The sequence below is a fragment of the Sphingomonas profundi genome (assembly GCF_009739515.1).
Lineage (GTDB): Bacteria > Pseudomonadota > Alphaproteobacteria > Sphingomonadales > Sphingomonadaceae > Alterirhizorhabdus > Alterirhizorhabdus profundi.
Window position 1 is genome coordinate 798,673 of sequence record NZ_CP046535.1, and the last position, 113,964, is coordinate 912,636.

Here is a 113,964-nt window from a genome sequence, read left to right on the forward strand (position 1 = left end):
GCGGGGGCGGCGGTGCGGGTGCCGGGCGGTGCCGCGCGATCGGGCGTGCCGTAGATGAAGCCGTAGGTGGGGTAGGTGCTGCCGCCGAGCGCCTCGTTGGTATCGTACCACACGCGCACCGCGCTCCAGTCATGCGCGGGCGAGACGTCGACCATCGTCACGTCGCGCTCCACCTGCCCGCGCGTGCCGCCGATGCGGGACCAGTTGGCGTGCGTCACCATCAGGATGCGCGGGCTGATGACGCGGCTGACGACCGCGACATGGCCGAGCCGCATCGCCCCGCCCGGCCGGAAGACGAGCACCGCGCCCACTTTGGGCGAGCGGCCGCGGGCGTAGCGGCCGTCCGCCTGCTGCCACCACGTCCACGCATCGCCGTAGATCTGGATGCCGGACATCGCCCGGGCGAACGGCACGCACTCGCCCACCGTCAGCCCCAGCGTCTCGGCCGGCAGCGCCGCCGGCAGCGCGGCGACGACGATGGCCAGGGCGGCGCACGCCCCTCTCAACCCCGATCTGCCCGCCTCGAATCGCATGCCGCATGACTGCATGGAAAGGTTTTAACGATACGTTATCCGTGTTTGCATCCATGTTTCAGCAGCGACGAACCGTGCCGCCGGCGCGGGCAATCGCCGCGCTTTCTGCTCCATCCCGGCGCCCGCTGGCGATTGCGATGGACATATAGGGCCGGGCGGTGGTTACATGCCGGTCTAGAACAAGATGCGGAGGTTCCATGCCTACCAAAGCGGATGCCAAGCCCAAAGCGGCCCCCAAGGCGAAGGCGGCGGCCAAGCCCAAGACCAGTGCGTCCAAGACTGCCGAGCCCAAGACGGGCGAGAAGGTGGACGGCCTGCACAAACCGCTCCAGCCCTCGCCCGATCTCGCGGCGATCGTCGGCGACAAGCCGCTGTCGCGCAGCGACGTGGTGAGCAAGCTGTGGGAGCACATCAAGAAGAACGATCTCCAGAACCCGAAGGACAAGCGCGAGATCCTGGCGGACGACAAACTGGAGAAGGTGTTCGGCAAGAAGCAGGTGACCATGTTCGAGATGAACAAGCTGATCTCGCCGCATCTGAAATAGGCAGGCGCGGACCAGCGGGAGGAGAGGAGAGGCCATGAGCGAGACGATCCGCAGCGTGCCGCGGGAGGAGCTGACGCCGGCACTGCAGGAGTCCTGGGACTTCGTGTACCGGCTGACCGGCCAGGCGGCCTTCATCGAGAAGGGCGCCCACGCACCCGAACTGCTCGATTTCACGATGACCGACTTCTACGGCAAGATCTTCTACGGCGGCCGCGTCGACGAGAAGCTAAAGCATCTCGCCCGGCTGCGGATGAGCCTGGGCCATGGCTGCCGCAGCTGCAACCTGGGCAACACGCAGGGCGCCAGCGAAGCCGGCTACAGCGAGGCGGAGTTGCACGCGATCGAGGGCGACCGATCCATCTTCAGCGCGGCCGAGCAGGCGGTGCTGGAACTGGCCGACCAGTTCCTGATGACCAACGTGCACGGCCACCTCGAACCCGACCTCTACGCCCGCCTGCGCGCCCATTTCGACGATGCGCAGATCCTCGAGCTGGGCACGGTGATGAGCTATCTCGGCGGGTTGGCGAAGATGCTGTTCGTGTTCGACATGGCCGAGAAGGAGGAGACCTGCCCCTTTGTGCCGCGTGCGAAGGCCGACGAGTCGGCGATGGCGATCGCGGCGGAATAGGGACGCGCGGCGATCGCTACGGAGGACGGCCCGGAGGCGCGCGCGGCCAAACGCCGGCGCTGGGTGACGTTGGGGGAGATACTGGCGGTCGCGGCCGTCGGTATCTCCGCCCTGACGTTGTGGGACTCGCATCAGGAACGGGTGCGGACCGAGGAGAAGGCGGTCGCCACCGCCGATCGCGCGGATGCCGAGGCGGCCGTGCTGGTGCTGCGGGCGACACCGTCGCGCGATGGCGATCGCCTGACCCTCGCGCCGCTCAATCCGGAGCAGGCGATCCAGGCGCAGACGATCCTCTTCCCCTCCGCCCTGAAGCTGCCGCCGGTGGAGACGACCGGCGATCCGCGCATCGAGGCCGACTGGTTCGCCGAGCCGCTGAAGCGCGCGCGCAAGGGGGCGGGGCAGAAGGACGAGGATCCCGGCGACCAGCGCCTGCCGATCATCGTTGTCACGCACTATCTGGCCGGCGGCGCCCGCCACACCAGCCGCGCCATCCACGATCTCGGCTACACGCTAGAGGGCCGCTTCCTGCGCGGCAGCGCGGTGACGCTGCGCGGCATGTCGATCGTGCGGACGGTGAAGGAGGAGGGCGCACAGGCCGCGCTCGATGCGGTGTGGACGGGGCGCCATCGATCGGCCGGTTGAAGCGAATCGATTGTTTTTCCACGCTTGATCGTGTGAGGATCACGTTTCGACGGAGGCCCGGCTATCAGGCAGATCGCAGCATTGCCCTTTCGCATCGAGGAGGACGGGTCCGCGCGGATCATGCTGATCACCTCGCGCGGCAGCGGGCGCTGGATCATCCCCAAGGGCAACCCGATGCGCGGCATGAAGGCGCACGTCGCCGCCGCGCACGAGGCGTATGAGGAAGCGGGGCTCAGCGGCCACAGCTTCGCCACCGCGATAGGCCGTTTCCACTATCGCAAGCGGCTGAAGACCGGCGAGACGCGCGCGATCGAGGTGGAGGTGTTTCCGCTGGCGGTGGCAGCGCAGGCGGCCGACTGGCCGGAGAAGCACGAGCGGCAGACGCACTGGTTCACCGTGGCGGACGCGGCCTCCGCCGTGTCGGAGCCGGACCTGAGCGGGATCATCCGGCGGTTCCGCCCGCCGCCGGCCTCGGCGCGGGCCGAGGGTGGCTGGTTCCGGCGGGCGGTTCGCCTGTTCGGCCGGCAGCCGCCAACGCCGGGCGGGTGACGTCGTGGCCGGTCAGGGCAGATCGATGCCGCGATCGGCAAGCAGCGCGGCGCGGGCCGTTTCCGCCGCATGCCACAGGCCGGGGTCGGCGATGCGGGCGGGATCGATCGCTTCCGGCCAGTGCGTCGAGATCACGGCGGCGATGCGATCGAGCCCGGCCGCGTCCACCAGGAAGCGCGGATCGATCGTGGCGGGATCGGCGACGACGCGCAGGCGCAGGCACGCCGGGCCGCCGCCATTCGCCATCGATTCGCGCACGTCGACGAAGTGGAGTTGCCGGATCGGGCCGTTGCCGGCGCTCGCCTCCTCCGCCCATGCCCGCACCGCCGGCACCTCGCCCGCGTCGGTGGGCAGCACCAGCGCTGTCTGGCCGCCGGGCAGCGTGACGAGCTGGGCGTTGAACAGGTAGCTGCGGATCGCGTCCGCCAGGCTCACCCGGTCGGCCGGCACCTCGACGATCTCCACTTCCGGCAGCAACCGGCGCAGATCGGCGTAGAAGCCGGCGGGATCGGCGAAGGCCTGCTCGTGCGCCAGCAGCACGCGGCCGTCCGCCACCGCCACCACATCGTTGTGGAACGCGCCGGCGGCGATCGCCGCCTTCGATTGCGCCACGAACAGCGTGCGCGCCGGATCGAGCCCGTGGCGCCGCGCCACCGCCTCGCTCGCCTGCCGGCTCTGGCGGGCGGGGTAGGGGCCGCCGGCGACGCCGTAGACGAAGATCTCGACGCCCGGCGCATCGTGCGCAGGCGCCAGGCGCATGTGGTTGGCGGCGCCCTCGTCGCCGAAGGGCGGGGGCACGGGGCCGTGGACGGCGAAGTGCCGGCGATCGGCGAAGGCGAGGTTCAGCTGCGCCAGCGTTTCCGGCCACTCGTGGCTGCGATGCGGCATCGTCATCAGATTGGCGACGCTGAGATGGCAGCGGCCGTCCGCCGTATCGGGCGCGGGCGAGACGGTGGCGGCGTTGGCCGCCCACATCGGCGAGGCGGAGAGGGCATTGGCCAGCAGCAGCGGATCGGCGGGGCCCGCGCTGCTGCCGAGTGCGGCCAGCCATGCCGCGTTCGGCCTTCGGTGCGGCAGCAATATGCCCTGCGGCAGGCCGAGCGCGAGATTGGCGCGCATCTTGGCGATGCCCTGCAGCGCCGCCGCGCGCGGGCGCGAGACGGCGCCGGCATTGCGCGTGGCGGCCAGGTTGCCGAGGCTGAGGCCGGAATAATTGTGCGTCGGCCCGACGATACCGTCGAAATTGATCTCGGTCAGCGGCATCGCGATGTCTCCCCGTTGCGGGAAGGAAGGTCAGCGGCCGACATGCAGCACCTCGTCCCCCGCCGCCACGCCGAGCAGGGCGGCCGCCGCCTCGTCGATCGCAACGCCGCCGCCGCCGGGCGCGACGCGGCCGTAGGCGGCGCGGAAATCGGCGAGGTGGCCGGTGGCGATCAGCGCCTTGCCGCCCGGCGGCCCGCCGATCGCGGCGACCCGGGCCGGCTGCGCATCGCGGATCGATCGGATCAGGTCGGTGGGGGCGGCCATCGTCGGGCCGCCGTCGAAGATGTCGACATAGCCGTCGTGGCGGAAACCCTCATGCTCCAGCATGCGCATCGCCGCGCGCCCGGTGGGATGCGGCAGGCTGATCACGGCGCGGGCGGTCTCCGGCAGCATGGCCAGGTAGATCGGGTGCTTGGGCATCATGTCGGCGATGAACTGGTGGCCGTGGATGGCGTTGAATTCGTCCGCATCCTGGAAGTTCATGCCGAAGAAGCGACCGGCCAGCCCATCCCAGAAGGGCGATCCCCCGGCCTCGTCGATCACGCCGCGCAGCTCGGCGATCACCCGATCGGCGAAGCGGGCGCGGTGGGCGCGGATGAACAGGTAGCGGCTGCGGGCGAGCAGCAGGCCGAGCCCGCCCGCCCGCTCGCGCGGGTGGAGGAACAGGCCGCCCACCTCGCTGGCGCCCTCATAATCCGTCGTCAAGGTCAGCATCTCGGCGCGGAAGGTGCGGCCGAGCTCGCGACTGTGCTGGCTCAGCGTGCCGAGGCGATAGCTGTAGAAGGGCGCGTTCTCGCCGACCCTGGCGAAGATCTGGGCGGTGCCGATCACCTTGCCGCTCTCCGCCTCCTCCAGCACCAGCACGTAGAGATCGTCGCCGGCCACATCCTCCGCCTTGGCGAAGGCGACGGCGGAGCGGGCGAGCTTCTGCGTCAGCGATCCGCGATCGGCCGGCAGGTTGGTGAAGCCGCCGCCGGTGAGCTTGGCCATATCGTAGAGCGGATCGAGATCGTCGGTGCGGGCGGGGCGGATGCGGAAGCTCATGCGGTCGCGCCCTCCGCCAGCCGCAGGAGGACGAGGGCGGAGAGGCGCGCTCGCTCGGGCAAACTGTCCACGATCAGATATTCCTGCGCCGAGTGGATGGCGCCGCCGCGCGCACCCATCGTGTCGACCACGGGCACGCCGCAGGCCGCGATGTTGTTGCCGTCGCACACGCCGCCGGTGGCGCGCCAGCCGATATCCAGGCCCAGCGCCGTGCCGCAATCCCGCACCAGCCCGAACAGCCGCTCGGCAGCGGGATCGATCGGCTTCGGCGGGCGGCCGAAGCCGCCGTGCAGGTGGATGCGGACGTCATGCTCGGCCGCGACCATCGCGATCGCCGAATCGATCAAGGCGCGGGCGCGCCGCTCGTCGTCCGGCGTGGCCGGGCGCAGGTTGACGCGCAGGATGGCGTGATCGGGCACGACGTTGTTCGGCCCGCCGCCATCGATCCGCGCGGGGTTGATCGAGAGGCGCGGGCCGGCATGCTTCGCCAACCGCACGGCGAGATCGGCGGCGGCGACGATGGCGTTGCGGCCATCCTCGGGATTGCGGCCGGCATGGGCGCTGCGGCCGGCGACGACGATCGAGAGATTGCCGCTGCCGGGCCGCGCGCCGGCCAGGGTTCCGTCCGGCAGGGCCGACGGCTCGTAGGTGAGTGCCGCCGCCTTGCCGCGCGCCGCCTGCGCGATCAGCGCCGACGAGCCGGGCGAGCCCACCTCCTCGTCGCTGTTGACGACCACCTCGTAGCCGATCCGCCGGCCGAGCGGGCACGCCTCGATCGCCGAGAGGGCGGCGAGCATGATCGCGAGGCCGCTTTTCATGTCGGCGACGCCCGGTCCGCCGATCGTCGCGTCGTCGATGCGGCGGACGGACTGGAACGGGTGATCGGCGGCGAACACCGTATCCATGTGGCCGGTGAGCAGGATCTGCACCGGCGCCTGCGGGCGGACGACCAGATGCAGGTTGCGGCCGTGGGCCAGCGGCACGCGCGTGCCATCCGCCGCGATCGCATCGCCGGGGGTGGGTTCGCGCAGGGCGATGTCGCCGGGAAGGGCGGCGAAGGCGTCGGCCAGCAGGCCGGCCATCCGCTCCAGCCCGGCCAGGTTGCCGCTGCCGCTGTTCACCGCCGCCCACGTCTCGGTCTGCGCCAGCATCGGCGCGGCGGCGGCGCGATCGAGCGCGGCGGCGGTGACGGAGTCGATCGGCCGGGCGGCCACGGGCTCTAGATCGATCATGCCCGATCATGCGCCAGCGGGCGGGGCGGGGGCAAGGGGGGCGGATCGTCATCGCCTGCGCGGGACGCAGGCCGGGCCTGCCTTACTCCACCGCGTCCCGCAGCGTGCGGCGGTGGATCGGCGGCTCGCGGTCCATCTCCGCCATCTCCATGATCTTGGCGCGCAGCTCGGCCCGCTTCTCGTGGATCGAGGCGATCACCGGCCCCATCGGCACGCCGAGATCGACGAGCACCGCCTCCGACAGTTGCAGCGAGGATTCCAGCGTCTCCGGCACCGCATCGGTGGCGCCCGCGCGATAGAGTTCGGCGGCGTGGTTGGGATCGCGCGCGCGGGCCACGATCGTGAGGTTCGGATGGAGCGCGCGCACCTGCGCAGTGGTGCGGACGAGCTGGACGCGCTCGTCCATCGTCAGCACCAGTGCGCTCGCCGTATCGAGGCCCAGCCGCTCGATCATGCCCGGCCGGGTGATGTCGCCGAACATCACATTGTAGCCGCGCTTGCGGGCGTGGGCGATGGTGTCCACGTCCGCATCGATCGCGACATAGGGGCGCTTGTGGGTATCCAGCACCTGCGCGACGAGCCGGCCGACGCGGCCAAGGCCCACGATCACCGTCCGCTCCGCCACCGGATCGGCATCGGCGGCGACGGCGGCCTGCTCCTCACGCACGTCCACCCGCCGCGACATGTCGCGGCCGACGCGGGCGAGCAGCGGCGTGATGGTGAGGCCGATCGCGGTGACGATCTGCCAGAAGGCGGCGGTGCTCGGCAGGATCAGCTGCGCCTGCGCGGCGGTGGCCAGCACGATCAGCGTGGTCTCGGAAGGGGAGGACATCAGCAGCCCCGCTTCCGCCGACACGCCGGCGCGCGCGCCGCTGAGCCGCAGCAGCCCGGCGGTGACGACCGCCTTGGCGGCCACGACGCCGATCACGGCGGTGAGCAGCGCCTGCCAGTTCTGCGCGATCACCTTGAGATCGAGGCTCATCCCCACGGTGATGAGGAACACGCCCAGCGCCAGCCCCTTGAACGGCGCGGTCATGACCTCGACCTCGGTATGATAGTCGGTCTCGGCGATCAGGATGCCGGCCAGCAGCGCGCCGACGATCGGCGACAAGCCCACCGCCGTGGTGGCGATGCTGGAGAGGATCACCACGAGCAGGCTGGCGGCGAGGAACAGCTCCGGGCTCTTGGTGCGCGCCGCCTGGGCGAACAGGCGCGGCAGCAGCAGCCGGCCGAGAACGAGCATCACCACGATCGTGAGGCCGCCCTGCCACAATGTGGTGAGGATGCCGTCCCACCCCGTATCGGTCGCGTTCGGCGCCAGCGCGCCCAGCGCGAAGATGATCGGCACCAGCGCCAGGTCCTCGAACAGCAGCATCGCGAAGGCGGTGCGGCCGACGGGGCTGGTGGTGCCCGCCATCGGCAGCACCAGTGCGGTGGAGGAGAGCGCCAGCGCCAGCCCCATGCCGATCGCCCCCGACCAGCCCTGGCCGATCAGGTGGAGGGCGACGCCGATCAGCAGCGCCGACCCGAACAGCTCCGCCGCACCCAGCCCGAACACGGCGGTGCGCATCGACCAGAGCCGTTTGAACGACAGCTCCAGCCCGATCGAGAACAGCAGCAGCACGATGCCGAACTCGGCGAACGGCTCGATTGAATGCGGATCGGAGATGGTGATGTGGTAGAGCCACGGCGCCCGGCCGACGAGCGAGCCGAGCCCGAACGGCCCCACCGCCAGCCCCACCAGGATGAAGCCGATCACCGGGTTCACCCGGAAGCGGGCGAAGGCCGGGATGACGAGCCCGGCGGCGCCGAGGATGACGAGCGAATCGCTGAAAGCGTCTGATTCTATCGGAAGGGCCATTGCGGCCACCTTTGCGGAAGCGACGCGGGCAAGGCCAGCACGACCGCGCAAAATCGTGCCGGCAAGTCGCGCGCGACGGCCGGGCGGAGGAACAAAGCGGGGGGCGGGCGCTTGGTCGATCGAGGAGACGAACGCTCATGCCCCATGCCACGCCCCTGATCGCCACCATCGTCGGGGGTATCGTGCTTGCCTTCATCCTGGGCGCGCTGGCGTTCCGCCTGCGGCTGTCGCCGCTGATCGGCTACCTGCTCGCCGGCGTGCTGATCGGGCCGTTCACCCCCGGCTATGTCGCGGACCAGCATCTGGCCAACGAACTCGCCGAGCTTGGCGTGATCCTGCTGATGTTCGGCGTCGGCCTGCATTTCTCGCTGAAGGATCTGCTGGCGGTGAAGACCATCGCCATACCGGGCGCGCTGGTGCAGATCGCCGTCGCGATCGTGCTGGGCGCCGGCCTCGGCCACCTGCTCGGCTGGTCGATCGGGGCGGGGCTGGTGTTCGGCCTGGCTCTGTCCGTCGCCAGCACCGTCGTGCTGCTGCGGGCGTTGCAGGAGCGGCGCATCCTGGAGACGGAGCGCGGCAAGATCGCCGTTGGCTGGCTGATCGTCGAGGATCTGGTGATGGTGCTGGCCCTGGTGCTGCTGCCGGCGCTGGCCGGCGGCGGGGAGGGCGGCGTTGCAGGCGTGGTGACGACTCTGGCGATCACGATCGGCAAGGTCGTCGCCTTCGTCGCGTTCATGCTGATCGTCGGGCGGCGGGCGATCCCGTGGCTGCTCCACAAGATCGCCCATAGCGGATCGCGCGAGCTGTTCCGGCTGGCGGTGCTGGCGATCGCGCTGGGCGTGGCGTTCGGCGCGGCGATGCTGTTCGGCGTGTCGTTCGCCCTCGGCGCCTTCTTCGCCGGCATGATCCTGGCCGAATCGCCGCTCAGCCAGCGCGCCGGCGAGGAGACGCTGCCGTTGCGCGACGCGTTCGCCGTGCTGTTCTTCGTCTCGGTGGGCATGCTGTTCAACCCGCATGTGGTGACGCAGGCGCCGGTCGCGCTGATCGCCACGGTGGCGATCATCATGCTGGGCAAGTCGATCGCCGCCTTCTGGATCGTCCGCCTGTTCGCCCGGCCGACGAAGACGGCGCTGACGATCGCGGCGAGCCTGGCGCAGATCGGCGAGTTCTCGTTCATCCTGGCGACGCTGGGCTTCTCGCTGAAGCTGATCCCGGCCGACGCGCGCGACCTGATCCTCGCCGGCGCGATCCTGTCGATCATGCTGAACCCGCTGCTGTTCGTGCTGATCGATCGCGCCGCCGGCAAGGCGCTGGCCGATGCCGATGGCGACCATGCGATCGGCGACGCGCCGCGCGCATCGCCGAGCGGGCATATCGTGCTGGTGGGGCACGGCCGGGTCGGATCGCGCGTCTCGCGCGAGCTGCTGGAGGCCGGCGACCGGGTGACGATCGTGGAGGCGCAGGAGGATGTGTCGCAGCGCCCGGACGATCCGAAGGCCACCTTCGTCGCCGGCAACGCCGCCGGACGGGATGTGCTGAAGCGGGCGCGCGTCGCCGAGGCGCGGCTGCTGTTCGTCGCCATTCCCGAGAGCTTCGAGGCCGGCCAGATCGTGGAGCAGGCGCGGGCGATGAATCCGGGCCTGCGCATCGTCGCCCGCACGCACGGCGATGCGGAGGCGCACCACCTGGAGACTCTCGGCGCCGACCTGACGATCATCGGCGAGAGCGAGATCGCCCGCCGCATGGTGGATCAGGCGCTGGTGGGCGCGTGAGGCCGCGGCCGGCGCGGCGGATCAGCCGCCGCCGGCCGCCTTGGTGCCGATCGGCTGCGCGACGGGGGCCGCCGCCTCGCCGCGCGGGCCGTGGTTCCAGTCGATCTGGTACAGGTCGAAGCGGCGATCGGCGAGGTTGCGCACGGTGCCTTCCGCCCGCGCCCAGGTGAGATCGGCGAGGTTCACGTCGCTGATCGTCAGCGTCTCCACATTCTCGCTGGCCTCCGCAGCGATGCCGTCCCGCGCGAAGGGGAAGTCGCAGGGCGTCAGGATGCAGCTCTGGGCATATTGGATGTCCATATTCTCAACCTTCGGCAGATTGCCGACATTGCCGGACATCACGACGAAGCACTGATTCTCGATCGCGCGCGCCTGGCAGCAGTAGCGCACGCGCAGATAGCCCTGCCGGCTGTCGGTGCAGAAGGGTACGAACAGGATGCGCGCGCCCTCGTCCACCAGCCGGCGGGCGAGCTCCGGAAATTCGGAATCGTAGCAGATCAGCACGCCGATCGGGCCGCAGTCCGTCTGGATCGCCTCCACCGCGTCGCCGCCCTTGATCCGCCACCAGTAGCGTTCGTTGGGAGTGGGATGGATCTTCTCCTGCGCATGGACCGATCCGTCGCGCAGGCAGACATAGGCGACGTTCTGGATGTCGCCATCGTCGGTGCGGGTGGGGTGCGAGCCGCCGATGATGTTAATGTTGTAGCGCAGCGCCATGCGGCTGAGCTCGTCCACCAGCGGCTGGCGATGGTCGGTCAGCCGGTCGATCGCCTCCATCGGCGAGAGATGCTCGGTCTCGAACGACAGGAGGGAGAGGGTGAACAGCTCCGGGAAGACGACGAAGTCGGCGCGATAGTCGGCCGCCACGTCGACGAAATATTCCACGTTGGCGACGAACTCGTCGAAGTCGGCCACGGCGCGCGCCTGCAGCTGCACGGTGGCCAGCCGCACGCTCTCGATATCGCGCGGCACGCGGAACTTGGGCTCCTCGTTCGGATCGACATAGGGGTTGCGCCACACCATGTGCGCGGCGAAGCCGGCCGAGCCGGTGTCTTCGGGCAGATAGCGCGGCAGGATGCCGATCGGCACGAAGCCGTTGGCGATCTGGAAGCCGATCACCGGATCCTTGATCTTGCCGGCCTTCACCAGCTCCAGATAGGCCTCCGGCGTCTTCACCTTGCGGCGCGACCGCGCGAAATTGGGCATGCGGCCGCCGAAGACGATGCCTTTCAGTTCCAGCCGCTCGGCCAGCACGCGCCGCGCCTCGTACAGCCGCTTGCCGATGCGCAGGCCGCGCAGCCCGGGATCGATGCACATCTCGAACCCGTAGAGCCAGTCGCCGGTGGGATCGTGGCGGGAGCCGAAGCCGTTGCCGGTGATCTGCTCCCAGTCATGCGGCGCGAGCGCGATCGCCTCGTCGATGCGGGAGGAGGCGCAGTAGCCGACGATCTTGCCGTCGTACACGGCGACGAACTGCCCGTCCGGGAAGTTGTTGATCTGGCCGCGGATCATGCCGCGGCTGTAATGCGTCATCTCCGGATACACGCGATCTACCAGCGCCACGATGCGGGCGGCGTCCGCCGGCACGGCGTTGCGCACCTCCAGCCGGGCGTGCGATTTCTCCGACATTGCAATCCCCCGATGATCGTCCGCGAAACGAACGGGGCGGGGCGGCGGCGGTTCCCTTGGAGTGGGGAGGCTGGGTCATGCCAGCCGGGATGACGAAATCCGGAAGTCAGCCCCGGATCATGTCCGGGGCCAAGCCGCGGATCAGCCCCAGTTCGCCATCTTCTTCTCGAGGTTGAGGCGGATTTCCTCGAAGAACTGCTCGGTCGTCATCCACGGCTGGTCCGGCCCGATCAGGATCGCGAGATCCTTGGTCATGCCACCCTGCTCCACCGTCTCGATGCAGACCTGCTCCAGCGTCTCGGCGAACTTCACCACATCCGGCGTACCGTCGAACTTGCCGCGGAACTGGAGCCCTTGCGTCCACGCGAAGATAGAGGCGATCGGGTTGGTCGAGGTCGCCTTGCCCTGTTGGTGCATGCGATAGTGGCGGGTAACGGTGCCGTGCGCCGCCTCCGCCTCGATCGTCCGCCCGTCCGGCGACATCAGCACCGACGTCATCAGTCCGAGCGAGCCGAACCCCTGCGCCACCGTGTCGGACTGCACGTCGCCATCGTAATTCTTGCAGGCCCAGACGAACTTGCCGCTCCACTTGAGTGCGGAGGCGACCATGTCGTCGATCAGGCGATGTTCGTAGACGATGTTGCGCGCCTTGAACTTGTCCTTGAATTCCTTGTCGAAGATCTCCTGGAACAGATCCTTGAAGCGGCCGTCATAGGCCTTGAGGATCGTGTTCTTGGTGGAGAGGTACAGCGGCCAGCCGCGATCATAGGCGTAGTTCATGCTGGCGCGGGCGAAATCGCGGATCGATTCATCGAGATTGTACATGCCCATCGCCACGCCGGCGTCGGGATAGTTGAACACCTCATGCTCGATGACCTGGCCGTCCTCGCCCTCGAACACCATGCGCAGCTTGCCGGGGCCGGGGATCAGGAAATCGGTGGCGCGATACTGGTCGCCGAAGGCGTGGCGGCCGACGACGATCGGGTCCGTCCAGCCGGGTACCAGCCGCGGCACGTTCTTGATGACGATCGGCTCGCGGAAGACCACGCCGCCGAGGATGTTGCGGATCGTGCCGTTCGGCGACTTCCACATCTTCTTGAGCTTGAACTCCTCGACGCGCGCCTCGTCCGGCGTGATCGTGGCGCACTTCACGCCGACGCCGTGGCGCTGGATGGCCTTGGCCGAGTCGATCGTGACCTGATCCGCCGTGGCGTCGCGATTCTCGACCGAGAGATCGTAATATTCCAGCTCGACGTCGAGATAGGGGAGGATCAGCTTCTCGCGGATCCACTGCCAGATGATCCGGGTCATCTCGTCGCCGTCCAGCTCGACGAGCGGGGTTGTCACCTTGATCTTGTCGGCCATGGGCGGAAAGCCTCCGGAGGGAGTGAGCGTTGGCAAGCGTCTAGGGAAAGCGAGGCGCGGGATCAACGGCGGGATGACCTTGGCGTCACCGGCGGAACCGGCGCACCGCCTCGCGCGATTGTCAGCGCGGGACACCCACCCTAGACAGGCGCCATGACATCTCTCGAAAAGCCCGAGGTCGGCACCTCCACCGTGAAGTGGCGCTTCCCCGCCGTGCATCCGGAAGGGCGCAAGTTCGCCCTGATCTCCGCCGCCATCTGCCTGTTCTTCACGTGGATGGCGTGGGAGACGCTGGCCTGGCCGATGGCGGCGGTGACGATCTGGGTGCTCGCCTTCTTCCGCGATCCGGTGCGCACCTTTCCGCGCGGAGCGGGCTATATCGTGGCGCCGGCGGACGGGCTGGTGACGATGATCGTCACGGTGCCGCCGCCGCGCGAGATGGCCGGCGCGGAGGGGCTGGGCGACGCGCCGATGACGCGCGTGTCGATCTTCATGTCCGTGTTCGACGTGCACATCAACCGCACCCCGATCGCCGGCACGATCCGCCGCGTGGTCTACATATCGGGCAAGTTCCTGAACGCCGATCTCGACAAGGCGAGCGAGGAGAATGAGCGGCAGCACATATTGGTGGAGGCGAACGACGGCACCCGCATCGGCTTCACCCAGATCGCCGGGCTGGTGGCGCGGCGGATCGTGCCGTTCGTGAAGCCGGGCGATATCGTGGCAGGCGGCCAGCGGATCGGCCTGATCCGCTTCGGCAGCCGGGTCGACGTGTACCTGCCGGCCGGTACCGGCCCGCGCATCGCACTGGGCCAGCGGACGATCGCCGGCGAGACGATCCTGGCGCGGATCGGCGATCCCGAGCGGGTGGAGGGCATGCCCCTGTGACGGGCGGGGCACCCCGATCGTCGGCGGGAGCGGCGCTGTGTTGAAGCCCGATCGCGCGGCCTTCCGGCGCGGCATCCCGCTGCGGGCGCTGGCGCCGAACGCGATCACCGCGCTCGCCTTGTGCTTCGGCCTGACCGGCATCCGTTTCGCGATCGGCGGGGAGTGGGACAGGGCGGTCGGCGCGATCGTGGTGGCGGCGGTGCTGGACGGCCTGGACGGGCGCGTCGCGCGGATGCTCAACGGCGCCAGCCGCTTCGGCGCCGAGCTCGATTCGCTGTCCGACGTGATCGCCTTCGGCGTGTCGCCAGCGATCATCCTCTATCTCTGGTCGCTGCAATATCTGCCGCAATATGGCTGGCTGTTCGCGCTGGCCCATGCGGTGTGCTGCGCCCTGCGGCTCGCCCGCTTCAACGCCAACATCGACGTGAGCGACCAGCCGCACAAATCGGCCGGCTTCCTCACCGGCGTACCCGCGCCGGCGGGCGCCGGGCTGCTGCTACTGCCGATCTACCTGTGGCTGTGGACCGGCGACGAGACGGTGCGCCAGACGTGGCTGGTGGCGCCATGGGCGGCGCTGGTGGCCTTCCTGCTCGTCTCCAGCCTCGCCACGTTCAGCTGGGCGGCGATGCGGCCGCGCCGCGGCATCCGGCTTGGCCTGCTGGCCGTGATCGCGATCATCGGAGGTGCGCTGATCGTGGCGCCGTGGGCCACGCTGAGCGTGGCCGGCATTCTCTACGCGCTGGCGATACCGCTGGGCATCCGCAGCTATGCGAAGGTCAGGCGGCTGCGCGCAGCCGCGCGGGCGACAGCGGCGTCAGCCGCGGGCTCCGCACGACCCTGACCCGCGCCGCCGGGACGGGAAGCGGCGGCAGCACATTGCGACGCAGGCCGAGCGCCAGCGCGATCTGCCCGGCATGATCGACCAGCATCGCCGCGATCACAGTGAGGGCGAGCATGCCGCTGCCCAGGAACATCATCGTCACGACCACGTGCAACATAGCAAACTCCCGCTCGGTGCCCCCGGCGGACCAAGTCCAATCGGGATTAGACTGCGCTTAACCATGTATGGTTCCGTATGTTCACTGTATGTTCTATGAAGCGGTGGCCGTCAAGGCTTGATCTTCGGCGAAAGGTTGGATAAGCGCGCCGCATTCCACATCCGGGGCTCATAAACCGGTGCCGCGTCCGCGCGGTCACTGCCCCGGAGAGGTCAAACCGGAAGGAGACTATCCTATGGCGGCCCCCACCGTCTCGATGCACGAACTGCTGGATGCCGGCGCGCATTTCGGCCACCAGACGCACCGCTGGAACCCGAAGATGAAGCCCTACATCTTCGGCGAGCGCAACGGCGTCCACATCATCGATCTCTCGCAGACCGTGCCGCTGATGGCGCGCGCGCTGGACTTCGTCGCGCAGACCGTGGCGCATGGCGGCAAGGTGCTGTTCGTCGGCACCAAGCGCCAGGCGCAGGAGCCAATCGCCGAGGCGGCGCGCCGCTCCGGCCAGCATTACGTCAACCACCGCTGGCTCGGCGGCATGCTGACCAACTGGAAGACGATCTCCGGATCGATCAAGCGCTTCAAGACGCTCGAGGAGCAGCTGTCCGGCGACACCGCTGGCCTCACCAAGAAGGAAGTGCTGCAGCTGACGCGCGAGCGCGACAAGTTCGAGATGTCGCTGGGCGGCATCCGCGACATGGGCGGCATCCCCGACGTGATGTTCGTGATCGACGCGAACAAGGAGGAGCTGGCGATCAAGGAGGCGAACACCCTCGGCATCCCGGTCGTCGCGATCCTCGATTCGAACGTGAGCCCGGACGGCATCGCCTTCCCGATCCCGGCGAACGACGACGCGGCCCGCGCCATCCGCCTCTACTGCGAGGCGGTCGCCGAGGCGGCGACGCGCGGCAACCAGGGCGGGCGCGCGGCACGCGGCGAGGATCTCGGCGCGATGGTCGAGCCGCCGGTCGAAGAGGCGCTCGGCGCCTGATTGTCATGCGCCTCGCATAAGGTTCACAGGCGGGGCGGCGAGAGTCGCCCCGTCGCTTTTTCGGACAAGATCAAGGATAGACCGATGGCAGAAGTTACTGCGGCGACCGTGAAGGAGCTGCGCGATCGCAGCGGCGCGGGCATGATGGACTGCAAGAAGGCGCTCGGCGAGACGAACGGCGACATCGAGGCGGCGGTCGACTGGCTGCGCACCAAGGGCCTCGCCGCCGCCGCCAAGAAGGCCGGCCGCCAGGCGGCCGAGGGCCTCGTCGGCGTCGCCGTGAAGGGCAACAAGGGCGCCGTGGTGGAGGTGAACTCCGAGACGGACTTCGTCGCCAAGAACGATCAGTTCCAGGGCTTTGTGAAGGCCGCGGCCGAGCTGGCGCTGGAGACCGGCGGCGACATCGACGCGCTCGCCAAGGCGCAGCATCCCGAAGGCGGCACGATCGGCGACAAGCTGACCAGCAACATCGCCACGATCGGCGAGAACCAGGCGCTGCGCCGCGCGAAGAGCGTGGAAGTGGCCGAGGGCGCGGTCGTGTCCTACGTGCACAACGCGGCCGCCCCGGGCCTGGGCAAGATCGGCGTGCTGGTGGCGCTGGAGAGCGCGGCGCCGGCGGATCGGCTGGAGGCGCTGGGCAAGCAGCTGGCGATGCACATCGCCGCCGCCAACCCGCTCGCTCTGTCTGGTGAGGATATCGACCCGGCCGTGATCGAGCGCGAGGCGGCGATCGCCCGCGAGAAGGCGGCCGACAAGATCGTCGGCAAGCCGCCCGAGGTGGCCGAGAAGATCATCAAGGGCCCGGTGGACAAGTTCCGCAAGGAGAATGCGCTGCTGACGCAGGCCTTCGTGATCGATGGCAAGACGCCGGTGCAGGACGTTATCGCCGCCGCTTCCAAGGAGGCCGGCAGCCCGATCGCGCTCAAGGAGTTCGTCCGCTTCCAGCTGGGCGAGGGCATCGAGAAGGCACAGAGCGATTTCGCCGCCGAGGTGGCGGCTGCCGCCGGCGTGTGAGCCGGGCGACGGCTGCGGCGGGATGCTCCCCTCCGCAGCCGCTTGGCAGCGGCGTGCTGCCTGACTAAGGTGCGCGCCGCTCACCCCTCTGCCTGACGGAACGAAATGACGGCGACACCGCGCCCGCGCTTCAAACGCATTCTTCTGAAGCTGTCGGGCGAGGTGCTGATGGGCCCCGGCCAGTTCGGCATCGATCCCGATACGGTCGCCCGCGTCGCCGGCGAGATCGCGGCGGTGCGCGAGGGGCACGAGCTCTGCCTGGTGGTTGGCGGGGGCAACATCTTCCGCGGCCTGGCGGCGGCGGCCAAGGGGTTCGACCGGACCAGCGCGGATTATATGGGCATGCTGGCGACGGTGATGAACGCGCTGGCCGTGCAGAATGCGCTGGAGCAGATCGGCGTGGAGACGCGGGTGCAGTCCGCCATTCCGATGAACACCGTGTGCGAGCCGTTCATCCGCCGCCGGGCGGAGCGGCACATGGAGAAGGGGCGGATCGTGATCTTCGCCGCCGGCACCGGCAACCCCTATTTCACCACCGACAGCGCCGCCGCCCTGCGCGCGGCGGAGATGGGTTGCGACGCCCTGTTCAAGGGCACCTCGGTAGACGGCGTGTACAATGCCGATCCGAAGAAGGATCCGTCCGCAACCCGCTACGAAAGCGTCACTTTCAACCGCGTCCTGTCCGACGATCTGAAGGTGATGGATGCGAGCGCGGTGGCGCTCTGCCGCGACAACGACATACCGATCGTGGTGTTCAACATCCGCGAGCAGGGCAACCTCGCCCGCGTGCTTGCCGGCGAGGGCGTCGCCACGGTCGTGCAGAACATGAACACCGAAAATCGGGGAGCCTGAATCATGGCCGCTTACGACAAGGCCGATCTAGAGCGCCGCATGACCGGCGCCGTCGAGTCGCTGAAGCACGATCTGGTCGGCCTGCGCACGGGGCGGGCGAGCACCTCGCTGCTCGATCCGGTGAACGTCACCGTCTACGGCGCGTCGATGCCGCTGAACCAGGTGGCGACCGTGAGCGTGCCGGAGCCGCGCCTGATATCGGTACAAGTGTGGGACAAGACGAATGTCGGCCCGGTGGACAAGGCGATCCGCTCGGCCGGGCTGGGCCTGAACCCGATCGTCGACGGCCAGACGCTGCGCCTGCCGATCCCCGATCTGACGGAGGAGCGGCGCAAGGAACTGGCCAAGCTCGCCAGCCAATATGCCGAGAAGGCGCGGATCGCCGCACGCAACGTGCGACGCGACGGCATGGACGGGCTGAAGGCCGACGAGAAGAAGGGTGTCATCAGCGAGGACGAGCGCAAGCGCCACGAGACCGAGGTGCAGAAGCTGACCGACGCGACGATCGCCGATATCGATGCGGCGTCCAGCGCCAAGGAAAAGGAAATCCTCGGCAAGTGACGGCGGCTTCGGCCCACACCGCCGGAATGCCGGCGGAGCGGCCCGGCAGCGGCGCCGGCCCCGTGCCGCGCCACGTGGCGATCATCATGGACGGCAACGGGCGCTGGGCCAAGAAGCGCCACCTGCCGCGCATCGCCGGCCATCGCCGTGGCGTGGAGGCGGTGCGCGCCACCGTGCGCGCAGCCGGCGATCTGGGCATCGAGGCGCTGACTCTCTACGCCTTCTCCTCCGAGAATTGGCGCCGGCCGGCGGCGGAGGTGGCCGACCTGATGGGCCTGCTGCGCCGCTATATAAGGGACGAGCTTGAGGAACTGGCCGGCAACGGCGTGAAGCTGAAGATCATCGGCGATATCAGCCGCTTCGACGACGATCTGGTGACGATGCTGGAACAGGCATGCGCGCGCACCAGCGGCAACCGGCAGCTGACCCTGGCGATCGCGCTCAACTATGGCGGGCAGGACGAGCTGGTCCGCGCCGCGCGCGGTCTGGCGTTGGACGCGCGCGTCGGCCGGATCGATCCGGCGGCGATCGATGCCGAACTGGTCGAGGCGCGGCTCGACACGCGCGAGCTGCCGCCGCTCGACCTGCTGATCCGCACATCCGGCGAGCGGCGCCTGTCCAACTTCCTGCTGTGGCAGGCGGCTTATGCCGAGCTGCTGTTCGTCGACACGCTGTGGCCCGATTTCGATCAGGCGGCGCTGGCGGCGGCCGTGGCGGATTTCGGGCGGCGGGATCGCCGCTACGGCGGCCTGTGATGGGCCGGTTCTGATGGCCCACGTCGCCGGCGCGGCCCCGGCCCGGCGCCGATCCGATCTGATGACGCGCGCGCTGACCGGCGGCGCGATGATCGCGATCGCAGTGGCGGCCCTGTGGCTGGGCGGCATGGCCTTCTGGCTGCTGGCGAGTGCCGCCGCGCTGCTGATGCTGGCCGAGTGGGCCGGGCTGATGCGTGCGGCGCGGCTGCGCATCGGCGTGGCGCTGGCGGCGCTCGGCTTCGTGCTGGTGATCGCATCGCCAATGGCGGGCGGTGTGGGCGAGCAGGCGCTGGCTCTGCTGGCGGCGCTGGCGCTGGCGGTGGCGGCGCTGGGCCGCAGCGCGCGACTGGGCGCGGGGCTCGTCTATGTCGGCCTGCCGACGTTCGGGCTGCTGTTCCTGCGCGGGCAGCCGCACGGGCTGGCGCTGACCTTGTGGACGCTCGCGATTGTGTGGGCGACCGATATCGGCGCCTATTTCTCCGGCCGGGCGATCGGCGGGCCGAAGCTGGCGCCGGCGCTGAGCCCGAACAAGACTTGGGCCGGGCTGCTTGGCGGCGCGCTGGCCGCCGCCATCGTCGGCGCGCTGATCGCGTGGAGCACCGGCCTGCCGGCGGCGCTGCTGCTGCTCGGCGCGCCGATGGCGGTGCTGGCGCAGATCGGCGACCTGTTCGAAAGCTGGATGAAGCGCAAGGCGGGCGTGAAGGACAGCGGGCGGCTGCTGCCGGGCCATGGCGGCGCGCTGGACCGGCTGGACGGCGTGGTGCCGGTGGCGACGCTGATCGGCCTGCTGGCCGCAACGGGGGTGGTGTGAGCCGTAGCGTGACGATCCTGGGTGCGACCGGTTCGGTCGGCACCTCGACGCTCGATCTGATCGAGCGCGATCCGCAGACCTTCCGCGTGGAGGCGCTGACGGCGCATGGCGACGTTGCCGGGCTGGCCGCCGCAGCACGCCGCACGCGGGCGGCGCTGGCGGTGATCGGCGATGCGAAGCTGGGTCCGCAACTCGCTGAAATGCTGGCCGATACCGACACGGAGACGGCCGCCGGCGCGGACGCCATTGCCGAGGCGGCGGCGCGCGGCGCGGACTGGACGATGGCGGCGATCGTCGGTTGCGCCGGCTTGCGCCCGGTGATGGCGGCCCTGGCGGCGGGCGGCTGCGTGGCGCTGGCCAACAAGGAGTCGCTGGTCTCGGCCGGCGCGATCGTGATGGAGGCGGCGCGCAGCCACGGTGCGACGCTGCTGCCGGTCGATTCCGAGCATAATGCGATCTTCCAGTGCTTCGACGCCGCAGCCCCGGATCGGGTGCGCCGCATCATCCTGACGGCCAGCGGCGGCCCGTTCCGCACGCGCAGCCGCGCCGAGATGGCGGCGGTGACGCCGGCGCAGGCGGTGCGCCACCCGAACTGGTCGATGGGGGCCAAGATCTCGGTCGATTCGGCGACGATGATGAACAAGGGGCTGGAGCTGATCGAGGCGCACCACCTGTTCCCGGTCGGCCTCGATCGCATCGAGATCCTCGTCCACCCGCAGTCGGTGATCCACTCGATGGTGGAATATTGCGACGGGTCGATCCTGGCGCAGCTCGGCACGCCGGACATGCGCACGCCGATCGCCCATGCGCTGGCGTGGCCGCAGCGGATGGCGGCGCCGGTGGAGCGGCTGGATTTCGCCAAGGTCGGCCGGTTCGACTTCGAGGCGCCCGATCCTGAGCGGTTCCCGGCCATCGGGCTGGCGCGCGCCGCGATCGAGGCGGGGGGCGCCAGGCCGGCGGTGCTGAACGCCGCCAACGAGGTGGCCGTGGCCGCTTTTCTGGCGGGCCGCATCGGCTTCCTCGATATCGCCGCAATCGTTTGTGAAACCCTCGATCGTTATGACCCGCCGGCGCCGGACTCGCTCGATGCGGTGCTGGCCGTGGATGGCGAGGCGCGCGCCGTGGCCGGGCGCATGATGGAAGGGTTGGCGGCGTGAGCGAGAGTCCCGGTGTGCTGCTGACGGTCGCGAGCTTCCTGCTCGTCATCGGTCCGCTGATCTTCGTCCACGAACTCGGCCATTATTTTGCCGGGCGGCTGTTCGGCGTGAAGGCCGATGCCTTCTCGATCGGCTTCGGCCGCGAGCTGATCGGCTGGACCGACCGGCGCGGCACGCGCTGGAAGGTCGGCTGGATGCCGATGGGCGGCTATGTGAAGTTCGCCGGCGACATGAACCCGGCCAGCGTCGCCGATCCCGAGTGGCAGGCGCTGCCGCCGGCGGAGCGCGCGCGTACCTTCCAGGCCAAGCCGCTGTGGCAGCGTTTCATCATCGTGGCGGCCGGGCCGGTGACGAACTTCCTGTTCGCCATCCTCGTCTTCGCGGCCTTCTTCTGGGCCTATGGCGAGCCGCGCACCCCCAATGTCGTCGCCATGGTGGTGCCGGGATCGGCGGCGGCGAAGGCCGGCATCCTGCCCGGCGACCGGGTGACGATGATCGCGCGGCAGGGCGTCTCCCGCTTCGAGGACATCGCGCCGATCGTCCGCATCCGCCCCGGCGAGCAGGTGCGGATGGACGTCTATCGCGGCGAGCGGCAGCTGCACCTGCTGGTGACGCCGGACCGCGAGGAGATGGCCGATCGCTTCGGCAACCGCTTCGAGATCGGCCGGCTGGGCGTCGGCTCGCCCGCGCCGATCATCCAGCCGCTGCCGGCCGGTGAGGTGCTGGGCGCTGCGGTGCGCCACACGAAGGACATCGTGGTCGCGATGGTCTCCACCCTGTGGCAGATCATCACGGGCGTGCGATCGGTGGCGGAACTCGGCGGGCCGTTGCAGATCGCCAAGTTCAGCGGCCAGACGGCGACGCTCGGCTGGCTGCCCTTCGTCGAGTTCATGGCCATGATCTCGATTAATCTGGGCTTCATAAACCTTCTGCCAATCCCGCTGCTGGATGGCGGCCACCTGTTCTTCTACGCGCTGGAGGCGGTGCGGCGCCGGCCGCTCAACCCCGTGGTGCAGGAATGGGCGTTCCGGTCCGGCCTGGCGCTGCTGCTCGCCTTCATGCTGTTCGTGACGTTCAACGATCTGGGCTCGCTGGGCCTGTGGTCGCGGCTTGCCGGCTTGATTGGCTGATCCTGATCGGGCAGGGGCGGGCCTGCGTTAACTCTGCCGGCACGCGTGGCGCCGGATTTGCCCGGGCGGATCTTCCGCGCCGGATCGTGTTTGGAAGCGGGGACGTGTGCGCGTGACAGTGAAGACCGGAGAGAGCGACGGCGGTCGCGGCGGTGCGAGGCTCGCTTCGGCGCTGCTGATCGGCACGATCCTCGGCGCCGCGGCCACGCCGGCCGCCGCGCAATCCTCACGCACGCCCAAACCCACGAGCGCGAAAAAGGCTCCCGCCGCCGGCGCGGCGACGCCCGCCGAGGCCGCGCCGGCACCGCCGGGCAGCGGCACGGTGCGGTCGATTCAGGTCGTCGGCTCCCAACGGCTGGAGCCGGACACCGTGCGATCGTACATCGCGCTGCGCGCCGGCGACAAATATACGCGCGAGCAGCTCGATCAGGCGCTGAAGGATCTCTACGCCACCGAGTTGTTCGCCGACGTGCAGATCAAGGACGATCTGGGCGCGCTCACCATTCAGGTGCGCGAGAACCCGGTGATCAACCGCATCGTGCTGGAGGGCAACAAGCGGCTGAAGTCGGACAAGATCAACCCCGAGATCCGGCTGCAGCCGCGCCAGATCTTCACCCGTTCCAAGGCGCGGGCGGATGTGGGCCGCATCATCGAGCTGTACCGACGGCAGGGCCGCTTCGCCGCCACGGTCGAGCCGAAGATGGTGCTGCTGGACCAGAACCGCGTCGACATCGTGTTCGAGATCAACGAGGGGGCCAAGTCCAAGGTCCGCAAGATCAACATCATCGGCAACGAGAAATTCTCCGACGGCGCGCTGCGCGGCGAGATGGCGACCAAGCAAAGCGGCCTGACGAAGATCTTCTCCTCCGGCACCAGCTACGATCCGGACCGGCTGGCCTACGATCAGCAGAAGCTGCGCCAGTTCTACCTGACCAACGGCTATGCGGATTTCCGCGTCGTTTCCGCCGTGGCCGAGCTGACGCCGGACAAGCGCGACTTCATCATCACCTACGTGGTGGAGGAGGGGCCGCGCTACAAGTTCGGCGACATCGACGTCGAGAGCGAGATCCGCGACATCAAGGCGGATGCGCTGAAGCCGCTGATCCCGGTGAAAAAGGGCGACTGGTACAACGCCAAGATCATCGAGGACACGGTCGACACGCTGACCGAGACGACCGGCCTGCTGGGCTTCACGCCCGACGTGCGGCCCGACTTCGTGCGCGACAAGGATGCGCTGACGATGTCGGTGACGTTCAAGGTGAACGACGCGCCGCGCGTCTATGTCGAGAATGTCGCGATCAACGGCAACACCCACACCAAGGACAAGGTGGTGCGCCGCGAGATGCGGCTGGCCGAGGGCGATGCGTTCAACAGCTTCCGGGTGAAGCGGTCGCGCGATCGCATCCAGTCGCTCGGCTACTTCCAGGACAAATTGGAGATCGAGCAGAAGCCGGGATCGGCGCCCGACCGGGTGGTGCTGGAGGCGAACGTGGAGGAGAAGTCGACCGGCGAACTGCAGGTCTCGGCCGGCTTCTCCAGCCTGGAGAAGTTCATCGTCAATCTCTCGATCACCGAGCGCAACTTCATGGGCAAGGGGCAGGAGGTGCGCGCCTCGGTCGATTATTCGACCTACTCCAAGTCGGTGAACCTGGGCTTCACCGAGCCCTATCTGTTCGATCGCAACATCGCGATCGGTGGCGACGTGTTCCGCCGCGACTACAACTCGTTCAACTACATCAACAGCGATCGCAACACGACCTATCAGCAGACGACCACCGGCTTCCAGGTGCGCCTGGGCGTGCCGCTGACGGAGTTCACCTCGCTCGCCCTGCGCTACGGCCTCAGCTACGATCAGGTGACGCTGGACCGCGGCACCTTCTTCACCGATCGCGACAATAACGGCACGCTGGAGTGCGATCCGCTGTTCGCCGGCCGCTATCTGTGCGACGCGATCGGCAACCGGGTGACGTCGTCGGTCGGCTACAGCCTCGTCTTCGACAATCTCAACAACCGCATCCGCCCGACGCGCGGCCAGCGCGTGGTGTTCAGCCAGGATTTCGCCGGTCTCGGCGGCAGCGTGCGCTACATCCGCACCCGGTTCGAGGGCGACAAATATTACAACGTCGGCTCGGGCTTCATCTTCAACACCCATCTGGAAGGCGGCTACATCAAGGGCCTGGGCCAGGATGTACGGCTGGTCGACCGCTTCTTCCTCGGCGATCCGCAGATGCGCGGCTTCGGCATCCGCGGCGTCGGCCCGCGGGTGACGCGCCGCCAGTATATGCTGGACGCGAACGGCAACGCGGCGCTGCCGCTGAGCTTCGTCGACAGCAGCAGCAACAGCAACCGCAGCGACGACGCGCTCGGCGGCAACGCTTATTATCTCGGCCATCTGGAGCTGGAGATACCGCTGGGCTCGGGCGCCAAGGAGCTTGGCCTTCGCCCGTCGATCTTCGCCGATGCGGGCGCGGTGTTCAGCCTGAAGAATCCGGGCATCCTGCCGCCGCAGCTGACCAAGATCGATTTCTACCGCGATGCGCAGACCGGCCTGCTCACCCAGTCTCCGACATCGGCCAACGGCACGGCGAACGTGCTTCAGACCACCATCTCGCCGTTCCAGGAACAATATCAGGGCAACAGCCCCAAGCCGCGCGTGTCGGTGGGCGTCGGGGTGAACTGGAATTCACCTTTCGGGCCTTTCCGGATCAACGTCGCCAAGGCATTGCTCAAGGAACCGGGCGACAATACCAAGCTCTTCAGCTTCAACGTGGGAACCCAATTCTGATGAAGATCATGCTCAAGGCGCTCGCCGCCACCGCTCTCGTCGCCTCTCCGCTGCTCGTCGCGCCCGCCACGGCGCAGGTCGCCGCCGGCCAGAGCGTCGCCGTCGTCGATTTCGAGAAGGCGATCAACGATACCGCCGCGTTCAAGGCGGCGACCGGCCAGATCCAGACCCAGTACAAGGCGCAGATCGACGCCTTCAACGCGCGCAGCCAGGCGATCAACACCGAGCTGGCGCCGGCGCAGACCGAGATCCAGACCCTGCAGCAGAACCCCTCGACGCCCAAGGCGACGCTGGACGCCAAGGTGGCCGCCTACCGCACCCGCGCGCAGACCGCGCAGGCCGAGCTGGCCCGTCTGGCCCAGCCGTTCGGCCGGCCGACCGCGTATGCGCGCGAGCAGGTGGCGGACAAGGTCGAGGCATCGCTGCGCGCGGCGATGGCCGCCAAGCGCGTGAACCTCATCATCAACCCGGAAGCGGTGATCCTGGCGCTGCCGGCCGCCGACATCACGCCGGATCTGACGGCGCAGCTGAACACGGTGGTGAAGACCGTCTCCACCACGCCGCCGGCCAACTGGCAGCCGGGCCAGCGCCAGCCGGCCGCCGGCCGCTGAGGCAAGCCCGCCCGTGAGTGACGACACGAACGGCGCGGCGCCGGCGGAGGCCGCGCCCGCCATCGGCCCGCTGGATATCCGGCGGGTGATGGCGGCGCTGCCGCACCGCTACCCGATGCTGCTCGTCGATCGCGTCGAGGCGCTGGTGCCGGATCGCTCGATCACCGCGATCAAGGCGGTGAGCATCAACGAGCCGTTCTTCGCCGGCCATTTCCCCGGCCGGCCGATCATGCCGGGCGTGCTGATCGTCGAGGCGCTGGCGCAGGCGGCCGGCGTGCTCGCCGTGGAGTCGCTGGGGCTCGCCGGATCGGGCAAGCTCGTCTACTTCATGGCGATCGACGAGGCGAAGTTCCGCAGCCCGGTGGAACCCGGCGTGCTGCTGCGGCTGGAGGTGGCGTTCGTGCAGAAGCGCGCCACCATCTGCAAGTTCGCCGGCCGCGCGCTGGTGGACGGCAAGGTGGCGGCGCAGGCCAATTTCACCGCGATGATCGCCGACCCGCCAAAGGATTGAGCGCGGAGGAGTGATCCCGATCCGGGCCGGGATCGCTTGCGCTTCTGGGTGCGGGTTCCGGCGCCATCGCAGTGCGGCCGTCACGTCATCAGAATGACGATCGCTTGCGGCCGACAGTCTGCCGCGCGATCACGCTCTCCGGTTGGTGACGCCCGGGCCGGTCAGGAAGCCGTCTTCGTCGCGGCGGCGACCTTGGCCGCCAGCGTCACCGGCGCGCCGGGGCGCACCGCGAGCAAACGCGCCAGGGTCGCGCGGAAGTTCGCGAGGTCGCGGCCGGCGAGTTGCGAGGTGGTGGTGAAGCGGATCGAGGCGGGGTTGATCGCGACGCCGTTCTTCCACACCTCATAGTGCAGGTGCGGGCCGGTCGACAGGCCGGTGGAGCCGACATAGCCGATCAGCTGGCCCTGCGCCACGCGGGCGCCGGCGCGGGCGATCAGCCGGCTCATATGGCCGTAGGCGGTGGCGATGCCGCCGCCATGCTGGATCATCACGTAATTGCCGTGGCCGCCGTGCCAGCCGGAATAGCTGACGATCCCGGCCGATGCCGCCACGATCGGCGCACCGTAGGCCGCGCCGAAATCGATCCCCTTGTGGAAGCGGGTGAAGCCGAGCAGCGGATGGCGGCGCAGGCCGAAGCCGGAGGTCTGGTGGCCGACCACCGGCTGGGTCATCGCCCCGCGCCGCTCGCCGACGCCTGATGCCTCGAAGAACTGGCTCTGGCCGCCGCTGGTCCATTTCAGCAGCCGGGTCTGCCGCCGCCCCTGATCGAGCCCGGCATAGAGCAGGTCGCCCGTCTCCACCTCGCCGGTCTCGGCCCGGCGCTGGGCGATGATGAGGTCGAAGCGGTCATCGGCGGCGATGTCGCGGCCGATCGACATGCGCGCCGAGAGCGCGCGGATATAGGCGGCCACGGCGCCGGCGGGCGCGCCGGCGGCGCGCGCCGCGACGTAGAGGCCGGCGCCGACGCGGCCCTGGATGCGCAGCGGCGTATCGTCCACCGCGATCGGCACGGCGTGGAAGGCGAGCGCGCCATTCTCGCGCGCGGCCGTCAGCCGCAGGTCGAAGCGGGCGCGAAAGGCGATCGCATCGAGCGGGCGGGCCATCGCGCGGCCGGGCCGCCGGCCGAGCGTGAGTTCGATGCGGGTGCCGGGCCTGATCGCGGCGAGCGGCACGACAGCGGCTACGCGATCGGCGACGGTGCGCGCCTCGGCCGGCGCCACGCCGGCGCGCTCAAGCACGCGGACGAAGCCGTCGCCCTGGCCGATCGTGGCGGTGAGATCGATGCTGGGCCGCTCCGGCGTGTCGACCAGCGGCTCGACCGCGTCGGTTGCGGCCATGCGCCGGCCGGTGTCGGCCCCCAGTGCCAGCGGCGCGAAGCCCAGGGCGCGCGCCTCCTGCCACTGCGCCTGCGGCAGCGTGGGCGCGGACGCCCCCGGCAGCGGCGTGAAGCCGGGCGCGGTGGCGATCATGCCGCCGCACAGCAGGGTGCAGGTGGCAAGGCCGCGCCACCAGTCGCGCGTGCCGATGCGGGCGCCGAGATCGACGACGAGGTCGAGATCCGCCAGCCGTTCCCGCCAGCCCGCCAAGGCCGGCCGCAGCGGCGCGCGACGGCCCACCGGCAGCGCCTGGCCGAACGACAGGGTCGCCGCCCCGCCGCCGGATCCGCCGCCCGCCATGTTCAGGCCCGTCTCGTTGCGCAGATACAAAGGCGGAAAGCCCCCCGAATGTCCCCCGACGGCCCGTCCATGACGGCCGCGCCCGAGGACTGTGGAGCGACGCGGTTAAAGTCAAATTAAGCCGCCCGGCTTTTCCCCGGCCGTGCGACGAAGCGGCGGCGGCGTGCGACGGGCGACACCGGCCGGCGGGAACCGCACGCGCGATGCGCAAACCCCGGAGCGGCCTAGCCGCCGCGGCGCGCGGGCTCTTGTGTTTGGCCGCGCATCGCCCGATGGTGCGCGTCATGTCGCGCCTCGCCGCCAGCCCGGTCGTCGCCGTCCTCGGGCCGACCAATACGGGCAAGACCCACCTCGCGATCGAGCGGATGTGCGGCCACTCCTCCGGCATGATCGGCTTCCCGCTGCGGCTGCTGGCGCGGGAGGTGTATGAGCGGGTGGTGGCGATCAAGGGCGCCGCATCGGTGGCGCTGCTGACCGGCGAGGAGCGGATCGTGCCGCCCCAGGCGCGCTGGTTCCTGTGCACGGCGGAATCGATGCCGATCGGCGGCGGCGCGTTCGGCGGGGCGGATGGCGCCATCCCCCGCGATCTCGCCTTCGTGGCGCTGGACGAGGCGCAGCTGGGCGCGGATCCCAATCGTGGCCACGTCTTCACCGATCGGCTGCTGCGCGCGCGGGGCCGGGACGAGACGATGATCCTCGGCTCGGAATCGCTGCGGCCGATGCTGAAGGCGCTGATCCCGGGCATCGAGATCATCGGCCGGCCGCGTTTCTCCACCCTCAGCTACGCCGGCGCCGCCAAGCTCTCGCGCCTGCCGCCGCGCTCGGCGATCGTCGCCTTCTCCGCCGAGGAGGTCTATGCCGTGGCGGAGATGCTGCGCCGGCTGCGCGGCGGCGCGGCGGTGGTGATGGGCGCGCTCTCCCCCCGCACGCGCAACGCGCAGGTGGCGATGTTCCAGGCCGGCGAGGTCGATTATCTCGTCGCCACCGACGCGATCGGCATGGGCCTGAACATGGATGTCGCGCACGTCGCCTTCGCCTCGCTGCGCAAGTTCGACGGCCGGCGGACGCGGCGGCTGACGGTGCCGGAGATGGCGCAGATCGCCGGCCGCGCCGGGCGCCACCAGCGCGACGGCACCTTCGGCACGCTGAGCGTGGAGGGGGCGAGCGGCGGCTTCGAGGACGAGGAGGTGGCGGCGATCGAGGAGCATCGCTTCCCGCCGCTCGACTATCTCTACTGGCGCGAGGGGGAGCCGGACCGTTCGAGCCTGGAGGCGCTGCTCGCCTCGCTGGAGCGGCGGCCCGACCGGCCGCAGCTGCGCGCCGGGCCCGAGGCGATCGACCTGGCCGTGCTCCGCCGGCTGGCGGAGGAGGGCTGGGTGCGGGAGCGGGCGCGGGGCGCACGCGCCGTGGGGCGGCTGTGGGCGGCGTGCGGGCTGCCCGATTTCCGCAAGACCGGGGCGGAGCCGCATGCGCGCCTCGTCGGCCGCGTCTATCGCCACCTGAGCGAGGGCGACGGCCACCTGCCGGTGCAGTGGTTCGCCGACGAGCTGGCGCGGCTGGACCAGACCGGCGGCGACGTGGAGACCATCGCCGACCGGATCGCCGGCGTGCGCACCTGGGCCTATATCGCCCACCGCGCCGACTGGCTGGCAGAGCCCGCGAAATGGGCCGAGCGCACCCGCGAGATCGAGGAGAAGCTCTCCGATGCGCTCCACAAGAGCCTGACGCAGCGCTTCGTCGATCGACGCACGGCGGTGCTGATGCGCGATCTGGGCGCGCGCGGGCTGGATGCGCTGCCGGTGACGGTAAGCGAGGACGGCGTGGTGGCGGTGGACGGCGAGGCGATCGGCCATCTGGACGGCTTCCGTTTCCGCGTCGATCACGCGACGCGGCACGGCGACATGAAGCGGCTGCTGGCGGCCGCCGACCGCCGCCTGGGCGGGGAGCTGGCACGGCGGGCGAAGGCGCTGGCGGCGGCGCCGGACGCCGGGTTCACCCTCGCCACCGATCCCGGCCGGCCGATCGCGATCTTCTGGCGCGGGCATATCGTGGCGCGGCTGCAGCGCGGGCGGGCGATGCTGGCGCCGCGCATCATGCTCTACAAGGCGCTCGATGCGCTGGCGCCCGACGATCGCAAGGCGGTGTCGGCACGGCTGGAGGCGTGGCTGGAGGGCGAGGTGGCGCGGCAGCTGGCGCCGCTGGCCGCCCTCTCCGCCGCCGCGCGGGACGGCGAGCGGCCGGCGGCGCTGCGCGCGCTCTACGCGCCGCTGGCCGAGGCCGGCGGCGTGCTGGCGCGGCGCGGTGCGGAGGAGATCGTCGCCGCGGTCGATCGCACGCTGCGGCCGGCGGCGGCGCGGCTGGGGGTGAAGATCGGCACGCTGGACATCTACGTGCCCGCTTTGCTGCGGCCGGAGGCGGTGCGCTGGCGGCTGGCGCTGATGGCGGCGCACGCCGAGACGGTGATGATCGAGCCGCCGGCGCCGGCCGCCGTGGTGGTGGAGACGCCCGACGATCGCGATCGCTACGAGGCGTTCGTCCGCGCCGGCTTCCGGCCGCTGGGCGCGCAGATGCTGCGGGTGGACATGGTCGAGCGGCTCGCCCGCATCGCGCATGACGGGCGCGGGCGCGATCAGGGCAACGGGCGCGCGCCGTTCGCCCCCGATCCCGGCCTGCCGGTGTCGCTGGGGCTGCGCCCGGCCAGCTTCGCCCAGCTGATGCTGGCGCTGGGCTTCCGCCCGGCGGAGGCCGATCAGGCGGACGGGCGACAGCATTGGGTGTGGCGCGGCGCGCCCAAACCGCCGCGCCTCGTCCGCCCGGCGCGGCCGCCGCGGGAGAACGCCTTTTCGGTGCTGGCCGGGATGGGGCGCGGTGGCTGAGGGGACATTGCGGCTGGACAAGTTCCTGTGGTTCGCGCGGCTGGCGAAGACCCGCTCCTTTGCGCAGGAGACGGCCGAGGCGGGCCATCTCAGGATCGACGGGCGGGTGGTGGATCGCGCCCATGCGGCGGTGCGCGCCGGCAACGTGCTGAGCTTCCCGCTGCACGGCCGCGTGCGGATCATCCGGGTGGAGGCGCTGCCGCCACGGCGCGGCCCAGCGGCGGAGGCGCGCGCCTGCTACACCGATCTGTCGCCGCCGCACGCGGCCGAAAGCCGTGAGAATGGTTCGCAGCCCGCCGCCGATATTGACGAGCCCAGCCCATCGACCTAGCAGGCGGCCAAGTACGGGAGCCTTCGCACATGACCTATGTCGTCACCGACGCCTGCATCAAATGCAAATATATGGACTGTGTCGAGGTCTGTCCGGTCGACTGCTTCTACGAGGGCGAGAACATGCTCGTCATCAATCCCAGCGAGTGCATCGACTGCGGCGTGTGCGAGCCGGAATGCCCCGCCGAGGCGATCCTGCCCGATACGGAGAGCGGGCTGGAGCAGTGGTTGGAGCTGAACACCACCTTCTCCGCCAGCTGGCCCAACCTCACCCGCAAGCGCGAGCAGCCGGCCGATGCCGACGAGCACAAGGGCGAGGAGGGGAAGTACGACAAGTATTTCTCGCCCGAGCCCGGCCAGGGCGACTGACGCGCGCCCGATGGCGCCCGGCCGCCGGCCGGGTGCGCGCAAAGCTGGCATTTTCCCTACAAAGCCGCTATGGAATGGGTAACGGAAGCGGGCGCCTTCGCACCCGCGGCAGAAAACGGCTCATTCGGCTGTTGCCCATCGCTGTCGGACAGAGCGCGCGCGGCGCGTGGATCGGGCAGGGGGTGGCGGCCTCATCCTCGGAAAGGTCCCTTACATGGCTGCAAAGGCGCTGAGCTTCGTCGTCGGCGATTATGTGGTGTATCCCAAGCACGGCGTCGGCCGCGTGATCGAACTCCAGAGCCAGGAGATCGCCGGGATCAAGCTGGAGCTCTATGTCCTGCGTTTCGAGAAGGAGCGGATGACGCTCCGCGTGCCGACCAACAAGGCCGAGTCGGTCGGCATGCGCAAGCTCTCGTCCAACGTCACCCTGCAGGAGGCGCTGACCACGCTGAAGGGCAAGCCGAAGGTGAAGCGCACGATGTGGTCGCGCCGCGCCCAGGAATATGAGGCGAAGATCAACTCCGGCGACCTCGTCTCCATCGCCGAGGTGGTGCGCGACCTGTTCCGCGCCGACGACCAGCCCGAGCAGAGCTATTCGGAGCGGCAGATCTTCGAGGCGGCGACCAGCCGGCTGGCGCGCGAGCTGGCCGCGATGGAGCAGGTGCAGGAGCCGGCGGCGCAGGAGAAGATCCTCGATATCCTCCGCGCATCGGCGGCGATCCACAACAAATAGGCCGGCCGCCAAGGCAGACCGGACGAGGGGCGGCGCCTGCGGGGGCCGCCCCTTTTCGTTGGGCTTTTTCATTGGCCTTGGCGCGGGCGGGGTGACACACAGGCGGCATGAGACGCCTGCTCCTCCTGCCGCTCGCCGCCGCCGCGATGGCCGCATCGCCCGCCGCCGCCGCCGAGCGGGGCTATACGATCACCGGCTTCGATCGCATCATCGTCGAGGGGCCGTACCTGGTGACCGTCACCAGCGGGCGCGGCCCTTCCGCGCGGGCCACCGGCAGCCCTCAGGCGCTGGACGCCGTGATCGTGCGGGTGGACGGCCGCACCCTGCGCATCCAGCGGGATTCCAGCGCGTGGAACGGCTTTCCCGGCCAGGATCGCGGGCCGGTGACGATCGCCGTCAGCGTGCCGCGGCTGACCACCGCCTCGCTCGCCGGATCGGGGCGGCTGGATATCGACCAGATGCGCAATGCCGACGTCGATCTGGCGCTCGCCGGATCGGGGCGCATCGCGGTGGCCCGGCTGGAGACGGACCGGCTGGACGCCACCCTCTCCGGATCGGGCGGCATCGCCGTGGCCGGGCGGGCGGCGACGGCGAAGGTGGCGCTGCGCGGATCGGGCCAGATCGAGGCGGGCACGCTCCAGGCCAGTGACGCGACGGTGGTGGCGGACGGATCGGGCGACGTGATCCTGGCCGTGCAGCGCGCGGTGAACGTGATGACGACCGGCAGCGGCAACGTGACGATCTCCGGCAAGCCGGCCTGCACCGTGCGGCGGATCGGATCGGGCAACGTCTCGTGCGGGGTGCGGCCCTGACGGGAAAGGGCGCCGGTTCGATCGGGCGCCCGGCTTCCGGCGACGGGCGCCCAGTCGCATCGCGCGGCTACGCGTTGGCGGTGCTGGCGATAATGGCGCTGGCCGCGGCTCTGCTCTGCTGGCACGCCTCCGTGCCGCCGGTGGCGCAGCCGGCGGATGCGCCGCCGGCCCGCTTCTCGGCCGGGCGGGCGATGGCCGACGTGCGGCTGATCGGGCAGGCGCCGCATCCCGCCGGATCGGCCGAGCATCGCCGCGTGCGTACCCGATTGCTGGCGCGGATGGCGGCGCTGGGCCTGGCGCCGCGCGTGCTGCCGGGCCGCGCGATCAAGCTGAAGACGGAGCGCGCCGGCGTCTCGATCGAGGGCGCGGACGTGGCGAACCTGATCGGCGTGCTGCGCGGCCGGGACGCGGCGGCGCCGGCGCTGCTGCTGATGGCGCACTATGATTCGGTGCCGTCCTCCTCCGGCGCGGCCGACGACGGCGCCGGCATCGCCGCCGCGCTGGAGATCGTGCGCGCGCTGCGCACCGGCGCGCCGCCGGTACGCGACGTGGTGCTGCTGTTCACCGATGCGGAGGAGGACGGCCTGCTTGGGGCGCGCGCCTTCTTCGCCGACCGGCACGCCAGGCGCATCGGCTTCGTCCTCAACATGGACATGCGCGGCGGCGGCGGCCGGGCGATCATGCACGAGACCGGGCACGGCGCCGGCGGCGCGATCGCCCTCTACCGGCGCAGCGCGCCGCAGCCGACGACCGATTCGATCGCCGCCTATGTCGAGCGGCTGATCCGCAACAGCAGCGATTTCCGCATCGCCGCGGATCGCGGCCTGCCGGGGCTGAACTTCGCCATCCTGGACCGGCAATTCGACTATCACGCGGCAAGCTCCAGGCCCGACACGCTCGACAGCCGCTCGCTCCAGCATCTCGGCGATCAGGTGCTCGGCGTGGCGCGGGCGGCGGCGGTGGCGACGGCGCTGCCCGATCGCGCGCGCGATCCGGCCTATGCCAGCCTGCTCGGCATCGTCGTGATCGCCTATCCGGCGTGGATCGGCTGGATCGTCGGCGCGGCCGGCCTTGCTCTGGCGCTCGCGGCATGGCGCCGGGCGGCAGTGCCGGCGGCGGCGGTGCTGCGGGCGACGGTGCTGCGGGGGACGGCGGCGGCCGTCCACCTGCTGCTGGTGCTGGTGCTGGCCCTGACGCTGGCTCGGCTGGCGACCGGCGTGCCGTTCGGCTTCACCGTCGGCCGGCCGCTGCTGGCGCGGTGGGACTGGTACGAGGCGGCGGTGGCGCTGCTGGGCGCGGCGGTGGCGATCGGCTGGTGGGGGCTGGCGCTGGCGGGGCTGCGGCGGGCGGCGGTGGCGGTGCCGCTGGTGCTGGGCGGCCTGATCCTCCTCGCCGGCGGTGGCGGCTGGATCGTGGCGGCGATGGCGGCGGTGGCGGCGCTGCTCGCCTGGCCGGCCTGGCATGCGCCGATCCCGCCGCGCGCGCTGGGCCTGGGCCTGGCCGCCATCGTCGCGCTGCTGGCGCTGGTCGCGCAGGCGGTGGCGCCCACGGCGGCGGTGATGCCGACGTGGAGCCTGCTCGGCGGCGGTGCGGCGCTGCTGCTGGCCGCCGATGGCACACGGCGCGGGCTGGCGCTCGCCGGCGTGGTGGCGGCGGTGCTGGTTGCCCAGCAGGCGGCGACCGCGCACCTGCTGATGCTGGCGGTGGGCGAGACGATCGCGGCGGTGGCGGCACCGTTCCTGCTGTTCGCGGCGCTGCCGCTGGCGCCGCTGCTGGCGGCATCGCTGAGGGTGCGCTCCGCCGCATGGGTGGCGCTGCCGCCGCTGGTGCTGGCGGCCGGCGCGATCCTGCTGATCCGCTTCGGCGACCCGGCGAGCGCGCGGCGGCCGGCGATCGGCCAGATCGTCCACGTCAGCGACGGCGCCAGCGGCCGCTTCTATCGCGCGACGAGCCTGGCCTTTCCCGATCGCTGGACGCGGGCGGCGCTCGGCCCGGCCGGGCAGGGGGCGCTGCTGCCGGTCTACGATCATGCGCTGATCGCGCCCGGAGAGCCGATCGCGCCGGCGCGGGTGCGGATCGAGCGCGGCCGCCGCGCGGACGGCGCGGTCGTGCTGCGCTTCCGCGGGCCGCCGGGCACGCGCGAGATCAGGCTGGCGCTCGCCGCCACGGCGCCGCTACGGGGCGCGCAGGTGAACGGCATCCGCGTGCCCCTGCTCGCCGCAGCCGGGCGGCTCGATCGGGTGAGCTGGGTGGGCGCCGATCCGGTGGTGACGCTGGTGCTGGCGCCGCGCGGGCCGGGGCGGCTGGTGGCCCGCGCCTCCGCCCTGCGTGATGGGTGGCCGGCCGATGCCCGGCCGCTGCCCCCGCGCGGCCCTGCCACGATGCCATGGTATGACAGCGACACGGCGGTGAGCCTGGCGACCACATCTATTTCGTGGTGACGCCGCCCGTAAGAACCTTTGCACGACCTGAGTGGTTTCAAGGCTCTAACAGCGCCTTAGCTTCCAGGAGACGAGTGTGGCAGCCGACAGCACCTATCAGACGATCACCGGCGACGGCGGCGAGCTCCACCAGCAGACCGATGCCGGTGGCCCGCACCTGACGACCAATCAGGGCATCGTCGTCGCCGACAATCAGAACAGCCTGAAGGCCGGCCGGCGCGGACCGACCCTGCTGGAGGACTTCATCCTCCGCGAGAAGATCTTCCACTTCGATCATGAGCGCATCCCGGAGCGGATCGTCCATGCGCGCGGCACCGGCGCCCACGGCTATTTCGAGGCGTACGAGAATGCCGCCGGCTTCTCGAAGGCGGACCTGTTCCAGCGCGCGGGCGAGCAGACACCGGTGTTCGTGCGGTTCTCCACCGTGGCGGGCGGCGCGGGATCGGTCGATACGCCTCGCGACGTGCGCGGGTTCGCCGTGAAGTTCTACACCAAGGAAGGCGTGTGGGATCTCGTCGGCAACAACATTCCGGTGTTCTTCATCCAGGATGCGATCAAGTTCCCCGATCTCGTCCATGCCGTAAAGATGGAGGCGGACAAGGGCTACCCGCAGGCGGCCAGTGCCCACGACACCTTCTGGGACTGGATCGGCCTGATGCCGGAGGCCACCCACATGGTGATGTGGCAGATGAGCGACCGGACGATTCCGCGCTCCTTCGTCACCATGGAGGGCTTCGGCATCCATACCTTCCGGCTGATCGACGCGGAGGGGAAGAACACCTTCGTCAAGTTCCACTGGAAGCCGAAGCAGGGCCTGCAATCGCAGATCTGGGACGAGGCGGTGAAGACGGCCGGCGCCGATCCCGACTATCAGCGCCGCGACTTGTACGAGCGGCTTGACCGGGGCGACTATCCGGAGTGGGAGCTGGGCATCCAGGCATTCGACGAGGAGACCGCCGAGGGCCTCGACTTTGACGTGCTTGATTCGACCAAGATCATCCCGGAGGAGATCGTGCCGGTGACGCCGATCGGCCGGATGGTGCTGGATCGCTACCCCGACAATTTCTTCGCCGAGACCGAGCAGGTGGCCTACTGCCCGGGCAACATCGTGCCCGGCATCGATTTCACCAACGATCCGCTGCTGCAGGGCCGGCTGTTCAGCTATCTCGACACGCAGCTGAAGCGGCTGGGATCGACCAACTTCCACCAGCTGCCGATCAACGCGGCCAAGTCGCCGGTGAACAATTTCCAGCGTGACGGCCACATGCAGATGAACGTGCCGAAGGGCAGGGCCAATTACGAGCCGAACAGCCTGAACGAGGCGGGCGAGGATGCCGGCCCGCGCGAGTGCCCGGTGAAGGGCTACAGCACCTATGCCGCGCAGGATGTGGCGGCGCCCGCCGGCGACAAGCTGCGCATCCGGGCGGAGAGCTTCGCCGATCACTACAGCCAGGCGCGGCTGTTCTTCCGCTCGCTCGACAAGGCGGAACAGGCGCATCTCGCCTCGGCGCTGGTGTTCGAACTCTCCAAGGTGGGGCTGGAGCATGTGCGGGTGCGCGTGCTCTCCAACCTCGTCAACGTCGATCCGGCACTGGCGCAGCGCGTCGCGGATGGCCTTGCCATGGATGTGCCGCCCGCCTCGGCGACGGCGGTGGAGCCGAGGGATCTCGATCCCTCGCCGGCCCTGCGCATCATCCGCGGCCCGCTGGAGAAGCATACGCTGGAGGGGCGCGCGGTCGGCATCCTGATCGCGGACGGCAGCGACGGCGACCAGATCGACGCGCTGACGAGCAAGATCGGCGACGCCGGCGGCAAGCCGGTGCTGATCGCGCCCAAAGTGGGCGGCGTGAAGCTGAAGGACGGCAGTCTGCTGAAGGCCGACGCCCAATTGGCGGGCTTCCCGTCGGTGTTCGTCGACGCGGTGGCGCTCGTCCTCTCGGACGACGGGGCGGCGCTGCTGACCAAAGAGGCCGCGGCGGTGCAGTTCGTGATGGACGCCTTCGGCCATCTGAAGGCGATCGGCGCCGCCGATGCCGCCAAGCCGCTGCTGGACAAGGCGGGCGTGGAGGCCGACGAGGGCGTCACCGATCTGGGCGACGCCTTCCTCACGGCGGCCGGCCAGCGCTTCTTCGATCGCGAGCCCGGCGTGCGGACGCTCGCCTGAGCGACCGTCCGGGCCGCGCTCGCGCGGCCCGGACACGCTTTGCGATAGTCGGCTCTAGGCGCTGCAGGGTCCGCTGAGGGCCGCCGTCATCGCTTCGATCGTGTCGGTGGCATGGCGCGCCAGCGCGACCGGATCGCCGGCCTGGGGGTTGGCGGCGTCATGCTGCACCAGCAGGTTCAGGAACATCAGCGCGCACAGGGTGACGCGGGTCTGGGCGATGTCGGTCGGCAGATCGGCCATCAGCTGCTGGATCAGGTTGAGCAGGCGGCACATCGCCGGCGCGCCGGTGAAGGCGGTGCTCAGGCCGCGCACGGTGCCGTCCGGCATGCGGCGGATCAGATAGTGCAGCAGGAAGCCCGCGTGGGGATGATGGCCGCGATCGTCGCACAGCGAGAGGTGCGGCACGGAGAGGATCGTCAGCAGGGTGCCGGTGTCGGCCAGGCGGCCGTCCGCCTCCGCCTGATCGAGCAGCGCCTGCCGCTCGCTCTCCATCTCCGCCACGCGTTGGTGGAAGATGGCGTCGATCAGCTTGTCGCGGCTGCCGAAATGATATTGCACGGCATTGTTGTTGCCCTGGTTGGCGGCGATCGCGATCTCCCGCAGCGAGGCGCCGTCGAAGCCGCGCTCGGCGTACAGCCGCTCGGCCGCGCGTAGAATCCGCAGACGAGTCGCCTCGACTTCTGGCCGATGGCTCCGCCGTCGCGCAGATGCACCGAGCCTTTCGTCCGAAGCGGTCACGATGTCCATTGAATTCCCCCAAGTGTCCGATTCGGGTTAATCATTAACCGGTCTTTGAGGACAATAACTTATTCTAGTCGAGCCGCCTACACTCGCCTCGAAACGGGACGATCGAACGGGGTCAATCTACGGCGACCGGGCCGCTCAGGGGTTTGGGACGGCGCGCCATCCACACCAGCGCGATCATCGCCAGCGACAGCCAGCCGCAGGCAGTGAACAGATCGATCGAGGCGAGCAGATAGGCCTGGCCCACCAGCTGGCGGGTGGCGACGGCCATGCTCTGGAACCCGTCCAGGCCTTGCATGTTCAGCTGCGCCGCCGTGTGCCGGTAGGCGTCGCCGTCCGCCGTCACGGCCTCGGCCAGCCGGCTCTGGTGCAGCGCCTCGCGCCGGTCCCACATCGTGGTGACGAGCGACGCGGCGAAACTGCCGCCGGTGATACGCGCGAAGTTGGAGATGCCCGTGGCCGAGGGCACCCGTTCCGGCGCGATCCCGTCCAGCGAGATGTTGATCATCGCCACGAAGAAGGTGCTTATCGCGATGCCCTGCACCAGCATCGGCATCATGAAGTTGGTGATGCTGGAATAGGTGGTCAGCTGGCCGCGCATGAAGAAGGAGGCGGCGAAGGCGAGGAAGGACACGGTCGCCATCCAGCGCGCATCCACCTTGCCGCCGAGCCGCGCAACGAGCGGGGTGAGCAGCACCGCGACCACGCCGCTGGGTGCCGCGACCATGCCCGCCCAGGTGGCGGTGTAGCCGAGCTGGGTCTGCAGCCACAGCGGCATCAGCAGCGTGTTGGCGAAGAACAGCGCGTAGCCGAGGCAGAAGGCGGCCGTGCCCAGGGCGAAGTTCCGCCCGCGCAGCAGCGATAGGTCGACGACCGGGAACCGCTCGGTCAGTTCCCAGATCACCCACGCCGCGCAGCCGATCGCGGCGCAGAGGGTGAACAGGACGATCACGGGGCTGTGGAACCAGTCCGCATTCTTGCCGAGATCGAGCACGAGCTGGAGCGACGCGACCCAGAAGGCGAGCAGCAGCAGGCCGACCTTGTCGATCGGCAGGGATCGCGTCGCCGTCTCGCGCGTGCGCAGGAAGCGCCAGGAAACGAGCGCGGCGACCAGGCCGAACGGCACGTTGATGAGGAAGATCCAGCCCCAGTGGAAGTTGTCGGAGATGTAGCCGCCCAGGATCGGCCCCATCACCGGCGCGGTCAGCGTCGTCATCGACCAGATGCCGAGCGCGAGCGAACGCTTCTGCGGCGGGAAGATGGCGATCAGCAGCGTCTGCGAGCCCGGGATCATCGGCCCGGAGACGGCGCCCTGCACGATGCGGAACAGGATCAGCGAGTTCAGATCCCACGCGATGCCGCAGAGGAAGGAGGCGAGGGTGAACAGCGCGACCGAGGAGACGAAGGTGCGCACCACGCCGAAGCGGCCCATCAGCCATCCGGTCAGCGGCAGGGCGATGCCGTTGGCGACGGCGAAGGAGGTTATGATCCACGTGCCGCTGTCGGTGCTCTCGCCCAGATTGCCGGCGATCGTGGGGAGGGAGACGTTGGCGATCGTCGAATCGAGCACCTGCATGAACGTGCCGAGCGCCAGCCCCAGCGCGGTGAGCGCCAGCGCGCCGCCGGCCAGCGGCGCCTGGCCGGCATCCGCCCCGCTCATCCCGCGGCGGCCGCGTTGGCGGCGATGATCCGGCGGATGCGCGCCTCGATCTTCGTATCGTCGGCGGTCGGCTGGTCCATCCGCAGCGACGAAGCGGCGGGGCGGGGGAGGAGGCTGCCGCCGGCGTTCGCCACGTCCACCGACGCCGTCACGGAGAGGCCGATGCGCAGCGGGTGGGCGGCCAGCTCGCGCGGATCGAGCGCGATGCGCACGGGCACGCGCTGGGTGATCTTGATCCAGTTGCCCGATGCGTTCTGCGGCGGCAGCAGCGCGAAGGCGTTGCCGCTGCCGGCCGCGAGCCCCAGCACGCGACCGTGATAGACGACATCGCCGCCGTACACGTCCGCCCGGATCGCCACCGGCTGGCCGATGCGCAGCCGGCGCAGCTGCGTCTCGCGGAAGTTCGCGTCGACCCACAGGCGGTTCAGCGGCACCACCGCCATCAGCGGCGTGCCGGCGGCGACCTGCTGGCCCAGCTGCACGCTGCGCCGCGCGACCACGCCCTCCACCGGCGCGACGATGCGCATGTGGCTCTGCACGATCGCCGCCCGGCGCACGGCGGCGATCGCCGCGAGCACGGCCGGGTTCTCGGCAACCGGCACGCCCTGCACCGTGGTGCGGGACTGGGCGAGGCGGCTGCGCGCCACGTTCAGCGCGGCGCGGGCGAGGGTGACGGCGTCGGCGGCATGGGCCACCTCCTCGCCGGAGACGGCGCCGTCCACGGCGGCGGCGCGGCGGCGGCCATAATCGTTCTGCGCGCTGGCGAGCCGCGCCTCCGCCTGCGCCACCTCGGCGCCGCCCTCGTCCAGCGAGGAGAAATCGGAGCGGATCGCGCGCACGGCGCGGGCCAGATCGGCCTCGGCCTGCGCCATCGCGACGTCCGCCGTGGCGGGATCGAGATCGATCAGCCGCTGGCCGCGCCGCACGCTCTCCGTATCGTCGGCATGCAGGCCGATCACGGTGCCCGCCTCGCGCGCGGTGATGGAGACGACGTCGCCGGCGACATAGGCGTCGTCGGTGCCTTCCACCGCGCCGGCGAAGAACAGGGCGTGGATGCCCCAGGCGATCGCGCCGAGCAGCACGACGGCGCCCAGGATCGCGAACCAGCGGCGGCGGCGGGGATCCTTCGCCGCTGCAGGATCGGGCGCGACCGCCTCCACGGGGATCGCCGGCGGCCTGCTTTCCTGGTTCATCGGCTCGACTCCACGGCGGGGCTGGCGGCGGCGGGGGTGAAGCCGCCGCCCACGGCGATCAGCAGCTGGACGCGACGGAGCGCGGCATCGGCGACGAGGCCGGCCTCCGCCTGTCGGGCGGAAAGGACGCGCGTGCCCGTCTCCAGCACGTCCAGCTGGGAGCCGAGGCCGGTGCGCACGCGGGTGCGATCCAGCCGGATCGTGGCGTTCAGCCCGGCCAGGATGCGGCGCTGCTCGGCAAGGTCACGCTCGGTGTCGGCGACCTGGGCCAGAGCGTCGGCCGCCTCGCGCACGGCGCGCAGCACCGCCCCGTCATAGTCTGCCACGGCCAAAGCGACGCGGGCGTCGGCGCCGGCGTAAGCGGCACGCAGACGGCCGCCGTCGAACAGCGGCAGGTGCAGCGCCGCGCCGCCGCCATAGGTGCGCGCGTCGGTGCTGAAGACGTTGCCGATGCCGATGGCGGAGAGCCCGATCAGCGCCCGCAGATCGACGTTCGGGTAGAAGTCCGCCCGCGCCGCGGTGCGGCCGGCGACGGCCGCGTCGATCCGTGCTCTCGCGGCGAGCAGATCCGGCCGGCGGCCGAGCAGATCCGCCGGCAGCGCCTGCGGCAGGGCGGCGAGGCGGTTCGCATCCAGCGTGGGCCGCCCCACCTGCGCGTAGAAATCGGCGCCCCGCCCGACGAGGGCGGCGAGCGCGTGGACGGCGAGCGTGCGCCCCGCCTCGGCCCGGATCTGCGCCTGCCGCGCCTCGGCCAGCAGCGTCTCGCCGGCGCGCGCGTCGAAATCGCTGGCGAGGCCGGTACGGATGCGGGTGTTGGCGAGCGCGAGCGAGCGGTCGCGCGAGGCGACGAGATCGCGCGCCACATCGGCCAGCGCATAGGCGCGGGCGAGATCGACGTAGGCGGAGGCGACGCCGCTGACGATCGCCAGCCGCGCGGCGGCGGCATCCAGCGCCGCCGCGTCGGCGCCGGCGCCGGCCTGGGCGATCAGCGCCTTCTGACGGCCGAACAGATCGAGCGTCCAGCCAAGCCCGGCCTGCGCGCTGGCGATCCAGCGGGTGCTGCCCGCGAACGGCGGCGGGATCGTCGATCGGCCGCTGAGCCGCTGGCGATCGAGCGAGGCATCGAGCGCGCCTTGCGGATCGTCGACCGAGTCCGTCTCGGCCAGGGTGGCGCGGGCGGCGGCCAGGCGGGCGAGGGCGGCATCGAGCGACGGCTCGTGCGCCAGCGCCGCCGCCATCAGCCGATCGAGCTGCGGATCGCCCAGCGCCGTCCACCAATCGGGCGCGACCGGCGGCAGCGGCGCGGCCGCCAGCCCAAGCTGCCCGGCGGCGATCGGCACGGGCGCGGCGGCGCGCGGCGGCAGGCCCGCGCACCCGGCGAGCGCCAGCGACGCGGCGACCGGAAGCAGCCGCCTCATGGCCGCGCCTCGCCGCTCTGCACGGCGGACAGGCGATCGATGAGGCGGCGGAGGAGCGACAGCAGCATCGCATCCTCCTCCGGCGTGAACGCCTCCATCAGCATGTCCCACAGGCCGGCGACGCGCGGCACCAGCCGGTTCGCGGCATCCCGGCCGACCGGCGTGAGCGAGAGATGGATGACGCGCCGGTCGCTGGTGCTGCGCTGGCGCGCGATCAGGCCGCGCTCCTCCAGCTGATCCAGCATGCGCGTCGTCGCGCCGCCGTCATGGCCGAGGCAGCGGGCGAGCGCGCCGCACGTGTCGACCAGGCCGTCGCGCAGCTGGATCAGCGCGACCCACTGGGTGAAGCTCAGATCCTCGTCGGAGAAGCTCTCCTCGCCGACCTGCATGGTGAGCTTGTGCGCGCGCCGCAGCAGATAGCCGAGGCTGTTCGTCGCCGTATATTGCTCCGCCCGATCGTATGTCTCGGCCATTGTTGCCACCACAAAACTTGCCTTGGCATCTAATTGGCGCTCGAACGGCGTTCGTCAAGGCAGAAGCGTGATGCTCATCGCGAATGTGCGCCGGCCGGCGGGCGGGATGATGACGATGCCGGGCTTGGCGAACAGGTCCGCGTCGAAGCCCGCCGGATCGGCGAAGCCCTGCCACGGCTCGATGCAGAGGAAGCCGGCGCCGGGCTTGGACCACAGGCCCAGCATCGGCATGTCCGGATAGTCGATCCGCAACTGCGGCCCGGCGGCGGCGCCGTAGAGCAGGCTGCGGCTGGCCGGCCGATCGAGGATGATCGCATCCTCGACGAACAGATCGTCGTCGAGGGCGAGCGTATCGCCGGCGATCGGGCTGGGCCGCAGCCGCGGATCGACGAGGCCGGCGGTGTCCAGACGGCGGATCGGCGTGGGCTCGTTCGCGCCGAAACGGATGCGGTGGTCGGCACGCGGCGCGCCATAGGGCAGCGGCCAGCGCAGGGCGGGGTGGAAGCCGAAGCTGGCCGGCATCGCCGTATCGCCGAGATTGGCGACCGTCGCCTCCAGCCGGATCGTGGCGGCGGCGATCGCGTAGCGCATGTCCAGCCGGAAGGCGAAGGGATAGGCGGCGCGCGTCTCCTCGTCCGCCTCCAGCCGGAAGGTGGCGGCGGCGGGCGCCTGTTCCAGCAGGGCGAAGCGGCGGCGGCGGGCGAAGCCGTGGCGCGGTAGCTCATAATTCTGCCCGTCCAGCCGGTAGCGACCACCCGCGAGGCCGCCGACGATCGGGAACAGCAGCGGCGACCGGCCGGACCAGACGGCCGGATCGCCATCCCACAGCAGATCGCGGCCGGCCGCGTCCCGCAGGATCCGGAGCTCCGCGCCGAGCGGGCTGATCGCCGCCGACAGGCCGTCGCCGGCGATCGCGATCTCGCCGGGCTCATTCTCGTCCGCCATGTGTTTCTCCGTCCGCGCCGCCTGTGTTGCAGTGCGGCGCGTACAACCGCCTTCCTCCGGAGGAAAGAACGTGATGCTCGCCCGACGCTTCTCCACCGCCTTCGCCGCCCGCTTCGCCCAGCGCAGCGTGGGCGTGGAGGACGATTCGATCGAACAGGCGCTGTTGACGACCGGCATCACGCTGGCGGCCACGCGCAAGCGCCGCACGGCCGGCATCGCGCTGGTGGCGGCCGCCGCCGCGCTCGGCTGGGCACGGCGCCGGCGGGAGCGCGTCAGGCGCGCCTGATCCGCCGGCGAGGGTCAGTCCCGGGCGGCGGCGGTGTCGGCCATCTTGGCGCCGCGCTCGCCCATCGGGCGGGGGCGGCCGGTGGTGCTGTCCTGCGCGGTCTGCCGCTCCACCTCGGCATTGATCGTCGCGCCGAGCAGGATCGCGTAGGCGGAGACGAACAGCCACATCAGCAGCACCACCACCGCGCCCAGCGAGCCATAGGTGGCGTTATAGTCGCCGAACTTCGCGGCGTAGAAGCCGAAGCCCAGCGTGGCCGCCAGCCACAGCACCGTGGCGAGCGCGGAGCCGAGCGACAGCCAGCGCCAGCGCGCATCCGCCCGATCGGGCGCGAAGCGGTAGGTGGCGGCGATCACCATGCTGGCGAGCGTGCCGGCGACGAGCCACGTCGCCACCTTGATCATCGCCGCCGCCGCCGGCCCGATGCCGCCGAGCAGGGTCTGCAGATAGCCGAGGATCGAGGCGGAGAGCAGGCCGACAATGCCTACCATCACGGCGGCGATGATGATCGCGAACGAGATCAGGGTGGTGATGATGATGCTGCGCCGCTCGACCTGCTCGTAGATCACGTTCAGCGCCGCCATGATCGCGCCGGATGCGCGGGTGGCGCCGTAGAGCGAGATCAGCAGCGCCAGCAGCAGGCCGAGCCCCTTCTTGGAGGCGGCCGTGGTGGTGACGCTGACGAGCTGCTCGTAGATCAGCCGCGCGGCGTCCGCCGGCACCAGATCGATGATCGTGCGCATGTGGGTAGCGACGGTGGCCGGATCGGCGATCAGGCCGTAGGTCATGATGAGGGCGCCGAACAGCGGCACGATCGAGAGGAAGCAGTAGAAGGCGACGCCGGCGGCCATCAGCCCGATATTGTCGGTGCCGGTCTTGAACCAGACGCGCTTCAATATGTCCCGCCAGGCGCGCGCCGGCATGGCGAGCGGGCTGCTCGCCTCGCGACCGTGGCCCTTCGGCTTGCCCGATGCCGCTTCCCCTGCCGCCTGCGCCATGAAACTCCCCTCTCGTCACTCGTCCTGCAAACTCTCGGGCCGGCCAAAGGCTCAATAAAGAAAGTGGCGGAGGTGATGGATCCGATCGCGGTTTCGGGCGTTTGCGGGGTGATCCGGGTGCGGTAAGACGGCCGCCGCGGGTGTTTCGGGGGTCGGTGTTGCGAAGATTGACGCGGTTCGCGCTCGCGGCCTCCCTCAGCTGGGCCGCCGTTGCCGCAACGGCGCAGCCGGGGCCGGTGGATCCGGAGTTCGACGCCGCCCTGCCGCCGCTGGAGGCCACGCAGGCGCCGCCGGCCGAGGCCACGCCCGCGCAGATCCCGCCAGTGGCGCCCGATCCGGAACTCGCCCGGCCGCTGCCGCCGATCGCCACCTTCGATGCGACCCCGCCGCCTGCGACCACGACGCAGCCCAAGGCCGATCCCGACGCGCGCATCCGCTACACCAGCAAGGTGACGGGGCTGGACGCCGTGTCCCTAGACGACGCGTTCAAGGCGCTCTCGGCGCTGCGCAAGGGCAAGGGCAAGGCGGCCAACGCCACGCAGGTGCAGGCGCGCGCGGACGAGGATGTGAAGCTGATCGAGCGGCTGCTGCGGTCCGAAGGCTATTATGACGGGCTCGCCGTCGCCACCGTGGATCCCGTCGGCGATGCGCCGGGGCAGGTGGCGGTGACGATCGCCGCCACGCCGGGCGACCGCTACGCGCTGGGCGCGATCGAGACGCGGCTGGACGACCCGAACGCACAGCCGCTGACCCGCGCCGCCCTTGGCCTGAAGACCGGCGACCCGATCGTCGCCGCCGCGATCGAGACGGCCGAGGCCAATGTGGCGCTGCGGCTGCCGGAGCAGGGCTATCCCTTCGTCGCGGTCGGCGCGCGCGACGTGCTGCTCGACGATGCGACGCATCGCGGCGACTATACGCTGCCGGTGACGGCGGGGCCGCGCTCCTCCTTCGGCGCGCTGCGCGCGGCGGGAGACCCGGTGTTCGCGGTGGACCATCTGGCGATCTTCCCGCGCTTCAAGGCGGGCGAGCTGTACGACAGCCGCAAGGTGGACGACCTGCGGCAGGCGCTGGTGGCGACCAGCCTGTTCCAGTCCGTCGCGGTGGAGCCGGTGCGGACCGGCACGATCAACCCGGACGGCACCGAGGCGGTGGACCTGCTGGTGCGGCAGGCCAAGGGGCCGTGGCGCAGCCTGGCGGCGAGCGCCGGCTATGGCACCGGCGAGGGCATCAAGCTGACCGGATCGTGGACCCACCGCAACCTGTTCCCGCCGGAGGGCGCACTGACGGTGGAGGCGGTGGCCGGCACCCAGCAGCAGAGCGTGGGCACCACCTTCCGCCGATCGAATGCCGGCAGGCGCGATCGCACCTTCCAGGCCAACGCCTCCGTCGCGCGGCAGCGGTTCGACGCCTATGATGCCGAGACGGCGAGCCTGGCCGCCAGCCTTGCCCGCACCAGCACGCCGATCTGGCAGAAGAAATGGACCTATTCGATCGGCACGGAGCTGATCGCCACGCGCGAGACGCGCAACGTGGCGAACGACACCGATCGCACGCGCAGCACCTACCTGATCGCCGCCCTGCCGCTGCAGCTGGGCTATGACGGATCGGACAGCCTGCTCGATCCCACGCGCGGCTTCCGCGTCTCCGGCCGGCTGAGCCCGGAGGCGCAGCGGCGCGGCGGCGGCGGCGGCTTCGACGGCTATGCCCGCATGCTGCTGGAGACGAGCGCCTATTTTCCCGCGACCGGATCGATCGTGCTGGCCGGCCGCGCGCGGCTGGGATCGATCGTCGGCGCCACGCGGGACAGCATCGCGCCCTCCCGCCGGCTGTACGCCGGCGGCGGCGGATCGGTGCGCGGCTTCGGCTTTCAGGAGCTTGGGCCGAAGGACGCGAACAACGATCCGCTCGGCGGCCGATCGCTGACCGAGTTCGCGGTGGAGGCGCGCTACCGCTTCGGCAATTTCGGCATCGTGCCCTTCTTCGATGCCGGACGGGTGGGCGAGGGATCGACGCCGAGCCTCTCGGGCCTGCGCTACGGTGCCGGCATCGGCGGGCGCTACTACACGAACTTCGGGCCGATGCGGGTGGACATCGCCACCCCGATCAACCGCCAGCCGGGCGAGTCGAAGGTCGCGCTCTACATCTCCATCGGGCAGGCGTTCTGATGAACCCCGCCCTTCGCACCACGCTGAAATGGGTCGGCATCGGCCTTGCCGCGATCGTCCTGATCGTGGCGGCGCTGCTGGTAGGCATCAATACCGGGCCGGGCCGCGCCTTCATGGCGCGGCAGATCGGCGGCTTCACCACCGAGAGCGGCATGGCCTTCCACGTCGACCGGATCGACGGATCGATCTACGGCCGCATGACCCTGGTGGGGCTGGAGGTGCGCGATCCCAAAGGCGCCTTCCTGACGGCGCCCGCCGTGACGGTGGACTGGCGGCCGTTCGCCTACATCAACAGCAAGGTGGACGTGCGCGAGGCGAGCGCGGCGACGATGACGCTGCTGCGCCTGCCTGAGCTGAAGCCCGTTCCCTCCGATCCGAACGCGCCGACCCTGCCGGACATCGACCTGGCGATCGGCCGGCTGGCGATCGACCGTTTCGTGGTGGAGCCGCCGGTGACGGGCAAGCGGCACATCGTGCGCCTTGCCGGATCCGCCGACATCGCCGACGGACGCGCGCGGATAAACGCCGATGCCGACGCCATCCGCGCGGCCGGCGTGGCGGGCGGCGATCGCCTCACCCTGAGGCTGGATGCGGTGCCCGATGCCAACCGGCTGCTGATCGACGCGAAGTTGGCGGCGCCGGCCGGCGGGCTGGTGGACAGCTATGCGGGCCTGGGCAAGCCGGTCTCGCTCTCGATCGACGGGCGCGGCGACTGGGCGAACTGGGCCGGGCGGGCCAGCGGCACCGTGGGCGGGCAGGTGATCGCCGATCTGGCGCTGACCGGCCGCGACGGCACCTTCGCGGCCAGGGGCGATGTGATGCCCGGCGTCATCCTCACAGGCCCGGCGGCGCGGCTGACCGAGCCGGCGATCGCCATCGACGCCACCGCGAAGCTGGCCGACCGTAAGGCCGATACCGTGCTGCACGCGCGATCGGCGGCGATGGCGGTGGATGCCGCCGGCCTGATCGATCTCGCCAATAGCCGGCTCGGCGGGTTCAGGGTGCAGGGCCAGCTGCTGCGCCCAGGCGCCATCGCCGACAATGCCGCCGGGCGCGACATCCGCTTCGCCGCCACGCTGGACGGGCCGTTCGCCACGCCGACGGTCGAGTATCGCCTGAGCGCCGCCGCCGCCAGCTTCGGCACGATGGGGATCGAAGGCGTGCAGGCGAGCGGACGGGCGGTGATCGACACCGATCGCATCCGCATACCCGTGAACGCCACCGCGCGGCGCGTGACCGGGCTGAACGCGGCGGCCGGCGGCCTGCTGACCAACATCGCGATCAACGGCAACCTCGCTTACACCGGCGGGCGGCTGATCTCCGACAATATCCGGCTGCGATCGGACCGGATCGACGCCACCGCCATCGTGATCGCGGATTTCGGCAAGGGCACCTATACCGGCGCGCTGAAGGGCCGGGTGAACGACTATCAGGTCGACGGGCTAGGCCGCATCAACCTCGTCACCGATGCGAACCTCGTCACCGGGCCGAAGGGCGGCTTCGGCATCAAGGGCCGCGTGCGGGTGACGACACGGCGGCTGGACAATGCCTCGATCCGCGACCAGCTGGGCGGCAATGCCGTCATCACCGCCGACGTGGGCTTCGACGAGGACGGGATCGCCTCCGTCAGCAACCTGCGCGTCACGGCACCGAACCTGCGGGTGACGGGCGGCAGCGGCCGCTACGCGCCGGACGGGCGGATTGCGTTCAGGGCGCAGGGGCAGTCCAAGCTCTACGGCCCGTTCAGCGTGACCGCATCCGGCACCCTGGAGCGGCCGGTGGTGAAGCTGGTCGCGCCACGGCCCTATGTGGGCGTGCAGCTGTCCAACGTGGAGGCGACCCTGACGGGATCGGCCGCCGGCTATCGCGTCGTCGCGCGGGGCGGATCGCCCTACGGGCCGTTCAACGCCGACGTGCTGATCCGATCGGGGCGCGGGCCGCTGGCCATCGACATCGCCACCGCCCGCTTCGCCGGCGTGGACTTCCGCGGCAATCTGGTGGCGACGCCGGCCGGGCCGTTCGCCGGCACGCTGACGCTCGCCGGATCGGGGCTGAACGGCACGGTGCGGCTGGCCGCCGCCGGCGCCAACCAGCGCGCCGACGTGGACGTGCGCGCGTCCGCCGCGCGCATCCCCGGCGACGTGCCGATCACCATCGGCCGCGGCGTGATCCGCGCCACGGCGATCCTGTACCCGAACGCGCCCTCGATCCAGGCGAGCGCGGCCCTGGCTGATGTGACGCAAGGGTCGTTCGTGCTGACCAGCCTGCAGGGACGGGTGAACTATCAGGGCGGGCGCGGCACGGCGGCGGTGATCGCCAAGGGGCGCAGCGGCGTGCCGTTCGACATCGCCGCGCAGGCCGCCCTCTCGCCCACCCTGATCCGCGCCAACGCGAAGGGATCGGTCAACAACCTGGCCTTCCGTCTGGCGAGCCCGGCCGAGATCCGCAAGGCCGGCGCTGAGTGGGTGCTGAGCCCGGCGACGGTGGTGCTGCCGCAGGGGCAGGTGCTGATCGCCGGCCGCTACGGCGCCACCACGCAGGCGACCGCGCGGCTGAACAATCTCGATCTCTCGATCGTGCAGGCGGCGGTGCCGGGCCTGGGCCTGGGCGGCAAGGCGAGCGGCACGGTGGAGATGCGCCTGCCGGCCGGCGGCGGCCTGCCGGTGGTGGATGCCCGGCTGAATATCGCCCGCTTCACCCGCACCGGCGCGCTCGTGGTGTCGCAGCCGGTGGACATTGCGCTGCTGGGCCGGCTGGACAACACGGCCGGCGACGTGCGGGCACTGATCCGGCGCGGCGGCGCGGTGGTGGGGCGGATGCAGGCGCGGCTGGCGCCGATCCCGGCCGGGGCGTCGATTAGCGACCGCCTGTTCGCGGCGGCGCTCTCCGGCGGGGTGCGCTACAACGGCCCGGCCGAAGTGCTGTGGACGCTCACCGGCATCGCCGGCCAGCAGGTGAGCGGGCCGGTGGCGGTGGCGGCGGACTTCAGCGGGCGGCTGGGCCAGCCGAACGTCACCGGCATCGTCCGCGCCAACGCCCTGCGCTACGAGAACGACGTCTATGGCACGACCATCGCGAACATCGCGGTGGACGGGCGCTTCACCCAGAACCGGTTCGAACTGGCGAAGTTCACCGGCAATGCCGGCACCGGCACGATCGCGGCATCCGGCTATGTCGGCCTAGACGCGGCGAGCGGCTTCCCGATGGACATCCGCGTCAACCTCCGCCGGGCGCAGCTGGCGCGCAGCGAGGCGATCGCCGCCACCGTCTCCGGCACGCTCGCAATCTCGAATAGCAAGGCGGCGGGCGCGCTGATCAAGGGCGACCTGACGATCCCCGAGGTGCGCTACGAGATCATCCGCCAGGGCGCGGCCGAGGTGGCCGAGCTGGAAGGCGTGCGCCGCAAGAACGCACCGCCGGTGAAGCCCGTCGCCGAGACGGTGCCGAGCAACTGGAAGCTCGACATCCGCGTCCGTGCCGACAACCGCATCTTCGTGAGCGGCATGGGGCTGGAGGCGGAGTGGAGCACCGACATGCGGATCGGCGGCACGGCGACGCGGCCGGTGATCGTCGGCGACCTAGACGTGCTGCGCGGCACCTACTCCTTCGCCGGCCGCCGCTTCGAGCTGGCGAACAGCAGCAAGGTGACGTTCGACGGTGGCGACTTCCTGAACCCGCAGCTGAACATCTCCGCCAGCACCACGGTGGAGAGCGTGACGGCGACGATCGCGATCGCCGGCCGCGCGCAGGCGCCGCAGATCAGCTTCACCTCGACGCCCAACCTGCCGCAGGACGAGGTGCTCTCGCGCCTGCTGTTCGGATCTTCGGTGACGTCGCTGTCACCGACGCAGGCGATCCAGCTGGCGGCCGCGCTCAACTCGCTGCGCGGATCGGGCGGCGGCGGGCTCAACCCGCTCGGCAAGCTGCGCTCGGCGACAGGGATCGACCGGCTGCGCGTGCTGGGCGCGGACAAGACGGCCGGGCGCGGTACGGCGCTGGCGGCGGGGCAGTACATCTCCAACGACATCTATGTGGAGGTGATCACCGATGCGCGCGGCTTCACCGCCACGCAGCTGGAGATATCGTTGTCGAAGGCGCTCAGCGTGCTCTCCCAGACCGGATCGTTCGGCGGATCGAGCGTGAACCTGCGATATTCGAAGGACTATTGAGGCGCGCGCGCCGGCACCTCAGGGAAGGCGCGAATCAGGGCCGGCGCCGCCTCAACATTCGACGACGTTCACCGCCAGGCCGCCGAGGCTGGTCTCCTTATATTTGGAGCGCATGTCCTCGCCGGTCTGGCGCATCGTCTCGATCACCGCGTCCAGGCTGACGATATGCTGGCCGTCGCCCTGCAGGGCCAGATAGGCGGCGTTGATCGCCTTGATCGCGCCCATCGTGTTCCGCTCGATACAGGGGATCTGGACGAGGCCGCCGATCGGATCGCAGGTGAGGCCGAGATTATGCTCCATGCCGATCTCGGCCGCATTCTCGATCTGGCGGTTGGTGGCGCCGAGTGCCGCGGCGAGCCCCGCCGCCGCCATCGAGCAGGCGACGCCCACCTCGCCCTGGCACCCCATCTCCGCCGCGGAGATGGACGCGCGCTTCTTGTAGAGGAAGCCGATCGCCGCCGCCGTCGTCAGCAGCAGGCGGCTGCCTTCGCGGGTGGGGGCGGCGGTGAACACCTCATAATATTTGAGGACCGCCGGCAGCACGCCGGCAGCACCGTTGGTAGGCGCGGTGACGACGCGGCCGCCGGCGGCATTCTCCTCGTTCACCGCCAGCGCCCAGAGGCTCACCCACTCGAACACGGTGGACGGATCGCTGCGCGGCCCGCGGGCGAGCAGGCGATCGTGCAGATCCTTGGCGCGGCGGCGCACCTTCAGGCCGCCGGGCAGCATCCCGTCCGCCGCGCAGCCGCGCGTGACGCAGGCGAGCATCGCCTCGCGCACCGCATCGAGGAAGGCGTGGGTCTCCTCGTCCGATCGCCAGGCGCGCTCGTTGGCGGCGACGATCTCGCCGATGGAGCGGCCGGTGGCGTCGCCGATCTCCAGCAGCCCGGCACCGGAGGAGAAGGGATAGGGCAGGGTGATGTTGACGCGCGCCGCCGGCTCGCCCTCGCGCCGGATCGCGCCGCCGCCGATCGAGAAATAGACCGCCTGCTCGATCCCGCCGTCCGCCGCCCAGGCGGTGAAGCGCATGGCATTGGCGTGGCCGGGCAGGAAGGTGCCGCGGCGGAACAGCAGGTCGCCCTGCTCCACGAACGGCACCGGCGTCCCGCCCGCCAGCGGCAGTGTGCCGCTCTCGCGGATCGCGGCCAGGGCGGTTGGGATCGCATCCGGATCGATCGTCTCCGGCGTCGCGCCGGAGAGGCCGAGCAGGATCGCCGAGTCGGTCGCGTGGCCGTGGCCGGTCAGCGCCAGCGAGCCGAACAGCTCGCACTGCACCCGCGCGACCGGCCCCCGCGCCACCACGCGATCGGCGAAGTCGAAGGCCGCGCGCATCGGCCCGACGGTGTGGCTGCTGGACGGGCCGACGCCGATCGTGAACAGTTCCACCACGCTTATCGCGCGGGCGATGTCGGCGCGCTCCGTGCCGGGGCGCGCATCCGCCAGGTCCGTTTCGCTGTCGCTCATCGGTCGACCTAGCAGCGGCGCCGCCGGAACCGCCAGCGCAAAGATGGGGCGGTTCAGCCGCCGGCGGTGAGCGGCGGGGTCTGCTGGTGCTGGACGACGCGCCACTCCTCATGCGCCAGCCGGCGGTAGGTGGAGGTGCAGTAGGCATGGTAGGCGCGGCCGTCGTCCGCCTCGGCCGTGGCGCTATAGGCGATCACGATCAGCCCTTCCTGCGGCCGCATGATCCGCCCGTCGGCGAAGCTGACGCGCGACCAGCGCGGGGTCTCTGCCACCGCCTCGATCGCCTCCGCGCCGCTCAGCACGTAGGGGATGGTCGGCAGCACCATCACGCAGGCATCGTCGATCGCCGCGCGATAATGGTCGGCATAGCCGGTCCACAGGCCTTCCTCGAACGCCCAAACCCGCTGGTCTTCCACGGCCGCCTCCTCTGATCAGTCGAGGCGGGAAGCGCGGCGGCGCGGCGAATGTTCCCGTCGTGCCGGGGTCGTTCCCACGCCCCCAAGGCAGCCTCAGCCATGTTGGGCAACATGCGTGTCACAATGCAGCATTACACCGGGGTCCAGCCACCAGCGGGGACACGATTCATGAACGCCACCATCGCAGCGGCGGGGCACAGCTCCCGACCGGATCTGGACAAGGGGCTCGGCGTCGCCGGGAAGATGGGTTTCCTCGCCGCGGTCGTCGCGGCGATCGCCTATGTCGCCTACAGCGTCTACTCGGACGCGACCGCGGTGGGGGTGGTCGCCACCGCCTACCTGCCGTACGTGCTGCTGTTCGTCGCCCTGCTGATCGCCCTCGGGTTCGAGTTCGTCAACGGCTTCCACGATACCGCCAACGCCGTGGCCACGGTGATCTACACCAACGCCATGCCGGCGAACGTGGCCGTCGTGTGGTCCGGCTTCTTCAACTTCCTCGGCGTGCTGCTCTCAACGGGCGCGGTGGCGTTCGGTATCGTCTCGCTGCTGCCGGTGGAGCTGATCCTGCAGGTGGGATCGGACGCCGGCTTCGCGATGGTGTTCGCGCTGCTGATCGCCGCGATCATGTGGAACCTGGCGACCTGGTCGCTGGGCATTCCCTCCTCCAGCTCGCACACGCTGATCGGATCGATCATCGGCGTGGGCGTGGCCAATGCGCTGATGCACGGCAAGAGCGGCACCTCCGGCGTGGACTGGGGCAAGGCGACCGAGATCGGCGAGGCGCTGCTGTTCTCGCCGCTGATCGGCTTCGGCCTTGCCGCCCTGCTGTTCCTGGCGATGAAGCTGCTGGTGCGCAACGAGGCGCTCTATCGCGAGCCGCAGGCCGGCCTGCCGCCGCCCTGGTGGATCCGCGGCCTGCTGATCTTCACCTGCACCGGCGTCAGCTTCGCCCACGGATCGAACGACGGGCAGAAGGGCATGGGCCTGATCATGCTGATCCTGATCGGCACGGTGCCCACCGCCTATGCGCTGAACCGCGCGGTGCCGGCGCAATATACCGCCGAGTTCCACAGCCGCTCGCTGGCCGTGTCGGAGATGCTGCGGCCGCATGTGGGCCAGGTCGTCGCCGGCGATCCGGCGCAGGCGCGCACCGCGGTGACACGCTACATCGCCGACAAGGCCTACTCGCCCAACACGCTGCCGGCGCTGAGCACGCTGGTGATCGACATCGACAAGCAGGTGATGGGCTACGGATCGCTGGCGCAGGTGCCGGCGGCGGCCGTGGGCAACATCCGCAACGACATGTATCTCTCCGCCGAGGCGATCAAGCATCTGGGCAAGGAGAAGGCGGCCGGCCTTTCCGAGCAGGAGGTCGACACGCTGACCACTTACAAGAAGTCGCTGGACAGCGGCACGCGCTTCATCCCGACCTGGGTGAAGGTGGCGGTGGCGTTCGCCCTGGGCCTGGGCACGATGGTGGGCTGGAAGCGCATCGTGGTGACGGTGGGCGAGAAGATCGGCAAGACCCACCTCACCTATGCGCAGGGCGCATCGGCCGAGCTGGTGGCGATGGGGACGATCTTCTCGGCCGACGCGCTGGGCCTGCCGGTATCGACCACGCACGTGCTCTCCTCCGGCGTGGCGGGCACGATGGCGGCTAACGGATCGGGCTTGCAGATGAGCACGATCCGCAACATGCTGATGGCCTGGGTGCTGACGCTCCCGGTCTCCATCCTGCTCGCGGGGCTGCTCTACGCGCTCTTCTCCGTCATCTTCTGAGCCGGCGCCGGCGGGCGACGCGGCGGCCGAACGCATCCCCACGGGGTTCTCGTTCGAGCCGCCGCGCGCCGGCCTGATCTGGGGCTTCGCCTTTGCCGATGCGGGCGCGGCGCGCGTCTCCACCTGCGAGGAGACGCCGGCGGAGGGTTTCCGCTGGCTGCACCTGAACCTGGCCGATCAGGGCACGCGCCACTGGATCGCCACCTGCGACGAGCTTACCGACGGCGTGCGCGAGCTGCTGCTCTCCGCCGAGACGCACCAGCATGCGCTGATCGACGGCGATGTCGTCGGCTGCGTGCTGCACGATCTGGAGCGGGACTTCGACGTGGTCGATACCGCGCGCGTGGGTGCGCTGCGGGTGGCGCTGGCGCCGCGCCTGATCGTTACCGCGCGGCACCATCCGCTGCGCTCCGCCGACATCGTGAAGGAACGGCTGACGCGCGGCCCGCCGCTGGACGGCCCGGCGGCGGCGCTGGATCTGGTCGTCGGCACGATCGCCGGCATCGTCGCCGGCCTGGGCCGCGAGATGAGCCTGGCCGTGCAGGAGGCGGAGGACGCCTTCCTCGAAGGTCTGGACGCGCCGACCACCCGCACGCTGATCGGCATCCGCCGGCGGCTGGCCCAGCTGCACCGCCTGACGGACGGGATGCGCGGCGTGTTCGTGCGGCTGGAAGAGGACGAGGATCTGCCGGCGGCGCTGCTGGCGACGGTCGCGCGGCTCTCCCAGCGCCTCTCCGGGCTCGACGGCGATCTCGGCGGCGTGCAGAGCCAGCTGCGCCTGCTGCGCGACGAGATCGACATCCAGTCCGGCCAGCGGACGAACCAGAACCTCTACGTGCTCTCGATCATGACCGCGCTGATGCTGCCGGCGACCCTGATCACCGGCATCTTCGGCATGAACACCGGCGGCATGCCGCTGGAGCGGACCAGCGCCGGCACCTTCGTGGCGCTGATGCTGGCGCTGGCGACGGCGGTCGGCACCTATCTGGTGCTGCGCGCGATGGGGCTGATGCGGCGATAGCCCTCGCCGGGCTCAGCGTTCCTGCTGCATGAGCAAAGCGCCGGAGCCTGCCGCTACAGGTTCAGCAGCGCCGGATCGCCGCCCTGGGCGGTGATGTTGACCGAGACGGCGCGCTCCACCGCGTAGCGCAGCAGCGCGTGCGGGCCGCCGGCCTTGGGGCCGGTGCCCGACAGGCCCTCGCCGCCGAACGGCTGCACCCCCACCACCGCGCCGATGATCGATCGGTTCACATACACGTTGCCGGCGGGCACGAGATCGCGCACGTCCGCGGCGAAGGCCTCGATCCGGCTGTGCACGCCGAGGGTGAGGCCGTAGCCGCGCGCGGCGAGCGCGCCCGCCGTTTCCGCCAGCTTCGCCGGATCGTAGCGGTAGACGTGCAGGATGGGGCCGAACACCTCCCGTTCCAGGAAGTCGGGCGTCGGCACCTCGGCGATCACCGGGCCGAAATAGGCGCCGGCCTCACGACGGTCGCCGATCGGCTTGCGGAACAGGATCTTCGCATCGCGCTCCAGCCGGGCCACGTGGCGATCGAGATCGTCGCGCGCCGCTTCGTCGATCACCGGGCCGATGTCGGTTCCCGGCAGCGCCGGATCGCCGATCACCAGCGCATCCAGCGCGCCGCCCAGGGTGGCGATCAGCTCGTCGGCCGAATCCCTCGGCAGATAGAGAATGCGCAGCGCCGAGCAGCGCTGCCCGGCCGAGCCGATGGCCGAGAGGATCACGTCGTCGACCACCTGCTCCTTCAGCGCGGTGGTATCGACGAACATGCCGTTCAGCCCGCCGGTTTCCGCGATGAACGGCACGATCGGGCCGGGCCGTGCGGCGAGCGCGCGGTTGATGCCGGCGGCGGTATCGGTGCCGCCGGTGAAGGCGACGCCGTCCACCCCCGGATGGCCGGTGAGGACGGGGCCGATCGCGGCGCCGTCGCCCGGCAGCAGCGCCAGCAGATCGGGATCGAGCCCGGCCTTGTGGAACAGCCGCACCGCTTCCGCCGCGATCAGCACGGTCTGCTCGGCGGGCTTGGCCAGCACGGCATTGCCCGCCGCCAGCGCGGCCGCGATCTGGCCGGTGAAGATCGCCAGCGGGAAGTTCCACGGGCTGATGCATACGAAAAGGCCGCGCCCGCGCAACTCCAGCTGGTTCGTCTCGCCCACCGGGCCGGCGAGCGTCACCGGGCCGGCGAACTGCTTTTCCGCGAGGTGGGCGTAGTAGCGGCAGAAATCCACCGCCTCGCGCACTTCCGCCACGCCGTCGTTCAGGGTCTTGCCCGCCTCCAGCGAGAGCAGGGCGACGAGCCGGTCCATGTCCGCCTCCAGCGCGTCGCCCATCGCCCGCAGGGTGAGAGCGCGGGCGGGGCCGCCCACCCGGTCCCACGCGCGCTGCGCCTTGCGTGCCGCCGCCACCGCGACATCGACGTTGGCCGCCGTCGCGTCAGACGTTTCGCCCAGCACGAGCCGGCGATCGGCCGGGCTCGTCACCGGCCGGGCCGCGCCGTCGCCCTGGCGCAGGGTGCCGCCGACGATCGGGCCGGCGACGATCCGCTCCCGCGCCGTCAGCGATCGCGCGCGCTCCGCGGCGATCTGCGTCGCCACGATCGAATAGTCGCGGCCTAGCGGATTGCGCCGCGCCGGGCCGTAGAGATCGGCCGGCACCGGGATCTTCGGGTGGCGATGCGGCTGCGCCTGCACGATGCCGATCGGATCCTGCACCACCTGATCGGCCGGCACCCGCTCGTCCAGCAGGGCGTGGACGAAGCTGGTGTTGGCGCCGTTCTCCAGCAGGCGGCGGACGAGGTAGGGCAGCAGCTCCTCATGCCCGCCGACCGGCGCGTAGGCGCGCAGCCGCGCCTTGCCGTAGCGCGTATCGCCGGCGCGGTAGAGCGCCTCGCCCATGCCGTGCAGCCGCTGATGCTCGATCGTGACGCCCCGGTCGGCGGCCATGTGGCGCACCGCCGCCAGCGTATGGGCGTTGTGCGTGGCGAATTGCGGATAGAGGGCGGGCGCCGCATCGATCAGCGCCTTCGCGCAGACCAGATAGGAGAGATCGGTCGCGGCCTTGGTGGTGAACACCGGATAATCGGGCCGGCCGGCTATCTGGGCGCGCTTGATCTCGCTGTCCCAATAGGCGCCCTTCACCAGCCGCACCATGATCCGGCGGCCGCTCTCCCGCGCCAGCCGGGCGATCCCCTCGATCACCGCCGTGCCGCGCTTCTGATAGGCCTGCACGACGATGCCGAGGCCGGACCACGCCTTCAGCTCCGGATCGCGCGCCAGCCGCTCGAACAGCTTCAGCGAGATCACGAGGCGGTCCGCCTCCTCCGCGTCGATCGCGAAGTTCAGGTCGTGCCGCGCGGCGATCAGCGCCAGCCGCTTCACCCGCGGAAAGAGTTCGCTCCACACGCGCGCCTCCTGCACCGCCTCGTAGCGCGGGGAGAGGGCGGAGAGCTTGACCGAGATGCCGTGGCCGGTCTCCGGCCCGGCGCCGCGCGCGGCCTTGCCGACGGCCTCGATCGCATCGGCGTAGATGCGCTCGTACCGCTCGGCATCGTGCGCGGTGCGGGCGCCCTCGCCCAGCATGTCGAACGAGCACAGGGTGTCCTCCTTGCGCGCACGGGCGATCGCGTCCTCGATCGTGCGGCCGAGGACGAACTGCTCGCCCATGATCTTCACGGCGGCGCCCACCGCGCGGCGGATCACCGGCTCGCCGACGCGGCTGGCGAGCCGTTTGAGCCAGCCGCCGGTGTCGCGCCGGGCCTCATCGTCCACGTCGATCAGCCGGCCGGTCAGCATCAGGCCGATCGTGGAGGCGTTGACGAACAGGCTGTCCGACGCGCCGAGATGGCTGGACCAGTCGGCCGAGCCGATCTTCTCGGCGATCAGGCGGTCGCGCGTGTCGGCGTCCGGCGTGCGGAGCAGCGCCTCGGCGAGGCACATCAGCGCGAGCCCCTCCTTCGTGCCGAGCGAGAATTCCTGGAGGAAGCTCTCCACCACGCCCTGGCGCTGGGCGGAGTTGCGCGCGGCCGCCACCAGCGCCGTCGCCTCGGTCACGATCGCGGCGCGATCGGCCGGCGACAGCGGCTGACGCGCGAGCAGATCGGCGACCGCCTCGCCCTCGTCGCGATACTTGATGTCGTCCAGCGCGTTCCAGGTGGAGAGGGTGGGGGTCATCGGCGTCTCCTGCGAACCAGTCCGCTCGTGCCGGGGAATCACGGACCGGGACGAGACGCCATCCCGAAGGATCCTTCGGGCAGTGCTCGGCTCCTCTCCGGGACGGGCGGACGCGGGATGATTAGACGAAACGCTGTCGAATGTGCTTCGTCATTCGACCGCTTTAGGCGTAAGGTTGGCAGCGATGACGCATCCGACCAAAGATCCTTCGCTCGACGACGCCGATCTCCGAATTCTCCGCATAGTGCAGGCGGACGGGCGAATCACCAACCAGGCGCTGGCGGCGGCGGCCGGCATGTCGCCGGCGAGCTGCTTCGAGCGGGTGAAGCGGCTGCGCGCCGCCGGCGTGATCGAGCGGTTCGCCGCGCTGCTCGCGCCCGATCGCCTCGGCCTGTCGCTGCTGGTGTTCATCGAGGTGCTGCTGGACCGCACGACCGACGACGTGTTCGCCGCCTTCGCCGCGCACGTCCGCTCCGTGCCGGAGGTGCTGGAGTGTCACATGGTGGCCGGCGGCTTCGACTATCTGCTGAAGGTGCGGGTATCGGACATGGCGGCCTATCGCGCGTTCCTGGGCGGCATCCTGGCGGCGATGCCGGGCGTGCGCGAGACGCGGACCTACGCCGTGCTGGAAGAGGTGAAATCGACGACGCACCTGCCGATCTGATCTGCTACAGCCGGTGGCGAAAGGGGCCGGGGCATGGACGTGACGACATGGTGGATCTTCGCCTGCGCCACCGCGCTGATCGCGGCGACGCCGGGGCCGAACATGCTCCACATCATGACGCGCAGCGTGCGCTTCGGCTTTCGCGCCAGCACCGTGGCGATGGCCGGCTGCCTCTCCGCCGTGCTGCTGTGCGTCACCGCTTCCTCGCTGGGGCTGGGCGCGCTGCTGATGACGTCGCGCGGGCTGTTCGAGGTGCTGCGCTACATCGGCGTCGCCTATCTGCTGTGGCTCGCCTGGAAGAGCTGGACGGCGGAGGATGCGGCGGTGGACGGCGCGCCGACCGTGGCGGCCACGCGGCCGCTGCCGCCGCTGGTGATGTACCGCACCGCCTTGTTCACCGGCCTGAGCAACCCCAAGCTGATCGTGTTCGCCGCCGCCTTCTTCCCGCAGTTCATCCATGCCGACCGGCCGTGGGGGCCGCAGTTCGCGATCCTGGTCGCCACCTTCGCCACCATCGAGGTGTGCTGCTACCTGGCCTATGCGGCCGGCGGGCGGCGGCTGGCGGCCTATCTCTCCAGCGTGTCGCGGCGGCGACTGTTCAACCGGCTGACCGGCGGGCTGTTCGGCCTGTTCGGCATCGGCCTGTTCGCCTATCGCGCCTGACCGCGGATCGATCTGGCGAAGGCGGCGTTCCGGCGCCATTGACCCCGGGGGCGGAGCGATAATGAGCGACGGAATGCTGCAGCCGGCCGATTTCCGCACGCCGGCGATCCTGCTCTCGGGCACGGTCGACTACGACATGTACAGGGAGTTTCGCCGCCAGTTCGATGCGGCGGCCGAATCCGGCCTGGTCGTGATCGAGCTGACGACGCTGGGCGGCGATCCGGAAGTGGCGCGCATGATGGGGGAGGATGTGCGCTTCCACAGCGATCTCGCGCCCGAGCGGCGCATCGTGTTCCTCGGCAAGGCGGCGATCTACTCGGCCGGCACCACCTTCATGAGCTTCTTCGCGCGCGGCAACCGCTATCTGACGCGCGGCACCCGCCTGATGATCCACGAGCGCAAGCTGAAGAAGGACCTGCATGTGGAGGGGCCGCTGACGAGCTGCATCGCCGGCGTGACGGCGCTGCTGCACGAGATCGAGAGCTCGATCGCGATCCAGAACGAGGGCTTCGCCAGCCTGATCCTGGGATCGCGCGTGACGATGGAGGAGGTGCTGCGGAAGGCGCCGTACAACTGGTATATCGAGGCGGACGAGGCCGTCTCGCTCGGGCTGGTCGAGGCGGTGCTCTGATCGCATCCATCCGGCGGATTCATCCGGGATTCACCTTGAGGCGGGACAAGTCGGGGGCGCGACGGGGATCGGCCCGCCGCGCCGGGGGACCGCACCGATGACCATCAACACGGGCCGCGCGGGGGCGGCGCTGATCGGCATGGCGCTGGCCCTGGCCGGCTGCGTCTCGCCCTCCGCACCGGCGCCCGCGCCGCCGCCGCCGGTGCGCGTCGTGCAGCCGCAGCGGGTGCCGCCGGGCGCCACGCCGCGCCCGCCGGCGATGCTGCTGTCGGAGATAGAGCGGCTGGGCCGCGGCTTCGACGGCGTCGTCGGCATCGCCGTGCGGGACGTGCAGGCGGGCTGGAGCGTATCGTGGAACGGCACCGGCCGCTTCCCCCAGCAGAGCGTGAGCAAATTGTGGGTGGCGCTGACCCTGCTGGACGCCGCCGACCATGGCGTGCTGCGGCTGGACGACCCGATCACGGTGCGGCGGACGGACCTGACGCTGTTCCACCAGCCCGTGCGCGCGATGATGGGGCCGGACGGCTTCACCACCAGCATCCGCAACCTGCTGACCATCGCCATGACGCAGAGCGACAACACCGCCAACGACGTGCTGCTGAAGCGGGTGGGCGGGCCGGGCGCGGTGCGCGCGTTCTTCACCCGCGCGGCCCTGCCCGGCATCGCCTTCGGCCCGGGCGAGACGCTGCTGCAGAGCCGCATCGCCGGCATGGAGTGGAAGCCCGAATATGCCGGCGGGCAGGGCTGGCTGGTCGCCCGCGCCGCCCTGTCGCTGGAAACGCGGCGCGCGGCGATGGAACGCTACCTCGCCGATCCGATGGACGGCGCCCAGCCGGAGGCGATCGCCGCCGCGCTGGCCCGGCTGCGCAAGGGCGATCTGCTCTCGCCGTCGTCCACGCAGACGCTGCTGTCGATCATGGCATCGAGCAAGACCGGGCCGCAGCGGCTGAAGGGCGGACTTACCGAGGACTGGGCCTTCGCCCACAAGACCGGCACCGGGCAGGAGCTCGGCAGCCTTGCCACGGGCTACAACGATGTCGGCCTGCTGACCGCGCCGGACGGGCGCACCTTTGCCGTGGCGGTGATGATCGCCAGCACCCGCCAGCCCATTCCGGTGCGGATGCGGATGATGCAGGGGGTGACGCGGGCGGTGATCGCCTTTGCCGGCGCGCGGTCGGAATAGGCGACGGCCGGGGGGCTACTGGCCGAAGCCGGTCTCGCCCGCCTGCGCCACGGCCTCGCGCGCGGCGGCCAGCAGCGCCCCCGATTTCGCCTCGCACTCGCGCTGTTCCGCCTCCGGATCGCTGTCCGCGACGATGCCGGCGCCGGCCTGCACGTGCATCACGCCATCCTTCACCACCGCCGTGCGCAGGACGATGCAGGAATCCATCGATCCGTCCGGCGAGAAATAGCCGACGCCGCCGGCGTATGGCCCGCGCGTCTCCGGCTCCAACTCGGCGACGATCTCGCACGCGCGGACCTTGGGCGCGCCGGAGACGGTGCCGGCGGGGAAGCCGGCGAACAGGGCGTCCAGCGCATCCTTGTCCGGCGCCAGGCGGCCGACCACGTTCGACACGATGTGCATGACGTGACTGTATTTCTCGACCGTGTAGCTGTCCGTCACCGTCACCGTGCCGGCGGCGGCGACCCGGCCGACATCGTTGCGGCCGAGATCGAGCAGCATCAGATGCTCGGCCTGCTCCTTGGGATCGGCGAGCAGGGCGTCGCGATGGGCGTTGTCCTCCGCCGCGGTGCGGCCGCGCGGGCGCGTGCCGGCGATCGGCCGGATCGTCACCTCGCCGTCTCGCGCGCGGACGAGGATTTCCGGCGACGACCCGATCAGCGCGAAGCCCGGCAGATCGAGATAATAGAGGAAGGGCGACGGGTTGATCCGCCGGAGCGCGCGGTAGAGATCGAACGGCGGCAGCGGGAAGGGCGTGGAGAAACGCTGCGCCAGCACGACCTGGAAGATGTCGCCGGCGGCGATATAGTCCTTCGCCGCCAGCACCATCTCGCGATAGCGGCCCGGCGGCAGCGCCGGCCGGGGCTCGGGCGGGGCAAGGGCGGCGCCGCCGCGCGACCGCGCCGGCAGGGGGGCGGCGAGGCGGGCGGCGGCGGCCTCGATCCGCTCCAGCGCGCCGGCCACGGCGGCATCGGCATCGTCGGCGGACCACAGGGGGGCGATGAGGAACAGCGCATCCGCCAGCCGATCGAAGACGAGGATCAGGGTGGGGCGCACGAACAGCATGTCCGGCAAATCGAGCGGGTTGGGCGCGGGGCGGGGCAGCGCCTCGACCAGGCCGACCGTCTCATAGGCGAAATAGCCGACGAGGCAGGCGAGGGTGGGGGGCAGCCCCGCCGGCACGTCCATCCGGCACGCGCGGACGAGCGCGCGCATCGCGGCGAGCGCATCCTGCCCGCAGGGTTCGAAGGCGTCGCGATCGGTGAGCCAGCGGCGGTTGATCGCGGCGGCGGCGCCCTCCGCCCGGAAGACGAGATCGGGAGCGAGGCCGAGCAGGGTGTAGCGACCGCGCGCGGTGCCGCCCTCGACCGATTCGAGCAGGAAATCGCCGCGCCCGGGCTCGATCAGCCGCAGCGCCGCGCCCACCGGCGTGTCCACGTCGGCGATCTGCCGGCGCCACACGAGCGCCGGCCGGCCTTCGCGCAGCGCGGCGGCGGCGGCGCGATCGTCGTCGGCGGCGGCCTCATCCGCCCTGTGCGTCACCGCCCGGCGCTCACTGCTCGGCGGTGCCGCCGCCGAGCAGTTCGGCGCGCAGGCGCGCGATGGCCTTGTCGTCGCGGGTGACGCCGACTTCCTTGGCGGCGGCGTTGGCGAACTGCTCGATATACTCCTCGCCCGTCACCCGGTTGAACTGGTTGCGGGTGGCGTCGATCAGGCTCGGCTGGGTGCGCGCGTCGCCGGGCGTGACGGTATCGAGGTGGACGACGAACCAGCCGGCCGCCTGCGGCGCGGCGAGCAGCTTGGTATCGCCCTGCCGCATGCTGAACATCAGCGCCAGCGGCGGCGGCACCTGGCGATCCGCCTGCGCCAGATCCGCCTGTCGCGCGCGCGCCGGCTGCGGTGCCGGCAGCTTCACGCCGGCCGCGGCGAAGGCCTGCGCCATCGGCGTGCCGGCCTTCACCTTGGCGATGATCGCCTCCGCCACCGCCTTGGCGCGCACCGCCGCATGCGCCTTGGTGAGGCCGTCGACGATCTGCGGGCGCACCTGGGCGAGCGGCGCCGGCGCCGCCGGCACCACCTGCGCGACCTTCACGAGCGCGTACCGCTCCCCCTTGCCGATCGTCGCGACGATCGGATCGTCATCGGCGGTCGCATCCGTCACCTGGCCCACCAGCAGCGGCAGCTCGGGCGGGGTCCGCCAGTCGGCCACGCCTGGCGCCAGGCCGTTCGCCAGCACCGGCGGCGTCGTCACGGCAGTCAGCTTCTGCGCCTTGACCACGTCGTCGAAGCTGGCGCCGCCGGAGATCGCGTCCTCCATCGCCGCCACGCGCGCGGCGAGCCGCTCGTCCGCCTTCTGCTTCGTCAGGCTCGCGGCGATCTCCCCGCGCACCGCTTCCAGCGGGCGGGCCGCGACCGGCTTCACCGCGTCCACCTTGATCACGTAGAAGCCCAGCGCCGCCTTCACCGGCTGCGTCACCTGCCCGGCCGGGGCGGCGAAGGCGGCGGCGGCCACGGCAGGCGATGCCTGGGCGGCCAGCTTGTCCCGCGCGATCTCGCCGAGTGCCGTGTCGGCGGCGGTGAAGCCGGCGGCTTTGGCGGCATCGGTGAAGCTGGTGCCGCCGCGCACCTTGGCGACGAAGGCGTTGGCGGCGGTCTGATCCGGCAGGATGATCTGCTGCAGGGTGCGGGCCTCACGCGCGCCGTAGACGGACGCGTTCGCCTTGTAGAAGGCGGCGACCTCCGCCTCGGTCGGCGCGACGCCCTCGTCCCGCCCGAAGATCGCGTAGCGGATCGCGCGGCGTTCCGGGATGGCGTACCGGCCGCTGTTCTTGGCGTAGAAGGCGGCGACCTCCGCCTCCGTCGGCGGCGGGCCGGCGGGCAGCGCCTCGCTCGGCACCACGCCGATGCTGCCGGCGCGCGCTTCCAGCAGCAGCGAGGCATAGGGCGTGACGATGCCGAGCGGCACCTTCGCCGCGCCCGCGACCGGGATCAGCAGCTGCTTGCGGATCGCGTCGCCGGCCAGCTCCGTACGCAGCATCGCCTCCGTCATGCGCTGCTGGTTCAGCACCTGGCGCATGATGTTGGCGTCGAACTTGCCGGTCGGCCCGTTGAACGCGCCGATGCTGGCGATCTCGCCATCGACGAGCTTGGGGCTGACGGCGAGGCCCTGGGCGCGCGCCCAGATCTCCATCGCGCGGGCGGCGACATACTGGCCGATCGTCTGATCGAGCCCGCCCTCGTTGACGAAGCGGGTCATGTCCAGCGACTGATCCTGCTGGCGCGCCTGGGCGAGGCCGTTCTGCGCGCGGCGGCGGATGTCGCCCGCGCCGATCCGCTCGCTTCCCACCTTGGCGATGCTCTCGCCGCCGCCGGAAGGTGCGGCGCCCCTGCCGCCGGGGCCGGCCACGCCGGTGACGATGAAGGCGATCATGACGAGGCCCAGCAGCCCCAGCACCAGCCAGGAGGACAGCGCCTTGCGGAAGAAAGTGATCATCGGCCATCCGTTGCGAAGCAATCGCGCCGCCATAGAGAGGCGGGAGCGGGGCGACAAGCGGCGCGCGCCTTGCTACGGGCCGGGTTTTCTGGGCAACGGGCTTTCAGGGCAAGGGACAAGGGATCGTCTGGCGATGGCATTGCGCAAGCTGGTGGCGGGCAACTGGAAGATGAACGGATCGCAGGCCGCGCTGGCGGAGCTGGACGCGATCCTGGCGGCGGCGGACGCGCACACCACGCTGGACGTGGCGATCTGCCCGCCCTTCACCCTGATCGCGCCGGCCGCCGCACGCGTGCCCGGCCTCGCCATCGGCGCGCAGGATGTCCACATGGCGCAGAAGGGCGCGCATACCGGCTGCGTCTCTGCCGCGATGCTGGTGGAGGCGGGCGCGAGCCTGGCCATCGTCGGCCACAGCGAGCGGCGCGCCGACAATCACGAGACCGACGCGGAGGTGCAGGCCAAGGCATCGGCCGCGATCGCCGCCGGCCTCACCGCGATCCTGTGCGTCGGCGAGACGGAGGCCGAGCGCGACGCCGGCCACGCGCTCGCCGTGGTGGCGGGCCAGCTCGACGGATCGGTGCCGCGCGAGGGCACCGGCGACACCCTGGTGATCGCCTACGAGCCGGTGTGGGCGATCGGCACCGGCCGCACGCCTTCCGTGGCCGACGTGGCCGAGATGCACGCGGCGATCCGCGCCAAGCTGGACCAGCTGCTGGACGACGAGGGGCCGAAGGTGCGCATCCTCTACGGCGGATCGGTGAAGCCGGAAAATGCGGCGGAGCTGATGGCGGTGGCCGAGGTGGACGGCGCGCTGGTGGGCGGCGCGAGCCTGACGGCGGCGCAGTTCGTGCCGATCATCGCCGGCGCCGCCGCCGCGTGAGGGCGTGGATCGCCGCGGTGGCGCTGGCGCTGCTGCCGGCCGCCGCGCCAGCAGCAGCGCCGCCGCGCGCGCCGACCGCGCTGGATCGGATCGCCGAGGACTATGTCCACCTGACCCTGGAGATGGGCGAGCGCGAGCCCGGCTATGTCGACGCCTATTACGGGCCGAAGGCGTGGGCCGAGGCGGCGAAGGCGCATCCGCGCGCGGTGGCGACGCTGGCGGCCGATGCCGCCGCCCTCGGCCGCCGGCTGGGGCAGGTGGATCGCGCGACGCTGGCGCCGATCGATCGCCGCCGCGCCGCCTTCCTGGCCGCGCAGCTGACCGCCGCGCGCACGCGGATGGCGATGGCCGGCGGCGCGAAGCTGCCGTTCGTCGACGAGGCGGAGGGGCTGTTCGCGGTGCGGCCGGCGCTGAAGCCGCTCTCCGCCTTCGATCCGGTGCTCGCCCGGATCGCGTCGATCGTGCCGGGCGACGGGCCGCTGGCCGAGCGGGTGGACGCGTTCAACGCGCGCTACACGATCCCGCCCGCACGGATCGAGCCGGTGATGCGCGCCGCCATCGCCGAGTGCCGCGCCCGCACCCTGCGCCACATCGCCCTGCCGCCGGCCGAGACCTTCCGGCTGGAGCTGGTGAAGAACAAGCCGTGGAGCGGCTACAACTGGTATGAGGGCCGGGCCACGAGCCTGATCCAGATCAACACCGATCTGCCGATCCCCATCGGCCGGGCGATCGATCTGGGCTGCCACGAGGGCTATCCGGGCCACCACGCGCTCAACATGCTGCTGGAACGGGATCTGGCGGTGGGCAGGGGCTGGATCGAGTTCACCGTCTATCCGCTGTTCAGCCCGCAGTCGCTGATCGCGGAAGGATCGGCCAATTACGGCATCGACCTGGCCTTCCCCGGCGACGAGGCGGAGGCGTTCGAGGCGCGGACGCTCTATCCGCTCGCCGGGCTCGATCCGCGCGCGGCGCCCGCCTACGATGCGCTGCGCAAGGCAATGAAGGAACTCGCCGGTGCGCGCATGACGATCGCGCAGATGTATCTGGATGGCCGCATCGATCGCGAGAAGGCGATCGCGCTGACCCGCACCTACGGTCTCGTCTCGCGCGCCAAGGCGGAGCAGGGCATCCGCTTCGACGATACCTACCGCAGCTACGTGATAAACTACGGACTGGGGCAGGAGATGGTGCGCGCGCATGTCGAGGCGGCCGGCGCGGATGCGGCGGCGCGCTGGCGGGCGATGGCGCGGGTGATCTCGGAGCCGACGCTGCCGGCGGATCTGACGGGCGCGCGGTAGCGCCGGGCGCCTGCCGTCGGGCCGGTTGAACGGCTGGCGCTTAGCCTGTAGAGGCGCGAGACAAAGGCCCGGCCGCTGCCCGGGCGGCGGGGCACGGCGGCCATCCGGCGGTTCCGCACCGATCAAGATTCGAGAAAAGAGACGCCATGTTCACCTTCCTCCTCGTCGTGCATGCGATCATCGCGGCAGCCCTGGTCGCCGTGATCCTGATGCAGCGATCGGAGGGTGGCGGGCTCGGCATGGGGGGCAGCCCCTCCGGCCTGATGAGCGCGCGCGGCGCCGCCGACTTCCTGACGCGGGCGACGACGATCCTCGCCTCCGCCTTCATCCTGCTCTCGATCGGCCTGGCGGCGCTCGCCACCTTCCAGCGCGGCCCGCGCGAGATCGACACCTCGCTCGCCCGCCCGACGGCGCCGAGCCTGCCTGCCACCAGCGTGCCGCTGGCCGCCGATCCGCTGAGCGCCGCCGCGGCCGGCGCCGCCGCCAACGGCCCGTCGAGCGGCACCGGCGCGATCGTGCCGGCGACGCCGGGCACCGCCGGCCCGGCCACCGCGCCGGCCCAGGTGGCGCCCGTTACGACGCGCGCCGGGGAGCCGGCCGCGACCCGCGAGACGCCTGCGGCCCGCGAGACGACCGCCAAGCCGCGCGCCGAGACGCCGAAGGCCGAGACGAGGACGGCGCCCGCCAGGCCGGCCGCCGCCGCCGCGGAGCCGGTGACGATCACGCCGCCCGCGCCCGTGACGACGCCGACGCAGACGCCCTCCGGACAATGACCTGATCCGCCGGCCCTCGGAGGAGGGCCGGCTGTAGAGCCGAGGGCGCCCCGGCCCTTATCGTCGTCGCTGCGGCGAGGGTTGGAGCCACTCTCTCAAACGGCTGCGGCGGTGAGAGCGATGGATCGCAGCCCCTGCTGGAACGACGAGGAGATTAGCGGGCCGTTCCTCGCGGCGGGGGCTCAGCCTCGCGCAGCCGCGCCCCGACGGGTTCGCCTCGCGGTCCTCGCCTTCACTCTCGGCGATCGCCCCCGGCGCCTTTCTCCGTTCATCCCACTTCGATCGTGCGCGCCCTTGCGGGTGTCGCCGATCCCCGGCTAGGGCTCTCCTCCCATGACGCGGTTCATCTTCATCACCGGCGGCGTGGTCTCCTCGCTCGGCAAGGGCCTCATGGCGGCCAGCCTCGCCGCTCTCCTCCAGGCGCGCGGCTATAGGGTCCGCATCCGCAAGTTCGATCCGTACCTCAACGTCGATCCCGGCACGATGTCGCCCTACCAGCATGGCGAGGTGTTCGTGACCGACGACGGGGCCGAGACCGATCTCGACCTCGGCCATTACGAGCGGTTCACCGGCGTGCCGGGCCGCCAGAGCGACAACGTCACGTCCGGCCGCATCTACCAGACGATCATCGCCAAGGAGCGGCGCGGCGACTATCTGGGCGCCACGGTGCAGGTGATCCCGCACGTGACGGACGCGATCAAGCAGTTCGCCCGCGCCGATACCGACGATCTCGATTTCGTGCTGTGCGAGATCGGCGGCACCGTGGGCGACATCGAATCGCTGCCGTTCATGGAGGCGATCCGCCAGTTGCGGAACGATCTGGGCCGCAACGCCAGCGTGTTCGTGCACCTCACCCTGGTGCCCTATATCGCGGCGGCGGGCGAGCTGAAGACCAAGCCGACCCAGCACAGCGTGCGCGACCTGACAGCGCTGGGCATCCAGCCCGACGTGCTCGTCTGCCGCTGCGACCGGCCGCTGCCGGAGGGCGAGCGCGCGAAGATCGCCCTGTTCTGCAACGTGCGCAAGGAGGCGGTGATCCCCGCGCTGGACGCGCGGACGATCTACGGCGTGCCGCTGCAATATCATGCCGAGGGACTGGACGCGGCGGTGCTGGACGCCTTCTCCATTCCGCCCGGCCCCAGCCCGGACCTGCGGCGGTGGGACGACATACTCGACCGGCTCGGCAATCCCGAGGGCGAGGTGACGGTGGGTGTCGTCGGCAAATATACCGGGCTGCTGGACGCCTACAAGTCGCTGCACGAGGCACTGGTGCACGGCGGCATCGCCAACCGGGTGAAGGTGAACATCCGCTGGCTGGATGCCGAGCTGTTCGAATCGGACGAGTCGGACGTGGCGGCGCAGCTGGAGCCGCTGCACGCGATCCTGGTGCCGGGCGGCTTCGGCGAGCGCGGATCGGAGGGCAAGATCGCCAGCGTCCGCTTCGCGCGGGAGCGGCGGGTGCCGTTCTTCGGCATCTGCCTGGGTATGCAGATGGCCTGCATCGAGGGCGCGCGCAACACCGCCGGCATCGCCGCCGCCTCCACCACCGAGTTCGGCCCCACCACCGAGCCCGTCGTCGGCCTCATCACCGAGTGGGAGTCGGAGCGCGGGCGCGAGCTGCGATCGGTCGAGGGCGATCTTGGCGGCACGATGCGGCTGGGCGCCTATCCGGCGAAGCTGGCCGGCAACAGCCAGGTGCGCGGCATCTACGGCGCGGAGACGATCAGCGAGCGGCACCGCCACCGCTTCGAGGTGAACGTCCACTATCGCGCGGCGCTGGAGGAAGGCGGGCTCGTCTTCTCCGGCATGTCGCCCGACGGCACCCTGCCGGAGATCGTCGAGCGGCCGGATCATCCCTGGTTCGTCGGCGTGCAGTTTCACCCGGAGCTGAAATCGAAGCCGTTCGATCCCCACCCGCTGTTCGCCAGCTTCATCGCGGCGGCGCTCAGGCAGAGCCGGCTGGTGTAGCGGGAAGGCGGCGTTCTTCGAGACGCCGCTTCGCCAGTCCGGGTGTTCAGCAGGCCAGATCGACGCTGAGCTTTTCGCATGTCCGCTGATCCTGAGGAAGGGCTGAGCGGAGGCGAAGACCCGTCTCGAAGGACCAGTCATGCCCTTCGAGATGCCATTTCGACACGCTCAATAGGTCCTCAGGATGAGCGGTTTGCCCAGAATACGTGTAAGAATCGGCTTGGTTCGCTCAATGTCCATACGCTCTGATCGACGTCGAGCGTTTCGCACGCTCCCGCCGGTGTCAGCGCGCGATGTCGGTCGGCGGAGGCGGAGCGTTGGCGATGGTGGGCGGACGAGCGTTGCCGAGGGCGACGGCGACCGGATCGTCGCTTGATCCGGCAGGGGCCGCGTGGCTCGCCGACGGAGCCTTGCCGCCGATGCCGGCCACGCTGTCGACGATCTCCGACGCCATGAAGCAGACGCCTGCGGCCCACATGAGCGCCACCCAGCGGTTGCGGAAGATCGCGCTCGTGCGGAACGGGAAGAGCATGCGGCCACCATAGGCCGCATGCGGTTAGCGGATCGTAAAGCTCAGACCGGGTCGGAGGGCGCGGCCGGGATCGGATCGGCCGGGGAAGGGATCGGCGGATCGACCGGCGCGTCGTTGGGCACTTCGGGCACGGGGGGCTGGCTGGCCATCGCATGATCTCCTGCTTGCGGGTGCCATGGGAAACGCAAGGGGACCGCCAAGGGTCCGGCGGTGTCCACCAAGGCCAGAAAAGCCGAACGCCCGGATCGCATTTTGCGACCCGGGCGCCCGCATGACGAAAGCTCGTCAACCCCCAATAGTCGGCTCGGCGCCCGCACGCTGCGTCCGTCCCCCCGAACGGTGCAGCGGGGCGCCGAGGCCTCCCCGAACCATGGCCTTGCGCCTGTGCTCGTGGCCATTCTGGTAGCTATGTTTCCGTTCCATGTCATGACGGATGTCGCGGGCTGCCGCCGAAATGGCGGGGCCTGTGCCTATTGCGCAACAGCCCTGCCGGTTGCCCCAAGGCACCCGCCAGCCTAGAGCGGCGCAACACCCAGAGGATCAACGAGCCGTTATGCGTCTTTCCCGCCACTTCCTGCCCGTGATGAAGGAGTCGCCGGCCGACGCGCAGATCGTCAGCCACAAGCTGATGCTGCGCGCGGGCATGATCCGCCAGACCGCCGCCGGCATCTACGCCTGGCTGCCGCTGGGGCATCGCGTGCTGCGCAGGATCGAGCAGATCGTGCGCGAGGAGCAGGACAAGGCGGGCGCGATCGAGCTGCTGATGCCGACGCTGCAATCGGCCGATCTCTGGCGCCAGTCCGGCCGCTACGACGCCTACGGGCCGGAGATGCTGCGCATCACCGACCGGCACGAGCGCGAGATGCTCTACGGGCCGACCAACGAGGAGATGATCACCGCCCTGTTCCGCGACGGCGCGCGCAGCTATCGCGACCTGCCGCGCACGCTCTACCACATCCAGTGGAAGTTCCGCGACGAGGTGCGGCCCCGCTTCGGCGTGATGCGCGGGCGCGAGTTCCTGATGAAGGACGCCTACTCGTTCGATCTGGACGAGGCGGGCGCGCGCCACAGCTACAACCGCATGTTCGTGGCCTATCTGCGCACCTATGCCCGGCTGGGCCTGCGCGCGATCCCGATGCAGGCCGATACCGGCCCGATCGGCGGCGACCTTTCCCACGAGTTCATCGTGCTGGCGCCGACCGGCGAGAGCGAGGTGTTCTATCACGCGAACTGGGAGCGGGACCGGCTGCTGCAGGTGGATGCCGACGACGCGGCGGCGCTGCAGACCTTCGTCTCCGGCCTCACCGCCGATTACGCCGCCACCGACGAGAAGCGCGATCCGGAGCGGGAGGCGGCGGCGGGCGAGGCGCTGAAACAGTCGCGCGGCATCGAGGTGGGACACATCTTCTACTTTGGCACCAAATATTCGGCCGCGATGGGCCTGAAGGTGCAGGGGCCGGAGGGGGCCGAGGTGATCCCGCAGATGGGCAGCTACGGCATCGGCGTATCGCGGCTGGTGGGCGCCATCATCGAGGCGAGCCACGACGATCGCGGCATCGTCTGGCCCGAGTCGGTCGCGCCGTACAAGGTGGGCCTCATCAACATGCGTGCGGACGACGCGGCCTGCACCGCCGCCGCCGACGATCTCTACGCGAAGCTCTCGGCGGCAGGCGTGGAGGTGCTGTACGACGATCGCGACGAGCGCGGCGGCGCCAAGTTCGCGACGATGGACCTGATCGGCCTGCCCTGGCAGATCGTGATCGGCCCCAAGGGGCTGGAGCGGGGCGTTGTGGAGCTGAAGAACCGCGCCACCGGCGAGAAGGTGGAGATCGCCGCCGACGAGGCGCTGACGAGGATGGCGGGGTGATCCTCTCCTCCTACGAACGCATGATCGCCCGGCGCTATCTGCTGCCGGGCAAGGGCGAGGGGTTCATCTTCCTCGTCGCCTCGATCAGCCTGGTGGCGGTGATGCTGGGGGTCGCCGCGCTCATCATCGTCATGTCGGTGATGAACGGCTTCCGTGCCGAGCTGTTCGACAAGATCATCGGGCTGAACGGCCACGCCGTGGTGCAGGGCTATGGCGGCCGCCTGCCCGACTGGCAGGATATCGTCCGCACCGCCCGCGCCACCCCCGGCATCACCAAGGCGACGCCGCTGATCGAACAGCCGCTGATGGCCAGCTACGAGGGCCGGGTGGAGGGCGTGCTGGTGCGCGGCATGCTGCCGGAGGACATCCGCGCCAACCGCACGATCCAGGAGAAGGTGGTCGCCGGCAACATGGCCGACGTGACGCCCGGCAGCGGCCGGGTGGCGATCGGCGCGCGGCTTGCCGAGGCGCTGGGCGCGAACGTGGGCGGGCAGATCAGCCTCATCAGCCCGCAGGGGCAGACGACGCCGTTCGGCACCGTGCCGCGCATCGTCAGCTACACGGTGGCGGCGATCTTTGAGGTGGGCGTCTACGACTATGACAAGTCGTTCGTCATCATGCCGATCGCCGACGCGCAGACGCTGCTGATGCTGGGCGACGCGGTGGGCATGGTGGAGATCGAGACGGTGGACGCGGACCGGGTGGCGACGATCCTGCCGCCGCTGGCGGACAAGGTGGGCAAATCCGGCGTCGTCACCGACTGGCGATCGATGAACGCATCCCTGTTCGAGGCGCTGGCGGTGGAGCGGGTAGCGATGTTCGTCGTGCTCTCGCTCATCATCCTCGTCGCGGTGTTCAACATCCTCTCGTCGCTGATCATGCTGGTGCGCGCCAAGACCCGCGACATCGCCATCCTGCGGACGATGGGGGCGTCCCGCTCCGCCATGGTGAAGATCTTCATGACGGTGGGGGTGACGATCGGCGCGCTGGGCACCGCCGCGGGCATCGTGCTGGCGTTCGTCTTCCTGTTCTTCCGCCAATCGGTGGTGAACGCCATCCAGTTCCTCACCGGGCAGAATCTGTGGGATCCCTCGATCCGCTTCCTCACCGAGCTGCCGGCCAAAACCGATCCGTTCGAGGTGCTGGCGATCGTGGCGCTGGCGATCGGCTCCGCCTTCCTGTTCACGCTCTATCCGGCGTTCAAGGCGGCGAACACCGATCCGGTGCAGGTGCTGCGCTATGAGTGAGCGCGGCGCCGGCGACGTGCTGGCCGTGACCGGGCTGTGCCGCAGCTTCCGCCAGGGCGAGACGGTGATCGAGGTGCTGCGCGGCGTGGACCTGCACGTGGGCGCGGGCGAGATCGTGGCACTGCTCGGGCCGTCCGGCTCCGGCAAGTCGACGATGTTGCAGGCGGTGGGGCTGCTGGAGGGCGGGTTCGAGGGTTCGATCCGCATCGCCGGCGAGGAAGCCGCGCGCCTGGACAATGACGGGCGGACACGGGTGCGGCGCGACGCGCTGGGCTTCGTCTACCAGTTCCACCACCTGCTGCCCGATTTCTCGGCCGCCGAGAATGTCGTGCTGCCGCAGCTGATCCGCGGCGCCGGGCGGCCGGATGCGGAGGCGCGGGCGGCGTCGCTGCTGGGCGCGCTGGGCCTGGCGCACCGGCTGACGCATCGGCCGGCGCAGCTTTCCGGCGGCGAGCAGCAGCGCGTGGCGGTGGCGCGCGCGCTGGCCAATGCGCCGAAGCTGGTGCTGGCCGACGAGCCGACCGGCAATCTGGACGAGGCGACGGCCGACGTGGTGCTGGCGGAGTTCCTGCGGCTGGTGCGCGGCGAGGGCAGCGCGGCCCTGGTCGCGACGCACAATGAGCGGCTGGCGGCCAAGATGGACCGCGTCGTGCGGCTGCACGAGGGGCGGCTGGGGTAATTTCTACCTCGCCCGCCCCGAGGGGGGGGGCGAGCAGAACATCATGGAGGGGGAGCGCGGCACGCGCCAAGGCAGCGTGTGTCGCGCTCCCCCTCCACCATCCTGCGGATGGTCCCCCTTTCCGTGCCGGGGAGGAATGGTGGCTGCTCCGGTCTTCGCTTGGCCTCTCTCCACGAAAGCGGTTCGAGGCTTTCGATCGGACGGATCTAGCGGCAGCGGACGTTCTGGTTGTTCTGCTCCACCGATCGGCCGAGGAGGGCGCCCAGGGCGCCGCCGATCAGGGTGCCGCCGGTGCGGTGGCGGCCGCCGTCCAGCACGTTGCCTAGGATGCCGCGCCGGCGGCGCCGATGATGAGGCCGGTCGTGCCGTCCGTGCGCTGGCAGTAATAGCGTCCGTCCGACCCGCGATAGACCTGGTCGTTCGACGACAGCACCCGCTCGCGGTAGCGCGGATCGTCGCGATAGTCGCGCGCGGCATCATAGTCGGTGGCGAAGCGATCGTCGTCGACGCCGGGCGGCGGGGGCGGCGGCGCGCTGCCGTAGCGGCCCGGCCCGCCGCGATCGCGCGCGCGGGCGTCGTAGTAGAGGTCGCGTTCCTGATAATAGCGGTCCGTCTCCGCCCGGTAGCGGGACTGGGCCGCATCCCAGCGCCGCTGATCGGCCGCGTTCTGCGCGAGCAGGGGGGAGGAGAGGGCGGGCACTGCCACCAGCGCCAGCGCCAAGAGCCGGGTCTTCATCGTCATTGTCTCCAGCAATGGCCGCGCCTGGCGGCGTGGCCCCGGCGCATCGATCGGCGCCAGCGGCTTAACCGCCGGTGAGCGGAGCGGTTGCCGGCCGATCATGATGCTCTTGTCATGCCGCCGTCAGGATCGCGACAGCCTCAGCCGCGCGGCCAGAACGCGCTTGCGGTGAAGGAGAGGACGGCGTCGCCATCCTGGTTGATCGTGCGCGTGCGCGAGGTGACGACGCCGCGATCGGGCCGGCTGGCGAGCGGGCGCATCGCCAGCACCTCCGCCTCCACCGAGAGGATGTCGCCGGGAAAGACGGGCTTCAGGAAACGCATCTCGTCCACCCCCGGCGAGCCGAGCGAGGTGCCGCCGAGCGCCTGCCAGCGATCGACCATCATCCGCATCGTCATCGCGGCGGTATGCCAGCCGCTGGCGGCGAGGCGGCCGAAGATCGGGTTGGCCGCCGCCGCCGCATCGTCGAGGTGGAAGGGCTGCGGATCGTAGGCGGCGGCGAACGCCAGCACCTCCTCGCGCGAGACGGCGTAGGCGCCGAAGCGATCGACCTGGCCGACGACGAAATCCTCGAAGCGGATCGGCATGCCGCCGATCACACGTTGAAGCGGAACAGCATGATGTCGCCGTCCTGCGTCACATAGTCCTTGCCTTCGGAGCGCAGCCTGCCAGCCTCGCGGGCGCCGGCCTCGCCGTTGCAGGCGACGTAGTCGGGATAGGCGATCGTCTCCGCGCGGATGAAGCCGCGTTCGAAGTCGGTGTGGATCACGCCGGCGGCCTGCGGCGCCTTCGATCCGCGATCCACCGTCCAGGCGCGCGTCTCCTTGGGGCCGGCGGTGAAGAAGGTGATGAGATCGAGCAGCGCGTAGCCGGCGCGGATCACGCGAGCGAGGCCGGTTTCGGCCAGGCCGAGATCGGAGAGGAACTCGGCGCGGTCGGCCGGATCCAGCGTCACGATCTCCGCCTCGATCGCGGCGGAGACGACGACGGCCTTCGCGCCCTCCGCCGCCGCCTTCTCGAACACGCGGGCGGAGAGGGCGTTGCCCTCCGCCGCCGATCCCTCGTCCACGTTGCACACGTAGAGCACCGGCTTGGCGGTGAGCAGCTGCGCCTGGGAGAAGATGCGCTGCTCGTCCTCGTCGGCCGGACGGGTGAGGCGCGCCGGGCTGCCCTCGCGCAGCAGCGCCAGCGCCTTGCCGAGCACGGATGCGGCGGCCTTCGCCTCCTTGTCGCCCTGCGCCGCCTTCTTCTGGAAGGCGGGCACGCGCTTCTCCAGCGATCCGAGGTCGGCGAGCATCAGCTCGGTCTCCACCGTCTCGGCATCGGCGATCGGATCGACCTTGCCCTCGACATGGGTCACGTCGCCGCCCTCGAAGCAGCGCAGCACATGCACGATCGCGTCCACCTCGCGGATGTTGGCGAGGAACTGGTTGCCGAGCCCCTCGCCCTTGGAGGCGCCGCGCACCAGCCCGGCGATGTCGACGAAGGCGAGCTGCGTCTCGATGATCTTGGCGGAATGGGCGATCCGCGCGATCTCGTTCAGGCGCGGATCGGGCACGGCCACCTGGCCGACGTTCGGCTCGATCGTGCAGAAGGGATAGTTCGCCGCCTGCGCCGCCGCCGTCTCCGTCAGCGCATTGAACAGGGTCGATTTGCCGACGTTCGGCAGCCCGACAATACCGCAGCGAAAACCCATCGTTCCATCCCACAGTGCAAGGATCGGCCCCGATAGGCCGAATGGCGGCGCGATGCCAGTGGCGGCGGCGGCGCGGCCCGTGGCGCCGCACCCGCGCGCTCTGGTCCGGAACCGAGCGGTCTTTTGCGCCGCAGCATCGGCGGCCGCCTAGAAGATCGCGGAGTAGCGCAGGGAGGATGGCGTGGCGGCACGGATCGTGATCTTCGTGAACGGCGACTTCACCGCCCCGGAAAGCGGATCCCACATTCGTTTCGCCGATCAGATCGCCTGCGTGGCGCGCCACTTCGCCGACGTCTCGGTCTATTCCTATCGCGAGCATGACGTGGCGCCGTGGACGGAGGCGGCGCAGCAACGCTTCGCCGCGCAATTCCCCGGGGTGACGCTGATCCTTGAGCCCGGCGGCCGGCCGGTGCGGCTTGCCATGCGGGCGAAGAACCTGGCGCTGATGGCGATGCCGCACCGCGCGAGGGCGATCGCGGCCGCGTCGCGCCACGGCGCCACGCCGCTGCTGCGGGCGCTGGTGCGCGATCCGCGAACCGTCTTCCTCGTCAACTTCACCGACGGGCTGACCGAGCTGAACGGCGTGCCGCTGGAGCGCGCGATCGTCGACACGATCGACATCAAGTTCGTGCGCTACGCCAAGCTGCGCGGCCTCTCCCTGTTCGGCGCGAAGGCGCTGCTGCGGATGCGATCGGAACTGGGCCTGCTCTCGCAGGTGCGCGGGCTGATCGCGATCTCGCAGGCGGAGGCGCAGGCGTTCCGCATCCTGCTGCCGACGACCGAGACCTTCTACGTGCCGCGCTACACCGCGCCGGACATCGCGATCGATCGCGACGTGCCCCGCACGATCGACATCCTCTTCGTGGGATCGCTGAACCGCTACAATGTCGAGGGGCTTGCCGGCTGGCTGGCGGAGAACCGCGCGTGGCTGGCGCCGTTCAAGATCGCGGTGGCCGGCAAGGTGTGCGACGCGCCGGAGCTGCGGGCGCTGGCGCGGGACTGGCCGGCGCTGGCGCTGATGGGCTTCGTCGACGAGCTCTCGGGCGTCTATGCGCGGGCCGCTCTGGTGGTGTCGCCGGTGGAGGGCACCGGGCTGAACATCAAGGTGATGGAGGCGCTGGCGCATGGCAAGCCGGTGCTCGCCTCGCGCCACTCGCTGGCCGCGCTGCCGCCGGGCGCCGAGGCGTGCGCCTTCCCGATCACGCGCGACGGCGTGGAAGCGATGCTCGCCGATCCCGCACGGCGGGGCGCGGCGGAGGTGGCGGCGGCGGCCTATGGCCGGGCGATGGCGCAGTCCGGCGACCTGCCGGCGCTGCTGGGCGCGCTTCAGCGATAGTTGAAGCTCACGCTGATCCGCTCCTCCCGGCCCGTACCGGCGATCACCTCGTGGCGCAGCCAGCTTTCCCACAGCAGCAGCGTGCCGGGGCGCGGGGCGACCTTGACGAACCGGTGCAGCTCGTCCGGGGCATCCTCCAGCAAGGTGGGCGCGGCCATCATCAGCGGCAGGCGGGGATCCTCCAGCCGCAGCGCACCGGCGCCTTCCGGCACGACGACGTAGACGGTGCCGGACACGACGCTGTGCGGGTGGATGTGGCCACCGTGCGCGCCACCCGGCTTCAGGACGTTGACCCACAGGCTGTCCAGCTTCAGCCGCCGGCCGCCGAGATCGAAGGCGCAATCGCCGGCAAAGGCCGCGACGTGGCGGGCGAGGCGGCGGACGAGATCGGCGAAGCGCGGATCGCGTTGCGGCAGGTCGGCCAGCGAGGCGTAGCTGGTATAGCCGCGATAGCCGTGATCGCGCGACCAGGCACGGCCGGCGCGATCCTCGGCTGCCAGGGCGCGGCAGGCATCGGCCAGCTCGGCGAGGAAGGCGGGCTCGTCGATGCGATCTTCGTAGAGGCGGGTGACGAACAGGCTGCGGCTGGGCATGCGGATCCTCCGGCGACGGTCGGGCGATAGGCGCGCCCGCGGTGGAGCGCCAGTGCGGCGGGGCGGGCGGCGGAACGGGGCGGTGCGGGCTTCGTTATCCCGTCACCATCCGCCAAGGAGACGTGACATGACCCAGCAGACCGGTGGCGATACCGACCAGGAAGCCGAGACCACGCTGCCGCTGACGCCCGAGGAGGTCGCCCGCCGCCGCGCGCGCGAGCTTGCGAGCGACAATGGCGATGCGAGCCATCAGGGCGGCGCCGGCGCGCAGGGCGGCCAGGCGGACTTCGGACTGCCCAAGAACTTCAGCTGATCGGGACCGAAGCCGCCGCTATTCCACCCGCCACGGGGGAAAGCGGCGGTTCTCCCCGGCATGATATAGGCAAATCCGGTTGCCGGCGGGATCGAGCAGGCGTGCCTCGCGCCAGAGCCAGCTTTCATCGCGTGGCAGTTGATCGAAAATCAAGCCGGCGGCCATGAGCGACGCGACACGGTCGTCGAGGTTGTCGCACTCGAAATAGATCGTCGTGGTGGATGCGGCCATGTCCATCGCGTGGATCGAGAAGGTTTCGCCGGTCGGCGTTTCGAAGCGGGCGTAGCGGGGCGGGGTGTGCACGATCCTCCGCAGGCCCAGGGCCGTGTAGAACGCGCAGGACGCGTCATAGTCGAGGCAGCCAACGGTGACCTGGTTGAGCCTCACGCACCCGCCCTCAAGCTTGCAGCCTCAGCGCCACCTCGTTCATGAAGCGCACGTCGTCGGGTTCGGCCAGGCGCGGCGCTTCGGCGGCGATCGCGCCGAGCATGTCGGCCAGCGGCTCCATCTCGGCCTTGGCGTAATTGCCGAGGACGTGTCCGGTCACGCGATCCTTGTGGCCCGGATGGCCGATGCCGATCCGCACGCGGCGATAGGGATTGCCGATATGCGCCTCCATCGACCGGAGGCCGTTATGGCCGGCAGTGCCGCCGCCCACCTTCACCTTCACCTTGAACGGCGCAAGATCGAGCTCGTCGTGGAAGGCGGTGACGTCGCCCACTTCGCCTTTGTAGAAGCGCATCGCCTCGCCCACGGCGCGGCCGCTCTCGTTCATGAAGGTGGCGGGTTTCAGCAGCAGGATGCGGCGCGTGCCGATGCGGCCCATAGCCGACCAGCCTTGGAACGCCTTCTTCCACGGATCGAAGCCATGGACCTCGGCTATGGCGTCCACCGCCATGAAGCCGACATTGTGCCGGTTGAGCGCATGTTGCGCGCCGGGATTGCCGAGGCCGACCCAGATCTGCATGGCGCCAACCGCGTGAGAGTAAGGCCCGGTCCCGCCGCCCCGACCGGGATCGGGGCGGCGGGCGGGATCGTCAGCTCGCGGAGGAAGCGGCGTCCGCCGCGGCATCCTCGGCCGCGTCGGCGGCGCTCAGCAGCGCGGACGGGGCGACGATCGTGGCGATCGTCAGGTCGCTGGCATGGCTCGCCGCCTCGGCGCCGGCAGGCAGCTTGACGTCGGAGATATGGATCGTCGCGCCGACATCGAGGCCGGCGAGCGAGATCAGGATCTGCTCCGGGATCTCGGCCGCGTCGCAGACGAGCTCCAGATCGTGAACGACGACGTTCAGCACCGCGCCGCGCTTGATGCCGGGCGAGGCCTCCTCGTCGGTGAAGTGCACCGGCACGTTCACGTGGACCTTGCTGTGCTCGCCGATGCGCAGGAAATCGACGTGAAGCGGGCGATCGCTGACCGGGTGGAACTGGACGTCCTTGGGCAGGGTGCGCAGGCTCTGGCCGCCGGCGTCGATCATCACGACGCTGTTCATGAAGTGGCCGGTGTGCAGCATCTTCATCAGCGCCTTCTCCTCGATGTGGATCGAGAGGGCTTCCTGCTTGTTGCCGTATACCACGGCGGGGACGCGGCCTTCGCGACGCATGGCGCGGGAGGCTCCCTTGCCTGCCCGCTCGCGCGTCTCGGCCGACAGGTTGAGCACGTCGCTCATATCATGTCTCCAGTTCGCTTGGTTGAAACACGCGCACCGCCTCCAGGGATGACCGGAGCGCGAGGGCGGGCCCATAGGCGAAAGGGGTGCGGGAGTCAAAAGCCGTCGCCCGCCTCAGAAGCGGGAGCATCGCCCGGTCAGCGCACCCGCTGCACCTTCAGCCCGTCCGCTGCCAGCATCGTCTGCACCGATTGCGGCCCGGCGAGGTGGCCCGCGCCCACCGCCACCAGGGTGACGCCCGGCGTCGCCAGCCGCGCCTCCAGCAGCTTGGCCCAGTTGCGGTTGCGGCGGATGAGCAGGGCGTCGCGCAGGGCGGCGCTGTCCTTCAGATCCTCGTCGAAGGTGGCGGCGATCGCCTTCTCGTCGCCGCGTGCCCATGCGGCGAGCATCGCGTCGAACTCCTCGCGCATCTTCGCCGGATCCTCGACGATGCCGGCCAGGAACTCGCGCTGCGCGTCTTCCGGCAGGCCGTCGAAGAAGCCGAGCTGCTGCTCGGGCGTCTCCAGCCCCTCGACCGGCAGCGCGCGCGCCTTGAACTGCGCCTCGATCTGCGGCTCCACCCCCTCGCCGGCGACGAGCTTCATGTCGTTCAGGGTGGTGCTGACGAGCATGAGGCCGGCGGTCCACGTCTCCAGCCGGTCGAACACCGCCGCCGGCACGCCGCTGCGCCGGATCATCGCGGCGAGCGCGTCGCGCTTCTCCGCCGGCACGCGGTCCAGGATCGGCGGCAGGCCGGCCGTGGCCGGCGTGCCCAGCCGCATCAGCAGGGCGGACAAAGCGGCGGGATCGGGGCCGAGCACGGTTTCGATCACCAGCGTGCGGGCGGCGGCGATGGCATCGCGCACCGGCCCGTTCTGCCACGCATAGCCGGTGGGCAGCACGTGGATGGTGCCGAACAGGTAGATCGTGCTGTCCGCATCGGCGAGCTTCCACAGCGCCGGGCGCGCCTGCGCCGGCGGTGGCGCATCGTGCCGCGGCAGCGCGCACGCGCCGAGCAGCAGGGGGACGAGAAGGGCGGAGAGGGCCTTGCGCATGCCGCCGCTGCTAGCCTGTAAGCCGCGCGTCCGGAAGGGGCGTGCGCGGCGCCCGGCTTGACCCTGCCGGGGCGATCCGCCAAACGCGACGCCGTTCCGCCGCCGATGCAGAGGGCTTCCGCCGTGTCAGCCGACAAGCCGCTCAGCTTCCAGCAGCTGATCCTGACCCTGCACGATTACTGGAGCGCGCGCGGGTGCGTGATCCTGCAACCCTATGACATGGAGATGGGCGCCGGCACCTTCCACACCGCCACCACCCTGCACGCGCTGGGGCCGGATGCGTGGAACGCCGCCTTCGTGCAGCCCTGCCGCCGCCCCACCGACGGCCGCTACGGCGAGAACCCCAACCGGCTGGGCGCCTACTACCAGTATCAGGTCATCATGAAGCCCAGCCCGCCCGATCTGCAGGCGCTGTACCTGGGCAGCCTTGACGCGATCGGCATCGATCCGCTGCTGCACGACATACGCTTCGTCGAGGACGACTGGGAGAGCCCGACCCTGGGCGCCTGGGGCCTGGGCTGGGAGGTGTGGTGCGACGGCATGGAGGTGACGCAGTTCACCTACTTCCAGCAGATGGGCGGCTATGACTGCAAGCCGGTGGCGGGCGAGCTGACCTATGGGCTGGAGCGGCTGGCCATGTATATCCAGAACAAGAGCAGCATCTTCGACCTGGTCTACAACGATCCCGCGCCCGGCATGCCGGTGCTGACCTATGGCGACGTGTTCATCGAGAACGAGCGCCAGATGTCCCGCTGGAACTTCGAGGTGGCCGATACCGAGCGGCTGTTCGACGGGTTCCGCAAGGCGGCGGCGGAGTGCGAGACCTGCCTGGCCGCCGGCCTGCCGATCCCGGCCTACGAGCAAGCGATCAAGGCCAGCCACCTGTTCAACACGCTGCAGGCGCGCGGCGTGATCTCGGTGGCGGAGCGGCAGGCCTATATCGGCCGGGTGCGCGATCTGGCGAAGGGCGCGTGCAAGTCGTGGATGGAGCATCAGGGGTGGGAGGCATGAGCGACTTCCTGCTCGAGCTCTTCTCCGAGGAGATACCGGCGCGGATGCAGGAGAAGGCATGCGCCGATCTCGCCCGCCTGTTCGCCGCCGAGCTGGAGAAAGCGGGTCTGCGCGCGGCCGCGATCGAGACGTTCGCCACGCCGCGTCGGCTGGCGCTGATCGCGCGCGGGCTGCCGCCGGCGACCGACGCCGTGGCAGAGGAGATCAAGGGGCCGCGCGCCGACGCCCCGCCGCAGGCGCTGGCCGGCTTTCTGGGCAAGACCGGGCTGACCCGCGACCAACTGGTCGAGCGGGCGGACGCCAAGGGCAACGCCGTGCTGTACGCGGTGATCGAGAAGCCGGGCCGCGCCACGGCGGAGGTGCTGGCGACGGCCATCCCGGCGGTGGTGCGGGCCTTTCCGTGGCCGAAGGCGATGCGCTGGGGCGCGGCTTCCGCCAGCACCGCGTCGCTGCGCTGGGTGCGGCCGTTGCAGGGGATCGTGGCGCTGCTGGGCGACGCGGTGGTGCCCTGCGAGGTGGACGGCATCGTCGCCGGCGCGGCGACCCTGGGCCACCGCTTCCACCACCCCGGCCCGATCACGATTGGTGGCGCGGACGATTATGCGTTCAAGCTGCGCGCCGCCCACGTGATCCTCGATCCCGCCGAGCGCCGCGCGATCATCAGCGAGGGCGCCGCGCGGGCCGCCGCCGCCCAGGGACTGGGCGTGGTGGCGGACGAGGGGCTGGTGGCGGAGAATGCCGGCCTCACCGAGTGGCCGGTGCCGCTGCTGGGCCGCTTCGACCCGGCCTTCCTGGATGTGCCGCGCGAGGTGATCCAGCTGACCATGCGGACCAACCAGAAATATTTCGCCTGCGTGGATGCCGGCGGCGCGCTGGCGCCCGCCTTCCTGTGCACCGCCAACATCGACGCGCGGGACGGTGGCGCCGGCATCGTGGCGGGCAACCAGAAGGTGCTGGCGGCGCGCCTCGCCGACGCGAAATTCTTCTGGGAGCAGGATTTGAAGGTGCCGCTGGCCGACTGGGCCGGCAAGCTGGACCGGATCGTGTTCCACGAGAAGCTGGGCACCGTGGCGGACAAGGCCGCGCGGGTGGCGAAGCTGGCGCGCTGGCTGGTGGAAGAGGGGATCGTCGCCCCCGCAGCCGATCCGGCCGAACGCGCGGCGCTGGCGGACATGGCGCAACAGGCGGCGGAACTGGCGAAGGCCGATCTCGTCACCGGCATGGTGGGCGAGTTTCCCGAGTTGCAGGGCGTGATGGGCGGCTATTATGCCCGCGCCGGAGGCCTGCAGGACGCGGTGGCCGACGCCATCCGCGACCATTACAAACCCGTCGGCCAGGGCGACGACGTGCCGACCGCGCCGGTGACGGTGGCGGTGAGCCTCGCGGACAAGCTGGATAGCATCGTTGGCTTTTTCTTTCATGATCTGCGACCAACCGGATCTAAGGATCCATTCGCTCTTCGAAGGTCAGCTAACGGTATAATTCAGCTGATACTTCAACAGCAGCTTAGACTCTCTACTGAGCGCCTCGTGCTATTTGGTCTGACGCAAGTATCAGAAGAGAAGTTTGACACCGCGTTCGCTGCCTCAGTAAATTCTGTTAATTCTGCTCTGAAGACCCTTAGACTTAGCTCTGAACAAAAGCAGGCAGTGGTGCCTTACGAGTTTCTCGACGACTTGGCCCAGAGTGCGGCCGGCGACGCTTTCATATTTCCACAAGAGGTGCTCAACTTCTTCGCAGAACGTCTCAAGGTCCAGCAGCGCGAGGCAGGCGTCCGCCACGACCTTATCGATGCCGTGTTCGCGCTCGGCGGCGAGGACGATCTCGTCCGGCTGCTCGCGCGGGTGGAGGCGTTGCAGGCGTTCGTCGCGACCGAGGACGGGACGAACCTGCTCGCCGGATACAAGCGCGCGGCCAACATCCTGAAGAAGGAGGGGTGGGCCGACGCCGCCCCCCCGATCCTCTCCGACGCGGGCGAGCAGGGGATCGCGCAGACCGGCGAGGAGGATCCGCTGTCGCTGGTCGACGATCCGGACGTGGCGGCGGCGGTGGCCGCGCTCGACGGGGCGCGGGGGCACGGCCTGCCCTACACGCCGGAGCCGGCCGAGGCGGCGCTGATCGCGGCGCTGGACGATGCCGCGCCGCGCGCCGCGCAGGCCGTCGCGGCGGAGGATTTCGCCGGGGCGATGGCCGCCCTCGCCGGGCTGCGCGCGCCGATCGACACCTTCTTCGATCAGGTCACGGTAAACGATCCGGATCGGGACAAGCGGGCGTCGCGTCTCGCGCTGCTTGATCGTATTCGTGGTGCGGTGCACAATGTCGCGGACTTTGCGAAGATAGAGGGCTGACGATGGCGAGCGTTCTTGAGGCTGACGGTACGGCATCTTCGGCGGACCCGCGCTACGTCTACCGTTTCGGCGGCGGCGTCTCCGATGGCGGCAGGGGCGATCGCAACCTGCTGGGCGGCAAGGGCGCGAACCTGGCCGAGATGGCCTCGATCGGGCTGCCGGTGCCGCCGGGCTTCACCATCTCGACCGAGATGTGCCAGCGTTACTATGAGGAGGGCGAGCAGTTTCCCGAATCGCTGCGGCGCGAGGTGGCGAACGGCATCGCCCATATCGAGACGATCACCGGCAAGACGTTCGGCCTCGCCGCCGATCCGCTGCTGGTCTCGGTGCGCTCCGGCGCGCGCGCATCGATGCCGGGCATGATGGACACGGTGCTGAACCTCGGCCTCAACGACGAGACGGTCGTCGGCCTCGCCGAGACATCGGGCGACGCCCGCTTCGCGTGGGACAGCTATCGCCGCTTCATCCAGATGTATTCCGACGTGGTGCTGGAGCTGGATCATGGCGCCTTCGAGGAGGCGCTGGAGATCGCCAAGGAGGACAAGGGCTTCACCCTGGACACCGAGCTTTCGGCCGAGGACTGGCAGGCGCTGGTCAGGCAGTACAAGGCCATCGTCGAGGAGCAGTGGAGCAGGCCCTTCCCGCAGGACGTGCACGAGCAGCTGTGGGGCGCCGTCGGCGCGGTGTTCGGATCGTGGCAGTCGGAGCGGGCGAAGGTGTATCGCCGGCTGAACGACATTCCGGCGGCCTGGGGCACGGCGGTGAACGTGCAGGCGATGGTGTTCGGCAACATGGGCGACACCTCGGCGACGGGCGTGGCCTTCACCCGCGATCCGGCCAAGGGCGACCGGGCCTATTATGGCGAGTTCCTGATCAACGCGCAGGGCGAGGACGTGGTGGCGGGCATCCGCACGCCGCAATATCTGACGCGCGCGGCGCGCGAGGCGGCGAATGCGAAGCCGCTCTCGATGGAGGAGGCGCTGCCGGAGGTGTACGGCCAACTCGCCAAGGTGTTCGACCTGCTGGAGACGCATTATCGCGACATGCAGGATATCGAGTTCACCGTGGAAGCGGGCACGCTCTGGATGCTCCAGACGCGCTCGGGCAAGCGCACCGCCAAGGCGGCGCTGAAGATCGCGGTGGACATGGCGAGCGAGGGCTTGATCACCGAGGAGGAGGCCGTCGCCCGCGTCGATCCCGCCGCGCTGGACCAGCTGCTGCACCCGACCCTGGACCCCAAGGCGCCGCGCGACGTGATCGCCAAGGGGCTGCCGGCCTCGCCCGGGGCGGCCAGCGGCATCGCCGTGTTCGACAGCGACACGGCCGAGAAGCGCACCGAACTGGGCGACGCGGTGATCCTGGTGCGGACGGAGACGAGCCCCGAGGACATTCACGGCATGCACGCCGCCAAGGGTATCCTCACCGCGCGCGGCGGCATGACCAGCCACGCCGCCGTGGTGGCGCGCGGCATGGGGCGGCCGTGCGTCTCCGGCGTCGGCACGCTGGCGATCGACGCGAAGGCGCGCAGCTTCCGCGTCGGCGGGCGCGAGGTGAAGGAGGGCGACCTCATCACCATCGACGGCGCGACCGGCGAGGTGATGCTGGGCCAGGTGGCCACCGTGGAGCCGGAGCTGGCCGGCGACTTCGGCACGCTGATGGTGTGGGCCGACAAGGTGCGTCGCCTGAAGGTGCGCGCCAATGCCGAGACCCCGGCCGACTGCCGCACCGCGCGCCAGTTCGGCGCGGAAGGCGTCGGCCTCTGCCGTACCGAGCACATGTTCTTCGATGCCGAGCGCATCACCGCCGTGCGCCAGATGATCCTGGCGGAGGACGAGAAGGGCCGGCGGGCGGCGCTGGCCAAGCTGCTGCCGGCGCAACGCAGCGACTTCACCCAGATCTTCGAGATCATGGCCGGGCTGCCGGTGACGATCCGCCTGCTCGATCCGCCGCTGCACGAATTCCTGCCGCACGAGGAGGAGGAGTTCGCCGAGGTGGCGAAGGCGGCCGACGTATCGGTGGACGTGCTGAAGCGGCGCGCGGCCGAGCTGCACGAGTTCAACCCGATGCTGGGCCATCGCGGCTGCCGGCTGGGCGTGACCTATCCCGAAATCTACGAGATGCAGGCGCGCGCCATCTTCGAGGCGGCCGTGGACATGGCGGAGACGTCCGGCGCGGCGCCGATCCCGGAGGTGATGGTGCCGCTGGTCGCCACGCGGCGCGAGCTGGAGCTGATGAAGCAGGTGATCGACAAGGCGGCCGAGGCGGTGTTCGCCGACAAGGGCCGGCGCATCGACTATCTCGTCGGCACGATGATCGAGCTGCCGCGCGCCGCGCTGAAGGCCGGCGAGATCGCCGAGGTGGGCGAGTTCTTCTCGTTCGGCACCAACGATCTGACGCAGACGACGCTGGGCGTCTCGCGCGACGATGCCGCCCGCTTCCTCTCCACCTATGTGGAAAAGGGGATCTACGCCAAGGACCCGTTCGTCAGCCTGGACGTGGAGGGCGTGGGCGAGCTGATCGAGCTGGCGGCCGAGCGCGGGCGGGCGACGCGGCCGGCGATCAAGCTCGGCATCTGCGGCGAGCATGGCGGCGACCCGGCGAGCATCGCCTTCTGCGAGAAGACCGGCCTCGATTATGTGAGCGCATCGCCCTACCGCGTGCCGATCGCCCGGCTGGCGGCGGCGCAGGCGGCACTGGCGAAGGGCTGACGCGGAGCATCGTTGGGCGGGGGTGAAACCAAGCCTCCGCTCAATCTGCCCTCCGGGTCCGTCCTAAAGCGTATCGACATTCAGCTTTTTGCACGTCCGCTCATCCTGAGGAGGGGCTGAGCGAAGGCGAAGACCCGTCTCGAAGGACCGTCCATGTCCTTCGAGACGCCATTTCGACACGCTCAATGGCTCCTCAGGATGAGCGGTTTGCAGAGAATGCGTGTGAAGATCGGCTTGATCCGCTGAATGTCGATCCGCCTAAGGTCCCTACGTTATTACGGCGAACGCTGGGAATGGCTCCAGCCTGCGCTGGAGCGACGGAGATGAGGCGTTCAGTCTCTTGGCATGAGCCGAGAGACGGATTAGCTCGCTGCCTTCACTACCGCCGGCGCAATCGGGTGGAACCGGCTGCCGGGGAGCTTACCGCCGCCCGGCCTTCGAAACTCACACGCCGCTTCCAACGAACGGCTGACGCAACGCTACGAACGAAACAAGTGTAACCGCTCGCCCCTCAGGCGCGGGCGATGGCCGCGGCGCCGGCCACGGCTTCCGCCGAGAAGCCCAGGCCCAGCAGATTCGCGGCGAACGCCCGCGCCCGCTGGTCGCCCCGCCGCTCGAAACCCACGAAGCGGCGGAGCGTCTCTAGCCGATCGTCGGCGAGCGGCTGCGGCCCCTCCACCCCGGTCAGCATGGTCATCAAGCGGGCGAAGGCCGAGGTGCGCGGTTCGATCGCGTTGCGATCGGCGTCGCGCTTGGCCAGCAGCACCACCCGCTGCTCGAGCGCCGTCAGCGTGCGCGCGGCGGGAACCGTCTCGTGGCGGTCGAAGCTGTCGCGGGTGGGAAGCTGCATCGAACGTCTCCTTCGTTGGAGGCGTTATGCCGATTCGCCTGAACCGTGGCTGTGACGTCCGCCACAATGCGCATTTTCTTCCGCCCGATCAGACGAAGCGTGCGCGATGCTCGTCGACGCGACCGCTGGCGAGCAGGGCGGCCTGCTCCCGCCACTCCTCGCGTGCGATCGTGCCCGGCGTCGCGCCAAGGCGGCCTTCGAGCGCGGCGGCGTCGCTGTCGCTCATGCGGCTGAGATCGACGAAGCGGTGGATGCCGGCATCGTTGAGCCGGGCCTCGCCCGCGGAGCCGATGCCGCGGATCAGCGAGAGATCGTCGCGCCGGCCGCTAGCGGCGGCGGCGATCGATCCGGCGGTGCCGGCGGCGATCGCGGGCTCGTGCCGCTCCAGCTCGGCGATGCGGGCGCGGGCGGCGGCGTCGCGATCGGCATGCGCCGTCTCCAGCGCCAGCCGCTGGTCCCGTTCCGCCTCATATTGCCGTCGCCACCGGCCGCCGCGGGAGCGCGACAGCAGGCCGAGCAGCCAGCCGAGCACGAGGACGAGGAAGTAGAGCGCGAGCTGGTTGAACGAGATGGCCATCGCATGATCCCCTGTTACGGGGCAAAACGAGGTGGCGCGATTCCCGTTCCGGGTGGAACGAGCCGTGTCTAGATTGTCATCCTGAACTCGTTCGAGGTTCCGCCGCGCCAGGCCGACGCGTCGTGCGAAGCGCGCGAAACCGTCACTTGCCGACGAAATTGTCCGAGATGGAGCAGGCGGCCGGGCCGAGGATGACGATGAACAGCACCGGCAGGATGAAGCAGATCAGCGGCACCGTCATGATCGCGGGCAGCCGTGCGGCCTTTTCCTCGGCGCGCATCATCCGCTCGTTGCGGAACTCGGCCGAGAGGACGCGAAGGGCGGAGGCGAGCGGGGTGCCGTATTTCTCCGTCTGGATCATCGTCGTCACCACGCCGCGCACGGAATCGAGCGCCACGCGCTGGGCGAGATTCTCAAAGGCGGAGCGGCGATCGGTGAGGAAGCCGAGCTCGATCGCGGTGAGGCCGAACTCGTCGCCGAGCTCCGGATAGGCGCGGCCGAGCTCGCGGGCGACGCGGTGGAAGGCGGCATCCACCGTCAGGCCCGCCTCGGCGCAGATCACCAGCAGGTCCAGCGCGTCCGGCAGGCCCTTGCGGATCTCCTTCGAGCGCTTGTCGATCTTGTTCTTGAGGAAGATGTCCGGCGCCTTGTAGCTGAGCAGCAGCGAGCCCGCGACGAGCCCGAACTTCTTCAGCGGCGTCCAGTCCCCGAACCAGCCGAGCATGTAGACGCCGACCACCATGGTGCCGCCGAACACGATCGGCAGCACCATGCGGCCGAAGATCACCGCGAGCGCCCAGTCCTTGGAGCGGATGCCCGCCTGGGCGAGCTTGATCTGCGCTTCCTTGAGCTGCGAATCCTGCAGCACCTTCAGCGATTGCAGGAAAGAGCGGAGGAAGTCCGCCGTCTCGGTGCTCTGGCCGAGCTTGGCGCGGCGCTTGTTGGTGGAGGCGGTGATGCCGGCCTTCAGCTGCTCGCGCCGGTCGTTCAGCGCCTTCACGCGCTTGGCCATCGGGTTGCGCACGGTGGTGGCGGCGTAGACCGCGACCAGCAGCGCGGCCAGCGCGATCGCCATGAACAGGGTGGCGGCGCTGAAGATGTCGACGCCCAGGATCTTCGGGCCGCCTGCGGTGGCGATCATGCGATCCTCCTCAAATCTCGAAGTTGATCATCTGGCGCATCACGAACGCGCCGATGCCCATCCACACGAGGCCGCCGAGGCCGGTGACGATCAGCCGCTCATCCTCGAAGAACTTCATCATGTAATCTGGGTTGATGTAGAGGATCGAGCCGAACACCATGAACGGCAGCACGCCGATGATGTAGGCCGACGCCTTGGACTCGGAGGACATCGCCGCGATCTTCAGCTTCATCTGCGCGCGCTTGCGCAGCACGTCGGCCAAGTTGGAGAGGGTCTCCGCCAGATTGCCGCCCGTTTCGCGCTGGATGGCGAGGGTGATGACGAAGAACTGGAACTCGGGCGTGCCGAGCCGATCGGCGGTATCCTGGAGCGCCGCCTCCATCGTCCGGCCGATCTTCATCTTGTCGGTGACGGTGCGGAACTCGACGCCGACCGGCCCGGGCACCTCGCCGCCGACCACGCCGAGCGTCTCGGAGATCGGCAGGCCGGAGCGCAGACCGCGCACCAGCAGCTCGATGGCGTCGGGAAACTTGGCGTTGAACTGCTTGACCCGCTTCTTGATGAGATGGCCGATCACCATGTGCGGCAGGCCGATACCGACGAAGAGCCCGCCCAGCGCCGCGAGCGGAATCGGCGCGCCCTTCACCACGATGGCGAGCGCCACGACGACGGTCAGCGCGATGTTGGCCAGCAGATACTGGCCGAGCGTCCATTCCTTGCCGGTCATGGCGATGCGCTTGCTCAGCACCGCCGGGTTCGGCAGCAGCTGGGTGAAGGCGAGATCGAGCTTCGTCTCGCGCGCGGCCACGATGCGGCGCATCTGCGCGGCCACCACCGCGCCCTCGCCATGGCGCTCCTTCACCGCGTCCAGCCGGCGCGACTGCGCCTTGCCGGTGGACGGGCCGGTGAAGGCGAACACGCCCATCGCGAGCACGCCGAACATGCACGCCATCATGAGCAAGAAGGGCATCATGCCGGTCATCAGCGCCGCTCCCGCCGGATGAGGGACATCAGGCCTGCTTCGCCTTCCGGCGCGGCAGGCGGTTGCGGAAATCGCCGAGCTTGCCGAGCAGGGAGGTCTTGCCGCCGGCCGCGCCCGCATCGCCGCTGTCGACGCTGGCGATCAGCCGCGCGGCGAGACCGCCGAGCAGCGGGCCGATCTTGCCGGCGCGCGCCACCTCGGCCAGCGGCTTGCCCAGCTTGGCGGATTGCGCCGCCAGCTTCTGGTCCAGCGGCAGGATGAGATCGACCTTGCGCTCGATCGAGGTCTCGAAATCCTTCTGGCTGATCTCAGACACGCCGGGCGGCGGCACCCGGTTGGCGACGACCATCACCTTGGTCTGCGGCGCATTCGCCTTCAGCCAGGATAGGATGCGGATCGCGTCGCGCGTCGCGGCGAGGGTGAACTCGGTCACGACCACCGCCGTCTGCACCTCGTTGAGCAGGTGCGGGTGCTGGATCAGCATGTTGCGCGGCAGATCGATGACGGTGCACTCGAAGGCGGCGCGCATCTCCTCCTGCAGCTGGAAGAAGGCGGCGCCGTCGCTGGTCAGCGGCTGGTTGATCGGCGCCTCGGCGGAGAGCACGGCGAGACGCTCGTTCGCCTTCACCATCGCCCGCTCGATGAACAGGCCGTCGATGCGGCTGGGATTCTCGATCGCGTCGGTCAGGCCGCGGCCGGGCTCCAGATCCAGCGAGAGCGCGCCGGTGCCGAAATGCACGTCGAGATCGAGCAGGGCGGTGGAGCGGTGGCCCTTTTCGCCGAACAGCCACGCGATCGAGGAGGCGATCGACGATGCGCCCACGCCGCCACGCACGCCGATCACCGCCGTGGTCAGGTGCGGTCGGTCCGGCGTGGCCTCGGCGATGCGCGGGCCGGCGATCGTCATCTGGGCGTGCGCCAGCGCGTCGCGCATCTGATCGACGCTGAACGGCTTCAGCAGATAATCCTGGATGCCGCTGGCGACGAGATCGCGGTAGAGCCGCACGTCGTTCACCTGGCCGGCGGCGATCACCACGGTGCCGGGCTCGCACACTTCGGCCAGCGCGTTGATGTCGTTCAGCGGATCGCCGCTCTCGGACAGATCGACGAACAGGATGTTGGGGCTGGCGGAGACGGAGAGCGTCTGCACTGCGTTGCGCAGGCCGCCCTTGCCGATCCGTTCCTGCGCCCAGCCGAGTTCCGAGACGACCGGCTTCAGCAGATCGGCGGTTGCCTCGTCGCAGACGAAGGCGGCGAACGGCTCACGCAGCGCGGCGGAGCCACGGGGGTTGAAGGGCGCGTTCATCAGTTTCCGTTCTTCGTGGATTCGGTTTTCAGGCCGGAGATGGCGGTGCTCGGCGTGTCGCGGTAGGCGCGGATCGCCTTGTTGACCGAGCGCGGATCGTTGCCCTCGGCGCTGGCGCCGCGCACCAGATCCTCGGGATTGGCGACCATCGCGGCGAGGTTGGTGTTCGTCGCGCAGCCATAGTTCGACATCGTCGAGCCGGCGAACTCGGGCTGCGAGGAGCGGCTCCAGTTCGGGCAATCCGGCACCGTCGCGATGCTGCGGCTGACGACCACGCGGACGCTGCCGGGGGCAATCTCCCCCGCCGTCACCGGCGTCGCCTCGCTCAAGAGCAGGCCGTGGCGGGCGAGTACGCCGGACACCGCATCGCGCACACCCTCGTCGGCCGAGCGGGTGGGATCGTCGATCGAGACGCGATCGCCGTAGCCGAGCCGCAGCGCCTGGAACCAGGCGTCGATCCGCGCCGCCTCCGCCGTGGAGCCGGAGCGGAGCGCGTCGCCCGAGACGTCGAGCACGTAATCGGTGCGGCTGACGACCGGCTGGTTGACCGAGGAGAGGCCGCGATTCACCGGCCCGCAGCCGCCCAGCGCCGGGGCGAGGGCGAGCGCGAGCAGCGCCAGGGTGGGGAGGCGTCGCATGCTGATGGTCTCCATGACTGCGCTCTTGTCCTTAGAAGGAGAAGCCGGGGGCGGCGCTGGCGCCCTTGGCCTTCCGCCCGCGCGGCGCCGGCGCGGCATCGGCGACGGGCGGCAGGGTGGTGGCGGTGACTGGCGGCGCCATGGTGGGCACCGGCCGGGTGGCACCGGACTTGCCGTCGAAGCTCTGGCCGCCGACCACGCGCTGGAAATCGGTGGCGGCGCGGTAGCCGTCGGTCGGCAGCGCGATCTGGTTCGCGTTGACCGGCTTCACCAGATAGGGCGTCACCACGATCACCAGTTCCGTCTCGTTGCGGCGGAAGCTGGAGGAGCGGAACAGCGCGCCCAGGATCGGCAGATCGCCGAGGAAGGGGGCCTTGTCGATCGCGTTGGTGTGGCTGTTGCGCAGCAGGCCGCCGATCATGAACGCCTGGCCGGAGCCGAGCTCGATCGTCGTTTCCGCGCGGCGGGTGGTGAAGCCCGGGATGCTGAAGCCGTTCAGCGTCACGGCGCCGGCGGTGGAGAGTTCCGACACTTCCGGCCGCACCCGCATGGAGATTCGGCCGTCCGCCAGCACCGTCGGCGTGAAGGCCAAGCTGACGCCATATTGCTTATATTCGACGGAGACGGTGCCCAGCGCCTGGCTGATCGGGATCGGCACCTCGCCGCCGGCCAGGAAGCTCGCCGTCTCGCCGGAAAGCGCCGTCAGGTTCGGTTCGGCCAGGGTGGTGACGAGGCCGTCCGCCTCCGCCAGATCGAGCGCGGAGGCCACGTCCACGCCGAACAGGCGGCCGGCGATGCCGAGCGCCGTCTTGCCGGCGCCGATGCCGAGCTTGCTGAAGTCGAACGAGGTGCCGCCGGAGGTGAGGAACTGGCCGCTCTTCGGATCGAACGGCAGGCTGATCGATCCGGTCGGCAGGCCGAAGATGCTGGAGGCGTCGAGCTTGGGCAGAGTGCTGATATCGGCCGTGCCGATGCCGCCGAAGCCGCGCCCCTGGGCGATGTTGAACTGGAAGCCGCCGGTGGTGTCGCGGGTGAGCAGGTTTACGCCGATCTCCTTGGAAAGCTCGCGGCTCACCTCGGCGATTTTGACGTGCAGGTTCACCTGCAGCGGCGTGGCGGTGCGGATGCGGCTGACGACCTGCGTCTCCTTGCCGACGAAGGCCTGCACCAGCTGCTGCGCCTCCTCCACGTCGCCCGGCGAGGCAACGGTGCCGGTGAGCAGGACGAGGCCGTTCATCGGCGTCGCCGTGATCGAGGCTTCCGGCATCGCCATCTGCAGCATCGATCCGATCGTGCCGTAATTGGCGCCGACGCGGATGTTGGCGGAATAGACCGTCTGCCCGGCCTTGTTAGTGGCGTAGACGGTGGTCTCGCCGCCGCCCTTGCCGAAGATGTAGAGTTGGGTGGGCGAGCGGACCTGCACGTCGGCGACCTTCTCGTCCGCCACGAACAGGTTGCTCATCGGCGTGGGCAGGCGGACGACCTGGCCGCGACCGACCGAGAGCGTGACCGAGTCCGTCGGCTGGCTGGCCATGGGTGCGGCGAGCGCCGGCAGCGGCAGGGCGGCGGCGAGGCCGAGGGCGAGCCCTGCGGCGAGCGCGGTGCCCACGGCGCCGTGCTTCAGCAAAGTCTTGAAGCGCATCTTACTTCCCCCCCACCGGCACTTCGGTGACATTGTTGCCGCGCGCGACGACGACGACCGGACCGAGCGCCTTCACGACCGGAACGGCGCCGCCGGCCACCTGCGGCAGCGGCCCGCCGGGCAGCCCGCCGATGGCCGACACGGGCTTGGCCGGCACGGTGCGGCGCTGGAAGCGCGACACATCGGCGCCCACGGTGAAGGTGGTGTCCGTATCGATCGGGCGCGACGCGATCTGGAGCAGCATCTGCTTTTCCGCGCGCGGATCGGCATTCTGCGGCACCGTGACCTCCCCCGAGGCGATGGCGCGTTCCAGCTCCGCCGTGTTGTCGGCGATCGAGCGCAGCGAGAGCGAGAGCGTGCCGATCGTCTGCGCGACGGCGATCTTCTCGGCGATCTTGGGCGTCGCCTCCAGCGTGACGGTGGAGACCGGGATCGGCTGCGTCTTGCCGTCCTCGCCCACCTGGTTGTCGGTGCGCTGATCGGCGGCGAGGACGCGCATGTTGCGGATGATCGTCTCGCTGGTCTTCAGCGGCGGGCCGTCGCCGCCGCCGGAAACCTGCTGGGTGAGCACCAGATCGATGCGATCACCGGGGAAGACGAAGCCGGCGACGCCGCTTTGCGCGGAGACCGGCACCGTCACGGCGCGCATCCCCGGGCCGAGCGCGGCGGCCAGGAAGCCGCGATCGCCGGGCTTCACCAGCGCACCCATCGTGAGCGGCTGGCCGGCCGTGACCTCCGAGCGGACGACCGCGCCGTTCAGCGAGGCGGGATCGATCGCGCCGCGCGTGTAATAGGCGTTCTCCACCAGATCCTTGGGCCACGGCTGGAAGCGCAGCGCCTCCGGCCCGATGATCGTGCCCACCGGCAGCGCGCGGATGGCGACCAGCACCTCCGGCCCGGTCGGCACCTGCGCGGCGCTGGCCGTCGGCGCGCCCTCGCCCATCATCATCGATCGCGCCAGGAAGGCGGATACCCCGGCGAGAAGTAGCGCACCGACCAGCAGCGCAAGCCTTTTTCCATCCATGGCGACGATCGCCCCCCAAAAACCTGCCTAGAGATTGCGTCCGTTAGTGACCGGAACTGGTTAAGATATCGTTCGCGATTACCCACAGGCCGGCGGCGGCGATCGCGAGGCCGTAGGGGATCTCCGGCTGGCCCTCGCGTTTGCGCAGGCGGTGCGCGGCCAGCATCAGCAAGGTGAGCACGCCGCCGGCCAGCGCCATCACCACGAGCATGCGGGCGAGGCCGTACGGCGGAAGCCAGAGGGCGAGCGCGCCGATCATCTTCACGTCGCCGCCGCCCATCATGCCGAGCGCGAAGGCGCCGGCGAACAGCGCGAACACCATCAGCGCCAGCCCGATCTGCCACGCGACATCCGGCCACAGCGGCAGGCCGTGCGCCCACCACCACAGCGGCGCGAGCAGGGCGATGGCGGCGTTGAGCGGGTTGGCGATCGTGCGGCTGCGCAGATCCGTATAGGCGGCGGCCAGCAGCAGCAGCGAGAGGAGGGCGGCAAGCGCCGCGATCGGCCAGGAGAGCATGGCCGGCAGGACTAGACGTTCGCACTTGCTAAACCGTAACCAGCAACCATGGAGTCATTGGACGATCGTCGAACCCGGCCGGCGGGCATGCGGCTGGCCGGGGCGGCGGGCCATGACGGCTGGCCCCTGCGCGCGTTCGACTGGCCGGCCGAGGGCGAGCCGCGCGGCAGCATCCTGTTCCAGACCGGGCGGGGTGACTTCCTGGAGAAGTATCTGGAGGCGTTCGGCCACTGGCACCGGCGCGGCTGGACGATCGCCGGGTTCGACTGGCGCGGCCAGGGCGGATCGCGCGGGGCGGGATCGGCGCCGGCGGCGGCCGCCGCGCTGGATGCGATGCTGGCGGACGTGGCCGGCTTCGCCGCGCGCTGGATCGCCGAGAGCCCGCCGCCGCACGTGCTGATCGGCCATTCGATGGGCGGCCATCTGGTGCTGCGGCTGCTGGCGGAGCAGGCGGTGCCGGTGGCGGCGGCGGTGCTGGTGTCGCCGATGCTGGGGCTGCGGCATGCGCCCCTCTCTCCCGCGATCGCGCGTGGCGTCGCGCGCATGGCCGTGGCGCTGGGGCAGGCCGGGCGGCCGCTGTGGGGCACGCGCGAGATGCTGGTGCGGCAGGCCAACCTCACCGGATGCGCCGATCGCTACGCCGACGAGACGTGGTGGAAGGAGACGCAGCCGGACCTGTCGCTCGGCCCGCCGGACTGGGGCTGGGTGGCGGCGGCGCTGCGATCGATCGCGCGGCTCGCGGCGCCGGGCGTGCTCGAGCGGGTGACGCCGCCGGTGCTGCTGATCGCCACGGATCGCGACCGGCTGGTGAGCGCCGCCGCGATCCGCGCCGCCACCGCCCGCCTGCCGCACGCGACGCTGCGCATGATCGACGGCGCGCATGAGCTGCTGCGCGAGGCGGACGGGCCGCGACTGGAGGCGTTCGCCGCGATCGACGCCTTTCTGGCCGCGCAGGCCCCGGCGCGATGATCCGCGCGGACATCGCCATCGTCGGCGCCGGCATGGGCGGCGCGAGCCTGGCGGCGGCGATCGGCGGCCGCGCGTCGGTGGTGCTGATCGAGGGCGAGGCGCAGCCCGGCTACCACGCCACCGGCCGCTCCGCCGCCTTCTGGAGCGAGACCTATGGCGGCCCGGCGGTGCAGCCGCTGACCAGCGCCTCCGGCCCGTGGCTGCACGAGGCCGGCTTCCTGCGGCCGCGCGGCGCGCTGCACATCGCCGATGCCGGCGGCGCCGCCGCGCTCGACCGGATGGCGGCGGCCTTCGCCGGCAGCGGCGTGGTGCTGGAGCGGCGCGACCGGGCGGCGCTGGCGGCGATCGTGCCCGGCCTGCGCCCCGGCTGGGATGCGGCGCTGGCCGAGCCGAGCACCTGCGACATCGACGTGGCGGCGCTGCACGCGCACTATCTGGCGGCGGCGCGGCGGGCCGGCGTGCGCCTGCTCTGCGACGCGCCGGTGGGGGCGATCGCGCGGGCGGCCACGGGGCGGGGCGGCGGCTGGTCGATCGAGACGAAGGCGGGCACGGTCTCGGCGGCGCTGCTGGTGAACGCGGCCGGCGCCTGGGCCACGCCGGTGGCGGCGATGGCGGGCGCCACGCCGATTCCGATCAAGCCCTACCGGCGCACGGTGGTGCAGCTGGCGGTCGATCCGCCGGCGGCGGCGGATCTGCCGCTGGTGAAGGACGTGTCCGGCCGCTTCTACGTGAAGCCGGAGGCCGGCGGCCGCATCTGGCTGACGCCGCACGACGAGACGGCCGTGCCGCCCGGCGACGTGGCACCCGAGGAGATCGACGTGGCGCTGGCGATCGCCCGGCTGGAGACGCTCGTCTCATGGCGGATCGTGGCGAAGGAGCGGGCCTGGGCCGGCCTGCGCAGCTTCGCCCCCGATCGCGCGCCCGTCTATGGCTTCGACAGGCTGACGCCCGGCTTCTTCTGGTGCGCCGGCCAGGGCGGTTTCGGCATCCAGACGGCGCCGGCGGCGGCGGCGATGGCGGCGGCGCTGCTGCTTGGGGAGGGGATGCCGGCGATTGCGGGCGGCGTGGATGCGGCGCGCTATGCGGCGGTGCGGTTCGGGTGAGCGGGGCGGGAATTGGTGGTTAGCTGCCGTTCCGCTAGCTTAGGCCGCCGCAACTTACGTGTATGAACTTCTTTTGGGCGGGGTCATAATACACATCGACAAAGCCACATCCGCCATCGGCGGGGTTACCCTCAAACCGACTTAAGGGCACACTCCTTCTCACTCCAGAGTTTGCACCTCTCTTTATTGCTTTGAAGCCACCCTCAACTATTATTCGGCTTCCAAGGGTGTTGAACGTGTATTCGCGATCATATGTGGCAAGTGGGTACGCATCCCTCGGCATTACAATGCTTGCTTCCAACTCGTCGAGTATCTTGAAAGACGGTGCAGTGGAGCCTCGAAATGATGGGTCCGGGCGGTTGGGCTCGTCTAGTGGCCTTGAAGCTGCACTGTCTTCTTCGAGCAGCGCTTCAAGCGTCATATTTCCCTGCTGGCCAGCGACCGCGTCAACGCCGGGAGCGCAGGCCGCCATGACACACAGAGCCGCAAGCGGTATGAAGCGAACGGGTGCATAGCAGCGGGGCAGTAGGGCGATCATGCCTCGTTGTTACGTAGGTGTTGAATGTCCGCAAGTGGGGCGGATGCTGCCACTATCCTCTCGCCACCGCTCTCAATCCCGGTACCGCCGCCGTGCCTCTCGCTCACGCTCCGCATCCTCGCGGGCGCGCTTTTTTGCCTCGCGGCCTTCGCGGGCTTCCTGCTTGCGGATCTTGCGGCCGTAGTTGCGGTCGGCCTCGTCCTGGCTGGTCGTCGCCCAGTCGACGCCCTGGCTGGCGGCCTTGACCGGGAAGGTCACGATGCTCGCCGCCGTGCGCACGCAGCCGCCCAGCAGCAGCGGCGCCACCGGCAGCAGCATCGCGACCAATCGACTACGTTTCACCGCCGCACTCCCCCTCAAGATGCCGTCACCAGGCGTATCAGCGTCGCCACGACGAACAGGGTCGCCACGCTCGCCGCCCAGATGGCGACGAACCAGCCGAGCTGCCGCCCGATCCGGTGGCGCCGCGCCTTGCCTAGCAGCAGACCCTTAATGATAGCCTCCGTCGCTCACCTTGCCGCGGAACACCCAGTAGGCCCAGGCGGTGTAGCCCAGGATGACCGGCACGAGGATCGATGCGCCGACCAGCATGAATGCCTGACTAACCGGCGGCGACGCCGCCTGCCAGATGGTGACGCGGCCGGGGATCACATCCGGCCAGATCGATACGGCGAGGCCGGCGAGGGCGAGGCCGAAGATCGCCAGCGTCCACACGAACGGCGCGGCATCGTGGCCGCGGGCGATGGCGCGCCACAGCATCAGCGCGGCGCCGGCCACGAGCAGCGGCATCGGCACGGTGACGAGCAGCCCCGGCCAGACGAACCAGCGGTGCCAATACTGGCCTTCGAGGAACGGCGTGTAGAGGCTGACGAGGCCCAGCGAGACGAGCATCGCCGGCGCGAGGAAGCGGGCCAGCCGCCGCGCATCGCGATGCACCCGCCCCTCGGTGCGCCAGATGAGGAAGCCGGCGCCGAGCAGGGCGTAGCCGGCCAGCAGGCTGAAGCCGGTGAGCAGGCTGAACGGCGTCAGCCAGTCCCACCAGCCGCCGGCATAGGCGCGGCCCTTCACGCTGATGCCCTGCAGCAGCGCGCCCAGCGTGATCCCCTGGGCGAAGGTGGCGATCACCGATCCGGCGCAGAAGCCCGCATCCCACCCGGCGCGGTGCGACGGATCGCGCCAGCGGAACTCGAACGCCACGCCGCGGAAGACGAGGCCGAGCAGCATCGCGATCAGCGGCGTGTAGAGCGCCGGCAGGATGATCGCGTAGGCGAGCGGAAAGGCCGCCATCAGCCCGCCGCCGCCCAGCACCAGCCACGTCTCGTTGCCGTCCCACACCGGCGCGATCGCGTTCATCGCGCTGTCCCGCTCGCCGCCCACGCGGAAGGCGGGAAAGAGGATGCCGATGCCGAGATCGAACCCGTCCAGCACCACATAGGCGGCAACGGCGAAGGCGATGATCGCGGCCCAGACGACGGTCAGGTCCATGGCGTCGGCTCCCTGGCGTGGCACTCCATCAGCGATGCTCCTCCGCCACGCCGGCGCCGCTCGCCTGCGCGGGGGCGGGGGTGATGCCGGCCGAGCGGATCGGCGCGCGTGCGGGATCGCTCTCCTGCGGCTTGGGCGCGTGCGCCATCAGCTTCAATATGTAGAGCGTGCCGGCGGCGAACACCGCGAAGTAGACGATCACGAAGGCCATCAGCGATCCGGTGACGCCGGGGGTGGCGATGGGCGACACCGCCTCGCTGGTGCGCATCACGCCGTAGATCACCCATGGCTGGCGGCCGACCTCCGTCGTCACCCAGCCGGCGATCACGGCGACGAAGCCGGACGGCCCCATCACCAGCGCCAGCCGGTGCAGCCACGGCCAGTCGTAGAGGCGGCCGCGCACCCGCGCGAGCAGGCTGAGCAGGCCGAGGCCGAGCATGGCGAAGCCGATGCCCACCATGATGCGGAACGACCAGAACACGATGGCGACGGGCGGCCGGTCCCGCTTGGGGATCGTCTCCAGCCCGGCCAGCGGCGCGTTCGGATCATGCTTCAGGATCAGCGAGGAGAGCTTCGGTATCTCGATCGCGTAGCGCACCGTCTCGGCCGCGCTGTCCGGCAGGCCGAACAGGATCAGCGGCGCGCCATGCGGGTGGCTGCGGAAATGGCCCTCCATCGCCATCACCTTGGCGGGCTGATGCGCCAGCGTGTTGAGGCCGTGCTCGTCGCCGGCGAGGATCTGGACCGGCGCGACCAGCGCGGCCATCCACATCGCCATCGAGAACATGGTGCGTACCTGCGCCGTCTTGCGGCCGTGCAGCAGGTGCCACGCGCCGACGCCGCCCACGGCCAGCGCCGTGGTGAGGTAGGCGGCGATCACGGTATGGACCAGGCGATAGGGGAAGCTGGGGTTGAAGATGATCTCCAGCCAGCCGTGCGCCGGCACGAACTGGCCGACGGCGTTCGTGGCGAAGCCCACCGGCGTCTGCATCCAGCTGTTGACGCTGAGGATCCAGAAGGCGGAAATGAAGGTGCCCAGCGCCACCATGCAGGTGGCGGCGAAGTGCAGGCCGCGCCCTACCTTCTGCATGCCGAACAGCATTACGCCCAGGAAGCCCGCTTCCAGGAAGAAGGCGGTCAAAACCTCATAGGCCATCAACGGCCCGACGATGGGGCCGGCACGATCCGAGTAGACCGACCAGTTGGTGCCGAACTGGTAGGACATGACGATGCCCGAGACGACGCCCATCGCGAAGGCCAGCGCGAAGATCTTCAGCCAGTAGCGGAAGAGATCGAGATAATGGTCCTTCCCCGTCTTCAGCCACAGCCCTTCGAGCACCGCCAGGAAGCTGGCGAGCCCGATCGAGAAGGAGGGGAACAGGAAGTGGAAGGAGACGGTGAAGGCGAACTGGGCGCGAGCCAGAAGCAGCGCGGTTTCGGCGGCGGTCATGAACGGACGCCATAGCAGGTGGCGAGTCGGATGCACGAACGGAAACGCATCCTGCGATTGCGTGCAGCGCAATCGCGGGCGTCAGCGATCCAGCGGCAGCCTGAACACGCGCAGCACCACGGAATCTCCGCCCACCTTGCGCAGGGTGCGCAGCAGCCGCTCATTGGCCGGCGGGCCGGCGGGATCGTCGCCGCGACGGGCGTCGGGCAGGGCATCGCGGATCGCGCGCTGCTGGTCCTGCACCATCTCCTCCATGCCGGCGGCGGCGGCGTCGCCGCGCGGCCATGGCGACGGATCGGCCGCCGCCGGCGAGGGATCGGGCGTGGGCATCTCGTCCTCGCCGATCGCCGGGGTGGCGGCGGCGGCGGGCGCGGCGGCGATCGCGAGCAGGCAGGCGAGGACGAGGCGACTGGTCACGCCAGCCATATAGGCGTGCGCGCGCGGGACATGAAGCGTCCTTGAACCCGCCATCATATCCCTCCATCTTGAACGCCGGCCCCGCAGGAGACCGAGTGCATGGCGACGACCAAGACCGAGACCGATCTGGTGCTGACCCCGCCCGAGCCGGTGAAGGTCGTCGCCCCCAGCGCCGCCGCCGGGTTGGTGCCGCTGCGGGACGAACAGCGATCTAAGCTGGACGAGAAGGCCGACGGCTTCGTCGAGGATCTCGTCGCGCAGGACGTGAACAGCCCCGAGTTCGGCAAGCGCGTGGACCAGCTGACCAACATGGGCCGCAAGGAGATCGCCGAGGCCGCCGGCTTCTCCAACCGCTTCCTCGACAAGCCGGTGAAGGCGATGGACCCGGAGAGCGGCGTCGGCACCGATCTGGCGGAGCTGCGCCGCACGATCGAGGATCTGGACCCCGGCAAGCAGGGCAATCTGCTGGCGCCCAGGAAGATCTTCGGCATCCTGCCGTTCGGCAACAAGATGCGCGACTATTTCGACGGCTACAAATCCGCGCAGACCCACATCTCCTCGATCCTCGCCCGGCTGGCGAGCGGCAAGGACGAACTGATCAAGGACAATGCCGCGATCGACGTGGAGCGGCAGAACATGTGGGCCGCGATGCAGCGGCTGGAGCAGATGATCCACGTCTCCAAGGCGCTGGACGAGCGGCTGGAGGCCAAGGCGCTGGAGCTGGACTCGGCCGATCCGGCCAAGGCCAAGGCGGTGCGCGAGAGCGCGCTGTTCTACATCCGCCAGCGATCGACCGACCTGCTGACCCAGATGGCGGTGACGGTGCAGGGCTATCTGGCGCTGGACCTCGTCAAGAAAAACAATGTGGAGCTGGTGAAGGGCGTCGATCGTGCCAGCACCACCACCGTCGCCGCGCTGCGCACGGCGGTGACGGTGGCGCAGGCGATGACCAACCAGAAACTGGTGCTGCAGCAGATCACCGCGCTGAACACCACCACCGCGAACATGATCGATTCCACCGGCGAGCTGCTTAAATCGCAGACGGCGACGATCCACCAGCAGGCGGCCGGATCGACGATACCGATCGAGACGCTGCAGCGCGCCTTCCAGAACATCTACGACACGATGGACAGCATCGATCGCTTCAAGGTGGAGGCCCTCTCCTCGATGAAGCAGACGGTAACGGTGCTGACCGGCGAGGTGGAGAAATCGCGCGGCTACATCGCCCGCGCGGAAGGGGCGGCGCAGGGGCAGGCGGGCGGCGGCGCGTCCGACATGCTGAAGCCGCTGGAGGGCTGACATGGCGGAGCTGGGCCGCGCCATCGAACGGGCGGAGGAGGTGCTGAACCGCGTCCGCTCCGAATCCACCGGCATCGCGGCGCGTGCGCGGCGGCGGCGCTGGGCGGCGCTGGTGCGGCGGGTGAAGCTGGCCGTGCTGGCGATGCTGGGCGTGATGGTGGCGGCCGCCGTTACCGGCATGTTCGTGCCGATCGGCATCGGCGGCTTCTTCCTGGCGATGGTGGCGATGATGGTGGTGGCGCTCACCATCCTGCTGTGGCCGGCGGCGGCCGAGGCGACGCCGCAGGCGCTGGTGCAGACCGATCTGAAGCAGCTGCCCCAGCGCACCGAGGAGTGGCTGGAGCGGCAGCGCCCGGCGCTGCCGGCGCCGGCGATCCGCCTGGTGGACGGCATTGGCGCGCGGCTGGACGCGCTGGGTCCGCAGCTCGCCACGCTCGATCCGGCGGTGCCGGCGGCGGCCGAGCTGCGCAAGCTGATGGCGGAGGAGCTGCCCGAGCTCGTCTCCGGCTATCAGCGCGTGCCGGCGCACCTGCGCCGCGACGAGAGCCGCGGCCTCAGCCCCGATCGCCAGCTGGTCGAGGGGCTGACGGTGGTGGACAGCGAACTCGCCCGCATGGCGGAGCAGCTGGCGCGCGGCGACCTGGACCGGCTGGCGACGCAGAACCGCTACCTGGAGCTGAAATATCGCGGCGCGGAGGATGCCGGCTGAGGATCGGAACGGCTTGTAACGGGCGGTACAAGACCGGCGTGCCGGACTCGGTTGGCGAGTAGCCCGTCAAACACGTAGACGGCACTCTTTATTAGATGGTCGTCATCCTGAACTTGTATTCAGGAGAACTATTGACGCAACGTCCCTCACGCCGCGTCGACCAGCACGATCTCGCTGTCTTCGATCGCGGTCATCACGATGTGCGTGCCGCCGCCCACCGCGATGCCGTCGCCGGCCTCCGCCCGGCCGTCGTTCAGCATCAGCGCGCCGGTGGCGGGGACGAGGTAGGCGTGGCGGCCGGCCATCACCTCATGCTCGATCGTGTCGCCGGCCTTCAGCGTCGCGCCCAGCACGCGCGCCGGCGTGCGGATCGGCAGCGCGTCCGCATCCTCGGCGAAGCCGCTGGCGAGCGTGACCCAGCGGCCCGCGCGGTCGCTCTTGGGGAAGGGCTTGGCCCCCCAGCCGGGCTCGCCGCCGCGGGCGGCCGGCTGGAGCCAGATCTGAAACAGGCGGGTCGTCCCGCCCTCCGCGTTGAGTTCGGAATGGGTGACGCCGCTGCCCGCGCTCATCACCTGCACGTCGCCGGCGGCGGTGCGGCCGTGATTGCCCATGCTGTCGCGATGCGTGATCGCGCCCTCGCGCACATAGGTGACGATCTCCATGTCGCGGTGCTGATGCGGCGGGAAGCCGGCGCCGGCGGCGATCGCATCGTCGTTCCACACGCGGATGGAGCCCCAGCCCATCCGGTCCGGATCGTAATAATCGGCGAAGGAAAAATGGTGCCGCGCATCCAGCCAGCCATGATCCGCGTGGCCGAGGCTGGCGAAGGGCCGACGATCGATCATGTTCGTCTCCTCAAATGTTCGTTTGAGGGTAAAGATAGTCGCAACCGTCCGTTATTACAGGTGCGGGGATCGCGCCTTGACCTGGCAGAGCCCTTGCAGCCGTTAGTCCGCCATTAACCTTTTGCGTTCATGGATCGGATGGTTAATGAAGACTTCCGCAGCGACGGGCCGAGGCCGCGCTACGGCGACAGGGGGTTTGCAACATGCGCGTGCTGCTGATCGAGGATGAGCCCACCACCGCCAAGAGCATCGAGCTGATGCTGAACGCGGAAGGGTTCAACGTCTACACGACCGATCTGGGCGAGGAAGGCCTCGATCTGGGCAAGCTGTACGATTACGACATCATCTGCCTGGACCTGAACCTGCCGGACATGCACGGCTACGACGTGCTGAAGAAGCTGCGCACCGCCAAGGTGCAGACGCCGGTGATGATCCTCTCCGGCATCGGCGAGATGGACAGCAAGGTGCGCGCGCTGGGCTTCGGCGCCGACGATTACGTGACCAAGCCGTTCCACCGCGAGGAGCTGGTGGCCCGCATCCACGCCGTGGTGCGCCGCTCGAAGGGCCATTCGCAGTCGGTGATCCGCACCGGCAAGCTGGCGGTGAACCTGGATGCCAAGACGGTGGAAGTCGATGGCAGCCGCGTGCACCTGACCGGCAAGGAATATGCGATGCTGGAGCTGCTCTCGCTCCGCAAGTCGACCACGCTGACCAAGGAGATGTTCCTCAATCATCTCTACGGCGGCATGGACGAGCCGGAACTGAAGATCATCGACGTGTTCATCTGCAAGCTGCGCAAGAAGCTGAGCCTGGCCTGCGGCGGCGACAATTATATCGAGACCGTGTGGGGCCGCGGCTATGTGCTGCGCGATCCGGACGAGGTGGGCGTCGCCCAGGTCGCCTGAGCGACCCGGGCGACGGCGGGCGCCGCGTGTCCTTTGCCCGCCGATTATCCCTCTTTCCCTATTTTATCGGCGATGGCCTTGTTCGCGGCCCTGATGCGTTGCAGTCTCCTATGTGACGGACACCAAGGCTGCACGGGGGTTCATGGGCGCGAACGGCACTTTCGACGAGATCATGGGCAGCGGCGGATCGGATGCCGCCAGACCGGAGTTCGAGGCGCTGGGGCGATGGATCGCCGAGACGCCGTCCGTCGAACTGGAGCGGCGGCAGAAAGCGGCCGAGGCGGCGTTCCGCCAGCTGGGCATCACCTTCGCCGTCTACGGCGAGGAGGAATCGTCCGAGCGGATCATCCCGTTCGATATCGTGCCGCGCATCTTCACCGCCAGCGAATGGGCCGGCCTGTCCGAAGGGCTGGTGCAGCGGGTGCAGGCGATCAACGCCTTCCTGGCCGACGTCTATGGCCCGCGCCGGATCATCGCTGACGGCGTGGTGCCGCCGGAGCTGGTGCTGAACAACCCGCAGTTCCAGCCGAACCTGGCCGGCACGCAGCCGCCGCACGGCATCTTCGCGCATATCTGCGGCATCGATCTGGTCCGCACCGGCGCGGACGAGTTCTACGTGCTGGAGGACAATGCCCGCACGCCCTCCGGCGTTTCGTACATGCTGGAGAATCGCGAGGCGATGCTGCGGCTGTGCCCCGAACTGTTCGAGATGTTCCCCGTGCGGCCGGTGGATACCTATCCCGATCTGCTGCACGAGACGCTGCGTTCGGTCGCGCCGCGCAGCTCCACGACGAACCCGGTGTGCGTGGTGCTGACGCCGGGCCACTTCAACTCGGCGTTCTACGAGCACAGCTTCCTGGCGGATTCGATGGGCGTCGAGCTGGTCGAGGCGGCGGACCTGCATGTCGACGACGACATCGTGTGGATGCGCACGATCGAGGGGCCGGTGCGGGTGGACGTGATCTACCGCCGCATCGACGACGACTATATCGATCCGCTGGTCTTCAACCCGGATTCGGTGCTGGGCGTGCCCGGCCTGATCGCCGCCTACATGGCCGGCAACGTCACGCTGGTGAACGCGCCCGGCACGGGCGTGGCGGACGACAAGGCGATCTACAGCTACATGCCGGAGATCGTTAAATATTATTCGGGCAGCGAGGCCAGGCTGCCGAACGTGGAAACCTATCGCTGCCGCGAGCCGCAGGCGCTGCAGTACACGCTCGACAATCTCGAGAAGCTGGTCGTGAAGCTGGTCGACGGATCGGGCGGCTACGGCATGCTCGTCGGCCCGACGGCGTCCAAGGCGGAGGTGGAGCGGTTCCGCGCGGCGCTGGTGACGGAGCCGCACCGCTATATCGCGCAGCCGACGCTCGCCCTCTCCACCGTGCCGACCCTGACCGAGCAGGGCGTCGCCCCGCGCCACGTCGATTTCCGTCCGTTCATCCTCTCCGGCGCGAACGGCGTGCAGATCGTGCCGGGCGGGCTTACCCGCGTGGCGCTGCGCGAGGGGTCGCTGGTGGTCAATTCCAGCCAGGGCGGCGGCACCAAGGACAGCATGATCCTGGCGAACGTGATGCGACAGGCGATGGGCGGCATGTCCCAGTCCATGGGAGAGGGCATGACCCAGACGATGGGAGGTATGTCGCAAAGCCTTTCGAGCCTGCCGCGGGGGATCGCCTGATGCTCTCGCGCACCGCCGCCTCGCTCTACTGGGTCGGCCGCTATGTCGAGCGGGCCGAGTTCACCGCGCGGCTGATCGAGGCGACGATCCGGCTCGATTCGCTGTCGCCGCGGCCGGCGGGCGAGGGCGCGTGGGAGAGCGCGCTGCTCGTCACCGCCGCCAACCACGCCTTCACCTCCTCCGGCGAGGAGCGCAGCCCGGCCAATGTGAGCCGCTACCTGACCCTGGACCGCAGCAATCCGAGCTCGATCCGCGCCTGCCTGGATGCGGCGCGCGGCAATGCGCGGGCGGTGCGCACCGCCCTCTCGCGCGAGGCGTGGGAGGCGATCAATCGCGCGTGGCTGGGCCTGCGCGACTATTCGACGGTGAGCGGCGGGCCGGGCACGCTGACCCTGGTGGAGACGCTGAAGGCCGAGGCGCGCGGCTTCGAGGGCGCCGTTCACCGGATGCTGCGCAACGAGAGCTCGTGGTTCCTGATGCTGGGCGCGGCGATCGAGCGGGCGGACAACACATCCCGCCTGATCGACGTCAAATATCACCTGCTGCTGCCGGAAGGCGAGCTGGTGGGCGGCGTGATCGATCGCGACCAGTGGACGACGATCCTGCACACGGTATCGGCGGTGAACGCCTATCGCCTGCTCTATCGCGACGGCCTGCGGCCCGGCCAGGTGGCCGACCTGCTGATCATGCGGCGCGAGCTGCCCCGCTCCCTCGCCGCCTCCACCGACGAGGTGGTGAACCTGCTGAACATGATCGGCAAGCGCACCGGCCGGCAGGGCGAGGCGGACCGGCTGGCGCGGCAGCGGCAGAATGCGATGAACCGCAACTCGATCGGATCGATCGTGCGTGGCGGGCTGCACGAATATCTCTCCGCCTTCATCATCGAGAACGGCCGGATCGATCAGGCGATCAGCCACCAGTTCCGCTTCGCCTGAGCCGGTTCGCCGATGCGCCTGTTCATCCACCACCGCACCGACTATCGCTTCAGCGAGCCGCAGGCCCGGATCGTGCAGCTGCTGCGGCTGACGCCGACCAGCAACGAGGGCCAGAACATCATCGACTGGCGCATCGACGTGGACTGCAACGCACGCCTGCGCCCGGGCCGCGACGGCTTCGGCAACGAGACGAACATGCTCTATATCGACGGGCCGATCGACCATGTCGGCCTCAGCGTATCGGGCGAGGTGCTGACCGAGGATCGCGCCGGCATGCTGGGCGGCGCGCCGGAGCCGCTGCCGCCGATGCTGTTCCTGCAGAGCACCGCCTGCACCAACAGCAGCGCGGCGCTGGACGCCTTCGTGGGCGAGGTCGCGGCGGCCGGCGGCTCCGGCCTGGCCACGGCGCATCGCCTGAACGAGCGGCTGGCCGAGACGCTGCGCTTCGATCCCGGTGCGCGCGCCGGCGCCCGCGATGCCGCCGCCACATTCGCGGACGGGCATGGCGCGCCGCAGGATCTGGCGCACGTGTTCATCTCGGCCGCGCGGGCGCTGGGGCTGCCGGCGCGCTACGTCTCCGGCCACCGCTTCACGCCCGGCCACGACTCCGCGGTGCAGGATGCGACGCATGCGTGGGCGGAGGCGCACGTGCAGGATTATGGCTGGATCGGCTTCGATCCCAGCTGCGGCCGCTGCCCGGACGATACCTATGTGCGCGTGGCGACCGCGCTCGATTTTCGTGGCGCGGCGCCGCTTTCCGGCACTAGAACCGGCGGCGGCCTGGAAGAACTGGCGGTCGGCGTCCGCGTCGGCACGTCGCAGGGGCAGATGCAGTGAAGAACGGACCGCCCGGCAAGCGGGCGGATGGAGGGCGAGGATGACCTACTGCGTCGGCATCGCGTTGCGCGACGGCCTGATCATGATCTCCGACACGCGCACCAATGCCGGGATCGACAACATCTCCGTCTATCGCAAGATGCACGTGCTGGCCGATGCCGACGACCGGCTGATCTTCTGCATGAGCGCGGGCAACCTCTCCGTCACCCAGCATGTGCTGGGCCAGCTGGAGGAGGGGCTGCCGCCGTTCGCCGGCGACGAGCATCCCCGCAAGCTGGCCCACATGCCCACGATGTTTCGCGCGGCGCAGCTGATTTCGGAAGCGGTGCGGCTGGCGGGGCTGGAACTGAAGCCGGGGCTGCAGCGCGCGGGCGTCGCATCCGGCATATCGCTGATCGTCGGCGGGCGGATCGCGGCGGCGGACGGCTCCGCCGGCGCGCTGAAGCTATATCTTATCTACGACGCCGGCAATTTCATCGAATGCTGCGCTGACACGCCCTTCCTCCAGATCGGCGCGACGCAATATGGCAAGCCCATCCTTGATCGCGCGATGGATTACGACTCGCCGCTGGACGAGGCGGTGAAGGTGGGCCTGCTCTCGTTCGATTCGACCATCCGCTCCGATCTGTCGGTGGGCCTGCCGTTCGATATCGTGGTGATCCCGGCCGATGCGGGGCGTCCGGTGGTGCGCCGGCGGATCGAGCGCGACGATGCCTATTTCTCGGACCTGTCGAACCGCTGGTCGCTGATGCTTAAGGAGAGCCGCGCGACCATCCCCGATCCGCCATTCATGAGCGCGGGCGGCGCCTATTCGGCACTCGCGCGGTAGCGGTTCGCCAGCGCCGCGCCGGCTCAGGCCACCAGCAGCGCCGCCAGCGCGAACTTGCGCAGGGCATCCTCCACCTTCACCCCGTCCGGCAGGCCGAGCGTGGCCCAGGCGACGGCGATCTCGTCATGGTCGCGCGTTCCGTCCAGCAGCGCGAGGAAGCGGCGCGGCCCCGCCTCGTTCATCGCGATCATCATGTGGTCCAGGGTCGCGACGATCTCCGCCCCGTCTTCCGCCTGCGCGCGCGCCAGCGGACTCGCCACCGGCCGTTCGCCGGCCACGGCCACGCCCTCGCGCGGCACCGAGTGCAGGTTGACGAAGCGCAGGCCGGCAAGCTCGTGCAGGGATGTCAGCTGCTCCTCGTCCAGCGCCAGCGCGGCGACGGGCAACCGCGCCGGCCACGCCGCCACCAGCCGCGCCAGCGCCGCGGCGAAGACGGGATCGCTGATTGAGATGCGGCCGCCGTCATGCGTGAAGACCTGCGCGTCGACCCGCTCGCACTGCGCGGCGGCATACAGGCCAGCGACCGCCGCGACCGCCGGCCGGCGCACCGGGTTCGCGGCGGCGCGGACGAACAGAGACTGGCGGAAGAACTTCATCGATTCGAAGTCGCGCAGCTGGGCGATCCGCACGATCGCGTCGCTGTCCGCATCGGGCTCGTCGGCCGGCGCGAAGCCGTCCTCCTGACCCAGCGGATCGGCCTCGTTGAGGAAGAGGAGGCCGTTCGCCGCCGCCGCCGCCGACACGTCGCTGAGCATCTGCGGGGCGAAGAAGGCGCCGAGCTCGTCATGGTGGAGCACGGCGGGCGTCTTCTTCGCGGTGGAGCGGGCATGTTCGCGCAGTGCCTCGACGAACAGACGCTCGCCCTCGCGCGGCGCGCCGAAGGCGACGAGCGCCTCGTGCGCGACGCGGAGGCGCTCGGCCGGATCGGCGATGCCCCGCGTGCGGTAGAGCATCATCTCGCGCAGGGTCTGGCGCAGATGGCCGCCGGGCATCGCATTATAGTCGACGAAGGCGACGCCGTCGGCCGCCAGCACCCGGCCGATCAGCCGCATCACCGCTTCGCGCACGACATCCGGCACCCATGCGTAGACGCCGTGGGCGATGACATAGTCGAACGTCCCGGCCATGTCGTCGGCGAGCCGGACGATGTCGCCCTGCTCGATCCGGACGTTGTCCAGGCCGGTCCGAGCGACCAGCGCCCGCCCGCGCGCCACGGCGCTGGGCGCGAGATCCACGCTGAGGAACTGCGCGTGCGGGTAGGCGCAGGCGAGCGCCATCAGGTTGACGCCGTCGCCGCCGCCGATCTCCAGCACGCGTGCCGTTTCGATCGGTGGCGGCGAGAGGCCGTGGAGCCGGGCGGCCACCGCCAGACGATCGGGGTGGCCGGCGGTGCAGACCATCGCCGGATAGGCGACCTCCTCATAGGCGGCCTGCACGCGGGCGATCTCGTCCGCCGCGCCGGTGCCGGGCCGGCCGGTCTCGTCCTGTCGCATCCGCTCCCCCTCCGCGCGACCGCGAGGCTAGGGGATCGGGCGGAGCGTGGCAATCGCCCGCGCCGGCACGATTGCACGCGGCGCAGCCGGCGCTAAGATCGCCGCCTCGCCGCTCCCTGGGGGATCAGATGCCGCTTACGCTCGCCGTGCGTTCGGGAGGTGCCGCGCCCGTGCCGCCACTGCGGCTGGACGGTCGCGGCGCGGTGATCGGCCGATCGCCGGATGCCGACTGTAGCCTGCCCGATCCGACGAGCCAGATCTCCTCGCGCCACTGCCAGATCGCCCATCGCGACGGCGTCTACATGCTCGTCGACACCAGCACCAACGGCACCTTCGTCAACGGCCGCCGGCTGGAAGGGCCGCACCGGCTGGTTGGCGGCGAGACGATCGGCATCGGCGCCTACCAGATCGGCGTGGCGCTGGAGGCGGGCGTCCCGGGCGGCCCGGCGCCGGGGCCGGTGCGGACGGCGCAGTCAATGCGCGCGGCCTCGCCCACTGCGGTGTCCCCCGCATCGGCCCCGCCGCCGCCCGGCACCGGCGGCCTGGCCGCGCTGCTGCACGGCGCGGGCATCGATCGCTCGCAGGTGCGGGCCGACGACACGACCGCGCTGGTGGCGGCGGGCGCGCTGCTGCGCCGCCTCGTCACCGCGCTGCGGGCGATGGAGGAGGATCGCGCGAAGGCCCGGCGGGAGATCGGCGCACCGCCGGCGCCGCTCGCCGCGACCAACGCCATCGCCGCGGCGCGATCGCCCGAGCAGGCGCTGGCGGCGATGCTCTCCCCGCCGCATCCGGGCGTGATGCCGGCCCTGCAGGCGGTGGACGAGGCGGCGGCGGCGATCGAGGCGCATCGCGTGGCGGTGCTGAAGGCAATGCAGGCGGCGCTAGGCGGTACGCTGGATCGCGTCTCCCCGGCGGCGATCCGCAGCGGGGCGGGCGGCGGCGATGCCGCGCTGTGGCGCGCCTACGAGGCGGCGTTCGCGGCCGACGGCGGCTTCGTCGAGCGGTTCGCGGCGGCGTTCCAACTGGCCTATGAGGCGGACGCC

The 113,964-nt window shown here is 70.3% G+C and carries 103 protein-coding genes and 1 pseudogene (2 of these 104 cut by a window edge); 56 read left to right on the plus strand and 48 right to left on the minus strand.

The genetic code is table 11. The features are described 5' to 3' along the window. A protein-coding gene (locus GNT64_RS03655) for a CHAP domain-containing protein (protein ID WP_422396615.1) crosses the window boundary here: on the minus strand, positions 1 to 506 show its 5' portion. The gene continues 61 nt to the left of window position 1, outside the view; the window shows 506 of its 567 coding nt (coding positions 1–506); it begins with the start codon at positions 504 to 506; its stop codon lies beyond the left edge, outside the window. A gap of 224 nt (positions 507 to 730) precedes the next feature. Here GNT64_RS03655 and GNT64_RS03660 point away from each other — a divergent pair, with 224 nt between their 5' ends. From GNT64_RS03660 to GNT64_RS03675, 4 genes are all read left to right on the plus strand, one after another. Beyond that, positions 731 to 1,078 (plus strand): SWIB/MDM2 domain-containing protein, encoded by a 348-nt coding sequence (locus GNT64_RS03660; protein WP_156678280.1) that lies wholly within the window; start codon positions 731 to 733, stop codon positions 1,076 to 1,078. Positions 1,079 to 1,112: 34 nt separating this feature from the next. Further along, a complete protein-coding gene (locus GNT64_RS03665; RefSeq protein WP_156678281.1) occupies positions 1,113 to 1,706 on the plus strand; it encodes a carboxymuconolactone decarboxylase family protein in 594 nt (197 codons plus the stop codon). A 63-nt stretch (positions 1,707 to 1,769) separates the two neighbouring features. Then, positions 1,770 to 2,348: a hypothetical protein gene (locus GNT64_RS03670; RefSeq protein WP_231639236.1), complete on the plus strand. Its 579-nt coding sequence runs from the start codon at positions 1,770 to 1,772 to the stop codon at positions 2,346 to 2,348. An 81-nt stretch (positions 2,349 to 2,429) separates the two neighbouring features. Then, entirely contained in the window at positions 2,430 to 2,897 is a 468-nt protein-coding gene (locus tag GNT64_RS03675; protein ID WP_197277273.1) for an NUDIX hydrolase, read from the plus strand. 12 nt (positions 2,898 to 2,909) lie between these two features. On the opposite strand, the gene GNT64_RS03680 is transcribed toward GNT64_RS03675, so the two are convergent. The 4 genes from GNT64_RS03680 to GNT64_RS03695 form a co-directional block, all read right to left on the minus strand. Beyond that, complete coding sequence (locus GNT64_RS03680) at positions 2,910 to 4,160, minus strand: N-succinylarginine dihydrolase (protein WP_156678283.1); 1,251 nt, start codon at positions 4,158 to 4,160, stop codon at positions 2,910 to 2,912. Positions 4,161 to 4,190: 30 nt separating this feature from the next. Continuing rightward, on the minus strand, positions 4,191 to 5,204 hold the full coding sequence (locus GNT64_RS03685) for an arginine N-succinyltransferase (RefSeq protein WP_156678284.1): 1,014 nt from the start codon (positions 5,202 to 5,204) through the stop codon (positions 4,191 to 4,193). Continuing rightward, positions 5,201 to 6,436: a hydrolase gene (locus GNT64_RS03690; protein WP_156678285.1), complete on the minus strand. Its 1,236-nt coding sequence runs from the start codon at positions 6,434 to 6,436 to the stop codon at positions 5,201 to 5,203. The genes GNT64_RS03685 and GNT64_RS03690 overlap by 4 nt, the downstream gene beginning before the upstream one ends. 82 nt (positions 6,437 to 6,518) lie before the next feature. Further along, positions 6,519 to 8,297 (minus strand): cation:proton antiporter domain-containing protein, encoded by a 1,779-nt coding sequence (locus GNT64_RS03695; protein WP_156678286.1) that lies wholly within the window; start codon positions 8,295 to 8,297, stop codon positions 6,519 to 6,521. Positions 8,298 to 8,434: 137 nt separating this feature from the next. Here GNT64_RS03695 and ybaL point away from each other — a divergent pair, with 137 nt between their 5' ends. Next, complete coding sequence (gene ybaL, locus GNT64_RS03700; protein ID WP_156678287.1) at positions 8,435 to 10,069, plus strand: YbaL family putative K(+) efflux transporter; 1,635 nt, start codon at positions 8,435 to 8,437, stop codon at positions 10,067 to 10,069. A 21-nt stretch (positions 10,070 to 10,090) separates the two neighbouring features. Here the strand turns inward: ybaL and GNT64_RS03705 are convergent, their stop codons facing one another. Beyond that, positions 10,091 to 11,698, minus strand: a complete 1,608-nt coding sequence (locus GNT64_RS03705; protein WP_156678288.1) for a bifunctional GNAT family N-acetyltransferase/carbon-nitrogen hydrolase family protein — start codon at positions 11,696 to 11,698, stop codon at positions 10,091 to 10,093. 141 nt (positions 11,699 to 11,839) lie between these two features. Then, positions 11,840 to 13,063, minus strand: coding sequence for an NADP-dependent isocitrate dehydrogenase (locus GNT64_RS03710; protein ID WP_156678289.1), 1,224 nt, complete (start codon positions 13,061 to 13,063; stop codon positions 11,840 to 11,842). Positions 13,064 to 13,216: 153 nt separating this feature from the next. Between GNT64_RS03710 and GNT64_RS03715 the strand changes: the two genes are divergently transcribed. Both GNT64_RS03715 and GNT64_RS03720 read left to right on the plus strand, forming a co-directional pair. Continuing rightward, entirely contained in the window at positions 13,217 to 13,951 is a 735-nt protein-coding gene (locus tag GNT64_RS03715; protein WP_156678290.1) for a phosphatidylserine decarboxylase, read from the plus strand. A 40-nt stretch (positions 13,952 to 13,991) separates the two neighbouring features. Continuing rightward, positions 13,992 to 14,792 (plus strand): CDP-alcohol phosphatidyltransferase family protein, encoded by an 801-nt coding sequence (locus GNT64_RS03720; RefSeq protein ID WP_422396616.1) that lies wholly within the window; start codon positions 13,992 to 13,994, stop codon positions 14,790 to 14,792. On the opposite strand, the gene GNT64_RS03725 is transcribed toward GNT64_RS03720, so the two are convergent. Beyond that, positions 14,728 to 14,949 (minus strand): hypothetical protein, encoded by a 222-nt coding sequence (locus GNT64_RS03725; protein WP_156678292.1) that lies wholly within the window; start codon positions 14,947 to 14,949, stop codon positions 14,728 to 14,730. The genes GNT64_RS03720 and GNT64_RS03725 overlap by 65 nt on opposite strands. Before the next feature lie 235 nt (positions 14,950 to 15,184). Here GNT64_RS03725 and rpsB point away from each other — a divergent pair, with 235 nt between their 5' ends. The 11 genes from rpsB (at position 15,185) to fabZ (ending at position 26,127) form a co-directional block, all read left to right on the plus strand. Next, positions 15,185 to 15,940 (plus strand): 30S ribosomal protein S2, encoded by a 756-nt coding sequence (gene rpsB, locus GNT64_RS03730; RefSeq protein WP_156678293.1) that lies wholly within the window; start codon positions 15,185 to 15,187, stop codon positions 15,938 to 15,940. 84 nt (positions 15,941 to 16,024) lie between these two features. Beyond that, positions 16,025 to 16,954 (plus strand): translation elongation factor Ts, encoded by a 930-nt coding sequence (gene tsf, locus GNT64_RS03735; RefSeq protein WP_156678294.1) that lies wholly within the window; start codon positions 16,025 to 16,027, stop codon positions 16,952 to 16,954. Positions 16,955 to 17,059: 105 nt separating this feature from the next. Continuing rightward, entirely contained in the window at positions 17,060 to 17,806 is a 747-nt protein-coding gene (pyrH, locus tag GNT64_RS03740; protein WP_156678295.1) for a UMP kinase, read from the plus strand. A 3-nt stretch (positions 17,807 to 17,809) separates the two neighbouring features. Next, complete coding sequence (gene frr / locus GNT64_RS03745; protein WP_156678296.1) at positions 17,810 to 18,367, plus strand: ribosome recycling factor; 558 nt, start codon at positions 17,810 to 17,812, stop codon at positions 18,365 to 18,367. A 26-nt stretch (positions 18,368 to 18,393) separates the two neighbouring features. Continuing rightward, entirely contained in the window at positions 18,394 to 19,122 is a 729-nt protein-coding gene (locus GNT64_RS03750) for an isoprenyl transferase (protein WP_156681404.1), read from the plus strand. 13 nt (positions 19,123 to 19,135) lie between these two features. Continuing rightward, positions 19,136 to 19,933, plus strand: a complete 798-nt coding sequence (locus tag GNT64_RS03755) for a phosphatidate cytidylyltransferase (RefSeq protein ID WP_156678297.1) — start codon at positions 19,136 to 19,138, stop codon at positions 19,931 to 19,933. Between the two features lie 8 nt (positions 19,934 to 19,941). Beyond that, positions 19,942 to 21,090 carry a 1-deoxy-D-xylulose-5-phosphate reductoisomerase gene (locus tag GNT64_RS03760; RefSeq protein ID WP_231639238.1) on the plus strand — a complete coding sequence of 383 codons (1,149 nt, stop codon included), beginning with the start codon at positions 19,942 to 19,944 and terminating at the stop codon, positions 21,088 to 21,090. Further along, entirely contained in the window at positions 21,087 to 22,220 is a 1,134-nt protein-coding gene (rseP, locus tag GNT64_RS03765; RefSeq protein ID WP_156678299.1) for an RIP metalloprotease RseP, read from the plus strand. Before GNT64_RS03760 ends, rseP begins: the two co-directional genes overlap by 4 nt. 112 nt (positions 22,221 to 22,332) lie before the next feature. Beyond that, positions 22,333 to 25,005 carry an outer membrane protein assembly factor BamA gene (gene bamA / locus GNT64_RS03770; RefSeq protein ID WP_231639240.1) on the plus strand — a complete coding sequence of 891 codons (2,673 nt, stop codon included), beginning with the start codon at positions 22,333 to 22,335 and terminating at the stop codon, positions 25,003 to 25,005. Then, positions 25,005 to 25,616, plus strand: a complete 612-nt coding sequence (locus GNT64_RS03775; protein WP_156678300.1) for an OmpH family outer membrane protein — start codon at positions 25,005 to 25,007, stop codon at positions 25,614 to 25,616. The genes bamA and GNT64_RS03775 overlap by 1 nt, the downstream gene beginning before the upstream one ends. A 13-nt stretch (positions 25,617 to 25,629) precedes the next feature. After that, positions 25,630 to 26,127 (plus strand): 3-hydroxyacyl-ACP dehydratase FabZ, encoded by a 498-nt coding sequence (gene fabZ, locus GNT64_RS03780; RefSeq protein ID WP_277873259.1) that lies wholly within the window; start codon positions 25,630 to 25,632, stop codon positions 26,125 to 26,127. A gap of 161 nt (positions 26,128 to 26,288) precedes the next feature. On the opposite strand, the gene GNT64_RS03785 is transcribed toward fabZ, so the two are convergent. Continuing rightward, the gene (locus GNT64_RS03785) at positions 26,289 to 27,833 is read right to left on the minus strand and encodes a M23 family metallopeptidase (protein ID WP_231639242.1); all 1,545 of its coding nucleotides are present in this window, start codon (positions 27,831 to 27,833) and stop codon (positions 26,289 to 26,291) included. Positions 27,834 to 28,087: 254 nt separating this feature from the next. Between GNT64_RS03785 and GNT64_RS03790 the strand changes: the two genes are divergently transcribed. From GNT64_RS03790 to GNT64_RS03820, 7 genes are all read left to right on the plus strand, one after another. Next, positions 28,088 to 30,679, plus strand: a complete 2,592-nt coding sequence (locus tag GNT64_RS03790; RefSeq protein WP_156678301.1) for a helicase-related protein — start codon at positions 28,088 to 28,090, stop codon at positions 30,677 to 30,679. Positions 30,680 to 30,686: 7 nt separating this feature from the next. Further along, positions 30,687 to 31,010, plus strand: a complete 324-nt coding sequence (locus GNT64_RS03795) for an RNA-binding S4 domain-containing protein (RefSeq protein WP_156681408.1) — start codon at positions 30,687 to 30,689, stop codon at positions 31,008 to 31,010. Between the two features lie 29 nt (positions 31,011 to 31,039). Beyond that, the gene (gene fdxA, locus GNT64_RS03800) at positions 31,040 to 31,378 is read left to right on the plus strand and encodes a ferredoxin FdxA (RefSeq protein ID WP_156678302.1); all 339 of its coding nucleotides are present in this window, start codon (positions 31,040 to 31,042) and stop codon (positions 31,376 to 31,378) included. Positions 31,379 to 31,592: 214 nt separating this feature from the next. Beyond that, positions 31,593 to 32,111 carry a CarD family transcriptional regulator gene (locus GNT64_RS03805; RefSeq protein WP_156678303.1) on the plus strand — a complete coding sequence of 173 codons (519 nt, stop codon included), beginning with the start codon at positions 31,593 to 31,595 and terminating at the stop codon, positions 32,109 to 32,111. A 107-nt stretch (positions 32,112 to 32,218) separates the two neighbouring features. Beyond that, the gene (locus GNT64_RS03810) at positions 32,219 to 32,923 is read left to right on the plus strand and encodes a head GIN domain-containing protein (RefSeq protein WP_156678304.1); all 705 of its coding nucleotides are present in this window, start codon (positions 32,219 to 32,221) and stop codon (positions 32,921 to 32,923) included. A gap of 80 nt (positions 32,924 to 33,003) precedes the next feature. Further along, positions 33,004 to 35,364 (plus strand): M20/M25/M40 family metallo-hydrolase, encoded by a 2,361-nt coding sequence (locus GNT64_RS03815; RefSeq protein ID WP_156678305.1) that lies wholly within the window; start codon positions 33,004 to 33,006, stop codon positions 35,362 to 35,364. A 76-nt stretch (positions 35,365 to 35,440) separates the two neighbouring features. Further along, the gene (locus tag GNT64_RS03820; RefSeq protein ID WP_197277274.1) at positions 35,441 to 37,528 is read left to right on the plus strand and encodes a catalase; all 2,088 of its coding nucleotides are present in this window, start codon (positions 35,441 to 35,443) and stop codon (positions 37,526 to 37,528) included. Positions 37,529 to 37,582: 54 nt separating this feature from the next. Here the strand turns inward: GNT64_RS03820 and GNT64_RS03825 are convergent, their stop codons facing one another. The 6 genes from GNT64_RS03825 to GNT64_RS03850 all read right to left on the minus strand — a co-directional run bounded on the left by GNT64_RS03825 (position 37,583) and on the right by GNT64_RS03850 (position 43,961). Then, positions 37,583 to 38,275: a TetR/AcrR family transcriptional regulator gene (locus GNT64_RS03825; RefSeq protein ID WP_156678306.1), complete on the minus strand. Its 693-nt coding sequence runs from the start codon at positions 38,273 to 38,275 to the stop codon at positions 37,583 to 37,585. Between the two features lie 112 nt (positions 38,276 to 38,387). After that, a complete protein-coding gene (locus tag GNT64_RS03830) occupies positions 38,388 to 39,932 on the minus strand; it encodes a DHA2 family efflux MFS transporter permease subunit (RefSeq protein WP_156678307.1) in 1,545 nt (514 codons plus the stop codon). Beyond that, positions 39,929 to 41,125, minus strand: coding sequence for an HlyD/EmrA/EmrK family protein (locus GNT64_RS03835; RefSeq protein ID WP_156678308.1), 1,197 nt, complete (start codon positions 41,123 to 41,125; stop codon positions 39,929 to 39,931). Before GNT64_RS03835 ends, GNT64_RS03830 begins: the two co-directional genes overlap by 4 nt. Continuing rightward, entirely contained in the window at positions 41,122 to 42,543 is a 1,422-nt protein-coding gene (locus GNT64_RS03840) for an efflux transporter outer membrane subunit (protein ID WP_156678309.1), read from the minus strand. Before GNT64_RS03840 ends, GNT64_RS03835 begins: the two co-directional genes overlap by 4 nt. Then, complete coding sequence (locus GNT64_RS22160) at positions 42,540 to 43,016, minus strand: MarR family winged helix-turn-helix transcriptional regulator (RefSeq protein ID WP_156678310.1); 477 nt, start codon at positions 43,014 to 43,016, stop codon at positions 42,540 to 42,542. Before GNT64_RS22160 ends, GNT64_RS03840 begins: the two co-directional genes overlap by 4 nt. A gap of 54 nt (positions 43,017 to 43,070) precedes the next feature. After that, a complete protein-coding gene (locus tag GNT64_RS03850; RefSeq protein ID WP_156678311.1) occupies positions 43,071 to 43,961 on the minus strand; it encodes an aldose 1-epimerase family protein in 891 nt (296 codons plus the stop codon). Positions 43,962 to 44,031: 70 nt separating this feature from the next. Here GNT64_RS03850 and GNT64_RS03855 point away from each other — a divergent pair, with 70 nt between their 5' ends. Further along, positions 44,032 to 44,247 carry a hypothetical protein gene (locus tag GNT64_RS03855; RefSeq protein WP_156678312.1) on the plus strand — a complete coding sequence of 72 codons (216 nt, stop codon included), beginning with the start codon at positions 44,032 to 44,034 and terminating at the stop codon, positions 44,245 to 44,247. A gap of 14 nt (positions 44,248 to 44,261) precedes the next feature. Here GNT64_RS03855 and GNT64_RS03860 read toward each other — a convergent pair whose 3' ends face one another. Continuing rightward, positions 44,262 to 45,245, minus strand: coding sequence for a YihY/virulence factor BrkB family protein (locus GNT64_RS03860; protein WP_156678313.1), 984 nt, complete (start codon positions 45,243 to 45,245; stop codon positions 44,262 to 44,264). A 167-nt stretch (positions 45,246 to 45,412) separates the two neighbouring features. On the opposite strand from GNT64_RS03860, the gene GNT64_RS03865 reads away from it, so the two are divergent. Both GNT64_RS03865 and GNT64_RS03870 read left to right on the plus strand, forming a co-directional pair. Continuing rightward, a complete protein-coding gene (locus tag GNT64_RS03865; RefSeq protein WP_231639244.1) occupies positions 45,413 to 47,410 on the plus strand; it encodes an autotransporter assembly complex protein TamA in 1,998 nt (665 codons plus the stop codon). Further along, positions 47,410 to 51,579, plus strand: a complete 4,170-nt coding sequence (locus tag GNT64_RS03870) for a translocation/assembly module TamB domain-containing protein (protein WP_156678315.1) — start codon at positions 47,410 to 47,412, stop codon at positions 51,577 to 51,579. Before GNT64_RS03865 ends, GNT64_RS03870 begins: the two co-directional genes overlap by 1 nt. A 51-nt stretch (positions 51,580 to 51,630) precedes the next feature. Here GNT64_RS03870 and GNT64_RS03875 read toward each other — a convergent pair whose 3' ends face one another. Then, positions 51,631 to 53,043 (minus strand): L-serine ammonia-lyase, encoded by a 1,413-nt coding sequence (locus GNT64_RS03875; protein WP_156678316.1) that lies wholly within the window; start codon positions 53,041 to 53,043, stop codon positions 51,631 to 51,633. Between the two features lie 53 nt (positions 53,044 to 53,096). After that, a complete protein-coding gene (locus GNT64_RS03880) occupies positions 53,097 to 53,459 on the minus strand; it encodes a DUF4440 domain-containing protein (RefSeq protein WP_156678317.1) in 363 nt (120 codons plus the stop codon). A gap of 168 nt (positions 53,460 to 53,627) precedes the next feature. Here GNT64_RS03880 and GNT64_RS03885 point away from each other — a divergent pair, with 168 nt between their 5' ends. Beyond that, positions 53,628 to 55,238, plus strand: coding sequence for an inorganic phosphate transporter (locus GNT64_RS03885; protein WP_156678318.1), 1,611 nt, complete (start codon positions 53,628 to 53,630; stop codon positions 55,236 to 55,238). Between the two features lie 76 nt (positions 55,239 to 55,314). Beyond that, positions 55,315 to 56,259, plus strand: a complete 945-nt coding sequence (locus tag GNT64_RS03890) for a CorA family divalent cation transporter (protein WP_277873268.1) — start codon at positions 55,315 to 55,317, stop codon at positions 56,257 to 56,259. Between the two features lie 53 nt (positions 56,260 to 56,312). Here GNT64_RS03890 and putA read toward each other — a convergent pair whose 3' ends face one another. Further along, positions 56,313 to 59,426 carry a bifunctional proline dehydrogenase/L-glutamate gamma-semialdehyde dehydrogenase PutA gene (putA, locus tag GNT64_RS03895; protein ID WP_156678320.1) on the minus strand — a complete coding sequence of 1,038 codons (3,114 nt, stop codon included), beginning with the start codon at positions 59,424 to 59,426 and terminating at the stop codon, positions 56,313 to 56,315. 184 nt (positions 59,427 to 59,610) lie between these two features. Here putA and GNT64_RS03900 point away from each other — a divergent pair, with 184 nt between their 5' ends. The 4 genes from GNT64_RS03900 (at position 59,611) to GNT64_RS03915 (ending at position 62,567) form a co-directional block, all read left to right on the plus strand. Continuing rightward, on the plus strand, positions 59,611 to 60,090 hold the full coding sequence (locus tag GNT64_RS03900; RefSeq protein WP_156678321.1) for an Lrp/AsnC ligand binding domain-containing protein: 480 nt from the start codon (positions 59,611 to 59,613) through the stop codon (positions 60,088 to 60,090). 33 nt (positions 60,091 to 60,123) lie between these two features. Next, positions 60,124 to 60,753 (plus strand): LysE family translocator, encoded by a 630-nt coding sequence (locus tag GNT64_RS03905; RefSeq protein WP_156678322.1) that lies wholly within the window; start codon positions 60,124 to 60,126, stop codon positions 60,751 to 60,753. Between the two features lie 61 nt (positions 60,754 to 60,814). After that, on the plus strand, positions 60,815 to 61,384 hold the full coding sequence (locus tag GNT64_RS03910; protein WP_156678323.1) for a Clp protease/crotonase-like domain-containing protein: 570 nt from the start codon (positions 60,815 to 60,817) through the stop codon (positions 61,382 to 61,384). A gap of 97 nt (positions 61,385 to 61,481) precedes the next feature. Continuing rightward, on the plus strand, positions 61,482 to 62,567 hold the full coding sequence (locus tag GNT64_RS03915; protein ID WP_156678324.1) for a serine hydrolase: 1,086 nt from the start codon (positions 61,482 to 61,484) through the stop codon (positions 62,565 to 62,567). A 15-nt stretch (positions 62,568 to 62,582) separates the two neighbouring features. Here the strand turns inward: GNT64_RS03915 and GNT64_RS03920 are convergent, their stop codons facing one another. After that, positions 62,583 to 64,109 (minus strand): anthranilate synthase component I family protein, encoded by a 1,527-nt coding sequence (locus tag GNT64_RS03920; protein ID WP_156678325.1) that lies wholly within the window; start codon positions 64,107 to 64,109, stop codon positions 62,583 to 62,585. 10 nt (positions 64,110 to 64,119) lie between these two features. Beyond that, positions 64,120 to 66,060, minus strand: a complete 1,941-nt coding sequence (locus tag GNT64_RS03925; protein WP_156678326.1) for a SurA N-terminal domain-containing protein — start codon at positions 66,058 to 66,060, stop codon at positions 64,120 to 64,122. A gap of 133 nt (positions 66,061 to 66,193) precedes the next feature. On the opposite strand from GNT64_RS03925, the gene tpiA reads away from it, so the two are divergent. From tpiA to GNT64_RS03945, 4 genes and pseudogenes are all read left to right on the plus strand, one after another. Next, positions 66,194 to 66,940 carry a triose-phosphate isomerase gene (gene tpiA / locus GNT64_RS03930; RefSeq protein WP_156678327.1) on the plus strand — a complete coding sequence of 249 codons (747 nt, stop codon included), beginning with the start codon at positions 66,194 to 66,196 and terminating at the stop codon, positions 66,938 to 66,940. Then, the gene (locus GNT64_RS03935) at positions 66,937 to 68,238 is read left to right on the plus strand and encodes a hypothetical protein (RefSeq protein WP_231639246.1); all 1,302 of its coding nucleotides are present in this window, start codon (positions 66,937 to 66,939) and stop codon (positions 68,236 to 68,238) included. The genes tpiA and GNT64_RS03935 overlap by 4 nt, the downstream gene beginning before the upstream one ends. 146 nt (positions 68,239 to 68,384) lie before the next feature. Next, positions 68,385 to 68,765, plus strand: a pseudogene (gene secG / locus GNT64_RS21500) (preprotein translocase subunit SecG); the annotation flags it as partial. Positions 68,766 to 69,344: 579 nt separating this feature from the next. After that, the gene (locus GNT64_RS03945) at positions 69,345 to 70,979 is read left to right on the plus strand and encodes a CTP synthase (RefSeq protein ID WP_156678329.1); all 1,635 of its coding nucleotides are present in this window, start codon (positions 69,345 to 69,347) and stop codon (positions 70,977 to 70,979) included. Between the two features lie 283 nt (positions 70,980 to 71,262). Here the strand turns inward: GNT64_RS03945 and GNT64_RS03950 are convergent, their stop codons facing one another. After that, a complete protein-coding gene (locus GNT64_RS03950) occupies positions 71,263 to 71,511 on the minus strand; it encodes a hypothetical protein (protein ID WP_156678330.1) in 249 nt (82 codons plus the stop codon). 553 nt (positions 71,512 to 72,064) lie between these two features. Between GNT64_RS03950 and proS the strand changes: the two genes are divergently transcribed. Genes proS through GNT64_RS03965 form a run of 3 tightly spaced genes read left to right on the plus strand, consistent with a single transcriptional unit; the run spans position 72,065 to position 75,304 of the window. Beyond that, complete coding sequence (gene proS, locus GNT64_RS03955) at positions 72,065 to 73,378, plus strand: proline--tRNA ligase (RefSeq protein ID WP_156678331.1); 1,314 nt, start codon at positions 72,065 to 72,067, stop codon at positions 73,376 to 73,378. Next, positions 73,375 to 74,625 (plus strand): lipoprotein-releasing ABC transporter permease subunit, encoded by a 1,251-nt coding sequence (locus tag GNT64_RS03960; protein WP_156678332.1) that lies wholly within the window; start codon positions 73,375 to 73,377, stop codon positions 74,623 to 74,625. The genes proS and GNT64_RS03960 overlap by 4 nt, the downstream gene beginning before the upstream one ends. Further along, positions 74,618 to 75,304, plus strand: a complete 687-nt coding sequence (locus GNT64_RS03965; RefSeq protein WP_156678333.1) for an ABC transporter ATP-binding protein — start codon at positions 74,618 to 74,620, stop codon at positions 75,302 to 75,304. The genes GNT64_RS03960 and GNT64_RS03965 overlap by 8 nt, the downstream gene beginning before the upstream one ends. Before the next feature lie 206 nt (positions 75,305 to 75,510). On the opposite strand, the gene GNT64_RS22225 is transcribed toward GNT64_RS03965, so the two are convergent. The 4 genes from GNT64_RS22225 to ychF form a co-directional block, all read right to left on the minus strand. Further along, entirely contained in the window at positions 75,511 to 75,621 is a 111-nt protein-coding gene (locus GNT64_RS22225) for a glycine zipper 2TM domain-containing protein (protein WP_338420407.1), read from the minus strand. A gap of 5 nt (positions 75,622 to 75,626) precedes the next feature. Next, complete coding sequence (locus GNT64_RS03970) at positions 75,627 to 76,040, minus strand: hypothetical protein (RefSeq protein ID WP_338420408.1); 414 nt, start codon at positions 76,038 to 76,040, stop codon at positions 75,627 to 75,629. A 143-nt stretch (positions 76,041 to 76,183) separates the two neighbouring features. After that, complete coding sequence (locus GNT64_RS03975; protein ID WP_197277275.1) at positions 76,184 to 76,630, minus strand: MaoC family dehydratase; 447 nt, start codon at positions 76,628 to 76,630, stop codon at positions 76,184 to 76,186. 8 nt (positions 76,631 to 76,638) lie between these two features. Continuing rightward, positions 76,639 to 77,739, minus strand: a complete 1,101-nt coding sequence (ychF, locus tag GNT64_RS03980; RefSeq protein WP_156678334.1) for a redox-regulated ATPase YchF — start codon at positions 77,737 to 77,739, stop codon at positions 76,639 to 76,641. Between the two features lie 181 nt (positions 77,740 to 77,920). On the opposite strand from ychF, the gene GNT64_RS03985 reads away from it, so the two are divergent. Beyond that, the gene (locus tag GNT64_RS03985) at positions 77,921 to 79,075 is read left to right on the plus strand and encodes a glycosyltransferase family 4 protein (protein ID WP_156678335.1); all 1,155 of its coding nucleotides are present in this window, start codon (positions 77,921 to 77,923) and stop codon (positions 79,073 to 79,075) included. Here GNT64_RS03985 and GNT64_RS03990 read toward each other — a convergent pair. Beyond that, positions 79,066 to 79,668, minus strand: a complete 603-nt coding sequence (locus GNT64_RS03990; protein ID WP_156678336.1) for a TIGR02466 family protein — start codon at positions 79,666 to 79,668, stop codon at positions 79,066 to 79,068. The two genes, GNT64_RS03985 and GNT64_RS03990, sit on opposite strands and share 10 nt — an antisense overlap. A 127-nt stretch (positions 79,669 to 79,795) precedes the next feature. Here GNT64_RS03990 and GNT64_RS03995 point away from each other — a divergent pair, with 127 nt between their 5' ends. Continuing rightward, positions 79,796 to 79,981: a hypothetical protein gene (locus GNT64_RS03995; RefSeq protein ID WP_156678337.1), complete on the plus strand. Its 186-nt coding sequence runs from the start codon at positions 79,796 to 79,798 to the stop codon at positions 79,979 to 79,981. An 18-nt stretch (positions 79,982 to 79,999) separates the two neighbouring features. On the opposite strand, the gene GNT64_RS04000 is transcribed toward GNT64_RS03995, so the two are convergent. From GNT64_RS04000 to GNT64_RS04015, 4 genes are all read right to left on the minus strand, one after another. Then, a complete protein-coding gene (locus GNT64_RS04000; RefSeq protein WP_156678338.1) occupies positions 80,000 to 80,368 on the minus strand; it encodes a VOC family protein in 369 nt (122 codons plus the stop codon). A 10-nt stretch (positions 80,369 to 80,378) separates the two neighbouring features. Beyond that, positions 80,379 to 80,948 (minus strand): aminoacyl-tRNA hydrolase, encoded by a 570-nt coding sequence (gene pth / locus GNT64_RS04005; RefSeq protein ID WP_156678339.1) that lies wholly within the window; start codon positions 80,946 to 80,948, stop codon positions 80,379 to 80,381. Positions 80,949 to 81,018: 70 nt separating this feature from the next. Then, complete coding sequence (locus GNT64_RS04010) at positions 81,019 to 81,648, minus strand: 50S ribosomal protein L25/general stress protein Ctc (RefSeq protein WP_156678340.1); 630 nt, start codon at positions 81,646 to 81,648, stop codon at positions 81,019 to 81,021. Positions 81,649 to 81,785: 137 nt separating this feature from the next. Further along, the gene (locus GNT64_RS04015) at positions 81,786 to 82,682 is read right to left on the minus strand and encodes a TraB/GumN family protein (protein ID WP_156678341.1); all 897 of its coding nucleotides are present in this window, start codon (positions 82,680 to 82,682) and stop codon (positions 81,786 to 81,788) included. A gap of 105 nt (positions 82,683 to 82,787) precedes the next feature. Here GNT64_RS04015 and GNT64_RS04020 point away from each other — a divergent pair, with 105 nt between their 5' ends. The 3 genes from GNT64_RS04020 to ppdK are packed head-to-tail and all read left to right on the plus strand — an operon-like array spanning position 82,788 to position 88,749. Continuing rightward, entirely contained in the window at positions 82,788 to 83,693 is a 906-nt protein-coding gene (locus GNT64_RS04020) for a glycine--tRNA ligase subunit alpha (RefSeq protein ID WP_197277276.1), read from the plus strand. After that, entirely contained in the window at positions 83,690 to 86,041 is a 2,352-nt protein-coding gene (glyS, locus tag GNT64_RS04025; protein ID WP_156678342.1) for a glycine--tRNA ligase subunit beta, read from the plus strand. The genes GNT64_RS04020 and glyS overlap by 4 nt, the downstream gene beginning before the upstream one ends. A gap of 2 nt (positions 86,042 to 86,043) precedes the next feature. Further along, entirely contained in the window at positions 86,044 to 88,749 is a 2,706-nt protein-coding gene (ppdK, locus tag GNT64_RS04030) for a pyruvate, phosphate dikinase (protein ID WP_156678343.1), read from the plus strand. A gap of 511 nt (positions 88,750 to 89,260) precedes the next feature. Here ppdK and GNT64_RS04035 read toward each other — a convergent pair. From GNT64_RS04035 to GNT64_RS04075, 9 genes are all read right to left on the minus strand, one after another. Continuing rightward, positions 89,261 to 89,599: a hypothetical protein gene (locus tag GNT64_RS04035; RefSeq protein WP_156678344.1), complete on the minus strand. Its 339-nt coding sequence runs from the start codon at positions 89,597 to 89,599 to the stop codon at positions 89,261 to 89,263. 88 nt (positions 89,600 to 89,687) lie between these two features. Next, complete coding sequence (locus tag GNT64_RS04040; RefSeq protein ID WP_156678345.1) at positions 89,688 to 90,176, minus strand: hypothetical protein; 489 nt, start codon at positions 90,174 to 90,176, stop codon at positions 89,688 to 89,690. 142 nt (positions 90,177 to 90,318) lie between these two features. Next, positions 90,319 to 91,317: a type II secretion system F family protein gene (locus GNT64_RS04045; RefSeq protein WP_197277277.1), complete on the minus strand. Its 999-nt coding sequence runs from the start codon at positions 91,315 to 91,317 to the stop codon at positions 90,319 to 90,321. 10 nt (positions 91,318 to 91,327) lie between these two features. Further along, positions 91,328 to 92,290 carry a type II secretion system F family protein gene (locus tag GNT64_RS04050; protein WP_422396630.1) on the minus strand — a complete coding sequence of 321 codons (963 nt, stop codon included), beginning with the start codon at positions 92,288 to 92,290 and terminating at the stop codon, positions 91,328 to 91,330. 37 nt (positions 92,291 to 92,327) lie between these two features. Further along, positions 92,328 to 93,605, minus strand: coding sequence for a pilus assembly protein CpaE (locus GNT64_RS04055; RefSeq protein ID WP_156678347.1), 1,278 nt, complete (start codon positions 93,603 to 93,605; stop codon positions 92,328 to 92,330). Continuing rightward, positions 93,605 to 94,243: a CpaD family pilus assembly protein gene (locus GNT64_RS04060; protein ID WP_197277278.1), complete on the minus strand. Its 639-nt coding sequence runs from the start codon at positions 94,241 to 94,243 to the stop codon at positions 93,605 to 93,607. Before GNT64_RS04060 ends, GNT64_RS04055 begins: the two co-directional genes overlap by 1 nt. A 31-nt stretch (positions 94,244 to 94,274) precedes the next feature. After that, positions 94,275 to 95,885, minus strand: a complete 1,611-nt coding sequence (locus GNT64_RS04065) for a type II and III secretion system protein family protein (protein ID WP_156678349.1) — start codon at positions 95,883 to 95,885, stop codon at positions 94,275 to 94,277. A gap of 1 nt (position 95,886) precedes the next feature. Further along, positions 95,887 to 96,909, minus strand: coding sequence for a Flp pilus assembly protein CpaB (gene cpaB / locus GNT64_RS04070; RefSeq protein WP_156678350.1), 1,023 nt, complete (start codon positions 96,907 to 96,909; stop codon positions 95,887 to 95,889). 43 nt (positions 96,910 to 96,952) lie between these two features. Next, positions 96,953 to 97,426: an A24 family peptidase gene (locus tag GNT64_RS04075; protein ID WP_156678351.1), complete on the minus strand. Its 474-nt coding sequence runs from the start codon at positions 97,424 to 97,426 to the stop codon at positions 96,953 to 96,955. Positions 97,427 to 97,474: 48 nt separating this feature from the next. Here GNT64_RS04075 and GNT64_RS04080 point away from each other — a divergent pair, with 48 nt between their 5' ends. Further along, a complete protein-coding gene (locus GNT64_RS04080) occupies positions 97,475 to 98,395 on the plus strand; it encodes an alpha/beta hydrolase (protein WP_156678352.1) in 921 nt (306 codons plus the stop codon). After that, entirely contained in the window at positions 98,392 to 99,498 is a 1,107-nt protein-coding gene (locus GNT64_RS04085; RefSeq protein ID WP_156678353.1) for an NAD(P)/FAD-dependent oxidoreductase, read from the plus strand. Before GNT64_RS04080 ends, GNT64_RS04085 begins: the two co-directional genes overlap by 4 nt. Positions 99,499 to 99,532: 34 nt before the next feature. On the opposite strand, the gene GNT64_RS04090 is transcribed toward GNT64_RS04085, so the two are convergent. The 6 genes from GNT64_RS04090 to GNT64_RS04115 all read right to left on the minus strand — a co-directional run bounded on the left by GNT64_RS04090 (position 99,533) and on the right by GNT64_RS04115 (position 103,388). Next, positions 99,533 to 100,036 carry a hypothetical protein gene (locus GNT64_RS04090; protein WP_156678354.1) on the minus strand — a complete coding sequence of 168 codons (504 nt, stop codon included), beginning with the start codon at positions 100,034 to 100,036 and terminating at the stop codon, positions 99,533 to 99,535. A gap of 72 nt (positions 100,037 to 100,108) precedes the next feature. Beyond that, entirely contained in the window at positions 100,109 to 100,354 is a 246-nt protein-coding gene (locus GNT64_RS04095) for a hypothetical protein (protein ID WP_156678355.1), read from the minus strand. 38 nt (positions 100,355 to 100,392) lie between these two features. Continuing rightward, on the minus strand, positions 100,393 to 100,533 hold the full coding sequence (locus GNT64_RS21780; RefSeq protein ID WP_338420418.1) for a DUF2474 family protein: 141 nt from the start codon (positions 100,531 to 100,533) through the stop codon (positions 100,393 to 100,395). After that, entirely contained in the window at positions 100,526 to 101,521 is a 996-nt protein-coding gene (gene cydB / locus GNT64_RS04105; RefSeq protein ID WP_156678356.1) for a cytochrome d ubiquinol oxidase subunit II, read from the minus strand. The genes GNT64_RS21780 and cydB overlap by 8 nt, the downstream gene beginning before the upstream one ends. Before the next feature lie 28 nt (positions 101,522 to 101,549). After that, complete coding sequence (locus GNT64_RS04110) at positions 101,550 to 102,971, minus strand: cytochrome ubiquinol oxidase subunit I (RefSeq protein WP_156678357.1); 1,422 nt, start codon at positions 102,969 to 102,971, stop codon at positions 101,550 to 101,552. Between the two features lie 81 nt (positions 102,972 to 103,052). Next, a complete protein-coding gene (locus GNT64_RS04115) occupies positions 103,053 to 103,388 on the minus strand; it encodes a hypothetical protein (RefSeq protein ID WP_156678358.1) in 336 nt (111 codons plus the stop codon). 99 nt (positions 103,389 to 103,487) lie between these two features. Here GNT64_RS04115 and GNT64_RS04120 point away from each other — a divergent pair, with 99 nt between their 5' ends. Continuing rightward, positions 103,488 to 104,687 (plus strand): toxic anion resistance protein, encoded by a 1,200-nt coding sequence (locus GNT64_RS04120; RefSeq protein ID WP_156678359.1) that lies wholly within the window; start codon positions 103,488 to 103,490, stop codon positions 104,685 to 104,687. Between the two features lies 1 nt (position 104,688). Continuing rightward, complete coding sequence (locus tag GNT64_RS04125) at positions 104,689 to 105,396, plus strand: hypothetical protein (RefSeq protein WP_156678360.1); 708 nt, start codon at positions 104,689 to 104,691, stop codon at positions 105,394 to 105,396. Between the two features lie 146 nt (positions 105,397 to 105,542). Here the strand turns inward: GNT64_RS04125 and GNT64_RS04130 are convergent, their stop codons facing one another. Next, complete coding sequence (locus GNT64_RS04130; RefSeq protein WP_156678361.1) at positions 105,543 to 106,241, minus strand: pirin family protein; 699 nt, start codon at positions 106,239 to 106,241, stop codon at positions 105,543 to 105,545. Between the two features lie 203 nt (positions 106,242 to 106,444). Here GNT64_RS04130 and ctrA point away from each other — a divergent pair, with 203 nt between their 5' ends. The 5 genes from ctrA to GNT64_RS04155 all read left to right on the plus strand — a co-directional run bounded on the left by ctrA (position 106,445) and on the right by GNT64_RS04155 (position 111,428). Beyond that, positions 106,445 to 107,146 carry a response regulator transcription factor CtrA gene (ctrA, locus tag GNT64_RS04135; protein WP_156678362.1) on the plus strand — a complete coding sequence of 234 codons (702 nt, stop codon included), beginning with the start codon at positions 106,445 to 106,447 and terminating at the stop codon, positions 107,144 to 107,146. 142 nt (positions 107,147 to 107,288) lie between these two features. Continuing rightward, positions 107,289 to 108,827 carry a circularly permuted type 2 ATP-grasp protein gene (locus tag GNT64_RS04140; protein WP_156681415.1) on the plus strand — a complete coding sequence of 513 codons (1,539 nt, stop codon included), beginning with the start codon at positions 107,289 to 107,291 and terminating at the stop codon, positions 108,825 to 108,827. After that, a complete protein-coding gene (locus GNT64_RS04145) occupies positions 108,827 to 109,762 on the plus strand; it encodes an alpha-E domain-containing protein (RefSeq protein WP_156678363.1) in 936 nt (311 codons plus the stop codon). Before GNT64_RS04140 ends, GNT64_RS04145 begins: the two co-directional genes overlap by 1 nt. Before the next feature lie 12 nt (positions 109,763 to 109,774). Further along, the gene (locus tag GNT64_RS04150; RefSeq protein WP_156678364.1) at positions 109,775 to 110,599 is read left to right on the plus strand and encodes a transglutaminase family protein; all 825 of its coding nucleotides are present in this window, start codon (positions 109,775 to 109,777) and stop codon (positions 110,597 to 110,599) included. A 40-nt stretch (positions 110,600 to 110,639) separates the two neighbouring features. Next, positions 110,640 to 111,428: a proteasome-type protease gene (locus tag GNT64_RS04155; RefSeq protein ID WP_156678365.1), complete on the plus strand. Its 789-nt coding sequence runs from the start codon at positions 110,640 to 110,642 to the stop codon at positions 111,426 to 111,428. Positions 111,429 to 111,451: 23 nt separating this feature from the next. On the opposite strand, the gene GNT64_RS04160 is transcribed toward GNT64_RS04155, so the two are convergent. Then, positions 111,452 to 112,921 carry a class I SAM-dependent methyltransferase gene (locus GNT64_RS04160; protein ID WP_156678366.1) on the minus strand — a complete coding sequence of 490 codons (1,470 nt, stop codon included), beginning with the start codon at positions 112,919 to 112,921 and terminating at the stop codon, positions 111,452 to 111,454. Between the two features lie 128 nt (positions 112,922 to 113,049). Between GNT64_RS04160 and GNT64_RS04165 the strand changes: the two genes are divergently transcribed. Continuing rightward, positions 113,050 to 113,964: the 5' portion of a type VI secretion system-associated FHA domain protein gene (locus tag GNT64_RS04165; RefSeq protein WP_156678367.1), read on the plus strand. It continues 12 nt past the right edge of the window; 915 of the gene's 927 nt are visible here — the first part of the coding sequence; the start codon lies at positions 113,050 to 113,052; its stop codon lies beyond the right edge, outside the window.

Coding starts and splice junctions, on each gene's coding strand:
- GNT64_RS04065 (WP_156678349.1), bottom strand. CDS start 95,885: ATGCGCTTCAAGACTTTGCTGAAGCACGGCGCCGTGGGCACCGCGCTC.
- GNT64_RS03875 (WP_156678316.1), bottom strand. CDS start 53,043: ATGAGCGACAGCGAAACGGACCTGGCGGATGCGCGCCCCGGCACGGAG.
- GNT64_RS04080 (WP_156678352.1), top strand. CDS start 97,475: ATGGAGTCATTGGACGATCGTCGAACCCGGCCGGCGGGCATGCGGCTG.
- GNT64_RS04020 (WP_197277276.1), top strand. CDS start 82,788: ATGCAGAGGGCTTCCGCCGTGTCAGCCGACAAGCCGCTCAGCTTCCAG.
- GNT64_RS03835 (WP_156678308.1), bottom strand. CDS start 41,125: ATGAACCAGGAAAGCAGGCCGCCGGCGATCCCCGTGGAGGCGGTCGCG.
- GNT64_RS03910 (WP_156678323.1), top strand. CDS start 60,815: ATGAGCGACGGAATGCTGCAGCCGGCCGATTTCCGCACGCCGGCGATC.
- GNT64_RS03990 (WP_156678336.1), bottom strand. CDS start 79,668: ATGCCCAGCCGCAGCCTGTTCGTCACCCGCCTCTACGAAGATCGCATC.
- GNT64_RS04035 (WP_156678344.1), bottom strand. CDS start 89,599: ATGCAGCTTCCCACCCGCGACAGCTTCGACCGCCACGAGACGGTTCCC.
- GNT64_RS03685 (WP_156678284.1), bottom strand. CDS start 5,204: ATGAGCTTCCGCATCCGCCCCGCCCGCACCGACGATCTCGATCCGCTC.
- GNT64_RS03970 (WP_338420408.1), bottom strand. CDS start 76,040: ATGAAGACCCGGCTCTTGGCGCTGGCGCTGGTGGCAGTGCCCGCCCTC.
- GNT64_RS04075 (WP_156678351.1), bottom strand. CDS start 97,426: ATGCTCTCCTGGCCGATCGCGGCGCTTGCCGCCCTCCTCTCGCTGCTG.
- GNT64_RS03810 (WP_156678304.1), top strand. CDS start 32,219: ATGAGACGCCTGCTCCTCCTGCCGCTCGCCGCCGCCGCGATGGCCGCA.
- tpiA (WP_156678327.1), top strand. CDS start 66,194: ATGGCATTGCGCAAGCTGGTGGCGGGCAACTGGAAGATGAACGGATCG.
- GNT64_RS03950 (WP_156678330.1), bottom strand. CDS start 71,511: ATGCTCTTCCCGTTCCGCACGAGCGCGATCTTCCGCAACCGCTGGGTG.
- ychF (WP_156678334.1), bottom strand. CDS start 77,739: ATGGGTTTTCGCTGCGGTATTGTCGGGCTGCCGAACGTCGGCAAATCG.
- GNT64_RS03995 (WP_156678337.1), top strand. CDS start 79,796: ATGACCCAGCAGACCGGTGGCGATACCGACCAGGAAGCCGAGACCACG.
- GNT64_RS03825 (WP_156678306.1), bottom strand. CDS start 38,275: ATGGACATCGTGACCGCTTCGGACGAAAGGCTCGGTGCATCTGCGCGA.
- GNT64_RS03850 (WP_156678311.1), bottom strand. CDS start 43,961: ATGGCGGACGAGAATGAGCCCGGCGAGATCGCGATCGCCGGCGACGGC.
- tsf (WP_156678294.1), top strand. CDS start 16,025: ATGGCAGAAGTTACTGCGGCGACCGTGAAGGAGCTGCGCGATCGCAGC.
- GNT64_RS04125 (WP_156678360.1), top strand. CDS start 104,689: ATGGCGGAGCTGGGCCGCGCCATCGAACGGGCGGAGGAGGTGCTGAAC.
- GNT64_RS04120 (WP_156678359.1), top strand. CDS start 103,488: ATGGCGACGACCAAGACCGAGACCGATCTGGTGCTGACCCCGCCCGAG.
- pth (WP_156678339.1), bottom strand. CDS start 80,948: ATGCAGATCTGGGTCGGCCTCGGCAATCCCGGCGCGCAACATGCGCTC.
- GNT64_RS04110 (WP_156678357.1), bottom strand. CDS start 102,971: ATGACCGCCGCCGAAACCGCGCTGCTTCTGGCTCGCGCCCAGTTCGCC.
- GNT64_RS04090 (WP_156678354.1), bottom strand. CDS start 100,036: ATGATCGCCCTACTGCCCCGCTGCTATGCACCCGTTCGCTTCATACCG.
- GNT64_RS03945 (WP_156678329.1), top strand. CDS start 69,345: ATGACGCGGTTCATCTTCATCACCGGCGGCGTGGTCTCCTCGCTCGGC.
- GNT64_RS03725 (WP_156678292.1), bottom strand. CDS start 14,949: ATGTTGCACGTGGTCGTGACGATGATGTTCCTGGGCAGCGGCATGCTC.
- GNT64_RS03870 (WP_156678315.1), top strand. CDS start 47,410: ATGAACCCCGCCCTTCGCACCACGCTGAAATGGGTCGGCATCGGCCTT.
- GNT64_RS03975 (WP_197277275.1), bottom strand. CDS start 76,630: ATGCCGATCCGCTTCGAGGATTTCGTCGTCGGCCAGGTCGATCGCTTC.
- pyrH (WP_156678295.1), top strand. CDS start 17,060: ATGACGGCGACACCGCGCCCGCGCTTCAAACGCATTCTTCTGAAGCTG.
- cpaB (WP_156678350.1), bottom strand. CDS start 96,909: ATGGATGGAAAAAGGCTTGCGCTGCTGGTCGGTGCGCTACTTCTCGCC.
- GNT64_RS03690 (WP_156678285.1), bottom strand. CDS start 6,436: ATGATCGATCTAGAGCCCGTGGCCGCCCGGCCGATCGACTCCGTCACC.
- GNT64_RS04095 (WP_156678355.1), bottom strand. CDS start 100,354: ATGCTGCTGCCGGTGGCGCCGCTGCTGCTGGGCGGCTGCGTGCGCACG.
- GNT64_RS03830 (WP_156678307.1), bottom strand. CDS start 39,932: ATGAGCGGGGCGGATGCCGGCCAGGCGCCGCTGGCCGGCGGCGCGCTG.
- fdxA (WP_156678302.1), top strand. CDS start 31,040: ATGACCTATGTCGTCACCGACGCCTGCATCAAATGCAAATATATGGAC.
- GNT64_RS04045 (WP_197277277.1), bottom strand. CDS start 91,317: ATGATCGCCACCGCAGGCGGCCCGAAGATCCTGGGCGTCGACATCTTC.
- GNT64_RS03755 (WP_156678297.1), top strand. CDS start 19,136: ATGGCCCACGTCGCCGGCGCGGCCCCGGCCCGGCGCCGATCCGATCTG.
- GNT64_RS03915 (WP_156678324.1), top strand. CDS start 61,482: ATGACCATCAACACGGGCCGCGCGGGGGCGGCGCTGATCGGCATGGCG.
- putA (WP_156678320.1), bottom strand. CDS start 59,426: ATGACCCCCACCCTCTCCACCTGGAACGCGCTGGACGACATCAAGTAT.
- ctrA (WP_156678362.1), top strand. CDS start 106,445: ATGCGCGTGCTGCTGATCGAGGATGAGCCCACCACCGCCAAGAGCATC.
- GNT64_RS03885 (WP_156678318.1), top strand. CDS start 53,628: ATGAACGCCACCATCGCAGCGGCGGGGCACAGCTCCCGACCGGATCTG.
- GNT64_RS03750 (WP_156681404.1), top strand. CDS start 18,394: ATGCCGGCGGAGCGGCCCGGCAGCGGCGCCGGCCCCGTGCCGCGCCAC.
- ppdK (WP_156678343.1), top strand. CDS start 86,044: ATGGCGAGCGTTCTTGAGGCTGACGGTACGGCATCTTCGGCGGACCCG.
- rpsB (WP_156678293.1), top strand. CDS start 15,185: ATGGCGGCCCCCACCGTCTCGATGCACGAACTGCTGGATGCCGGCGCG.
- proS (WP_156678331.1), top strand. CDS start 72,065: ATGCGTCTTTCCCGCCACTTCCTGCCCGTGATGAAGGAGTCGCCGGCC.
- GNT64_RS04055 (WP_156678347.1), bottom strand. CDS start 93,605: ATGAACGCGCCCTTCAACCCCCGTGGCTCCGCCGCGCTGCGTGAGCCG.
- GNT64_RS03900 (WP_156678321.1), top strand. CDS start 59,611: ATGACGCATCCGACCAAAGATCCTTCGCTCGACGACGCCGATCTCCGA.
- GNT64_RS03705 (WP_156678288.1), bottom strand. CDS start 11,698: ATGTCGGAGAAATCGCACGCCCGGCTGGAGGTGCGCAACGCCGTGCCG.
- GNT64_RS03925 (WP_156678326.1), bottom strand. CDS start 66,060: ATGATCACTTTCTTCCGCAAGGCGCTGTCCTCCTGGCTGGTGCTGGGG.
- frr (WP_156678296.1), top strand. CDS start 17,810: ATGGCCGCTTACGACAAGGCCGATCTAGAGCGCCGCATGACCGGCGCC.
- GNT64_RS03840 (WP_156678309.1), bottom strand. CDS start 42,543: ATGAGGCGGCTGCTTCCGGTCGCCGCGTCGCTGGCGCTCGCCGGGTGC.
- GNT64_RS03790 (WP_156678301.1), top strand. CDS start 28,088: ATGTCGCGCCTCGCCGCCAGCCCGGTCGTCGCCGTCCTCGGGCCGACC.
- GNT64_RS04145 (WP_156678363.1), top strand. CDS start 108,827: ATGCTCTCGCGCACCGCCGCCTCGCTCTACTGGGTCGGCCGCTATGTC.
- GNT64_RS04085 (WP_156678353.1), top strand. CDS start 98,392: ATGATCCGCGCGGACATCGCCATCGTCGGCGCCGGCATGGGCGGCGCG.
- ybaL (WP_156678287.1), top strand. CDS start 8,435: ATGCCCCATGCCACGCCCCTGATCGCCACCATCGTCGGGGGTATCGTG.
- GNT64_RS04155 (WP_156678365.1), top strand. CDS start 110,640: ATGACCTACTGCGTCGGCATCGCGTTGCGCGACGGCCTGATCATGATC.
- GNT64_RS03905 (WP_156678322.1), top strand. CDS start 60,124: ATGGACGTGACGACATGGTGGATCTTCGCCTGCGCCACCGCGCTGATC.
- GNT64_RS03775 (WP_156678300.1), top strand. CDS start 25,005: ATGAAGATCATGCTCAAGGCGCTCGCCGCCACCGCTCTCGTCGCCTCT.
- GNT64_RS04150 (WP_156678364.1), top strand. CDS start 109,775: ATGCGCCTGTTCATCCACCACCGCACCGACTATCGCTTCAGCGAGCCG.
- GNT64_RS04040 (WP_156678345.1), bottom strand. CDS start 90,176: ATGGCCATCTCGTTCAACCAGCTCGCGCTCTACTTCCTCGTCCTCGTG.
- GNT64_RS03860 (WP_156678313.1), bottom strand. CDS start 45,245: ATGGCGCAGGCGGCAGGGGAAGCGGCATCGGGCAAGCCGAAGGGCCAC.
- GNT64_RS03715 (WP_156678290.1), top strand. CDS start 13,217: ATGACATCTCTCGAAAAGCCCGAGGTCGGCACCTCCACCGTGAAGTGG.
- glyS (WP_156678342.1), top strand. CDS start 83,690: ATGAGCGACTTCCTGCTCGAGCTCTTCTCCGAGGAGATACCGGCGCGG.
- GNT64_RS04015 (WP_156678341.1), bottom strand. CDS start 82,682: ATGCGCAAGGCCCTCTCCGCCCTTCTCGTCCCCCTGCTGCTCGGCGCG.
- GNT64_RS03660 (WP_156678280.1), top strand. CDS start 731: ATGCCTACCAAAGCGGATGCCAAGCCCAAAGCGGCCCCCAAGGCGAAG.
- GNT64_RS22160 (WP_156678310.1), bottom strand. CDS start 43,016: ATGGCCGAGACATACGATCGGGCGGAGCAATATACGGCGACGAACAGC.
- GNT64_RS03965 (WP_156678333.1), top strand. CDS start 74,618: ATGAGTGAGCGCGGCGCCGGCGACGTGCTGGCCGTGACCGGGCTGTGC.
- GNT64_RS04160 (WP_156678366.1), bottom strand. CDS start 112,921: ATGCGACAGGACGAGACCGGCCGGCCCGGCACCGGCGCGGCGGACGAG.
- cydB (WP_156678356.1), bottom strand. CDS start 101,521: ATGGACCTGACCGTCGTCTGGGCCGCGATCATCGCCTTCGCCGTTGCC.
- GNT64_RS03710 (WP_156678289.1), bottom strand. CDS start 13,063: ATGGCCGACAAGATCAAGGTGACAACCCCGCTCGTCGAGCTGGACGGC.
- GNT64_RS04010 (WP_156678340.1), bottom strand. CDS start 81,648: ATGAGCGACGTGCTCAACCTGTCGGCCGAGACGCGCGAGCGGGCAGGC.
- GNT64_RS04060 (WP_197277278.1), bottom strand. CDS start 94,243: ATGCGACGCCTCCCCACCCTGGCGCTGCTCGCGCTCGCCCTCGCCCCG.
- GNT64_RS04140 (WP_156681415.1), top strand. CDS start 107,289: ATGGGCGCGAACGGCACTTTCGACGAGATCATGGGCAGCGGCGGATCG.
- GNT64_RS03695 (WP_156678286.1), bottom strand. CDS start 8,297: ATGGCCCTTCCGATAGAATCAGACGCTTTCAGCGATTCGCTCGTCATC.
- GNT64_RS04130 (WP_156678361.1), bottom strand. CDS start 106,241: ATGATCGATCGTCGGCCCTTCGCCAGCCTCGGCCACGCGGATCATGGC.
- GNT64_RS03665 (WP_156678281.1), top strand. CDS start 1,113: ATGAGCGAGACGATCCGCAGCGTGCCGCGGGAGGAGCTGACGCCGGCA.
- GNT64_RS04050 (WP_422396630.1), bottom strand. CDS start 92,290: ATGATGCCCTTCTTGCTCATGATGGCGTGCATGTTCGGCGTGCTCGCG.
- GNT64_RS03805 (WP_156678303.1), top strand. CDS start 31,593: ATGGCTGCAAAGGCGCTGAGCTTCGTCGTCGGCGATTATGTGGTGTAT.
- GNT64_RS03680 (WP_156678283.1), bottom strand. CDS start 4,160: ATGCCGCTGACCGAGATCAATTTCGACGGTATCGTCGGGCCGACGCAC.